Raw genomic sequence first — 80,986 nt, 5'->3', positions numbered from 1 at the left:
TTATTAAGATTATCTCAGTTAATTCTTGCCATGAAAAGATGTCCGAAAATTTTCATGCCTCCCTGTGAACGGAAGGTTCATGAATGTTTATATATCATTCCATTAAAATATTTCTTTGACCAGCCCATAAAACATTTAATAGTAATTATGTCTTCATCCTGGATATATACAATGTTCATGTTTGCCTTCTCTTTTAGGGTTGGGTACTTATTTCCATTAGAATTTTTATGGTTATCAGTTCTAATTATCCAAACGCTTGCTTTTGCATTGACACTTCCTTACTATATTAAGTTTGTAAATAAAGTATTTGTTTATATTCTTAGGAATATAGAAAATAAGATGATAAACTCTCTCTTAGTTATAAGCTTGTCATGGTTTTTTATTATTTTTTTAATAAACTATATTTTTGTTGAAGGCAGCTCCGTCCTAACGGAATTTATAATGCTCTTTGTCATAATAGGTAATGCCATGTTGTCCTATAAAATGGTTTACAGTTTGGTATCTGTTAATAACAAAGCAAGAGAATTAGAGGAAATAACCCGAATTGATGCGCTTACTCAATTGAAAAATCGCGAAAGTTTATATGAGGATGCACTTCAAAAAATAAACAACAGCAAATGTTTTACGATTATCTTTGTGGATTTAGATAATTTCAAGTCGGTTAATGATAGCTTCGGTCATGCTGTTGGTGATACTTATCTCATTGAGTTTGCTAAAACAGTCAAAGAAATCCTAAATATTAATGACGGCTTTTACCGATTGCACGGAGATGAATTTGCTTTACTTGTTGATAGGCTTGATATTGAGACCTTTTGCAGAGAGTTTGAGAAATTGGAATTTCAAAATATTCCTGATGGTGTGTCTTTTAGAGGAGCAAGTTTAGGGTGCTCTTCCTTTCCTGTAGACGGTAACGACATAAGCAAATTGTTGCATTTGGCAGATTTTAGAATGTATCAAATAAAGAAAGAAAAGCACAGGATAGGAACATAATGTAACTAATATGTCCAATTGTTTATCCGCCATATTAAGCCCTCTATTTAATACTCTCTTGTTTTTTCTGATTTTACCACTTGAGCAAACCCTAGTTTTAGAGCCCTCATATTCCTCTTAAAAGTCATAATGTTAAAAATATTACTGATCTCAATGGCATTAATCGGTCTATTGGCACCAAATATTGATCCATAATAACCGCATACATTCAGCCATATAGCTTGACCAAAGATGACATATCTCAGTTGCAGTCGGCATGATATTTTCTAAATAATGATCAACTTCCGTAAAATGGACTTTTTCGGAATTAGTTTGAAGAGATGTTTGTGTTGCCCATATGACTATTATGAATAAACCCAATAGATTATCCAAGGAAAAATCACCTTATTTACTTCAACATGCAAATAATCCTGTTGATTGATTTCCTTGGGGAAAAGAAGCGTTTGATAAAGCGAAAGCTGAGAACAAACCTTATTTTCCTTTCTATTGGGTATTCCTGTTTGGTAATAATTTTCACTTGCCACTGGTGGCAAACTGCTTACTATAACCAGTTCGGGGAAAAACGGGTTCAGCGATTATTAGGCTGAACCCGTTCGTTATCCATTCTATATTTTTACATTTTCACTTTACCCCAGGATGCAATGCAACGAAGCATTAGAAGATGATTAATATAGATTTGTCACATTATATCACTTATGCTTATTTGTTCTTGGGAAGGTTAGGGCTTAACCAGAAATCTCTAAGCTGTTCTTCAATGTCTTTAGTGATGACAGCCTCTCCTCCGAATAGGGTTGCTCCGGTCATTTTCAGGGTCTTCAAATAATTGATTTGATTATCTGACAGGCTTCCATCGACTAAAAGAATAGGTGCCTTGAAATTAGCAGCATAAACGCTTCCTGCCAGAGCATCCGGGAAGTTGCTACCCGTTGCTATACAGACACTTTGTCCACCTAAATTGAAGTATTGTGCTACAGCCAGTGATGTTTCATATCGATCAGCACCGCCGATTCTAATGATATTCGCTGGATCTAGAGACGTAATCTGAGCAACATCGCTTTCTACTGCTGCGCTAACAACTCCTTCAAGACCGATGATGTATACTTTTTCGGGCCGAATTGTGGCTATCTTTTGCTTGACTTCCTCACTGATTCGATCTTTTTGAACTAACAGAATTGGAGCCTGCATAATACCTGCTGTGCTGCTTATAGACAAGGCATCCGGGTAGTTTTCTCCACTGACCAACACAAGGGGGGTTCCTGTCTTAACTTCTAAACTATCAGTAATTTTTACTGATGTTTCATATTGGTCTGTTCCTCCTAATCTGGTTATATTTTTACAACCAATATTCGCTACTTTTGCTTCCATTGCACTGCTGACGACTGCTGTGCCTCCAAGAATATAGACTGTCCCTGCCGAATCCAGGTTTTTCTTAAGATAGTCCAATACTTTTTCCTGGTCTGTTTCTGTGCTGCCAACCAGCAGAATCGGAGCCTTCAGTTTATAGGCTAGTACACTTCCGGCTAAAGCATCGGGATAGTTTTCCGCTGTTGCCAATACGACGTTGGAAACCTTTCCTTCATAACTTGCTTTGGCAATTTCCAGGGCCGTATCGACTCTATTGACTCCTGCGAGTCTTTTTACGCCTGATTTTTCAACGAAAACAGCACTTATTGTGTGGTTTTTGCTGTCTGTAAAGGTATATGTCGCAATTGCGCCAACGCTCTTGCCGTCCACCAGTACATCGAAAATTATATAGCCTTCGTCGGGGGTAATGGTAGCGGCCTTTTGATCGCTGCTGACGGTAACCTTTCCGCCTGGATTGCTGTCGCTTGTAATGGTCGGTGCAGTGCTTGTGCCGCCACCATTATCCCCGCCACCTTTGCTTGGTGTTGAAGCCACTGTGTAGCCTATGGCATAGGTGGAGAATTTTTTGGTGTGGAGCTTTATTGACTTACCGTCAGCGCTTAACTCAATATACTCACCATCGGTGTTTGTTTGAGTAATGGTTTGAACCTCTGTACCATGATAACGATAAACTACATAATTGCTCTTGCCTTGCAGCTCTGCAGGGAGGGGTATGTCAATGATTAATGCATCATCTAGCTCCCTTATCGGAATCGGCTGTTCTGCTGTACCACCGAGAATCGGTGTTACAATTTTGCTTAAGCTTAAATTCAGGAAAATCCCGATTTCTTTTCCGCTTCCTGCTGCAGTTATAATGCTCTGCGCATTTTCAGCGGCATTGTCGCCACTTTCAACCCTTTGCTCAATAATTAGCCTAATCTCAACCGTTCCGCCGGCATCGATAACATTGCTATCATCCTGAGTAAATTGATTGCTAGCAAAGAAGTCATTGAGTTTATCCACGATAATATCTGGAGTACCGGACTTAACCTCTACGACACTATTTTTATTACCCTTTGGCAATGTAACCGATCCGGTTGTAGTATTACCTGAAACCGTGATGGTTAAGGTTATAATTTGGTCAGTGCCTTTGCTGATCACCAAATTATAGATGCCTCTTGGAATTCCGCTGATGGTGAAAACTCCGTTAGCGTCGGTGGTTGCTTGGACAACTTCTCGACTACCTGCCATAAGCTTCACTGTGGCACCGTTTACATTGGCGTCATCTTCATCCTTGACATTACCGGTGACTTCGTAGGTGATTTGCTCCCACTTGGCGTGAAGGGTTATATTTTCCGCACCCATTTTATTTGAAAGATACGAGGTTGCAAAGCCGCTGTCCCTATACCAGCCGGCAAAGTTAAAGTCTGGTTTTGTAGGGGTTGGGAGAATTATAGCAGTGCCGTAAGTTCCGCTAATGGCCGCCACAATACTTCCATCGTTTGAGTTAAATCTTATGGTGTAGGTTTGCGTTGGTATTAAAACACCTACCGCTGTGATTGATAACTCCCCTGTCACATTGTAAACCGTTAAAGTTCCTGTTGTTGCTGATGTCTTTGTATAGATGTAATCAACACCGGGCACAAGGGTCACTCCGCCCATTGTAATGGTTATGCTGCTGGGCAAGGTGTAACCACTGGCTGCGCTTAGGGTTGTGGTGTAGTTTTGGTATTGTGTTGCGCTTGTGTTGTTTAGGGTAATGTTACTTAATGAACTGCCACTTGCTGAAACATCGTAGGTAGGTGCTGGTGCCGCAAGCACAATCACCGTTTTAATACTGCTGGTGTTGGTTGAGGTTTTTGTTTCGCCGCCAACGGTCGCTGTATTGGTAACCACTACATAGTAATAGGTTGTGCCAACGATGTCGGTCGGTGGTGTGTAGCTTGAGCTTGTTTGACCGCTTATGGGAGTACCGACGGTTGTTGAATTTGTTGTGCTTTGGTACCACTGGTAGGTAAGGGCACCGCTATCGGTTACTGCTGCTGTTACTGTAAGCGGTGTTAGAGCAGCATTTATAGTAACTGCTTCAATACCTCTTACATTGCTTGCACTAAATACTGGTGTTTGCGCGGTCGTTATGGTTGGCGGGTTTACGGTTATATTCCCGCTGCCACCCGTTACATCACCATCGTTTACTGTTACATTGCCACTGCCGCTACCCAGGGTTTCGCTTCCTTTGGTTACGGTAATTGTATAGGTCCCATCGGGTACACCGGGGATACTGTAATTACCGTTGGCATCGGTTGTACCTGTGTAAGTTTTGCTGTTGTCGGTGGTATCCGTCAAGGTTACGGTTGCACCCGATACTGGTTTGCCGTCAGTGTCCGTGATTGTGCCGCTTACGGTGTGGGTATTTGGTGCATCCTCTGCCTCTATAGTTATCAGCTCAAAAAGCACGACCTTATTATCGCTGTCTACTTCGTAGAAGCCAATGTAACGGTTTACTTCTGCATCTACTCCTGGTATGTCTGCTCCTAGTGTATACGGATCGATGACTCCCGTACCTTCACCTGCTATTGGGGCTAGGTCGCCTACGTTTGGTGTTACTATGCTGCTTGATGATACTTTCACTATAAACCGGTTGCCTGCTCCTGGCGTTAAGTCACCGCCGTCTTCGTCAACGATTTTTATGGTGCCCGGGTTTTCTCCTGGCTTTGGTGTTGGTTTTCCGCCTAGGCCATCTGGATCAAAACCGGGTACAGGGTCTGGCTCTGGTACTGGTTTTATATCCCCTGCTCCTAAAGTTATCAGCTCAAAACGCACGACCTTATTATCGCTGTCTACTTCGTAGAAACCAATGTATTTGTTCTTGACAGCGTCTACTCCTGGAATGTCTGCTCCTAGTGTATACGGATCAATGACTCCCGTGCCTTCACCTGCTACTGGTGCTAAATCGCCTACGTTTGGTGGTGCTATGTGTTGGTTCGATACTTTCACTACAAAACGGTTGTTTGCTCCTGGTGTTAAGTCACTGCCGTCTTCGTCAACGATTTCTGTGGTTCCCGGGTCTGTTCCTGGCTTCGGTGTTGGTTTTCCACCTGGACCGTCTGGGTCAAAACCAGGTACAGGATCAGTATCTGGCTCTGGTACTGGTTTTATATCCCCTGCTCCTAAAGTTATCAGCTCAAAACGCACGACCTTATTATCGCTGTCTACTTCGTAGAAGCCAATGTAACGGTTTACTTCTGCATCTACTCCGCTTATTGGGTTACCCGGAGTGTATGGATCTGTTACTCCTTCACCTGTTGGTGCTTGGTCGCCTACTTTTGGTGTTGCTATAATACTTGATGATACTTTTACTACAAAACGGTTGCCTTCTGCTGGCGTTATGTCACTGCCGTCTTCGTCAACGATTTCTGTTTCGCCTGGGTTTTCTCCTGGCTTCGGTGTTGGTTTTCCGCCTGGGCCGTCTGGATCAAAACCGGGTACAGGGTCTGGCTCTGGTACTGGTTTTATATCCCCTGCTCCTAAAGTTATCAGCTCAAATCGCACGACCTTATTATCGCTGTCTACTTCGTAGAAACCAATGTATTTGTTCTTGACAGCGTCTACTCCTGGAATGTCTGCTCCTAGTGTATACGGATCAATGACTCCCGTGCCTTCACCTGCTACTGGTGCTAAATCGCCTACGTTTGGTGGTGCTATGTGTTGGTTCGATACTTTCACTACAAAACGGTTGTTTGCTCCTGGTGTTAAGTCACTGCCGTCTTCGTCAACGATTTCTGTGGTTCCCGGGTCTGTTCCTGGCTTCGGTGTTGGTTTTCCACCTGGACCGTCTGGGTCAAAACCAGGTACAGGATCAGTATCTGGCTCTGGTATTGGTTTTATATCCCCTGCTCCTAAAGTTATCAGCTCAAAACGCACGACCTTATTATCGCTATCTACTTCGTAGAAGCCAATGTAACGGTTTACTTCTGCATCTACTCCGCTTATTGGGCTACCTGGAGTATATGGATCTGTTACTCCTTCACCTGTTGGTGCTTGGTCGCCTACTTTTGGTGTTGCTATAACACTTGATGATATTTTTACTACAAAACGGTTGCCTTCTGCTGGCGTTATGTCACTGCCGTCTTCGTCAACGATTTCTGTTTCGCCCGGGTTTTCTCCTGGCTTTGGTGTTGGTTTTCCGCCTGGGCCATCTGGGTCAAAGCCGGGTACAGGATCGACATCGGGGTCTGGTGCGTTTTCTGTCCACTGCGCTGTAATGGTTACCTCATTTGCGGGCATCATAAAGATTGTGCTTGTAAGGGTAGCGTTTGCAAATGTACCGCCATTTGAAGTTATCCAGCCGCTAAAGGTGTAACCCGCTTTCGTGCCGGCGTTGATAGCAAATTGTGCACCTGCGGTGTAATTTCCTCCTGTTGTGCCGCCATTACCACCGTTCAGGTTTACGGTTACAGTGTAGGTGCTTGCTGTGTCGGCTGTCCACTGCGCTGTAAAGGTTACATCGTTTGCTGACATGGTATATGTTGTACCCGCATCATAAGTCATCGTGCCATCATTCCAACCGGCAAAAGTATAGCCGGTTCTGGTAAATGGGTTGGCTGGCAATTGGAATGTACCACTTGCTGCGGTTGCTGCTTGGGTCGGTGCTGCGCCTGTTGCCCCTGTACTACTACCGCCTGTGAAAGTTACGCTGTAGGTTTGGGGTTCAGGTGGTGAGCTGATGTCGTCCTTTAGGTTGCTAAAGGCATTAAGCCCTGCCGCGCTTGCCTCAAATGTTTTATTTGCAGGGTCGCTGTGGGTTTGCTGGGTTGCTCCCTTGTACACCGTGTAGCTGCCTGTTGGCACCGTATAAGCGATGGATTTATATGCCGAAGTTGGTACAAATGTAGCAACTTCGGTTGTGCCATTCTTCACTGTAGTTGCAGTGTTAGCGTCAACTTCGCTGGCGTAGTTTGCCATCAAGATGTTAGCAACTGTTTTTCCGCTTCCACTCGCCCCAATTATTCCGTCAGCATCGATTGCATCTTGTAGATTTTTGGCTACTGCAATTACCGTTGCGCCCTCGTCAATCTTAATTGTGCTCCCAGTACCGCCGATGCCAGCACTTAATTGGCCGCCTGTGGCCGTTACAGTTCCACCACTAATCGTGATTACCCCGCCTGCACCGAAAGTGCCGGCGCCTATGCCTGCGCCGCCAGCGGAATCGATACCCAAATAACCTGTGGCCCTGACAGTTCCATCACTAATGGTGATTATCCCGCCTGCACCACTTTGACCACCGCCTAGGCCTGCACCGCCAAGGTTACCACCTTTGGCTTTCACATCTGCTGTACCGCTGATGCTGATTGTGCCGCCTGCACTATTTCTGCCGCCGCCAATGCCTGCACCGCCAAAGTAACCACCTTCTGCCGTTACAATTCCGCCACTAATAGAGATTGTGCCACCGGTACTGCCATCGCCTCCGCCAATGCCTGCACCGCCACTATTAAAAGCACAGGTGCCCGTTACATTTCCACCAATAATGTTGATATTCCCGCCTGCACCGTTTTTACCGCCGCCAATTCCTGCACCACCGCCAGTGAATGTGCTATCACCACTCTCACCGGATCTGGCATTAAGTGTGCCTGTGCCATTTATAGTTACGGTTGCTGTTTGACCGTTCTTTTTCTGAACCTGCAAGCCTGCTTGATCCACCCCGCTTTGGAGTGTGTTGCTGCCTGTCAGGACCAGATTGACCACAGAACTATCCTGAATATCAAAGGCACAGTTATTACTTGTTGCAGATACGTCAATGTTCACGCCGCTTAGGGTAATATTGACGGTTCTGTCACTTGGCGTATTCACTGCAATGGTGTTTGCAGTTGCTATACTTGCGTTGGTTTGGATAATTGACAACATATCTCCTGAGTCAATGTTATCTTCTATTTGACCCGTTCCGTAGGTCACTTTGAGCTTACCCGCTGTAGCGCCGTTTGCAACTTTAATAGTGCCATCGCTAATGTTGAAGGCGCGAACGGAGGGTATGATCGTCCATGTTGCCGTAATGGTTGTTGCCGCTGCGGGCATAGTAAAGGTTGTGCTTGTAAGGGTAGCGTTTGCAAATGTACCGCCATTTGAAGTTATCCAGCCGCTAAAGGTGTAACCCGCTTTCGTTCCGGCGTTGATAGCAACCTCTGAACCGGCGATGTAATTTCCTCCTGTTATGCTATTACCACCGTCCAGGTTTACTGTTAAGGTGTAGGTACTTGGTACTGTGAAGTTGAAGGTGGTTGCTGGTCCGGCAGTATGGGTTGCTGTTTCTGCCACTCTAACCTGCAAGGCCAGTGTTCCTGTCAGATCTGGGAGGTTCGCTGCTTCTGCATTATATGCTGTCCAGGTTGTCCCATCCGTTGAGAATTCCATGGCTGCAGTCATACCTGTCATTGTGTTTGCGGCATCATCGCTTGTAACACCGGTTAAGGCTGGTCCGTCTGCCTGGGTTATATACCAGCCATACCAGAGACTGTCGGTTGTATCGCCGTCACTAACTGCCTTATAGTTATTCTGGGCAGTGGTTAACGCCGCACCTGTTAACTCAATACCATTGGTATCAACAAAACTAAGGGTTCTGGATAGTGGATAGCCCTTAAAAACATTAGCATCGGCAACTGTTGGTGACAGTGCGGGAAGTTTTAAGATCGCCAATTCTGAGCAATTATAAAATGCTTGTGTTCCAATGCTGGTCAACATCGGGAAATTTGCAGTGGTGAGGCCGGTGCATCCATAAAATGCACCGGTTCCAATACTGGTCGCCACCGGGAAATTTGCTGTGATGAGACTGGTGCATTCACCAAACGCACTATTCTCAATACTGGTCGCCACAGGAAAATTTACTGTAGTGAGACTAGTGCATCCATAAAATGCAGCACCCTCAATACTGGTCGTCACCGGGAAATTTACTGTGGTGAGACTGGTGCATCTAGCAAACGCACTATTCTCAATTTTGGTCGCCGCGGGAAAATTTGCAGTCTTGAGTGTTGTTATTGGGGAAAAAGCAGACGCGCCAATACTGGTGGCCGCCGGGAAATCTGCAGTTTCAAGACTGTTATTAGAAAACGCATTCGAACCTATCGTTTCCGCCTTAGGAAAATTTGCAGTTGTAAGACCCGTGCAACCAAAAAATGTTTGGTTCCCAATGCTCGTCACATCCGGGAAATTTACAGTGGTGAGTGCTGTGTACGAATCATACTCCATACTATTAAACACGCCGGCGGTAATTGAGGTCAACTTGGCAATATCTACCGTTCGAATTGTAGGAAAAAAAACTCTATACTGAAAAGTCGATCCCCCCGGGATGTCGGCAACTGAGGTAACCGTATCTGCCACCCTAAAGCTTGTGAGATGTAAATTGATAACTTGACTCTTCATATAATCCCAGTCGGCGCTTGTAACACTGCCCTTGATAATATCAATCGAGGTGATTGCGGGTAATTCTACACTAGATTTTGCAATCACATCCTCAAGGCTATTGCCGCCAACAGCGCTGCCATTGTTGATTTTTGCGGTAATAGGAAAAGTCGTGACTAAGCTGGTTGGTGTACTGGTTACCGTACCGGAATAGCTACCTGTTCCGGTTGCCGTTACGGTAATGGTTTTGCCGATATCCTCTGCTTGGACTGTGTAGGTCGCAGCATTTGTGCCGACAGCTATGCCGCCTGCTTGCCATTGATAGGTAACATTTGCAGTTGCACCGCTAGGCGCGACGGTTGCCGTTAGGATTTGTCCTTCCTTGGCTGTGCCAGAGATTGACACTGAGGTTAGTGGTGTCTTATAGGTCGGCACGGTTACCGTTACTGCTGCTCCTGTATTGAAACCCGTTTTAGCTGCATATCTCACTTCGTAGGTTCCTGCTGCTAAGCCGGTGATCTCTGGTTCTGTTGCCGGTTTGTAAGAATCTGCACCTTGTAACTGATATTCCATTAAGGTTGTTGTACCCGTGATCTTCCCATCACTTCCGCCATAAGATGTTGGGGCTACGCCCGCCAAGCCTGTTGGGGCTGCTTGTGCTTCATTCGGGCCAGCTGCTACTACCACCTCGGCATCAGTTCCAGCATTGAATCCTTCTTTAGCTGCATATCTTACGTTATAGGTTCCCGCCGTTAAGCCGGTGATCTCTGTTTCTGTTGCTGCTGTGTAAGAACCTGCGCCTTGTAACTGATATTCCATTAAGGTTGTTGTACCCGTAATCTTTCCATCACTTCCGCCATAGGTTGTTGGGGCTACGCCCCCCAAGCCTGTTGGGGCTGCTTGTGCTACATTCATTGTGATCGTATATACTTCGGAAGCCAACACCATTCCGGAACCTTTGGTGCGGATAGAATAGGTTGTGCCGCCGGAGATATCAGTAATCGTACTACCTCCTGCCGTCCATATGCTGCCGTTATCCAGGCTATATTCCATGGTAGATAGAACCCCTTCTATGCTACCCGTGCCACCGATAGTACTTGGCTGGGTTACGGTGAAATCAGTGCTTGCAGGTGTTGCTGCCTGGGTCACAGTGATGGTTTGGACATCAGAATCGAGGGTCGTTGTGCCATTTCCGGCCATATATACCTTGATGCCGTTCACAGTTGTAACGTCTGAGATAAAAACGCTTGTTGTCGTAATGTCTAGCCAGTTCGTTCCGCCGTCAACGCTGTACTTCATCCCAGTCGCTACATTTGACAGTGTCATGGTGGAAGCCTCGAAGCTCGCTACGGGCTCCGTTTCCTTTGTTGGAATAAAAGCATTTATTGTGATCGTATATGGTTCGGAAGCCAACACCGTTCCAGAGCCATTGGTGCGGATAGAACAGGTTGCGCCGCCGGAGATACCAATAATAATACTACCTCCTGCCGTCCATGTGCTCCCGCTATCTAGGCTATATTCCATTGAAGCTGTAATCCCCGCTATGCTACCCGTGCCACCGATGGTACTTGGCTGGGTTACGGTGAAAGTTGAAATTACAGGTGTTGCTGCCTGGGTCACAGTGATGGACTGGACATCAGAATTGAGGGTCGTTGTCCCGTTTCCAGGCATATATACCTTGATGCCATCCGCTGTTGTAACGTCTGAGATAACAACGCTTGTTGTCGGAATGTCTAGCCAGTTCGTTCCGCCGTCAACGCTGTACTTCATACCAGTTGCTACATTTGACAGTGTCATGGTGGAAGCCTCGAAAATCGCTACGGGCTTAGTTTCCTGCATCGGACTGAAGGCATTTATTGTGATCGTATATGCTTCGGAAGCCAGCACAGCTCCGGAACCTTTGGTGCGGATAGAATAGGTTGTGCCGCCGGAGATACCAGTAATCGTACTACCTCCTGCCGTCCATGTGCTGCCGTTATCCACGCTATATTCCATGGAAGATTGAACTCCTGCTATGCTACCCGTGCCATTGATTGTACTTGGCTGGGTTACGGTGAAAGTTGAAATTACAGGTGTTGCTGCCTGGGTCACAGTGATAGTCTGGACATCAGAATCTCTAGTCGTTGTACCGTTTCCAGGCATATATACCTTGATGCCATTGGCAGTTGTAACGTCTGCGATAACAACGCTTGTTGTGGTAATGTCTATCCAGTTCGTTCCGCCGTTAACGCTGTACTTCATCCCATTCTCTACATTTGACAGTGTCATGGTGGAAGCCTCGAAAATTGCCGTGGGCATGGATGCCGGTGGCGGGGCTGAGCTAAGCTTTAAGCCTCCGCTGCCATTTGAGCTAAGTTCCAGCGAAGGATCATCTGAGAAGAACGGCGCAGGCAGAGTATTAGTGCCCTTTTTGCTGTCGTATCCAGGGACAACCGTCATACCATTGCCGCCTGATCCTGTGATGCCAATGGTGTCCTTTGCCTCGGTGAGTATCTCGTTTATAATCAGGACACTTGGTGAGAAGATATTATCCGTCAAGAAAACATTGCTAGGTGTTGATGTACCCTTTATATTGCCGTTTATTGTTGGATTTCCGTTTAGCTTTATTGTCGCATTAGTGCTTACGTAGACTCCTGCACCTTTGCCGGCTTCGCTTACCTTATTGCCGGTAATCGTTCCCCCATTCATAGTAAGTGTGCCGGAGCCGTATAGAGTTACACCAGCACCAGAGAGAGCTATATTACCCGAAATGGTCCCACCATTCATGGTGAATGTACCAAGACTCGCTACTGCGCCACCAAAATCATCGGAGCTACATCCGGTAATTCTCGCCGTATCCCACATGGTAAAAGCTGCCGAATTATTTGCAACATGAACGGCTCCTCCGGTACCACTCCTACTCATATTTTTTATTTCACCACCATACATGTTGAAAGTAGTACGGTTACCCAGTTTAACAGCTGAGCTAACGGTGGTGTCACGACCTTGATTGTTTTGCAGGGTAACCCCTTCATACATTTTGAAGGTGCTGTTGTAGTCATTAAGACTAACAATGCTTGCTCCTTGAACACCACTGTTGGTCGTACCACGGTTAAGGGTGCTGTCCACATCTCCCGTCCAAACCGCACCTCCGTCAATGGTAAGGGTATTGCCCTGACCCATTCCACCTTCTCTGCCAAGTGTTAAAGTATAGGTATTATCTATACGGAACAAGATACTGCCCGTGGCATCAGGTCCACGCTGAATTTTACGCGCACCATTACCACTGATGATGGTAATATTCTTTCTAATCTCCTCATCACCATAAGTTTTTGGATTCCAGGTTACGTCAGTAAGCAGCTTGATGGTACCGCCATTGGTACTGGTATTCAAAGCGGCAAAAGCGTCTTTGAAGGTACTATTCGTCCAACTACTCCCTCCATCCGTGCTGTATTGTGCCTCCGAACTTGCCCACGCAGTGGACGGCATCATAAAAAATAATGCTAACGTACAAACTACCAATAATACCTTCATACTTACATTTAGTTTACGCAATCGTCAACTCTCCTCTATTAAATTTCTCTAATTCAAGACTTCTTTTTTGCTGTTTCTCTTCCTTATTAAATTAATGCCTTGCTACCAAGCACCCCACGTTTCATATTCGTTAATCCCGTCTATTTTCAATTCCTTGCAACTTTTTTAAATCTTCACTCTTCCAAAACTCTCAGCAATAAACGCTTAATATTGTCTTTGTTAACGGACAACAATAAAAACCCATCCGCCTCCCATTCAAAAGCTTCCACCGCATATTCCTCATGGCTGCTCACGAGAATAATACTGTTTTGCTTCTTCGCGTCGGCAATGATATATTTCATGAATTGTTTCCCCTTCTATCTGAGGTCATTCCCCTATTATTCGTTACGTATAAGAAAAGAGAGCCAATGACTGCAAAAAGGATTGCTAAAACAAAATATATCGTTGCCATCGAAATAGAAATGGTATAGTCATATGTTGTTATAGGTTCTGGAACCGCGTTCCTAATGACCAACGTTTTAAAATATCCCATCCCATAAAATAATAAGGTAAAAAAATAACAAATAGCAGTTACATTTTGCATATTATCCCTCCCATATGCAAAGACGATATTTAATACTTTCCGAGAATTTTAGAGGTCATGGCCACTTGTTGTTCCATCTGCTTCATTCGCCTAAATTTTTTCACCAATTCTCGGCAATATAATATATTTATGAGTTATTTTCCCTTCAATAGGATTTCATTTTCCATCATAAAACACGAACCCTGAATAAACCCTAAATGAAAAGTGCCCTATAAGACAAAGCGTCCTATAGGGCATTCCATGCAAAACCTTATGCATCAAGGGGTTGCGCACTTTTTAATAAAATTATAACTATGTAAAATGTCATCGCAAAAATACTATTATTTGCTTTCCATAACATCATCCATCACTCTTCTACACATTTCGTCAAGTTGAGCCGCTTTGGGATAGGCCCAAGAATACCCGTCCTCTTCCAAATATCCACTTTGCTTCAACCGTTCCAGTAAATGAATATCTTCCTTTCTTTTAAACCGATTGTTCTTGACCATTTCCTCCAATTGATAGAGATCACAGTTGACTTCGTCTGTTACAACGCTATATTTCCCACGGCCGTTTTGCAAGATCTGCGAAAGGCCTGCTTCCGCCAATCTTTTGCGCAGCAAATAAGTGGTGGCATGAAAATTTGTCTGAGCTTTTTCGGAGTCATAGTCCGGCCAAACTGCATCCGCTACCTTTTCCCAGTTTACCGGTACACCTCTTTTATGGACTAGAAAGGCCAATACTTCCTTAGCTTTGGAATTTTTCCAGGTCAGTGCTTCTCCATTTAAGAACACTTCGAAGCTGCCGAAGCATTGAATAAACGGTTTATTAGATTGCCTAACCGTTCTTTTGGTTTGTAATAATCGCCTGACTGTTTTCCCTAGTCTTTCTTCCGTTAAGGGCTTCAGAATATAATCCATAGCTTGTAGCTCAAAAGCCTCCACCGCATATTGATTAAAGGCGGTGACAAATACAATATCAATAGTTTCGTTCAGGTCTAAGATCTGCTCAGATAACTGAAGCCCATTAACCCCTGGCATTTCAATATCCAGAAATACAGCATCCAGAGACTCTTTTGCTAAATAATCCAGAAGCTGTTCTCCTGTTTCAAACAAACCACATAACTCCAATTCCTTACTTTCCACAATCATTCTCTGGAATCTTTCCAGCACATGCATCTCATCATCGACCGCCGCTATCCTGATCATTGTTCTTCTCTCCTTTCGGTATTAATAGTCTCACGCAGGTGCCAAGTCCCTCTTCACTGCTGATCGTCAGACCTCTGCCATACAATCGAAGCAACCGATGATGGATATTAAGGAGACCTACGCCTTGGCCTTTACCCTCTTCTGTTAAAAGGTTGACCAATTTTTCACTAGGGATACCCACACCATCATCTTCAATCTCAATATGGATCCCTTCGTCGATCCGATTCATTTTTACCCTTACTGTGCCGCCCCCTGTTTTTTTGGAAATACCATGCCGAACTGCATTTTCCACTAAGGGTTGAAGGATCAGAACAAGGATTTGATGGTTGAGCGGGATTTCAATCTCTTTTTGCAGGCGTATTTTATGCCCAAAGCGTGCTTGCTCAATGTTGAAATACGTATCTATAAATTCTAGTTCTTTTTCGATCGAGTCCATTTTATCCAGGTGATTAAATACCAAACTTTTTCTTAAATACAGGGCTAAATCGATAATGAGTTTGCCCGCCTTTTTTCCATCCATTTCGGAGACATTGGCAATGGCACTCAAGGCATTGTAGAGAAAATGCGGCTTAATCTGCGCTTGTAAAAAGGACATTTCTGTCGCCATTATTTTGTCCTTGAGTCGGTCTGCCTCTATTAAATTCTGGTTATACAAAATAAGTTTTTGTTGGGTACTGGCCTGTTGTCTGGCTTGAATAAAAGACATCGCCATAATTACGGCGAAATTTCCATATACAAACATATAGGAAAGGTTAATGTTGCCCATCCCCATATCGCGTAATAGATCTGCTAGGATTGTAAAATTAAAAACACTGATAACTATAAACAGCAATAGAGCATTGTCTCTTCTCCTGTGCACTGCTTGTATGAGTACACATAAAATATAAATCATTTGGAGCTGGATGAATATGTAAAAGTAAGTGTTGAAAGAAGCCCTAAATCCAGCCGGTGCCAGCAATAGTGCCTCAAAAAACAGAGTTGGTAGCAAGATCAAAGTAAGACTCTTTTTATGATAATCCATAGGATATAAGCTGATAACAAATAAGATTATTAGCGGCAACAAACTATATTTTGTAATATATTCAATAAGTATCCCATCTTGGATGCGCAACTTGGGAAATAAGATCATTAGCGGTGTTTCGCCCCACACAAGCGCGCGCAAAGCTGTGGTTAAACAAAGAAGGCTGAAAAGGAGAGCCGTCTTATTCTTTCTATGCAAAAGAAAGAGCAGAAAATAATAAATACCAAACCCAAAGACACTGCCGATAACGATTAACTGGGTTGCAAAGAGAACAAACTTTTGCTGGTCTAAAACCTGCTTTGAACCAAATACCAAACTATCGCGAAGTCCGCCCCTAGAATAATTCAGATTTGCCACCTGAATGATCAACTCGAGTTCACTCGTGTTATTCGGCAAACCTACAATGAGCTGTCTATAATCTCCTTCGTAGTCAGAAAGTTTCTCTGCTACCTTTCCCACTTCTACTATAAGCTGTCCATTGGCATAGAGCTTGTAGGCCGCGGAAACTGTTTTTATGCTGAGGGCAGGATCCCTAAGAGAATCCGGGTAGGTTAGAATTAAGCGATAGGTGGCAACCCCATGATTAGGATATGGCCTAATACCGGCTTCGCTGTCATTCCAACTGCCTGGAACTTTGATAAAAGAATCTATCTCTGGAACATCCTCCGTCATAAAATCTTCCGATGTCAACAGGCGATCCCAATAAAATTCCCACTGTCCATTCAAATCAATAGTTTTATTTTGTGTAAAATCAACCCTCGATAAATCAACCTTACCGTTAGCAACGAGTCCCGAAACTGGAGAATACATCTTACTTAGGGCAAAAAGCATCAAAGAAATAATAAAGAAGATGATTATTATTCTCCAATTTGAAATGATTTTTCTCCATATTCTTCTTTGATCCACTGCTATCATTCTCTTTCGCGTTAACTTTGTGATTAAAAAGATCTACCTTATTACTTCGGCTAAACAAGAGAAAAACTATAGGTTAGATTTCATTCTCATCACAAACATCCTCCAAAGCGTTGTTGGGATATACTCCTTTCCTCATACTCAGTTTGCAGTCAACAGTAGCTTCTTTAAGATTTACATATATAATTGAATCATACAAATACTAACAATTAGTTAAATTTAATAAGGAGGTGTTGCCCATGACTACAATTCAACAAGTACCCAATAGATTAGCTAATGAAAAGTCTCCATATCTACTCCAACATGCCAATAACCCTGTAGACTGGCATCCTTGGAGCGAAGAGGCTTTTCAGATAGCGAAAACAGAGAATAAGCCTGTTTTCTTATCTATTGGGTATTCGTAGTGGTGTAGTTTACCGACATGTCACTGATGGCACGTATTATAAAATAAACTAATATGCATCATCTTATCCTTTTCTATACGCCACGGACTAAAAGCACAAAAGAGCCTGTCAGTAACAGACTCTTTTGTGCTTATTATAACTATTTGCTTTGTTTATCATAAAACTTTTCAATTCCAATTAAAATATTTTTTAAACATTGTTGTGAAGGTTTATTTGCTGAGACTGTAACTACCAATTCACTACTGCTAGTTTTTCTATCTTTTTTGTTTTCTTGGACTGTCAAAAATGAGACTCCTTTCACTTGACAGCCATATAAATAATTCCTGTTGCCAGAGTGATTAAAATTTCTGGTCTTTATTGTAAATGTATTCTCATCTTTGATATAGATGCGAACCCCTGTTTAACGTATATTAATACAGCTTTATGATACAGAAGAGCTTAGATATTTTGAAAGCCTCCTTAAATTATTTGCTCTCCTATTTATTAATTGGATTATATGAGCTTAGCTATTTCATATCTATAGTGTAGTTGTCTAACTACGTCTTACCACAAATACCCATTTTGAGATTAATTATTAAGGAGGCTCATTTTAAACAAGACACCTTAATTACTTGGAATATTAGTTTTGTACCACTAGCCACATTTCATTTTTCACCTCGGCTTGCTTAAACAAACACAACATCTACAATTATGGTTTATCTCAGAAAAATCGAGTGCCCTCCGGGCACTCGATTACGTTTGTATGTATAAATTTAAGTATAATCCAAGTTATTAAACGACTTGCTCATTACGAGAAAGTGGAAACCCGTATCGTCTGGTATCAATGTATATCGAAATACGCTAAACATGCGGGTTTGGGGAATTTCATATTCCAAGTGGTATTGATAATTCCAATATTTTTCGTCTCTTTTTGGGAACGCATTTGGGAATGGACTTTACTTTTAAACGCTTCTAGTGCGAATGTCTATGGTCTCCGTTTAATTTTCCATAGTCTCACTCAATTATCAAGGGGGCATAGAGGTAATATCATAAACAACCCGATTAACTCCCTGCACCTAATTTATAATCCGCGAGGATATGCTTGTAAGAGGTCATACGGGAGTCTGGCCCGATCTGCTGTCATGGCATCTTCGCTGGTAACAGCTCTCAAAATAATTGGGTACTCATACGTACGTCCATCCTCCATTACACCAACGCTCTTGATACATAGCAAAGCTTTGCCATAGTCCTCGATACATTCCTGAACGACGAATTTCTTCAAAATGTTTAATTAGATATAAATATTTAGTTATTTTTTTGATCTAAATTAATCGTGCTTGTCGTAGCAAATAGGCTATTTAGCAAACTTGCTTAGGTCTATTGCCTTGAGATTATCTAAATACGTTTCTTTAATTTGCACCCTAAAATTATTGGCTAATAGGTTCACATAAGGTGTTTCATAAACTTGAGTGAGTACGTTAAAATCTATATCAAAAGCTCCAATTGGATTACTAACTATATATCCTTCAATCTTTTTATGCTCATCATTGACATATACTATAAAAATTTTATAACTATCTCGATTAATATTGGAGATTTTAAGTTCATTGTATGAAATAAAAAACTTTAAAAAACGATTTCTCGTAGTCTTCACTTCATAATATAAAGTTTCACCTAGTATATTAGTTTGAATATCATATCCTGCAGAACTATTAACTTTTGACATATGAATTAAATTGCTTCCAAGGGAAGATAAGTATCTTAAGACGACCTCTTCACCAAATGCCCCAAGTTTATTATTATTATTTACCCACTCAGGGCAATCTGAGTTTTCATCAGTATTCATATCATTGATAATAGTATCCTTCATGGATTCCGATATTTGAGAGTGAAGATTTGAACTTCCTATTGCAATTTGGTTTAAGAAACCGTTTCTTACAATAGCCTTATCATTTTCATCATATACGGGAAGGTAATCATGCAATGAAAACACTGAAACGTTACTCATTCTTTACCCCCTTGAATGCACACTCTTTGCAAACAATCCATAATGTATCATCTGCTCCTGAGTGCCTTACCAATGCCCAATTGTCAGGTGTATTTTCATACTTCGATAAACACAAAGAACACGTAAAGAAAAATTTATCTCGTGTTTCAATTATATCCCTCCAAACTAGATTACGAGAAACTTTCTGACCTATTTCTGAAATAATTTCCTGCAAATGGGAATAGGTTTTCTTATTCAACACTTTGTTGGATTGCTGGATTATGTCATTTATTCGTTTAGAAAAATTTAATGTTTTTGATTTTGATAACTTCATTGTTCCCGTTGAAGTATCAAATTTTTCTGGTGAAATAAGTTCTAACTCATCCAATTTAAGACCATGCTGATATACTACTTCAAATATAAACAGTCTCTTCAGGTCATTTTTTAAGATGTTTCTTATTTTAATTATTTCTTCCACATTTAAGGGTACAGTTTTTCTAGACTCTACACTCTTTCGTGCAATCCTTAAATCATTTAATTTGTCTAAATCCAGACTAATCGTTATATGATTTCTTATATACTCAAAAAAGTTGTTAATTACCGTTATGCTCCAATTAATACGATTATCCGATATCTTTGAGCTTTCTAAGAACATAGATATATACTCGAATGTCATGGTATCAACAACAACATCTTTATCAAATTCAATTAATTTAATTAAGAGCATTGAATATTGATAAATAGTACCTTCCCCAAGGTCAGTTCCTTGTAAATAATTTATATATCGGTCAAACCATAGTCTATTTTTCTCAGACATTAATTTTAACCTCGAAGGTCTAGATATATCACTTTTTTTACCCATATAACAACACCCCCAGTTAGTTATCTATCCTTAAGGCATTCCACCAAAATCGTGGGATACCTTCCATTAATAAACCAACATTTCCAATTATCCTATAGTTTCTGATTGTTTAGTCGTTATTTCATTTCTATCCCTGTGCTGGTCGGACAACCTATGGAGTATGCGTTTTGTGGTCAATTAGAATCATTGTAAAGTTACCCCTCCCATCCAACTTGACTGGCACAAAAAGAAGGGGCTTATTATCCCTTCTTTGCTACATATTCTTTAACCTCCTGTAGAATGTTGTATAGCTTAATCCACTCATTTCCATTGATTTTATTGCAGGTCACTCGTCAAGAATATTCTATCTAATTCTTTTTGATATTCCTGATAATCCAGAATTTCCACATAACTATTTTTACTATGATAGCTGTATTCAATCATAACAAAGATACGGACATTCCATTTTTCTTCATCCTCGCCTAATATACTTTTTAGCATTATAGCAGTATCATTTATCGTCAGTTCCAAAGCCTCACTTATGCTCTTAATGGATACTTTTTTGTTAATATTTTTAACTGCGACTTTAAGAAAAATTTCTTTTAACTTTTCTGTTCTTTCAATATCCATATTGGAGTAATCGAATATTGTGGACTCGTTGTATCCATTCTTTAGTGTATCAAACTTAAAAATAAATTCACTTTTCTTACGTTCAAAAAGACGATATTCACATTCTTCTAAAACCTCTAAGGTAAAATTTTCTTCTCCATAAATATCCCACTCTATTTGTAGAGACTTCGAATGGTGTTTACCATTCCTCAATGAATTTTTGTGTTTCTCCCATCTATCCAAGATATTTTTACTTTGACCAATATAAGCCTTTTCATTTTTTATGTTCCTAATTCTGTATATTCCACTTAATACTTTAAGCATTTAACAATTACTCCTTCTTAAATATTTTGAATCACTATTCTAATTATAAACTATGAAATTCCAAAAGGTTGAATTCCTGTGAATAATTGTGAAGAAATTGATTAATAAGGATTTATGTTATTAGTATTTATTACTGTGCGAAAAGGAACTCGCTGAAGAAGCGTTCCTAGCCTTCTAAAACAAATCTCAAAATACTATTGATGGATACGCGAGCAACAAAAGACTATTTAACTTGGTTACCAGACCTACAACAAGGAACCGCTCAAGTTGATATAGCAAAATATTGGTGAGTACCGCCTTGTTTACAGAACCGTCAATCTGCGGGATTCCAAAAACTTCAACCACAAACTAAGTGCCTTGAAAAAGTACAATGAATTTCTTGTGGACAGAGGCATTCAAGCCGATATTGTTATTACCAAAAACATGCTGTTATAAGTTCAACGGGACTACGCTTCTCCAGCAACCATTAGTGAAAAAGTAGTTAACCAACTTCGGCAAATAATTCTTGAGAACGGTTCTAAACGCGACTTAAATTTAGTCAATTTACTTTCTTATACAGGCGTTAGAATAAATGAGGCTCTTTCCATTAGACTTGCTGATTGCCATGTAATCAGCAAAACCCAAGGACGATGATTCCTTGGGTTTTGTTTTTCTAAATTCCTTCTATTTTTTATCGGGCTTGCCAAAACGTTCTATATTACTCACGCGTTTTCTTCTTATCAGGAGTCATTTTCTTTAACACTGCTGATCTTAGCATCATTGGATACCCTGTGTAACTTTTCTTCCTCCACCAACGCAACTATTATCGACTATAGTCTTATCAACGTGAAAATTCTCATATTGTCAAATACTCCCAAATCAATATTTAATGGTATAATGATTTAGAATATAAAAGGAGGAAATACGCATGTCTTTGTACTGGGAAGTTACCGAGGATTATTTACTTCAAATTGAGAAGCTTGATAAGAGCGATCCAGAATACACGTTCAAAGTGATGATGCTTCACCAAGAGATGGAGGAATATGTAAAAGAGAATATGCACTGTAGAGGGAGTTATCACCGATATGAATAAAATAAAAAGTCTAAAAAAGACATCAATACCGTTTCAAGATAGGGTCTAGCTGATCTCAAACGACTCCTTAGGCTCCAGCATGATTGCCTGCCCTGCCATCATGACACATACTTAATATTTGAAATATTCCCCCCTCCTTTTGCAGGTATAAGAACAATAGGAGGAATTCCAAGGTGAAAATTAAATAATGATAGAAGGACACTAAACTCGGGCTGGGAGAAAAAAATTCTCAATACTTAAAAGAAGCAGATGCGAATATATGAAGAGTGAAAAAAAGACTAGGACACTGGAAGAAATTCGAAAACAAAATAAACGCCCCAATATGTTCTTCGACGGTATGGAAGAAAAAACTGTAGAGCTTTCAGAAAAAGCATTTCAAGCGGGCAGGGACTTCTTCGAGAATTGTGTACAGCTGACCTCACGACACCTTATTAAAAAACTCCAGGAAGAAATGATGATTAAATTTAGGTGATTCTACTCTATAATCTCGACCCATCGGCTGAGACTTACAAATATCAAAAAGTGGTCGCAAAAGATGAGTATAGAAAGGAAAATATTTAGAGGAGTATAATGGAAATGGAACCTGAATTCAAAAAGGAAATCGATGACCTTCATGATTTCATGACAGAACAAGGAAATTTTAGCGAAGACGTTATTGAAAGGCTCAATCGAATTGAGGCAAAAATTGAAGTATTGCTATTAGAAACTTCTCATATTCGAAGAGAAAAAAAGCTATGAGTGAGCGAAAGAAATGTCACTGAGGTAAACAAAAATAGCTCAATAAAGCAAACTCATACAATTGCTTAAAGACTGAAATCGCAAAACAATCGAAGATGTTGGTTAAGAGATTGAAATGCATCACTACTAAAAAGACTACTATACCATTTCAAAACCGACAACTAACAAACAATTAATCAGATAGTGAATCTATGATGAGGTGAACATGTTATTAGATGTAATCGAAGTCGAACCTCTAAGAGACTATCATATTTTGGTAACATTTGATAATAACGAAAAAAGGGTATTTGACGTAAAACCATTATTGAATAAACCACGTTGGCAAGAATTAAAAAATGTCTCATTATTCAAAACGGTTAAAGTGTGGGAAGGTACAGTGCAGTGGCTACATGGACAAGACATATGTCCTCAATGGCTATACGATGAAGGAGAAAAATGTGACTGAGAAAAGAATGGCACACACAAGAGACTCTTGACGATGTCTATCTGAATCTATAGGAGAGTGAAATAATGGAGGATTTCACTGCATGTACAGATACAGAATGCAAAATGAAAGAAAACTGTTATCGCTTTACGACCTGCCCAGGGCTTGGTCAACCATATTTTTCAAATAGTCCACGTACTGCTGGTGAGTGTCCATTTTTCTGGGAAAAAGAAGATGAATTTTTAGATCCGTCCAAAAGAAAAATAATTGAAAATGCGATTACAAATGCATTTAGAGATTATCATGAAGTCTTCCAAAGGTTAGCCCAAAATGAAAAAGAGGATGTAAAGAAGACATGAATGAGCTTGACCCCCAAAACCATACTTGGGGGTCAAGCTCATTTTTACCTCTAGCCCCCTAAAACTACGAGATTTAGGGACATGAGACACTATTCTCGCAATCGAATCAATAGTAGTTCTAGCTCTTTTTGAATTGTGTTCAACTTTCCCAATTTTTTGGGGTCACAAGTCGTTATCTTTCTAAGTCCATTTCTCTCGCGTTCAGTTTGTGTTGTATTTATCGGTTCATAGTTTTTCATCTTTCGAACGATATGCTTTGCTCGCTCTATTCTCGCTTTTTTAATCGCTTCATCTATATCTATATCTGAATTGCATTCGGGAGTAAGAGATCCAAGGACTTCCATCAGTGATTTTTTGGCCTTAGTTCGATTTTCCAAAGTGATCGCCCCTTTCGCTAATCGTATGGTTCCTCATCTAATTCTTTTCTAAATTCTTTCCAAGTATGTTTTTTAATTTTGTTCTGCCTCATTGCCTTTAACTCTGATAAGGATTGCTCCAAAGATGCGCTGGGGTCATGAATATTAAACAGCCTTTTTACAAATCTGAACATTTGCCATGCGAACCTCATATCACCTATTTTTGACACCCTCTTCTTTAAGCTTACTGATAAGTTAGCTCACTAATTTAAAACTACCCCCTGAGCAAATACTTCATAACTTGCTTCATGGTAAAAGATCAATGCTGTTATTTAGTCATCAAGAAACAGATGCAATGGTCTTACGGTTTTCCCATAAACTCACGACCCTCTACCGCAATCTCAATGTTATCGAGGAAGAGACGGGTCAATACAGTTTGTCGCGTAGGATATCCTATAATTAAGGGAAGCTTTATCGACGGGACGTTTATTCAAGCCCCTGTTTTTTTGTTTCCTGTTAGACTGGATAAACACTCGAAAAATGGCTGGAGTCTGTTAATGGAATCTCAAGAGGACATTACCCTAAACCAAACCCTAATGCTTACTTTCCAGAAATTTAATGAGTATCGATGAATCTCTTTATGAGGAGGTTAAAGAATTACCCAAAGAAAACTTTGAGGATTGGGTCTGTGAACACCTTAAAGAAATGGGTATTCGGTGTGAACTCCTTACAAAGGAACTAATACCTTTAACCCAATACAACCAAAAAGATATTCCCGATACTAAAGTATGCCAATTTCAAATCACACCAAAACTCATTCTGGGACATTTTGTTTTAAGTAATTCAGCCATCACCAAAGATTACGATGAACTGATTGAGATGTCAGGACGATCTAGGACTCATTAGTGAGCTTTTGCTCGATGACGTTGAACCCGAATTAATGTTGGGGATTTACCCGAAGCAATCGTTGAATTGGACAAGATCCCTGAGATTCAGCAGTATTTCATTACTGATTTAGATGTATCGCAAGAAGAAGTAATACTTTCTGCACAATATGAAAAAGGGGTTGTAGTACACGGTCCCCCTGGAACAGGAAAATCCCAAGTAATCGCCAATTTGGTCAGTCAAGCATTAGCGAATAACAAGAAGGTTCTGATCGTCTGCCAAAAGCGAGTTGCTCTTGATGTTGTCTATCAACGTCTTGAAGCCGTAGGAATCGCTTTTGTGAGAAACTTGATGAGCAAACAGCTTATTTTAACTCCATTGCTCTTAATAGCTTCATCTATATCTGAATTGCATTCGGGAGTGAGAGATCCAAGGACTTCGATAAGTGTTTATTTGCTGTAGTTCGATTTTCCATAGTGATCGCCCCTTCCTCCTCAAAATATTGTGATCCATATTTATGTGAAGGTGTTTGATTTAAATCATTTTCTAGGGATTATTCCTTTGATTCATTACTAAAAATAACCCCTTTCACGCTTTTTATGATTTTCCATCGCCTCAAGATACTTCCTCAATGCCTAAGCTTAATCGGAGCTAAATCTTCGAACGGTATAATCGTATTCTTAATTGGTTTAATAATCTTCATTGTAACCTCGAGTAGATTGACTATAAGGGCTAATATCCCGAATCATTTCATTCAGTTCGTCTTCTATCATCATTAGTTTCCACCCATAATCAGGGTCATTAGGGTCTAATGAATTTACCTTGCTCACGTAAAAGTTCTCTGCCTCTTGCCACCACAACATTTAATATCCTCCTCTTAAATCACCTTATTCTGTTAGAAATATGCAACCACTCCATACTGTACCAAATGTACCAAATATCACAATCTTACACGTAATATTTAACGGCTTCCCTTTTACACTTTTTACATTTGCAACCATTCCTGACTTGTACCTTAACTTTTGCTTTGTATTCAGTTAGGCAATCAGGATATGGACAATTAAATAGAGCAACATATGATGATCCAACTCCAATTTCATCGACAGTAAGCTCATTCTTCGTACTATAGAATCTAGCTACTGCCGAATCCTTTCGGGCCAAACTTCGGTCTAAAGGAACTTTTCGATACCATCTCGTAATGGGACTATTTACCTCCGAAATATCTCTGATAAGCATTAAGCATTTTTTACATTTTCCTTTAGATTTAATTAATGCTTTAGGACTACGAGCAAACTTATCTTTACATATTGGATTAATGCATTGACAATTAAGTTTCGCTGAAGAATTTTGGTTTATTGAATTTGCCTTTTTTCGGTCGTCCCTTGCTACTAGCTGTAGTAGACCTGGATAATTATTAGCGAATGAGGTTTCTCTTTTCAACCTTACCATTGATTTTTCGGCATTAATAATTAGCTTTGCAAGTTCTATTTTATTATTGAATGTTATTTCGAGTCGAAATCTTTCCAGTAAAATTTGGTAGACTTGACCAATAACTTTATTCATATAGTTGTAACTTGGATGATAGGTACAGCTAACAAGCGGAAAATTGTAATTATTTATTCCGATAGTTCTGCTTTCTCTCACTCTTATTAAGTTTATATTATTTTCAACACAATAGAGATTTTTAGTTTCATCTCTTACTTTACTTTCCTCATTATTGTGCCACCCCCCGTCATATTCTATTGCTAAATTATGGTTACTGGAATAGATATCAAAGTGAAATTTTCTCCTTTTATTTTTCCCCACAATTTGAATTGATTTCTTTGTTATAACATCAGGTATCACTTCTTTAACTGCCAAATACAAAATTTGTTCGGGTAATGAGGTTTGGTAGATTGCATTGTATTTATCACATCCATATTTTTGAGAAACTCTTTCTGCAAAAGATTTCTCATGGTAACCATTACAAATATCACATTTAAATAACGCTATCATGCTTGAGTTTAAATGGATTTTGGAGGGAACGAAATCCCCATACTTTTCTATAAATTCTGGATGTCTAGTTTTGAAATCATCTATATCTACTATAATATCAGGCCGTGATGCTATAGAGTTTTCAAAGGTTGGAATTTTCCCACTACAATATCTGCAAAATTCATGACCACTTGTAAAATCAGCCACTTTTTGTTTTGTTTCATAATTGTGTATTTTGCATATAACATATACTTCCCTATTAGATTTAATAGGTAGTACGCAAACTCTGATCCCCTCTTGAAAATTTTCTTCAAAGTTATACCGTTCTTCTAGTGAATATAGCTTTATGAATGCTAATAAGCTATTTTGATATTTTGCCTTTCTGCCCGAGCAAAATTGACAGGGTTCTGCTCCATTTCTTAAATTTGCACTTAGATCGTTAGGACTTTTAAAAAATATTTTTTTACACCTTTGACATAACCAAGCAAATCTTTTACCACTCCCAATAGTTGTTTGTTCTGCTTTTGCGTTCAAATTTTTTTCGTTATATTCTCCATACCACATTTTAGACATAAGATTATTTTCACTAATGTATATTAATAACCTCTCCTTTGTCCAAAAAGGCAATTTATAACACTAAAATAACATATAGTCTATTAGAGAGTTATATTCAGCCACTCAACCTTTGCATTAAGAGTATATTATGTCGTTAAATTTGTCAATAGATGTAAACATTCCTAATATATGTATGATTATTGTCAAACTTTTAAGTTTTTTGCCTAAAGTCAATTATGAAATATTATAGTAAACGTTAATAACTGGATGTTCTGTTTTACTAGAGCTATACAGTGGGGTAATTAACAAACGTTAAAGCCAAAAAAGTTAAAAGACCCTCCTGATGATTTAAAATCACTAAAAGAGGGTCTTCTACTGGTTATCCCAATTTAAACAATAACTACCCAGGCACCAAAGACGGTTTCTTAGAGGTTTACCCAGACGGCTTATATCGATCCATCCTAAATATAGTCTTTAAGCTAATTCAATATCTTTATACAATACTTAACTTGATCTATCCTAACCCTTAACTAAAATTCTCTAATAAGTCTTCCTTTCCCCGACCTCAGCCTCGCCAGCATATCTCTCTAAAATTGCAATACTTACATAGGGAACTTCCCTTAGTTTGGAAAAACTTCTCTTTAGGAAGTGGTTGATTGATTTCAGGGTCTAGAAGAAAGCTTTGTATCTGTTTAAGATCTTTATCTATCCGTCGATCGATTAGACTAAGATCACTATTACTAAACTGATACTTCTCCATTTTCTCCAATTGCACAAACTCTAATCTCGCCTCAAGGTCTTCTAGTCTTATTCCCAGAACATTATTGGCATACCAAGAATATAAAATCAGTTGGTCTACGTCCGTCAAAGAATCATCTCTTGCCGATGTCTTCCAGTCCACTAGAACATACTTTTCGCCAACTCGATATAATGCATCTATTTTCAGATATGCTGTTAATCCATTGATTTCGAACGACTTCAGCTCATCTAGCTCAATAATTTCCACATCATTTTCTGTCAGTTCCTTAAAGCTCTTACTGAGGAATATGTTTTCACTAGTAATGTTTATCTTCTTTATAATAGAGTCCTTTTTTTCTTGGGTGATATCCCCCTCGTAGTAGACCTCGGAAATCATGGCATACCATTTCGGGTGAATCCGCCAATCTTCTAATAAGGTTTTAGATTCATGATACGCTTCTTTGATCATCCTATTAATTGACCTGCGGAATTTATCGGGTTCCAACAATTCCTTTTTGCGTTCTTTTACTATCCCTGTGACTGCTTCATGAAATTTCTGACCGAAGAATGCATCTATAGGCTGGAGGTTTTTTAACCTATAAATATGTTTAGATTCCTCACCCGCCTCTCTAAGCCATCCATTGTGATACCCGTAATAGTTATAATAATACTTGCGAGGACACTCTTGTAGCATCTTCATTCGTGAAAACGACCAAGACAATTGAGGGAACTCTTTTATTTCATATGCCATACGATACTCCTTCATCTATCTAAACATGTAAATTCCCAGAATGATTCTATCCAAGATTGAAATGCTGTAAAACTATAACTTACTTTATCATAGCGCGACTTAACAGGTAAACTAGAGGCAACTACTCAATATACGGGCGGTTGCCTCTAATAAATCAACTTAATAGCGCAGTCACATTTATCACAAACTATAAACTCTCTGTAGACAAATGCAACAGTCCCACACATCTGTGATTAGTACCACATGAGCATGCTTGCTTCTTAAGACTACCAAATTAGCCCTTTATTTAAAAATCTTCATATCCCCTTCTCAGCAAATCGGTTTTATACAATTGAAAGGCACTAATACTCATACCTAACTCTCCCGCTCCAATTCATTAATAAATCGTTTATCTGACTTAATCCTTTTCAAATGCTTTTTCAAGTATTTGCTTTAGCCTGTCGATTTCTGAATTGAAAGCATACTCGCTTTTACTCGCTAACTCCACAACTTGTTTTATTAACTCAGTCGTTTCAATTTCACTAGGAATTACTTTTAGTACTAGGGGGGTATTGCGGTTGAAACTCTCGGCAAAATGAAAAACCCCTTCCGTCCCAGAAAATATAAAAGGCATTACCATCAATATTGTTTAACAAGTCTTTTGCCCAAACTAACGGCGTTAAGCGCATTGCATAATTTATTGGAGGACTATTCTCTATCAATGTCTTACCCTTAAATATCCATTGGATCTCTTCTAATCCAGTTTCTAAAGCTTCGACTAGCTCAGGATTCATAAAATCGGATTTACTTACTTCGTTTATTAGATATTGTCTAAACTCTTTGATTGCAAACGTTCTTTGGCTTTTATAAAGAATAAATGCACCATTATCAAGACTTTTCCTTGGATTACCAGGAGTGAGAATAAGATTAAGTACGTCAGACACATGAAGAGGCAAATATGAACGATATACAATCTGATGTTTCTCGTCTGGTTCTTCACAAAATAGATACGTTTCTCCGTCTTTAAGTATTGAGTATTCTTTGAGTTCCCCACTAAATACCTTATTGAGTAATTTTATCGACCAATTATTAACTTCTCTTTGATTTAACATTTCACTTTTCCTCCTACGACTTTACTTTTTGTATTTTAATTACTTACTGCAGACTCTTGAAGTTTAATAACTTCAGAATTAGTCGAGTATTTATTCTTACCGATCTCTTCTAATATCTGTCTTATCAACTTAAACTGAGCAATTTTACCATTAGATGTTATTTCTAAAATGAGTGGAAGCTGAAGTTGCTTCTTCAGGCAATAGGCAAAGCGTGTTCCCGTCCAGTAAACATAGAACGATTTACTTTCGGTAGTATTAAACAACTCCTTAAACCAAAGATTTGGAGGTAATTCCCTAATAGGCTTAATTAACGTGGTCTGTTCCTTTAATACGTTACCCTTAAATCTCGTGTAAACTTCTTTAAACCCAATCTCTATAGCTTTAATAAGCTCTGGACTTGCTATATCCGACTCTCTTATTTCTTGAATAAGATAACGTCTGAAACATCCAATGACAAAGTTCTTTTCACTGAGATTGGAAATCACTTCTCCATTACCTAATGAAGCTTTTATACATTCAGGACGGGTTACTGTGGCTTGTAGATTTATAACATCTGATACATGAAGCGTAATATATGAACGGTAAACAACCTTTCTTCTAAAATCAGGTTTTTCACAAAATAAGAAGCTTTCTCTGTCTTTGAGGATTGAAAACTCTTTTGCTTCCCCACTTAATACCTTTCGGATTAAATCATCTAACCAATCGTTGACCTGTTGTTGATTTATCAAATTGTTTCTCCTCCCCATTCGGTTGCATTTCTATTAATCTTTTGAATTTAGTGGGTGATAGTTATTACTATATCCCATACCCTATCACCCTTCTGCATTTCATGTGTACTTTAGGGACTTTCTATCTCTAAAACCTCAACTGTATTGAAGGCTCCAGCTAGTTCTCAAGCCTTTAAGCAGTTCGAGATGATAAGGAGCTTCGAAATAAACCAATTGCCTTCCCTTTTCATTTTAGCGTTTCCTCCATATCTTTACTTTTTTTGTCTACTCTTTGAACCTCTTCCCATACCGTTTTTATACTTGTTGTTTTGAAGTATTTCAAAATCGTACGTTTGGAAGGTAAATTCAGATTATTCATCAACTCATTGGTGGAGAGTGGTTTATTTCCTTTTAAGTACTCTACTTTTAATAAATCCAGTATTTCTTGTTTAGTATATTTGTTTCTCGACGGTAGATTGGGAACGAAACCTGCTTTTTCCTTAAGTTCTGCCATGCTTTCAAACCGAAGATAATAAACCCCTGCTCCATGAACTTGCTTAGACCCATTTAATTCATTTACACTAGCCTGTTTTCCCAATCTCAATGAAAACTCACGATATTGATCAATAAGTTGATCTCTAGATTCTTCTACGCAAACTGGTGAATGAGCATTAAAGCCCGCCTCTTTCAAAGCTTGTACAAATCCTCCAAAAATCCTATAAATTGGAGCGGTAGACATACCCGTATGGATGCAAAATTCATTTTGACAAGGTGGATGCCCAAGTTCTTCTGTCAATTCCTTTAATAAGTCCAGATACTCCTTTCGGGTCTTCCTCGAATACTTGTTACCTTCTTCTTTACCTATTAGTCTTTTCAACCCCCACCAGCTCGTCTTAAATTTCTTTTTCAGGTACACATGACTTGGAATTCCTTTAGCCTTCGAAAAAAACTCTGCTTCGGTTTTAGGCTGAATCCTTTCATACTCCGTTTTAACATCATTAAGTATTTCCTCATCACTTTTCTTCACGATTTTCATTTTTCTAATCCTCTCTTTCGGTTATTTAATTGAAATATTGAGCATTCCTATAGAGTTATGAAAGAACAAAAAAGACATCCTACTTAGAGCATCCAAAAGGGGCATAAATGTCCTCAATAAAAAGGAGCATAAATGTCCTAATTTGGATTTTCCTAAGTAAAATGTCTTTCGGCGATAAAATGCTTCGCAACTCAGAAATAAATAAATAAATAAAATATTAAATTTAGGGGATAAGAACGGCTTAGGGCCTTAACCCATCTTCTAATTCTTAATTTCTTGCTTCTAACCTAGGTTCTTGTCCTTTAAATAATACTATGCCACTTTTGTTTCATATTGTCAATAGTTTTTTTATATTATTTTGTTTTTATATAAATTTTGTTTTTATAATTTTAGTTAAAACACACTTATATAATTATAAATATAAATTCAAACTATCTAATATCATGGTATTTTCAACTATTCTATTTTGCTTCTCGTCTTGTCTAAGCAAATAATGTTAAACAGTATGTGCAATTATATATTACATAACTTGTCGATACATTATCTGTATCTTATCAACAACTCACCTATAACTTATCTATATCTTATACATATATTACATTTCCCGTTTCTCGTTGACTTAGAAAAGCATATGCATAACTTCAATATCTTGTATATAATCTATCGATACAATCTGAATAGGTTTATGCATAGAACATTTATATACTTATATATATGGGACTATTTCTTATATAAATTTAGTCTTAACAAGTTATCGGGCTATTACTACTTAAGGATATAAACTTTCTACGAAATTATTTCCTATCTAGCGCCCAGTTTTGTTTATTCTCCTTACTCATTTTTCCCTTTTTCTTTTCCTCCATTTCCCTTTTTGCCTTTGCCATGATCCCACTTTTCTTGGAATCAACAAATTTCTTTATTTCTCTTACTTGTGTCTTAGAATAAAGTCGTTGTCCATTGTCTCTGACGGGCTTTGGTGTAAACCTTACGCCATGTTCCTGTTCCCAAAAATCGCTCAAAGCATCCCACGCCAGGATAGTTTGACGACTACGATTTATAAGTAAGGCCACGTCTCCAGCCGTGTACATAACTTGAGAATCAAATTCTCGCATTATCTCACCCCCGTTTCTAGCTTTTGAATTTTTCCCTTCAGTCTTTCATTCTCATCCTTAAGCTTTTCATACGTTGTCTTCTTATGGTTGAACTCCTGGAACGTCCCGCGCTTGAAACATCTGACTTTTTCTTTGATATGCCTGACCTCAGTATCTGAGTAATAATGACCCTTACCAATTACAGTCGCTATCGGCAGTAGCCCCTCTTTTCCCTCTTTCCTTTGTTGCTGACTAATCTTGAACCAACGAAGTATGGTCTGGTAATCCTTATTGACAATAAGGGCGATTTCCCGCAAAGAGTAATAAAGAATTCCCTCAATTCTTTTCATACTACATTTTCCTCCTTTCGTTTTGTTTATTCATATCTTTTCGAATATGGTTTACATACTAAAATTATCTATAAAAGCGATAATTTCTATATTATAGATTTTTATTAAAAATTTATAACAAATAGCATATAGCATTTTTTCTTATATGGTTTAAGCTATAAATTTCTAGTCAATAACACTATCAGTTCACAAATAGCTGAGCGATGCAGACCTTCAATCCTCAATCCCCATTCTTTCTTTTCTCTATATGTTGATTATTCTCAAGTCTCTTTGCTTCTAAGTGCTGAAATCGTCTTAGGCCCTTCACTATTACATCTGCTTTCACAAAGTTTCTTCATTTCCTCAACATCCTGGCTAACATCCATACCGATCTTTTCTTTAATCATTATTCTCACATTCAGAATACTCTCCGTTATTCTAAACCACATCTCACCCACTTCTTGTAGTATTAAATTTTCTTCAGTTATATCTAAAATCTGTACTCTCATTCGAATCAGCATGGCATACAGTTTTCCTAAATCCTTGATGTTCAAATTATGCTCCAGAGATTCCTTGAAGATAGCTTCCTCAATACTTTCCAGGTCTCTTCTATCCAACTTTTTGCTTCGCCTCCCCACTGTTTATCCTATTATAGAGTTTTGGCAAGGGGCTGTATGCAGGAAAACTGTTCGAGTTGGTCGGACAATGGTGAGTACATATTATCGTTCAAGGTCTTATAGCTAACAGGGACTTATATCTACATCTTCTAACTAGAAATCAAAAAAGACCCTATTATAGGTCTTCATCTTTGGACTCTTTTGTTTGTGTAATATGCGAGTACGAACGGAATCAAAGGTATGAATGCGAGCAATCTATACCAATTTTCAGCACCGCCGAAATAGAGCATTGGTAGTATAAACGCTATCCCACTAATAATTAGTGCCTTAGAAGACTTTTTACAAAGTCCGTAAACAGATAGCAATAGTGCAAATCCTATCAGTGTCCAAAAGATGAATCCTACCCAATAAAAGCCCATTGGCTCGCCTCCAGAGTTTTGTTAGTGAATTTTCATAGTCCATTACAAGTCCCTCTTGATATTTTCAACGGACGATACGCCTTGTTTACGGCCAGAAATGATAGTATTGTTATGGGTTTATTTAGTTAAGCTGACGCAGATATTTTATGGTGCTGTCAATTAGGTAATGAGCTAGACAAAAATGAGATTCCATTTCTTCTTCACCCTCACAATATGCAGGTGCCTTAGGCGTCCAAACCCTTTTATTATACTTCTTCACAAAAAACTCCTTAAACACTCTCCAAATAATCCTGGGATCTTGCTCAGTATTCTTAAAACCTACTTTCACTAACAATTCCTTCAGTTGCTTTTAAGGATTATTGAGCCAAATAATATGACCCCTCAATTTCTCATAAGTAAACCGTTAAAGTAACTTAATCCTCTCGTCTTTCTGCTAAGTACATCCCATTTGTACTTAGATGCTCAACTAATCCATAAACATCAAGACCATTAATTTCTATTGTTTCACACTCTCCAGGAGTTTCAGGAGTAAACGTTTCCCAAACGGTTTTAAGTTTTTCTACTTTACTAAAACCTAATTTGATAAGCTTATTCTCATATTTTACAGGGTCATTAGTGTATATATTAAATATTTTGTATTTCGTAACGAAAACTTCATCAATTCCTTTATGTGAACCAAATCCAAAAGAACTCCCTCCATCATTAATTAGCAGTTCTCCATACGCATCAAACAATTCCATTAGGTATTTGTATGTAAGTCCATCCATATAATGTACATCTTTATGAAACGGGTCTGTATCAATTTTTCTAAGCTCATCTTCTACAAATCGATTCGTACCATGTTCCAGCAATAAAAAAGCTGGTTCTACAACTTCCTTCGTCAGCTCTCTAAAGACCCGATCTATGTTTTCTGCACTGACATTAATTTCAAAGTATTGAAATCCTTTTCCTGTGCTAATCGAATATGCTTCATGTATTCCTGTTAAATCTGGCGCTTTACATCCTCTGACCAATTGAAAATTACTCATTAGAACCTCCTTGAAAGATAAATATCGGGGCAAGGGTTTAAAATCAACCCGACGCGCTTATAGTTTGTCCTGGGAGTTCCCGTAATCACGATACCTTTATATTAGAAAAGTTACTGGAATACTTGTTAAGAGATGGGGTCATGCTCCCTACAGAACAAACCATCACCTTACTTCCTGTCTATTAAGCGAGGTCGGGGTATTAGGGCATATTATGCAGTTAAGACCTTCACCTAAGTTTAGTCGGCCCCAAAGACTTACTATAAGTAATCAAAATCTAATCCTCGTAGCTGGTTCAACTTTTGTAACTGATCATGTTCAGCTAATGCAATTATGCAGTCTTGACCTAACACCATGATAATAAACCTTTGAGTTTTAGATTTAGTATTTAATAATTCTGCGAATTTACTAAATATGCCAGGATCAACCCAGTCATTCTCTATTTTCAGATCCCATTTATACTCCTGCCCGTCAAGACTAAACGAAATCCAAGCTTGCCTATTATCTATATCAACAAAATCCTTAAGGTTTGTAATTTGTAATAAACCTTGAGATAAGTCACATAGACGATTTGCAATTCTGACATAATCTCCACGATCTTCAATACATTCAGTATCAAAATGCCATACCTTATTCGATAGAGGAACCGAACTCTGGTCTTCTAATTCGACCTCTCCTCCCATTACTGCTAGTAGCAGTTTGTAAGGGTCTTTTTCAAATTCCTTACGATCAAACTCCTTAAGAAGATGCTCAATTGTAAATCCTGGAGATAATTCAAGCCCGATGTTTTTAAGGTTCTTTATTTGGTCTTCCAGTTTAACCTCACTTTTTTCTTTACCAAACAATCTGCTTAACATATCCTAGCTCCTTTTTCGACTCATAGATTGGACCTAAATATTGGGCAAGATTCCCCGAAACAGTACTAGCACTCCCCTCAATAAAATCTTGAACTGCGGATTTCAAAGATGAACGTTCGTCAATCTTCATATATTGAGAGTACCCGCTATTCGTTTGGAGAATACTTCATGTCTCTATTAAATACATTGCTTGATAAAGGTTCTGTAGACTGTTTAGCCATAATTAGCTATTCAAACCTTTACGTTTAGCAATTAGGCAACCGTATTTCTGGGGACCACAAGCAAAGGTTGAGCCTCGAACTCAACCTTTGCTTGTGGTCCCCAGACTCAGATTCGTTAGGAACTGTAATAAATCTGTATTAAATAGGTGACTTAAACTGTTAGTATTTGCTCCTTAGAATAAGAGGTTCCCTGTTCATCAGTCCAAGTAGTAGTAAGTTTAAATTTCTCAGGAGTACCAAAATGAACCAAAACGTGCTCCTCAAAGTTTTTGCCTGATTCAAGAAACTCATAGGGTACTTTGTCTCTCCATATCATACCTTTGCATTCTTGGGGAATCGTAAAGTCAACATTGTAGGCAGTAGCTTTACCAGAGTTCCATACTTTCATTTTGTAATTGCCTTTAGATATCTTAATAATGCGAGCTTCGACACACGCCTTGGTTGCCTCTTCACGTTCCTTTTCTTTTTCTTCTAACTCGTACTTCTTTATTTTTTCTTCTAACTCACTGAGCCTATCTCTAACCTTATTTGCTTTTCTTGAATCTTTAAATGAGACTATAGATAATCCCAGAGCTACAAAGGGAATGCCGTATTTAACAAAGTCATTGATGAACTCATTAAAATGCAACCAAAGTCGGGCTAAATCCATAAAAATCTCCTATCTAAACATTTTCTTTAACTCTTTCTCTATTTGCTTCATAATCTCTTCTTTGAAATCTTCAATGTTAGCGTTGATTATGTAGCCGTTATCTTCAATTAGTTGCTCTTTAGTAGTAACGAAACCACAATCAGAACACTTCACTTTAGTCTCATCAGGAGCGTCCAATAGATCTCCAATACTCTCATCTACAATTGAGAATTGGTCATTCCCACAGACACTACATTTCATACCAATATTCATTTCCAAATCTTTCATCGAGTCTATTCCCCCACTCAAAGTCTTCTTTGTAAATCGTTATAATTTAGATTTTACAATGAGTTAAGTGCTTAAAAAACCTTTTTAGTGAACCCATAAGGACAGCTTGATCTTCGCGAACAATTTCATTTAGCATCCAGCATGATTCAGTAGTACCATACAAAATTTTCTACAGATGAGGCTCTCTATCTGTTTATACTTAAAAACTTTTCTAATTTCTCGATAGTATTGAAGAGATTTGATGGATAAAGGTCTAATGTCTTAGCTATTATAAATTCCGTTAATCTAATAAACAAATCGGCATCATCATGAACTAAACTCCTTTCTGGGAAACGTCCAAAATGAACTAACTTGTTTCTTATCTGAGATAACGACCTAATTCTGTCCTTTGTAGTATTACTGATTTCCACTACAAGAGAATATTTTCCAAATAGAAACGAGATCTTCTCAATAGAACTCTTTCGCCTGATTTCTTCATCCGAAAGCAGGTTCCTGTTATGTACAGCAAATAGATGTTCCCAAATTGTCCAGCACTGAATAAATGTTGCCTCTAATATTTGACGTTTTAAAGCTTGCTTTGCAAGTATTAAGTAATAACCTTTCTCAAAATTCTCTTGCCATTCATCAGTTCTTACTAGTTGATAAATCCTATTCAATTGTTTTTCAAATCCGATATCATAGGAAAGCAGAGCATCTTCTGAATAGGAACCGCTCTCATAAGGTATAGAAGTTCGCAATATTCCTCCATAATGATTTAATCTTGGGTCCGCAATAATTGAGATATTACTGTCTTCTGTAAATCCCTCATCGACATCAAAAACTTCTCTTCCTGTAAAAAGTGATAGAAGTAACAAAACATCCTGAAGCGCAGTACTATTTTCATTCTCCCATTGAAAGATAGCATTCTTTTCTTGTTCAGGAAGTTCAACGTATGCAGTAAAAGAGTGTCCACCTGTGTTTTGCTTGATTTCATATTCAGATATGCGAGAGACTAAATGCTGTAACCTTTTAACTTTTTCCTCATAATCTTTAACTCGATAGAATTTATATCCAAAGATTGTTATTTCTGTGCACCTGCATGGAAACTCAAGATTATATATTTTTCTCTTCATAGAACCCCCTATAGTGTTTAAACATAATCCCTTTGAATCTCAGTAAAGAAAATACCTGGTAGGCTCAAGGACCCCAGATCGATTTAGTTAAGAAAGCAGATTAAAGCACTCAAAGTTTTCATCTTTCTTTTCTTTGCGTAAACCTTTTGAATAACAATCTACCTAAATCGCCCAACATGATTGCTATTGTTACTGCAACTGCATTCCGTAAGAGCGAATCGCCTTCAAACCAATTCCACAACTGATCAGATAAAAAAATTAACGCCAAAAATATTAAGAAGAATTTAACATATCCTAATATCGAAGTTATAAACCTGTTCATATTAACAGGCTCCTTTCATTTACAGTCTCAGAAGTTTGTGTTTGAAATGATATTAATACTTTTAGACTCCAAAACTTCACCTGTGCTAGATAAACTTACTATGTCAAATTCGGGTCCATCCGTCTTATTAAGAAACATAAACCAAACCCTATTGATATTAGTGCCAACAACTTTGGCAACCTTGGTCACTTTATGTTCCTTATCATTTAATCTAACTTGATCAATTCCTTGACTTTTGATTTCTCCAAAAATCATGGGAAAGGGCGTTCCAGATATACTTTGAAAGTATTGCCCAGAATATCCTGAAAAGCCCCCGCCCGAGACCCATTTCCATCCAAATAATCCTTCTTTCACATAACCCGAGTTAACAGTATATCCATCACCGACATTATGTTTATAAAAAACGACTATACCACCCTTAATTCTTTCTTGATGAATCATTTCACTTACATGTCGACCGCTCTGTTCGATTGCCTGTTCCACAGTTTCTGCACCCTTGTTCACACTAAAATAATACCCTCCACCTACTAGACCCAAAAACACAACAATAGCTGTAAACACCAAAAGCCTCTTACTCACACATTTTCGCTCCTTACACAACGAACCTGGGGTTACAGTCTGTAACCCTCGTCTATCAATTTGAACCAATGCTAGGTTATTTAATGTCTTCAGCATTCTGCTTCTTATATATACACTTAAGAAATCATAATGAATCCTCTTGCCAAAACAAAAAGAACTAAACCTACTATCAATTCCAACTCCACTAATCCACTCCCCTATGTTACATGCATAATCCTTCTAAAGGTCCTAACTATAGGATCGGTTCAACATCATCATCTTGTAGGTTTATCTATGGAGATATCAGATGGTGATAAGTTTAACAGTGTTTCTTAAGATACTTGAGCACCTTCTTTTCAATTTCACGAACCTGTTCTTTTTTTACTCCAAGCTTGATCTCAATCTCATTTAAACGGACTGTTAGGCCGTCTTCTATTCCGAATCTTGTCTTAATTATTTTGCTTTCACTTTCATCTAAACAGTTTTCAATGGCGTTCATAATTTGCTTGCGTGTATACACTTAAATTCTCCTAATACCCTTATACATTTAGGTAGGAATCAATTACCTTCCATGAGATAGCTCCTTCATTTGTGTCGTATCTTAATAACAAGAATCCCGAAATATGTCCATCTTCAAAATATGCCAATACCCACTTATTGGTAAGGACATATATGTCATTGTCATTATAAAATCCCATCGTTCCACCCTTAAGCCCCTTGTAAGGAATCAACTCGCTATGATTCTTAAGGTCTGCAACTATGTCTTTCAGTTGTCCAGTTAATCCTTCACGCTGTAATTCCCGCATCGCAATTTTATCAGAGTCGAATAGTTTTTCGATCTCACCCTTCAATTCTGCCACTTGGGTGGCGTAATCTCTGTTTACTTGCTTTAGTTTGATATTATCGCTAGATAAACTAATCTGATTTTGCTCAGCGTTACGATTCGCTCTTTATTTTTCACATCAATATCCCTTCTTAGGTATCTTCACGACAACAATTTCCCACCCAACGAAGACCTAATTGTATGCTTCCACATATTTCCTAGATATCCTTTTAAATCTTGGAAGTTACCGAATAAAAAAATAAAAATGCCAGACCGTCAGATATCAATCAAGCATTTCATACAGGAAGGGGCTATGAAGTTTGAACTCTACTAAGTCAGTTAAGTTAAATAGGATCAATAATTGACCCAATAGCAATATAACTTTTTAACTTTGTCCCTCCCTAAGAGCCAGGATATCCTACGATTAGTAAGAATGATCGACATTATATTTAAGAATTACACTAGTCAACATCTTTTTCAATAACAATGTATGCCTGTCCTGTGTTTATGCTTTCGCCTAAAGCACATGCAGTTATATGCTTAACTTTCCATCCTTCTTCTAAATGCCTGTTTACGATAGCCAAACCATCATCTTCTTTTGCACCTATCATTTTTCCATTACTTCTAACCCATATAACCTTTTCCATTATCAGACTCTCCTCTTATATAATTTATTAAGACTGGTAAATATCACATAATCCTACGAAAGCGTCACAGTATAAGAATGTTACGCCAATGCTGTAATTCCCAGTATATCATTACAATGTTTTAGTTGATATTTATTCCTTTTTATCAGAAATGACCAGGAAAAATGTAGCTAATGGCCCTAAAATTAATGTTAGCAAGAACCAATTGAAGCCTGATCTATTTTTACCCTGTGCTATTCCAGCATTTATTAAAGTTAGCGTACCCCATCCCACAGCGTATTGACTTACATCCAACACTTTCACCGCCCATCTTTCTCTTCTCGTATTTAGCCCACAAGATATTCCTTTTAAGTAAAAGGGCTACAAACTAATCTACATAATCCTACCAATGCCTTACAGTCTAAGAATAATGACTACTGACATGAAACTGTTTACGCTTATTTGAGATACTTAAACTTTCTGATTCCGCCATCCGTAACCACCATGTGAAAAGTCAATTTATCAGAGGAAGTTAGTCTAATGTAATTACCAGTATACTGACCAAATTCAAAGAATACTTTATACTTGTCAGGGTAACCGTCTATATAACATACTACTTTACCTTCCTTGAGAAAAACGATCTGGTTCATTCCTTCGCTAACTGTTGTATCAATCTTATCCCATTGATAACCTACAACCTTATATACGTCCTCCTTTGGAGTATATGGTGCAAAACTGAATAAGGTATCCCATTCAAAGGTAGTGAAACGAGATAAATCTTCAATGGTTGCGTTGCCACTTATTACATTAAAAGAACTACTAAACTGTTTAGCATTTATCTCCGAGATGGGAGTTAGGTTTAGAGCTTTAAACATTATAAGTGCAATGATAATCACCAATACCGATGCAACAACTATAAATGTTTGTTTTTTCATTTCGGCCTCCTTCACGGTTTAAGAATTCATGCTTCAAAGTATACCCACGAAAGCGTTACAGGATCGGATAGCTATGTTAAACAATATCGCCTGGATTCGAGTATGCGCTATTGCTACTTTTAAAACACAAATTCATCATTAAGGCCAATAGCCTTCGGGGAACAGTTGCCACGTAGCCTGAAAACACTCTCTTCATGAGACGGACTAGAATCATTATGCCTAGCTAGTCTCTAGTTCTTATTTAACTTGTTCTCTTCAATGAAAATATCAAGTGCTTTAATACCCTTCGTCAACAAACGGAATAGTTGAATTAAACAGGCAAAGCCAACCATCCACAAAACAATTTTAAAGATATAAACTAAACTAAATAAGCTAAAGCCAACATTTATCGAATTCATTCCCTTACCCCTTCTCTTTGATGACTAACGTCTACTTAATTTCCTTGACAGACGTTGCTCTATATGGCTAATCATCTCATAACTTTTCTGCGAAATAGGGGGAACCTTGTCTCTTCAATATAAAAAGGTCCTTAACTAACATAATAGTAAAGACCTTGCTGTTTGTTCAGACACAATCAATTGCATATTCATGTGGCTCTATTTCTTCAGACTCGCACCTAATCTTGTACATCTTTATTACGAAGTCAAATTCATTAGGAAGTAACGTTATACTTATTAGTCGCCTCTTTCCTAATCTACGGTCAATCATTGTAAGACCCTTAATAATCATATTCCTTGATTGAAGAGCATCGTCAAATGGTGTAGATAAATAATCTCTAAGAGACTTTTCAACATCGTCCAGATAGTAAAATCCTCTGTTCTTGAGTATTTCTTCTGCTTGGTCGTATACGTCTAAATTCGCATTCACATCACGATCAGCGAGTAATTCTTTTCTGACCTCTTGCCATTCCCTTAGCCATTTTAACTTAGAAATTGAGAAAATATCCTTTTTGTCAAGGCTGATCCAAAATCGACTTTCTGGTTCACGCTTATTATTGGAGCGATAGTTTGTCAGATTTAGACTAATTCGACCTTGTAGCGTAGCGCAGATATTGCTTTCTAGTAATTGCTTTATTTTAGACCAATCAATGGTTAATCCCCACCCTCGCTTTACGTACTGATCCAAATAACGTTTAAATCCTTTATAGGAAGTGGCCTAGGCAAATGGTTCTACCTTGGTCATCACAAATTTCCACTTCACAATAACCTTTACCGTAGATTTCAAGAATTGTACCCCGTTGTTCTTTTAGCAATTCCTAATCTGGAAAGTCTGTTACCAATTCCACTACATCAAATACTTTCATTGGGTCCCGCCCCATTCAGTGATGGTTTTGAGAAAATGGGAACTTAAATCCTAGAAGGGAGTAATCACATCATTACTCTCTTTTCCATATCCTTTCACTCTAAAACCCTGAGCAATATCATGGGTATTTAAAGCCGTTAGTAAATCTTTTCGAAAAATCGATACTGCATTATAGATTTCCCTCTGTCCATCCTTCCTGTAAGAAAACTCCTTGTAAATTATAAAGTTAAGTCTATCCAATTTCTTAATGACAAAAATGTTACCTTCATACTCTCCTGACCTGATATTTTGGTCAGCTGTAAAATCATAAATAGAGTCATAGAACTCCTGACATGATATTTCTTCGGCAAGAAACTCGGCTATCGCATCATTCATTTAACTATTCCTCCTTTTTAATTAGCGGTTTTGAACTTATGGGTTTAAGAATAACTGGAAGGTCAAATGAAGATGGTCAAATATGTCCTTCTTTCAGAACATAAAGGATGCTCTGGAAAGAAGGACATACTTTTATGGCATTTATGGCAGGTATTTCAAGAAAGTTGTTGAAATCTTGTTAAGAGTAACTAAACTCATTTCTTATGACGTGACGCATTAGTAGGAAACTGTGAAACAAAAGATTATTTACATCCTGGGGGGATGGAGACGTTGAAAAAGAAAAGAAAACAAATAATATTTATATTAATTATCCTATTTACACCTTTTAATATTCAGGCATATAAGGATGGAGGCACAGCAACCTATACAGCTTTTTCCTACAAACTTATAGTTTGGAATCAATTAGACGATAGTCCTGATGGATATAAGACAGGAACAGAAATTTATTTTCTTCCAAACAATTTTCATAATTTAGATTACTACACCAAATAAGAATAATGCATCTAATATAAACCCCAATCATTGTATGTAAAATTACTATCGGATATAGGCTCATATTCTATGCAAAAATCAAGAAGTTGTCGTTTTCTCTCACCAAACACGATGTTTTGTGTATATGAGAAGATATCACATACGTCCATTTTATTGTTATAGGTCATTCCTTTTAGGCAAAAAATCTCGTTATCCTCATTTCCGTATGGGCAAAAGTTTCCATGACGGCAAGATTGACAGCAAGCAATCGATATGTTTGACGGAAGCACTTTCTGTAAATTGGTGACCGCAAATTCAGTAGCATCCGATGGAATAGACATATAGAGATGATTTCCCAATTTTATTTCTAAATGAATGTTCTTGATTTCCTCTTTATTGGATTGTTCGTAAACTATCGTTATCGGAACTACTGTCGTTTTACCATCAATTAGTAAGTTCACGCATAAAATATCTTCCTTCAAGAGCATCACCCCCAAAAAACTAATCTTGCATCCATTTTTCTGCTAATGTCGACTGAAGCAGGACAGCATTTATTCTAAAGGGTATAAGAACAATGCGAACAATTGGTACTCTTTTAGGCCATGTGTAGAAGTGGTATATCTATATTGTTAGGCTCTTATAGGGAATCTTCGAATAAGCATTCAAAAATCCGTTTACATATTGAGAATACCTTAATAGGTTTCGGAAATACTCACTATCTTTAACCCGTTTATTCCCATAATCCTACGAATGCCGTTCAAACAAGGTGGGACAGCAATTTACTGAGGGGTTTAAGAATATGCGAAGACGATTAATTCCGTCTTTATAAATTCACCCTTTTACCTTCTTCTTTCCCCAAGTAATTCTTTCATGCTCATCCTTAACCCATTTTATAAAGTTATCGCGTTCTTCTTGGCTGTTAATCAATAACTGTACATTTTCTTTTTTGTTTAGGTATCTATTAATCTTCCAAGTATGATTTATAACGTGTTCATACCTATAATCTTTGTAGAGCTGGTTAAACCATTCTTGCTTATTTAGCTCCTCAATATTTTTATTCAAATCCGTTTTTTGGGTAGAAGTGAAAAAGATATCACCGATAAGTTCAAGAAATTCTAAAAACCCCGCAAAAATACCTCCTAAAAAATCCAGCATCTTGACCTCCTGGTATAAATAAAAACTCTTTCAATTATCCTATTTGAGTTCCGAATAAGAATTATGGGAAGTAGTTATTACAATCACTATGATTCTGACCAGGTATACCTACGGGATGATTCCTCATCTAAAAAAAACCCTTTAAAGAATCATCTTAAAAAAATATCCTCTTCTGAAACTCCAAATTGTTTACATATCGTTTCTCGTTCTGCATAAAACTTTGGATTTCGCAAATCTTTATTTGTAGTATAGTTATTCTGCTCCCAGTAGGGTTGATTATTATGCAGTTCTATACATTTACTCAAAATCGGCAGTTTTACATTTATTCCAAAACCAATTCCGTTGTTTTTAAACTCTGAATAAAAAGCTTTATTTCTATTTAGTTCAAAATATTTTTTCCCCGACTGAAGCAATACTTTATTACTATCTCTTATATCAATACTTTTCCCATACATAACAGGAAAGTCTAGCTCATTATCAGCTAGTGGCATATTCCCAATAATTTCATACTCACCATAGAAAAACGTATTATCCATAATAAATTGAGAGGGAATCGCTTTAAGGTTTCTTAAATCCTCACAACTAATATTTTTGTCGGTTGTTGCGATATGATACACCTTCACTACCAACGGTTTACCCATTAAAATATCCCAAAATTTAATTTTTTCTTTTCGCATCTTATCGTAATTAAGCAGTATTCTTCCATAACCATATAATCTTCTATTTAGCTTCAATCTAAAATAATCTCCAACGTTATATTTGTAATGTTTTTTAGGTAATGATGCAAATTCCTCAAGCTCGTATAAGTCTGATATGGTGGTTTCTGATATCCACTGTTTAATCCAACAAGAAAGGTCTTCAAAAGTATTTAATTTAATATCTTCAATGTAGGAATTATAAAATGTTCTATTCGCTTCCCATTTACCAATAGTTACATTGCCATTATAAGAAAAATACATTCCTTTTGGAGTTCTTTTTTCAAGAGTTGAAGCGGTTAATTTCACAATTTTACCTCTTCCTGTCTTTGGGAGAAGCTCTGTTCTGCTATTGGTTGTTTCCTCATTTAAATCATGTTCCAAATAAGTATTTTCGCTTATTATTATTCGCTTGCAGATAGTATTTCCATCATAATATACAAATGTATCTTGCTTAACATGTGGACTCGGAATGAGTTTGACTAAATCCCAAGTAGAAGAAACAAGTGTTAATCCTAGATATTTGCGTTGTTCATTTGTTAATTCAAACATTGGAATAATCTCCTTCGAATAAACATTCATTCTACTGCGTCCCGAATAAGAATTTGACGAAGTTCCTTCTTACCTAAAATAGCGTCCATTTTCCCGTCCCGCCATACTACATACATTCCAATTCAACATTTTTATCTTTCTGTTAAATCACTTAAAATATCAAGTTTTAAGAATTCCTGGTATTCGTCATCTTCTAAATTCATATATGCATAACGTTCATGAGAACAAATCGCTAACAATAACCTTTCTTCTTTATAAAAGGTTAAATCTTCAAATTCTCCACCTTCAATTTGATAAGGGTATTCAAATAACTTATTCATATTTAGCAATAATTTGCGATAGGTTTCACCTACCATGAAAAAGCACATTTCAAAGACTGGTCCCCTGGTTACAGGTGTCCTTCTTGTATATTTCACATATAAAAAATCGGTACTCGTTCTTTTATACGGCTCATATTTCCCTTTTTCAAATCTCTCATAGTTTAAATTACAACTCATAATATCTTGTTCCAGAAGGTGATTAAAATATTTCTCAGCATATTCTTCGACGTTCATATCAGTTCTACAGAAATTATTAATTCTATCTCTATATCCATTCACGTTTTCCTTATAATGTAGTCTGTTTTTTTTGTCTTCTTCAAGAATTGATTCTTTATATTCCATTTGCAATTGATTAAATTCTTCTTCAGTAAGTTTACCTTCATAATATCTTGCAAAGGACATTTTATTACTGTATTTTCCAACAAACAGTAATAATTGCTTAAGATTGTTTCCTTCGATATTTTGATATACATCAAACTTTTTCATATGTTCCCTCTCTTCTTTATATAAAACTAACTTATTTATACTAACCTCATATCCTTTCAGAGTTAAAGAATAATAAAATATTCTTGACCGATGGGATTATTACCTTTATTTACTAATACATTTATTGCCATAACGGAATTAATTTTAACTTCCACTAATCCTACTAATGCACTTCAGTAGAGCTATGAATTGACAATCCGCATTAAGCCAACGAGAAATGCAAAAGGGGCAATCACATAGCGCAAAACTGCTAGAGTTCGCTTATTACTAGCAAATCTCCTGAAAATACATTAAAACTCCAACTTCCAATTGCTTTTACGTTTTGATTGCCCTTAATTCAGAGTAACCGACCAGATATAATTTGGGCTACACCAACTGAAAAACGAAATAAAAAAATAATCTATATTATTTAAAAACCAATTACACTTTCTTTAGGAACAAAGAGGAAAATGCATCTACGAGCATTTTCCTCTTAAATTAACCTAGAATTGACAGGTTACCCTACTCGGAAATTGAATAACTTTGCCTTTCTTAATATGCCCTATATCTGTCAATCTAGGATTATATGCTTCATTCAGTTGCTTATAGTCAATTTGCTCAAAGGACTCCCCTTCGTTGAAGTCCTCCTCAAAATCATCTTCGTAAATTATCTCATAGTCTTTAAGAGCTAACTCTCTAGCGACTGGAATTGTATACCCTCTATAATAATTCATTAAAAACCTTTCAAATTCATCACGGCTATACAAGCCTCTGCAGTATTGTTTCATTATGTTATCTAATTCTTTATCCTTAAAATCCGTCATTAAATATAACATGCCAATATACTTTACTTTCTCTTGAAAATTTGTAGCCAATTGTTTTACTTCTACTCCTGTCAAAAAGCCTTTGTCTTCTAATTTGTAGAACATTGTGTCTTTTTCTTCTTTTATCTTTCTTTGTTCTCCCTTTGTAAGGCAAATCAAGTTTTCAGTCTGATGTTTAGATGCCAAATCCTCCAAATACTCATGTACAGAATGCGAAAAGTATTGGGAACTACTCTTCTCAAATTCTAACGTCCTTATGCCTGTTAGCTTTTTTATTAATACGAACAGCCTGTAGAACAGAAATTCCATGCTCTTATCAAATAAAATGGTGTTTGGGTCTGTCAAGGGATTCCAAATGTCCTGCATCTGAGCTTTGCTTTTTTCAACAAAGCGAATACATCCGACATCAGAAAATTCTTGAACAAGGCTCTCTTTTATCATACCTGCTTTCAAAAATCCAACCTCTTTAATACTCTGGAAATCTATTTTCTTGCTTTCTAATTTTCTCGCCCACGGAAATTGTTGAAACCGAGAATAGCGAGAAATCAATAATCTATTACTCCTAATTTCAAGAGAACCACCTAAGCCAATCGCAAAGCTGGGGTTCTCGTCCTGTGGTATATATCTCGAAAATACAATTGCATTAGCAACGAGACAAATCCTTTTTTGTTGCTCATACTTAAAAGGCACCTGAATAGATTTCCTCTTTCCATCCTTTTTATAGCTAAATTTAAACAGGCCATCTTCTGCACCAGCGTAAGAAAACTTCTCTAGTTTTACATCGTGCTTTATTATCGAAAGTTCATTTGAATCGTATTGGAGTGGACCTAATTTTGGGGCCACTTTTAAGATTTGGTCATTTATCTCGATTTCACAATCAAATTTATCTTTGGCTATATATTTCAATTAATACACCTTCCCCTATTGTACTGTTGACTCGCTTAACTAGTTTCAAAACGCCCTTTTACCACCCTGATGGCAAGGTCGTAGGCGATTTGCGCTTATTAAATTTCCAAAGAACTGAAACAAAAAACCGATTGATTAAAATTGTTTGATATATTTAGGCACACCTGTACCCAAATATATCAAACAACGCTAACCATCGGTTTCGTTGACTTTCCCTTCCAAGCTTCAAGCTTAAAGGGTATTTAATTTATGTATTTAATACTACCACGGAACAGAATTTCTTCAATAGTACTTTAGTCCTATTTTACGACAGATAGATTATGATTTACCCATTCCCACAATGAAAATCAAGGTATGTGTTGACTGATTTTCAAGTTGGTAGAACTAAACTATGTAAAATAGGGAAATAAAGCCATGGGGGATTTCCCATTAGCCTATATTCCCTCATCTATTTATGACACCTCTTGAAAGAAATTTACTTTCGCGTAGTATTTAAAATTCCCTGCACCATAAGCTAACCCATCACGCTGTTTTATAATAACAACCTCAATCTCTCTTGGGTCCTGAATCTTCAACTTGTTCACTAAATCTCTTTTATCAGTGTCTGTCTTCGCCCTGCTTACATCCACAATTCCGCTTAATTGGATCCCCAGAACAACATCCGCCGAATATTCAAGATTTCCACTCTCTTTCAGAGATTCATAACCAATCGCCGAATAATAGTTTGTACGGTTAAATGAGGATATGGCAATAATCGGAATATCATAATCTCGACTGATTCGTTTCAATTCAGAGACGTTATAATCAACAGCTTGTTTCTCAATCATACGAGAATTTATTGGTTTAAGGAGTTGAAAGTAGTCAACGATGACAAGAGGTTTTTTACCTCTGACCCTCATATTTCTTTCAACCCTTTCCCGAATTTCTTTTACACCTATGTCAAAGTTCCCCTCAACGAAAGCCAAGTTACGTCCTAACTCCTTGTAACTTTCCAAACCAATGTCTAACAATTCCATCGGGCATTTTCCTTGACGGATTTCCCTGGCACTAAATCGGTTTTTAGAATCAGTCGTAAATAGGTTACGAGAAAGGCTACGACTAATAAGGTCTTTTCGAGACATCTCAAGAGAAAAATACAAAACATCATCACCGTTCAATGCTACTGTATCTGCAATCTGAAGCACGAAAGTCGTTTTTCCTAAAGAACTGATCGCTCCAATCAGGTATAGCCCTGGATAAAGCCCTCCTCCTAACTTTTTATCTAGCCCTTTAAATCCAGTTCTCATGACCATTTTATCCTGTTCTAAAACAATCCCTTTCCTAAAGTCATCTAAATAGTCGTTGGCAAAGTCATTATGCTGAAGAATATTTAGGCTTCTTTGAATGAAGTTCTTGGCTCCTTCTCGACTAGCAACAAGTAATTCATTGAAATCCTTATATTCGTTTGGAAGTGTGAATACCTCAAATCTATACCCAAGATTCTTTAACACCTCTTGAAGGCGAAGACGTAACTCTTGTCCATCCTTGTCATTATGTGGAATAAGAACGAAGGTTTTAGACTTAAGAGATTCAGGAGCATTGCTTAATATCTTTACAAGGAGTCTATCATTATTAGCACTATTTAATGCAATTGAAGAGAAATCGAACTCTTCTAGACTTAATGCATCAAAAATGCCCTCTGTTATGAAGATAAAGTCCCCCTTAATCTTGAAACCACGAAGATACCTTTCATTAAATAATCTGACATTCAATCCTTTGGGATTGTGCGTTTTCCCATGACTCTTTGCCCAACTTGGTACAGCTTCTTCATCTACACGAGTAATAAAATACCGACAGACTCCATCTGTATCCCAGACGGGAAGAAAATATTTGTAAGCTCTCATTAAATCATTTTCTTTTTCTTCGACCATCTCCGATTCTTTAATAGCAAAGTTAAAACCATCTTGATGATACCCTAACTTGTACTGCTCGACAGTTTTTACTGTTAATCCACGATTGAAGTAATAGTCTGTTTCCGAGACAAGCGAATGGGTTTTCAAGATTAACGTGGTAAAGTCAGGGGAGTTTAATGGGGGAACAACTGGTGCGGGTTCATGGTTGTCGACATCAAGAGCTATTATGTCTTTTGCGTGATTTTCCTTGGAACATTTACCTCTAACTTCTCTAATAGTTTCTCCATATCCCGCCAATTCCAACGTTTTTCTAATTGCATCCTTTTGGGAAAGATGTTCTACTTCTATCATGAAGTCAACGACACTTCCACCTTTACAGCAACTTGCAAATGAATTGTAAAAGTTTTTGTCCGTATAAATAGAAAAGTGATTATGACCCTTGCAGACAGGGCAATCCTCTATGAAAGTCGATTTACCCACTCTTTTAAATTGATGGGACGGAAGAACTGATTTTGCATATTCTACTAAATTAATTTGCTCCTTGGCTTTGTCTAACAACTCGTTTTGCTCAGTATTCATAATGAAATGTGTCCTCTCTTTCATCTAATTATTTTGTTTTAAGCGATTAAAGCAGAATTCTTTGGATAGCTGTCCTTCCTGACACTTTTTATTTTGAAGGATAATTAAAGGAACGGTTTTTAACAATTAAGGAATAAACCTATCTTTAAGTGCCAGGGAAGTATGATACACACTAATAACTGCTTTCTTAACCGAGACGGTTCTCTTCAGATAGGGGGGAGAGCTTAAAGCTCTCTCCCCCTGTTAAATTTGTTAAATTTATTAGGGATTTCTTAAACCCGTGAACCAGCATTATGACTGGATTTGGTGGTTTGTATTTCCTATACCAGTGTATAAAAACGCCTAGTCTAATGTATACTTCGTCCTAGTTCAGTGTATAGTTTTCCATTCTAAAATTTATTTCTTATCTGTGTGGGCTCTAATCTTGCGAATGGAGTAGTGAGATTCCAATCCATCATTTCGATAAAGAACTATATTTTCTAGGAATCCCTTTGAAACACAAGCTCCATTGTTTTCAAAAGCAATAGCGTAACCTTCACCCTCAAGTAACTTAAAACAATTTTCTAGGAGTGCTTGATAGTATTGCCCACCTTGTTTAGCCACATCTTTTTCCGTTACTCCCAAAGTCCCCAAAAGACTCTTAACTGACACTTTCTTGTTACGCCCCTTACCACTATTAACTCTGCACAATTGATTAAATTTAAGTGACAGCAGAATTGCGGGACTTTGATTAGGGGCGGTATATTCGAAAAATACTTTAGGGATTAAGATAAACTGCTTAAGCTTAAGCTTTTGTATCCATTCTCCCAGTTCCACAATAACTGTGGCAACTTTTCTCCCTTTTACCGAAAAACCGATTTCCTCGCCCCCTGCCGACAACGCTCGCTTCACAGTCAATAATTTTTCAACTATTCTCTCACTGACCCCACTGTTTTTCCCCACCAAGTCGAAAGAGATGCTCGAAAGAATAAACAAGTCTTGATAGAATCTATCGACATTTTCTTTTCGTCGAGTAATACCCCTCAACTCAAAGTAATTTCGAATGTCTAACGTTATCTTTTTCTGTTTATGCTGGTTAAATTGATACAAAAGATACTGAAAGAGTTGAACTTGGGACAAGCGAATATTTCGTTGAGCCGATTCTATGTCCATTACCCCTCTATCCTCAAAAACATCTTCATTCTCATCCAATACCATTTCTATCTTTCCTTTCCCACTAATGTCTACCGAGCAATTATCCCTGTCAACGTCTATGGGTGCATGTCTAAGTCGGGGAATCCCTTCCGAAATGGTCTGGGTGATGTCACTACCAAGGACGGGAAAATGAGTAGTATGCAACTCGATAAAGTATTCTTGTTGGACGAATGGTTTAAGACTATTATCCTGTTCCTGGGTCCTTGTCTCTGATTTGCTGTCCTGAGCCTTCTGTCTATATAAACCCTTACGGGTTGCCACCTGTTTGATTTGGGCTACCTTATTGTCCTCTTCGCTAATCTACATCCCCCCTTACTTTTCGAATAAACAAATAATAACCTCTTTAGCAAGAGCCTTAAAGGGCTTTTATGCTTGACCATGTTCTATGATTTCAACCGTAATGCACTTATAAAAGGGCATAAAAAAACTGCCCTTTAAGAGCAGAAGTTTATGTATTGAATATCTGGTCAGTGATTGCACGAGGCAATTTTTTAATGAACTTGTGGTCTGCGCGTAGCATAAAAAATCCCCGGCGGGGATTTTTTTTTGTAGGATGGCCGCTGGCAATATGGCAAGTTTAACATGATTTATACTTCCTGTCTTTATCAGATACGAGATACTTATAGGTCGTTGCGTTTTTCAAAATTTAAGGTTGCATAAGCTGACAAGATATAGCTTGATATTACTTTAAATAAAGGAGAGATAGTTTGAAAAAATTGCAATCGTTCTCGCTATGCTCGTCTTTGCTTTGGTCTAGTTGTCTCAAATTCTGGAATAACTCAACAAGTCACGCCACAAGAACCTAATATAGTGCAAGGTAATATGCTTATCAGCTACAATAATGAATATTGTCATCCGATAGATCCAGTAGTTTGCTGTTTTAGTTCCACTGTTTGCACTAAATAATCCACGGTGTACATCGACAGTGCCACTCGACTTGACCTCAGAGCAAGACTTGACCATGGAAGACGTCGAATGCCACCCTAGAGCGAAGGGATGGGGCTTACCCCAAGGCAGACATCATATGAGCCTTATCCCTCGACCCATTGAAGCATCCGACGTGGGGTCCCATGTCAAGTCGACCCCAGAGTGGCTCATTACCTTGAAGGTATTTTTCAAGAGATGGATCTCACCATGATCAAGGTGGATATATTTGATGTAGATGGTGGTTCTATTTGGGTACACCAGTTGTAAGCCTAAAGATAAAGAACCGACTATGGTGTCGGCTCAAAACAAATATCAATTATACAAAGCAATTATATGAGGGAATAGGCTAGAGTGAAGAAAACCTTAATCAACTTATCTTATCGAATTTTCAAACCTTAATGATATTAAACATACTCTCTAATATCGACTGATCACCTTCAGGTAATGATGGTGTATTAATAAACAATCGCTCTTTTGCCCTGCTTACTGCAACATAATAAATTCTATGTTCTTCATTGTCATCTAAATTCGGATTCAAAAGGAATTGAAAACAATTCTCATCTTCTAAAACAACTAACACATTAGGATATTCATCTCCTTTAGCTTTGTGAATAGTCTTGTGTTTGCTAACATCTTCAGCTATCTTTACACATAAAGCCAAATGCTGATAACTATGTCCTTCATAAAAAATTTTAGCAGTACCACTTACTAATCTAGAAATATCGGATCTAATTTCATTTTTTATGATAGTATAAAAATCAAACATTGAACTATCCTTAAAATCATTGTACCTTTTTAGAAGTAGACAGATATGCTTTAAAGCCACTTTTTTTCTTTCTTGTTCGTCATTTATATCTTTAAATATGCTCTCTAATTCTTTAATAGAATCATTGAATCTTTTCTCACGTGCAAATTCGGTAGCTTTTAAACAAGCAATAACAACTTTACTTCTATAATTATTACTACTACTCGATTTATCTTTAACAGAAAGCTCTTCTATTAATTTTTTATCAAACCCAGTTCCCTCAATTTCTTTCTTCAATGTATTTGATGTAATATTATCCCTTGATAAAGAATATACTGGTTCGTCATTGCTAATCTCCTTTGCTTTTCTAAGTGAAGCAATCCTTTCACCAACGAAAATAATTGGTTTTGCTCCTTCGATATTTCTAAATTTATTCTGTCTGATATTTACACGAATTTTATTTAATACATCAATAATTTGATTTGTACTTCTCCTATTGTCAGCCATTTCATAATCCACAATATTTGGAAGCACGAAACTATGAAATTGCTTAGACTCTGCTCCTTGAAACCCATAAATTGATTGAGATTCATCACCAATTACACCAATAATGGTTTCTTTTTCACCAATCATCTTCAATGTTGAAACTTGAATGGGGTTAGTGTCCTGAAACTCATCAACAAAAAAGTAAGGAAACTTTGCCTGCAAAACTGTTAAAATAAAAGGATACTTTGATATTAGCTGATAGCTAAAAAAGAGGACATCCTCATGATCTATTATTCCATCTTGCCAATAAATCTTCTTGTATCCTATTAAGTCTAATTCAAGAACATCTAAACATTTCTTATTTAAATACATGCGAGTAGGATTTCCGACATCAAAACTATATGCTTCTCCTCTATCACATACAACTTTTAGGTTATTTTGTTGATCAAATTTATAGGTTAAAGAGAAGAGCCATCTTGTAAGTGCTGATTTTTTGATTTCTAACTTTGTTAATTGGTTAACAGAATAAGGATGTTTAAGTTTGTCAGCATGGGGATGATTCTCTATCCATTGAACAACTTTTTTAAAATATACAACTGGCTCATTATGACCATTCAATTTGTTCATATTTAAGCCATAATCATCAACAAGAAATGATGCATAAGGTTTCACAATATGCTTGTATAAAAAACTATGAATCGTTGAAACTTCTACTTGGTCGGCAGTTGTACCTAAACGGACTAAGATTGTTTCGACCGCAATGTTTGTATAAGTAATGCAAGCAATTTTTCGTGTTTTCTCTAATCTTTTTGAGTTATGCAAAACATTTTTTATGTGTTTTACTAACCAATATGTCTTTCCTGCACCTGGTCCAGCTGATACCCGAAAATGTTGCTCAATTGGAATTAGTGAATCTGAAGTTATTGAATTCATTGGCATATCCACTCGATGGCTTGTTTGATGTAATCAGGAACGATAAATTCTTGATAATCTGATTCTTCATCCTTTTTATTTAGATTTTCTTCTAATACACATGCTAATTCCAACGCATTTTCACCTTTCCCGACTGAGTTAAGATAGCGAGAGGCTATGATTGCTCTAAATTTATCATCTTCAGTAAACGAAGTGTTTGCGTTTATGCTATCGATGATTCTTTTGTTCTCATCACTATCTCTCAACTTTATCGCATAATCTGACATAGGTTTATTATTTTTGTAAAAGAACATTAGTTCTTTAATCTCTTCCTTATTACTCATTGAGTCAGTTATCAATAATTCAAGTGATGGATTATGCAAAATTAAATCATATTCAAAGGTTTTGCCCTTATCTATACTTTGGCTAAAAAAAACAATATTCGGATGAGTTGTAACTGGATATTTATCTGCACTGGCATTGTTCTTATATTCATAAGTTGTGCTATCTTGATTATATTCAAAAGGGTAGCATTTTGTATAACTACCACCAGCGATTCTTTTTTTTCTTTCTGGGTCTCTATCCGTTAAGCAAACAATTTTCTTGTTCAAAGTATCTGGCTTTTGGCTGTCAAACAAATGTAAAAAGTGATCAAAGAATCTCCCCCCTACATTTATTACTGCAATATGCTTTCCGTCTAAGGAAACACTTAAATATCTTGCCAGAATTGATATTAGTAATTGCTCAGCAAGACCTTCAACTAAAATCACCTTTTGAGCAAAAAGCATATCAGATTTGGTTGCATCTAAAAACCGTTGAACGTATTTTTTACTTTTCCCATCAGAAGGAAATACTTTCCCTGGATATCCAACGGTCGTTTCTTCAGCCTCATTGTGTAAGCAGATCATCTCATCTAGAGACACAGATGACGTAATATGTGTTGAGTGAGTAGAAACAAAAATTTGTCTTACCTTTTTTTCTAATTTATTCTTCTTTAAAAACCTCAAAAACTGGTATTGCATTGCAGGGTGAAGATGTGCTTCAGGTTCTTCAATAGCCAAGATAGGGAAAACCTTCGCATTACTTCCTAAATATTTACCATCTGAATTCACTTGCATCTTTGATAAAAGTAAAGATATGAAAATCAAGTTATTATATCCTAGTCCATTACGTGTAGCAGGTATTTTTAGCCCACTTTCATATTCGACAATCAATTTGAGTGCAGAGAACATTTCAACTTCCGAAATGCTTCCTTCAAAATTAGGAATAGCATTGTTAAAGGATGCACCCGTATCTTTAGCGTAAGATAGAATTTGTTCCTTCCCCTCCTTCATTCTTCTCTGAAGGTCAAGAATCAAAGAGTCAGCATTATTAGAGAATTCCTGCCTTTTTGTTTTTATTTCAACTTTTTTATCTTCCTCTGACTTACCAGTATTACATTTAATTTCGTAATCCATAAAAAAATCTAATACACTTCTTAAAAGTGTATTTTTCCCAGTGAGCATATCTCTTTCGACATCACGGATTGCATCTAAAAATTGAAAATCAAATTTCTGTAAGGATTCACTATCAGCAACGGTTCGAGTTGTAGTTGATCCTCCCCATATTTTATATACGTATAGCCTTATAAAGTCGTGCATTATTATTTTCCAAGCTATATTTAAATCGGTAGCAGTATTAATTGCTTCTAAATAATCGGCTTTCTCTTTTTCAGGAAGGAAAAACTCATAGGTTATTGATGCTTCATAAGGTTCTTCTAGCTTGGTAAGCCAATTTCCTACCGTAACTAAGTCATCAGAATTTAGGTCTTCTCCAACACTCTGATTTATTGAGATACATATACTTACTTTTGGGGGATTAGCTTTTAGATCCTCAAGTGAAATATATTTATTGAAATCATCCACATCTAACCTCTTTGTTCCTTGGAAATCTAGTACCAACGCTAATGCCTTAATGAGATTTGATTTTCCTGCATTATTATGACCGATAATAACATTTACACCATCATTAAATTCTATTTCCTTCATTTTGAAATTCCTGAAATTTTCTATTCTAATTTTAGATATGTACACAATTTTCATCTCCAATTACTGATTACATTCAACACTAGGAGATAGCTAAATACTATTTCCTAATAATCTATGAATATAAATTCATTTCGCATATGGTTAAGGGATTAACAATGTGATAAATTCACTATCGTTTAGAATTCAACATTTTACCTAAAGATTCCTTTATAATACATACAAATATTTGAAATTTTTCTATATTTCAATAATTTTCTTCTAATAATACATATAAAGCCATTAATTCCGCCAACAGTTCCTTTTATTGCATGATTGTTCATTAAATCGATGTAATCGTAGCCATCGGGTAACTTCTTAATGAATTCAGAAGTATGCAGATTCTCACCTTTTACAAGAGTGTGAGTCATGTTAAATCCCCCCACTCCCCTATGCCAAAGAATAGGAAGGGATTCTTCCCCTCCTATTAACTTTATGAACCACAATATTCACAATAAAAGCAAGGCTAACCGCCTTGCCTAAAATATTAGATTGCTACAGATAATGATGCTTTTCTTTTTCTCATTTCTCTTGTCAGTGTCGCCTTGCTTATCTTGGTCATTTCAGCAACTTGGGTGTAAGAGTGTTTTCTCAATAAGTCTAGTGCCATATCAATTTGTGTTTGGGTAAATAATTTAGGTCTTCCTTCTTTATAACCTGCCTTTGTCTTTGCTATAGCCCTACCTTCCTGAGTACGCTCAACGATCATGTCACGCTCATACTCACTAAATGCAAAGAAGATATTCCTCATGAGTTTAGATGATGGAGTATTGTCTAAGATCCCTATGTTTAATATGTTGACCCTAATTCCCTTATCAATTAACTGCTGTACTATTGTAGCCCCATGTATAGTGGATCGGGCAAACCTATCTAGCTTTGTTACTACTAAGGTATCTCCTTCAGTTAGCTTATCAAGTAGCTTATCAAACTCTGGTCTGGTTGCTTTAGTTCCAGTGTAGCTATCCTTGTATATGACAGTGCACCCAGATTCATGGAGTGCTTTCTCTTGTGCTTCTAAACTATTACCATCCTTTTCCTGACTCTTAGTTGACACCCTGGCATATCCAATATTCATATCTTAAGCCTCATTTCTACACATCGTTTTGACTATTAGTTTTGATTACGCTCAATGCCTTGATTCTACACTCATGAAAAATCATAGTCAATACTGTTAAGTTATGACTATGATCTTTATTTTCTTCTGGTGTTTGTATGCCAATAACTTGGTCAAAGAAGAGAACAAGAAGGTTAATGAGGTTATAGAAGAATACTTTCAAGAAAGAACCTTAAAAAATAATCAGAAGCCCATTCGTCCGTTAAGAACGAATGGGCTTCTGCGTTATTACTATAATCCTTATACCTATAAAAATTATTGATTTTATATAGCTAACTCAAACAATCGGCGGGCAAATAACTTGTCATCATTAAGTAAACAATTAATGCAATTTGTATTACAAATTGCATTAATTGTGTTGACTTCACCGTCTTGTTGTGTTATTATTTTCCTCGGGAGGGAAATATATGGCAAGTGTGAATGAACAATATCCATTAAGATCTGTACATAGTGTAAGACTTAACGATCACTTAGTTGAATGTGCTAAAGAAACTGGTATCCCCATAAGCAATATAATCGAATCATGTTTAACTAATTTTGTAACTCTCAGTGATGAGGACAGGATACAGTTGTTAGTAAATAACGACCCTGACAAGGTAGAAGCTGAGCAAGTAATAAAGCCTAAATACAACTATGCAGATCGTGCTATCGAGAAGGCCAAGGAAAGTCTAGGGAACAAATATTCTAATAGAACAAGTACGAAGCTACTAATTGCACTTGGCTTAATGTTACTAGTCGCATTTTTCTCTAAAAATGATAGTTAGCGGTTATAGGGGTGGGGAAGAAATGAATTGGAGGTGAAAGATATAAAAAATATTGGTATAGCCCTTGGTGGAGGAAAAGCTTTCGGTGTTCCATCTATTGCTGTAATAATTGCGTTTTTTTTGGTATTTTGCTCTGGCATTGTTTTCTCAAAGAGAACACAAACTTTATAAAAAAACACCAGGCAAGAACCTGGTGGTTGGGAAGTATCCCATATGATTAACAATTATATTCTATACGCAACCGAAGGTACTTACAACAATTAACTAGTTCCGCTCTACCCCTATTGTATATAGATAATAAATGGGAACGTCCAGATGTATTTTCTTTGGCGTTCCTTATTTCATTCACTATGAGCAAAGAAGTAGGGACTATCCAGATCTTTTTCGTTCTATATCTGTAGATCAGCTATTATTCTGACAGACAATTACGGCCTCACCGAAGGGGATTAATTTTAGGAATATTCTCATTAGTTGATATTTCGTTCTAAGATCCACTGTGTCAGCGAAGTAAAGCCAGGCTCACGAGATAAGTGAGCCACCCCGTTTTCAAGCCCTCGTTATAGACCCGATATTTAAACATGACATAGGTAGGGATGTGCTACCCAATGGGAGTGAGGCTTACACAAAAGGCTGTCTTCAATTTGAGCCACCCCCCTCGACCCATTGAAGCACATTAGAGGAGTCCAATGTCAGGTTTAACCCACTTCAACTCGTTTTAGCACTTCAAATCAACACAGAGTTCTTCTAAAATATCTACTGTTAATTTTGCAAGTGGTCGTCTTGCAAAGTCCTTTTCTTGTATGTAGTTTCCGAATACTATTCTTAATATTTCTTCTTTAGATGAGAATAACCCTGGATACTCTCTGAGATACTCCTGAATTTGAACCTTATTGTAAACTTTTGATTTTTTTATTAGTTCTTGAACATAGTCTGAATGTAATTCATATGCCTTATCAATTCTCATAATATCTATGTTTTTCTTAATAGTGTTCTGCTTTATATTTATATCTACTTTTAGTTGTTTATGGTCATTCAAATAGTCAGCGGAAAGTGGCGTATATGAAAATTTAAGAGCACTATTAAAATCAAAATTTTTATTATACGGTGATATAGAAATGGCATTCGAATGTTTTATATGATTACATGCATAACAAGATGGTATTAAATTAAATAGACTTACTGAAAATAACGGATATTTACTTCTAGGGAAAAAATGGTCTAACTGTGCCGATGTAGACTTGCCACGATTATTAATAAATTCTCGATTACAATAGGGACAAACCGTTATACCTAATTCTTTAATCAACCAATTATTATCTAGCTTACCATAAGCTTTATACAGGTTATTAAAGATAGAATTCCTAACATAACTTTTTCCACTATCTTTACCTTCGTAAGCGTCAAATACGTATTTATTTGTATCGAGAGTCGTCTTTATTTTTAATAAAACTTCAAAGTCTGCTAAAATTATATCGTCAAACCTTTCTTTTATTTTAAGCTTATCTAATTCATTATTAATAATGATGCTTTCTTTATTTGAATCCTTTCCGATTTTAACCATATTTTTGAAATCTCTTTTGATTTGTTTTAACTTTACGTCATTTATAATTATAGGAATCATAAGTTTTCACCATTTAAAAGTTTTTTCCTTTCTTCTAATCTTTTAATCTGTTCATCAATATCATTTATTCTCGTTTTAATATCTTTAAGGTCATCAAGTTTTTCCTCTAATAATTCCAATTTGTAGTTTAATATTTGATTAAGTTTATTTTTCAAAACATCATCTCCGATATTTTGTATTATTTTTCTCAATTCCCTTAACTCGGTAACGTTTGATAAGAATACAAATTCAGAATCCTCTAATTCAATATCCGTATCGATATTATTGATCCGTTTTATTACATAATTAATTTTCTCTTTGGCGAACTGACCTATACTTCCTTTTTTCATAAAAAATGAATCATAAAAAAGTGTAGTAACATTGGAACCGAATGTTTCGGAATGCCTGATGTTATCATCATCTTCTTCATTAACTTGTTTATTTTTGGCTTTAAGAAAAATAACGTTATTTTTAGGTATATCGGATAGAATGATCGGAGAATGAGTTGTAATAATAATCTGAGTCTCACATTCTTGATAAATATCTTCTATAAAATCAACAAAAGATTTTATATACTTTTGTTGCCATTCTGGATGAAGGGTTAAGTCGGCTTCATCAATTAATATTATTGCTTTTTTATAGAATTTATTTTGAAATTGAGTATTTCCATTCCCTATTAAATAATTTCCCCCCTGGGGTAATCTTTGGGTAATAGAAAATAGTCTTGAAAACAAACTGAGTAGCGTATTTTCACCAGTGCTTAATCCCCAAGAGAAATTCAAGTAATCAATAATTCCAGCTGTTTTTTGATAATGAGAAAAGAATTCCTGTATACCAATGCTATCTTTGCTATCTTCTACAAAAGTTGGTATTTCAAAATAATTTCCCTCGTAGATGTTCTTAAAGTCACCTATCTCATCAATATGTTTATCAATCCAAACCATAAATTCTAAATATCTATCAACGAAGTTATTCTTTACTAGGTTTTTTTGAATTCTCTTAAATAGTTCACCCGTAAACTCCCAAATATCTTTTTTAAAATTTGTGTATTTTAATGCACTTTCTACTTCAATGTCTAATATATTAGTTTTTCTATACCCGTTAGGTTCATTAAGGAAATCATTCAAAAGCATTGTTAACAATCTTCTTGCAATGTTATATTTAAAATTATCTTTGTGGCTTAAATTATTAAACTTATTAAATAGAGATTCTAGTTTTTCATTTATTTTTGTATTGTCAATTCTTTTAAGAATTTCATTTTGAAGAATATCCAAACTTTTAAAGTAAACAATAACCCGTCTCGGTAATTCAAACGGAATATACTGGTAGTACTGATCCTTATATTTTGTAATAAAATTAATTTGTTTATTGAACTCAGCATAAAAGTATGCTTTATTTATATCATATCTGCTTTCATTAATTCCCATTTCCATATTAAAATTAGAATTGCTTTTTAGTAAGCCAATTGTAGACAAATCGCTTATATTGCCCATTTTTACGTAGTCATAATATCTATTATCAAATGTATTGGATAAATAAATAAAGCAAGTATCTTCTAATTCTTTTATAAATCGATTAACATCTTGTTCACTCAATTCATTTCTTATTTCATTAGACGAATATAAATCAAATAATTCTAAATAATCCCCATCTGATTCTAGATATATTTTTTGTGGTCTTTCATTTGCTAATTTGTAGTAATAGACTTTCATTCGATTATTATTATTGAAAACGAATATTGATTCAGTCTTTATTCCCCCCTCACCGTAAACGAGATTACTAAAAATAATTTCTAGGAGTGTAGTTTTACCTGATCCATTACCTCCAACAATTGCATTAATGTTTAGTATCTTACCTTTTCTAGTGTTTTTATTTTCCTCATTACTGAAGAAATCATCAGTAGTATTTTTATTTTGGTAATATTTCAAGATCAGTGTTTCATTTTTAAATACGAACCTATGTTTTGGGTTAAAATTAAATCCTGCATTATCAAAACATCCGTATTTTTTTACCCATATGTACAATAATTCCATAGAATCACATTCTTTCTTCCCGAAATACCAAGATAATTCTTATCTAAAGTGTTTCTACACACAGTATAAATGCATTATAAAACATCATGTACCACCCTCCAACCAACTTCTAACAAGGTATCAGCATAATAATGTCCTCCATTCTCCCCCCATGCAGAATATTTACAAGCTGACCTTGGTAGTTTATCTCCAATGATCCGTTTCATTTGTTCATAGGTAAGAGTCGCCGTTGCCCTTCGCATTTTTCGAGGTACTGCTGAAAGGTCGATACTAATCCTAATGAACGCCCACTTTATTCAAATTATCCATTAATCCTTAAAGACAACTATATTCCAGATTGACGGCGAAATATGGCGAAAACACAAACAAAGAACAAAAAAAGCTCTACAAAGAGCGTGTTCTGTTTGAAATAAATTGTGAAGTAGAAACTAGCAATTGTACTGACCTTATAGTAAGTCATTTTTTTACAATAAGCTAGACATCATTGGATATTCCTCATCATCCATTGTCCCGCCACTACTAAAACGAACTCCGCTATTCAAAAAGGATGATCTAAATACTGAACCATTACCAAACCTCTTACGTATCGAATCTACCGTTCGATCAACTGTTCTCTGCTTCTCATAGTTCTTCTCAAAAAGTGCTATCTGTTGAAAATCATTCTCGCATAGTTCGGAAACCCTTACTCCAAGATGTCTAACAGGTTGACCTTTCCATAGTTCGTCAAACAATTCGCAAGCAATTTCATGTATTGCGTTTGTACAATCAATCGCGGAGTATATTTTCCTTTGGTGAGAGCAGTTGTAAAATTCGTTTGTTCTTAAGGAAACAGATACCAACCTCGCACAATAACCTGATTGCCGTAATCTAGTGGCGACGGTCTCCGTCAACGACAACAAAACCAAATGCGCTGTCCTTCTATCCTCAACATCAAAAGATATGGTTGTGGAATTGCCAATGCCTTTAATCATAGGTCGACGATTCTCACGGACTGGACTTGCCTCATAACCATTGGCATAATTCCAAACCAACGTACCATGACTCTTTAGAAAAAGCTTAATAAGCTTAGGGTCATAATTAGCCAGATCACCTATAGTATTAATTGATCTGCTCCTTAACTTCTTCGCAGTTGCCCGTCCAACCATGAATAGTTCCTCGATAGGCAGAACCCACATTTTATCTGGAATCTCGTCTGGAAAAATTGTGTGAACCATATCTGGTTTCTTCAATTCTGATGCCATCTTAGCCAAGATTTTGTTCGTGCTAACACCTACATTTACAGTAAATCCCAACTCATTTTTAATTCGATCTTTAATTATGTAAGCAACTTCAACGGGGTCTTTATAGAGACGCCCCATGTTCGAGAAATCCACAAAATACTCATCGATTGAATACTGCTCGATTAAAGGTGAATACTCACAAAGAATATCACCAAAAGCTTTAGAGCATTGCATATATAAAGAATAATTTGGTCGAACTATAATCAATTCAGGGCATTTGGCACTGGCACTTAGAATACTCTCACCTGTTTCGATGTTATACTTTTTTGCAGGAATCGATTTAGTCAATACGATCCCATGCCTAGTCACTGGATCGCCACCGATCACAGAGGGTACAGTTCTTAAGTCTAATGGGTCACCATGTTGAAGCCTGTGGACAGCCTCCCAGGATAAGTACGCAGAGTTTGCATCTATATGAAATATAATTCGTTTGCTCATAGCTTTACCCCTTAATAGAACGTTTGTTCTATTATACAAAAACTAACGTTCCACGTAAAGCCGACCGACTGTCCAAATATAGGAAACAGAAATACAATCTCAAATTACTTAAGTTTGTTTACCCAACAGTTTCCACCTGACTGTAAGCTTTTCCCATGTTAGACTTGTACTACGAGGTGAGATTATGTTTATTAGCCCTATGCTTCTACACAAGGTAGATACCCCTTTCGATGATAAAGACTGGTATAGCGAATTAAAGTTAGATGGGATACGATTTCTCTACTCCACCATGAGTGGGTTTAACTTTTATACCCGACATAAAAATGAAGTAACAGCGCGTTTTCCTGAACTAGTTACCCGTCAAATTCCTAAAGGCACGATCCTCGATGGTGAGATTATTATTTCTGATAAAGATGGTAAGCCTGATTTTGAGGAATTGATGAGTCGGTTTCAAGTTGGCAGTCCAAGGCGAATACCTACCATATCTAGGGTCAAGCCAGTCACGTTCTGTGCGTTTGATGTGATCTATGATAAGGGCAAGAAGGTAAGCCACCTACCTCTGTCAGATCGAAAGGAAATTCTTGAGGCGATACTGCCCAAGGATTTACCACAGATCACTAAAGTCCTACCTATCGAGGGTAATGGTAAGGCACTATTTGATTTGGTCAGGCAACAACAACTTGAAGGAATTGTCCTGAAAAAGAAAGATTCAACCTATGAAGTCGGAAAACGGTCGAAAAATTGGCTGAAAGTTGTAAACTACCAATTTACAACGGTTGAAATTGCTGGGTTTAGGAAGTCTGAGTTCGGTTTGCTACTACGGTTTCCTAACGGTAATTTAGCAGGTGTCATGGAACTTGGTGTTCCAGTTAAAGCTCGGAGGGTGGTCAATAATTATGCTAAAATAGTAGGTTTTCAAGAAGTCAATGATTATGTCCACTTCCCGATAGTTAATGAGGCTTTGAAGTGTAAGGTTAAGTTTAGATCCATTACAAAGGCAGGATATTTGAGGTTACCTTCGTTCGTTGAGTTTGCTAGTTAAATTACGGATATTTTTGCTAAGGCTATAAACTATACTTTTATCACGACCCTCGTATATGTGAAACGGAAAAAACCACTTCTATACTTTAAGTAACGGGTTCTGTTTTAGTTGTCACATTGATTGACAGACAAACCAATGTGACAATAAGGTTTGTGGAGAAACGACATCGTTTTTCGCAATAAACACAATGTTTATGTAACGTATACATAAACATTGCTATACTATTTAGCTGAATAACACTTGGGGAACTTGACTTGTGACGATATATAGGAATATTGCAACATTAATATAAAGGCTTACGATTATGTTAATTTCGCTGGGAACGGTATATCATTTCACAGGCCAGGTAAAATCCCTTCATCGGGACTCGTATAAAATACAGCTTATATAATTCCAATAGCTCATCCTCGCCCCTATCTTTAAATTACTTCAATACTTACTATTATTTTGACTCTTTTTACATTACACTCCTAATGCGTCAAAGTTTAAGAACAATACGAACCTGACGAAGTACATAATATATACTTTGGACATTCACGACAATATCTCGACCGTTCATCAGAGGTCTAATGTTGGTCAATTTTACATAATGTTGCCTAACTAGAAAAAATATATGAACAAAAATGTGTTTATGCACAAATATGCTGGATTCTCATTCTATCACTTGTCAAAGAGTTTTAGATGTCTCCTACTCTATTTAAAGGCACTAGTTATCGTTGTGCCTAAATCAAAGTATCCTTTGGCACCCATAAACTGAAAAATGGTTATCAGAATATTTGATACCAATGCGATTATTTGATATTTATTGATTGTACTCCAATCGTCCTCATATCTTACCCAATTGTCTAGTAATTTCTTAATCATGTTTGGTATTATCATTAAAGTCGTTGTTATTATTCCAGTAAATTTTCCAATAATGAATATTTTAAGTGCTGGATTTGCACGTTTACCAGCTTCCTCAAAAAGTTTTAAGTTGTTTAATTCTTTATCAAACGATTCATTAATTTTCTTTGTTAAATCGGAATTTTGACTAAAAGACTTTAAATCTTCTTGTTGTAGATTATCTTCAACATTTTCACTTTTCTCTATTCTATCTAATTCAACGTTTTATTGGTAACTTGTTATATTAGCATAAACCATAACTCCTAAATTAAATGATAGTAGTATTACTAGATAAGCAATTGCAATACATTCTAAACACTTACCTTTCACGATGTTATTCACTCCTCTTTAAACTTCCCATAATACTGAAATTGCAACAAAATTACAGCTCAATGAAATTTATCCTCAGTCATTGTTTTTATCATGGCATCTATAAAAATCTATTCGCGATTGGAGCAATTGCACATTGCGAGTTTCTTAACTGGATAATTTGCCCAATATAATTCCCGTCATAATGTCAATGCTAAATCAGACAAACTTTCTCGATTAAGGGTCGATCTTTCTTGAACACCCTTACCAATAAAAATTTTTGCAGAAATCAATACCAAACTCATCCATATTGATATGTTCATAAAAGCCAGTGCGCCAGATATTACGTCTGGCAGGGTTGATCTCGAAGCTAAACGTCCGTACCAAGTACGACCCTATCTAACTCCTCAAATCCTTGTTCATTAAAGATATACTCAATGATTGTTCCATTTTCTTTATACGTTGCACTGCAATAGCCAAATAGACAACCAGCATCCTTTTCAAACCAAAGTTCAACCTCTCCATACATATGGGAGCCATAATGGCTGTCAAAGAATTCTGCCGAAGTATTAATGAAAATGAGGATATTCAATTCGGTTTCTTCTTCTGGCGATGTTTCTTGACTCTTCATTTGATATTTCTTTATAAGCTTAAATTTGGCCGTGAAAAACTTCACTATTTATATCAACCTCCACGGGTGCTAAAGCTCTGGAAGAGAACCCCAATTTGGGAGCTTAGCTAGATCTTTCGATTTTTGCCTTCCTCAAATAAAGGTGAGGCTCAAAGGAAAATTTTCTCTGAGGTAAGCTTGAGGGTAGCACATCCCGTAACCATGTCAAGTTTTATCTGGGTCAGAAGACGAATGGATGCACGGCCACTCAAAATAAGTGCACAAATCCAGTATGTTAATCAGATTTCCTTCACCAAGGCATCCGATGAACTCTTTATGGTGATCAGTTGTATCGAGATAAGCGCTCAATTTGACAGAGGTAGGAATGGTAGTTACCACTTGCTTTTTGGTAATTTCAAAATCATTCTACAATCAATCCTGATCTTCTAATATATGAGTTCAGGTTTTTTTCATCGTTAACTAATAAGGCAATCTTGTATTTTTTACGTGGAATAATGTTTGTTCCTATCTTAGGCACGGGTAACAATGCTCTATATCCATCGACGTAAACAAGTGAAAATTCTTCAATTCTTGTATCATTATGTAAAATGTAATAATTGACTTTATATGCGTGTTTGTCAGGATGGTTGATTGCCCAATCCTCGTTAAATTCCATATTCCTATCAACATCATCCCAAATAATTTTAATGCTCACATCGTTTTTATTTATTAGTTTCCTCTCTGATTCACGTATAAACCAATCATCTTTTTCGCTATTGTAAACTACATTTGATACCATTGAAACTTCCGTAGCTTTGTATTGACGGGCCACATACTGTTTTTTGTTTGGATACACTAACGCTTCGGTTAACTTAAATAACTGGTTAATATATTTTTGGGCGTCTTTAGAGTTGCCAGTAAGTGAAAAAGCTCTTATCATATTAAATAATCCTGATCTTCCGCCCTGTTCAATAATAAACTGAATCGCATAATCTCGTAAATTATTGTCAGAAAGTAAAACTGCCGTTATAACCGAAAAATAGTCGCACGGACCGCCCCTATGAGATTCTGGAAAGCGATACTCTTTGAGTATTTCAAATAAAGAGGATAGATCACGCTCAAAAGACATACCAAGACTAATAAGTTGCCTCCAGAAGTTAAAATTCGTATAGTTTAAATCTGCAATGTTGCACTTATAATAATCTTTAATATTATCTTTATTTATTTGACTAAAATCTACTACGATATAGTTTGCAGAGTCATTCGAAAATCCATTATACGAACTTATGCCATATAAACTATTTAATATTGGTGAATCTGGTAAACATGATTCTAGTACATACTTAAAGTATGATTGTTCGTCTCCTCTGTCTGTTGTATCGTTCATAATTTTAAGCATATCAAATATTTTGTACGCCAAGATTTCCATTTCAATTTTGTTAAACCAATGATTTTGATCTGCCATTAATAGACATAATGGCAAAACATATGAAACAAGATTCTCTTTTCTAAATGCGGGTCTGTAAATGCTGTTATTTAATCCATTTATGAGCAATTTATTACTTGCTGATAAATTGTATTTTGATACCATTGCTGAAAACATAAAGTCTGTTTCTGAATTATAATCATAGTATGATAGTCTTTGTGAAGATTCAGCATGTAATTCAGATAATATGTCCTCATTGTTTAATACAAAAAACAAGTTGGGATTTTCGATAAACACTGTATAAAGAACAATGGATAATGATATCACGCTTTGATACTGAAAGAGTTTATTTATGAATGATTTTAGAGATTCGTCATCGAAATTTAAAGTTGCAATTGCGAATCCAATTAGTTTAGAATTATCTCGAAAGAACCAATTATCGTGTATGAAATTATACTGTTTGATCGAATTAATAATTAAATCTAATATTTGTCCTTTGTTTTCTGAGTAATTATTAATAATTATTTCTCTGATTTCTGTACCTAACTTACAATCAATTGAATATAGCTTATTTTGATTTGATAATACATTTGTCAGATAGCTATTTAGCTCTATATTCCTTTCCCACGTAATGTGATGCCTAATATTAACTTTATTAAACCGTTCTTCTAAGAAATCTTTATTTGTAATTTTTTTAGTCAAAATACCATATAAAACCAATGTGTTAATTTGGTATTTATCATCTAGACTTTTTTCAATTCTTAAAACAATTTGCTCTCTTAATCTGACAATTGCCGTTTCATTGGTAACTAAGCAATATATTTTATCATTTCGCAGTAATTCATAACAAATTACCTCCAGATGGTCAACACTAATTGTATCAACTAATTCAATAACAATATCAGGTTGGACTTCTAATGCCATTTTGAAAAAGCCTACTACCAAAAATTGTTCTTCGTTTCTATGGGATTCAATATAATCGAAATCGGTGTTCTTCTCTAATTCAATACTTCCAATGCATTGTTGGTAAATGTCTTTCGGGTTAACCCCATCTATCATACAAATAGAGTGCCAATAAGCACACGGGTCATTGTTGATAGCGTCTTTAATAAAATCTTCATTTAACGAATAATATTTTATAAGCATCTCTCTTATATCGTAATTGTTAAAGCGATAATGGTCTTTTATAAATAACCAAAAGTTCTCTGAAGTTAAGAAATTTTTTAGAGATAATGCTTCATTATCTAACAGCAAGAATAATTCTTCATTATTCTTTATCGTAAGAGAATCTAATAGATATTTTGAACCCAAATATGATTCACTACCTACACCGTAATCATATCTTAAACCGATTAAAGAATCTTGATAATCTGACCAATATTCCTTGCCTAAATAGGCTTCATAAAATCTCAGTGTTAACGTTTTCAAGGCATCTCTATTTTTTTTCAGGCTTTCTGTCAAGCATTTTTTCATGAAAATATTTAAAATAAAATCTTTATTAGTTAAAAGATGTAATTCTCTCAAAATAAATGGATCATCAAAAAAAATCTCAACTATTTTTTTATATAAAAAATACTCTTGATATCGTTTGTGCTTGAATGAATAAATATATTGATTTTTCTCTTTTAAAACAACATCAAAAAACATCTCGGCTATGCATGATATTACTTCATCAATACCCAAGTATGATAATTTTTCATATTCTTTTGAAATAATTTCTTGTAATTCATGAAGGCTTATATTTAATTTGTTATTATTATGTAAAAAATAGGAGATTTCCGCACCAAGGTTCTCTATATTTTCATGTTTTATCTCAGGAATAGGTAAGGTATTTATTTTACTATAGCTTGTTGTCAAATAACTAATTGACTTCTCTATCAATTCGATTTTTGCAGTATTTGCATTTATAACCTCAATTGTTTGCCATAACAACTTAATGGAAAAAATATCGTCTATCTCTCTAAGAAGTGTTTCAATGTTTGATTTTATCGATTTATAAGTCGTTAATTTGTAAACATCTTGGCTCTTTTCAAAATACAAATCGATCAATTCCACATTTGTTTTATTTATGATATAGCGGTTCAGGGGGGAAATGCTTCTGTATAAAAAAGAAAGGTTGATAGAATTTTTTCTTGACGAGATAATTATTGATTTTGTATTTACTCGTTGATTTACAATAGAAATATACGATATTATCTTATCGATATACTTGTTTGCAATTTCATCCAAACCATCTAGAAAATATACAAAATTGTATTTCGAATCTGTAATATTTATATTGTAATCACTCAATCTTTGCCTGATCAATCCTTCTAAATCACCAGTTATACATTCTCGAAATCTAATGTAAACTGGAATATTTCCTGTTGAACTTGTGCTGTTTTTATAATTGTCCAAAAATTCTTCTTGACAAATTATATACATTATTTTTAAAATTTCTGTTTTTCCTGTACCAGCACTTCCAAGAATAATGCTTACCTTATTTTCATATATCTCGCACCATTTATCACTTAATTTTTCATTATTTAATAATAGGTTCAAAAATGAGTTTGAATTTAAAAAAGTTCTGTCTTCAACTGAAATCGAACTATCCATGAAGGCTAGTTCTTGTTCTGAAGAAAAATACAGCTTATATATATCAAGATTAGCTGTTTCATTTAATATTGATATAAAGTTTTCTTTTATAATCCAATGTAATTGGACATTATGATTTTTTGCATCTCTACTTATATTTATACGGTCACTTGATTTTTCCTTGTCCGCAAGTTCTTCATCAGTGCAGATAGGTTTGATATCTGCATTAGTATAGATATAGATATGGTTAAGTGTATTGGGGAAGAGCGTGTACACTTTTTTTAGTGAATCATATATCTCTTTATACAACGCATTATTATTATTGCTTGTTGAAAACTTACATTGGAATCCATACCATTCATCTTTATTTTTTACTGGCTGGGTTTCTAATCCAGTTTGATTATAATTAGATTGAAAATTATATCCACAAATGGAGAATTTCCTCATAAACAAATGTCTACACATTGTTTCAAAAGCAGTTGTTTTATCTTTGTTTTTAATATTAAACATGTCCCAGTTAACGTCGTACATGCCACAGCCTCCAAAAATATTCAATTAAACTTTCGTAACCAGGGAGTACCAACTTGTTAATAAAAGTCCTTAATAACCAACTAAACTTGTTTCACTCTATGTATCTGCTCTGACCAGTTATGATTCTTTTCTGGAGGAACTTTCCTTTTCCTTCTCTCTTCTTTGTACAAATTCAAATTCCAATTGGTGCTATCTACAAGGGTTTAAACTGTTTTCCCCTGCTTTTTAGCACACACCTTTTAGATAACTTTATATAGATCAGGTTCTTCTTTAATGAAGCCTAGGACTTACCCCAGTAATCCAATAAACATGAAATACCATAACAATAGAATAAACCATCAAAACAAGCCCCATTGAACAAGCAACAAACTTACGAGATCTATTTCTTATTTTCCATAAAACAAAAGCAAGCATAACTGGTATAGACAACTTGAATACCATAAACACAATTGAGTTTTTATAAATTAACCACTTCATCAAGGGATTCACTTCTTCAATTACTCCTAGTCTCAGCCCCCATAGTGTTAGTGCGCCATCAAGCACACTGAACAAAAAGAACAAGAGCGAGCCGAGAATGATCTCTTTTTCTATTGTCATGCCAAGAAGGCCGAAATACCTCTCTTTAATCATTTGATCCATTCCTTTAAACCAATTCTCAAACCCTAAACCTTTTGTTATCCCCTGACTCTTGTAACAAGAATGGTAGTGGCAAAAGAGCCTAAGATAATCCTTATACACATCCCCAAAACCAACCCTATGGATTATTCTAAAGCTATTGAGTTAAGTACATCCCTTAGCTTCTTTAGTTCGTCTATGGTGATTGTAACACCTTTTCCCATCTTTGTATGATCAGGTGACCATTCTCGTAGATCATACTTTGGGGCTTTATCATTCCAACTAACTAGGTTAAGCTCCTTTGTCCATCCTTTGGCTGATTCAGATAGGACACCGATTGTTTCTTTAACTTCAAATTTGATATCTGCCACTTTAATGCCTCCGTATTCTTACGCTACACTCTCATTTTGACACATTAGCTTGGTCTGTTCCATGATAATCTCTACTGCCCTGGGCGTTTTATCAGGGGGATAACCATACTTCTTAAGAAGTCTCTTGATTATCATCTTCATTTTTGCTTGAACACTCTCGCGAATTGACCAATCTACACTAATATTCTTCTTAATTGCTTGTGTTAAATCTCTTGCTATTTGTTTAAGAACCTCATCACCCATTATCTCACAAGCCGACTCATTATCCGCTAAAGCATCATAGAAGGCTAATTCATCGGATGTTAGTCCTGTGCTTTCACCGCGTTTTTCGGCTTCTGTGATTTCTTTTGCAAGCTCAATTAACTCCATAATTACCTGAGTTGTTTCTATTGTTCGGTTTTGGTATTTTCGAATGGATGCTTCTAACAATTCAGAGAACTTCTTGGATTGTATCAGATTACGTTTTGAAAAAGACCTAATATTTCCCTTAAGCAATTTATTTAAGAGTTCTACTGCCAAGTTCCTCTGTTTCATACCTTTAATTTCCTCAAGGAACTCATCTGAGAGTATAGCAATATTCGGTTTGTTAAGACCTACGGAAGCGAGTATATCGACAACTTCATTTGATGATATGGACTTAGAAATTAACTGGTTTAACTCACTATCTAGTTGGGACGTTGTTTTCTTTTTGTCGTCATCCGCGATGATCTTCACAATACTTGCCTTAACTGCTTTGTGAAAGCCCACTTCCATATTTAATCGTTCGGCAATATCTGTTGTGGCACATAGCGAATACGCTCTAGCAAGTTCGGTAACTAGATTGATATAGTCATTCTTCCGATCTTCACGAAGCTCTATAATAAAGTCCATCGTTCCAACGATTGCTTGCATCTTCTCACTAGGCTTACCATTAAAGAATTTACTGTAATCATGTCCATGAAGCATTTCCTTGATCAGATCGTACTTTTCAAGCAAGACCTGTGAAGCTATCTCAGTATCAACCCCTGTAGTTTTCTTATCGCTCTCTGTATATTGGGATAGTGCTTCTTTTAGCTTTTCAGCTATGCCGATATAGTCTACAATAAGCCCACCTTGTTTCTCCCTGAATACCCGATTCACACGCGCAATAGCTTGCATTAGGTTATGACTCTGCATGGGCTTATCAATATACATTGTGTGCATACTTGGAACATCAAACCCTGTAAGCCACATATCACGAACAATAACTAGTTTAAGTTCATCATTTTTATCCTTCATCCGTTTTGCTAGTGTTTCCCGATTTGCCTTTGTGCCGATGAATTGTTGCCAATCTGCAGGGTCAGAAGAGCTTCCTGTCATAACTATTTTGATTTTTCCACTCATCAAGTCATCACTATGCCAATCAGGACGTATTGCCACAATTTCTTTATAAAGATCAATGGCAATCCTTCTACTCATAGCAACGATCATGGCCTTACCGCCTTCAGTTACCTGAGCATGTTCTCTTAGTTCAAAATGCTCTACAATATCATTGGCGATTAGCTTAACTCGCTCACTTGCACCAACGATGGCCTCTAGTCTTGCCCATTTGCTCTTTAGCTTTTCTTTTTGACTATACTCTTGATATTCTGTGATCTCATCATATTCAGTATCAATCTTTGGTTTCATATCATCAGGAAGTTCTAGTTTGGCTATTCTGCTTTCATAGAATATCTTAACAGTCGTCCCATCTTCTACTGCCCTCGTCATATCGTATACGTCTATGTAATCCCCAAACACTGCACGAGTGTTCTTGTCTGTTAGTTCTACTGGCGTACCAGTAAACCCAATATAAGAAGCATTAGGCAAGCTGTCACGCATGTATTTTGCATAGCCATATTTTACACTGGCTTCATCATCACTTTTGACAATGTCAGCACCAAACCCATATTGACTGCGGTGTGCTTCATCTGCCATGACTATTACATTCTTACGGTCTGTGAGCATTGGTACGCTGTCGCCTTTTTCTTCGGGTGCAAACTTATGTATTGTGGTAAAGATAATGCCCCCACTGGTACGATTATTAAGTAGATCACGTAGATTTGATCGATCAGTTGCTTGGACAGGGGTTGAGCGAAGTATATCTTTACATTTAAAGAATGTCCCAAATAACTGATCATCTAGGTCATTTCTGTCTGTTATGACTACAATGGTAGGATTGCCAAGTTCCTCGCTAATAACAAGCTTTCCTGCATAAAAGACCATTGAAAGTGACTTCCCACTACCTTGTGTATGCCATATGACCCCTATTCGTCTGTCTCCTGTTTCCCTAGTAGCTCGCTCAGTGCTTTCTACAGCCTTGTTGACTGCATGGTATTGATGATAACCTGCAAGGATTTTGAAAGTATCCTTCCCATCGCTTTGAAACAAGACGAACTGCTTAATAATATCTAGGAACCGCTCTCGTTGAAACATCCCTTTAATCAGCACCTCAAGTTGAGGAATAGCGAGTGGTGCTAAATCTTCTCCATCAATAGTTCGCCAAGCCATAAATCGATCCTCATCAGAAGTTAGTGTACCTGCTCGTGCATTAATGCCATCACTGATTACCATGAAGGAGTTATAGGTAAATAGGGAAGGAATTTTGGACTTATAAGTTTGAAGTTGATTGTAAGCATCAGTGATGTTGACATTTTCATTAACAGCATTTTTTAGTTCAACAACCACTAAGGGAATTCCATTAACGAATACAATCACATCTGGGCGTTTTTCAACGCCATGCTCAATAACGGTGAATTGATTAACGACTATAAATTCGTTCTTGAGAGGTTTTATATAATCAAACACATAGGCTTTCTCGGTCTTGTAACTGGCATCAGCTTGCTTAACTTGAACATCAATTCCGTCGGTGATCATCTTTTGAAAAGCCTGGTTGTTCATGAGTAAGCTAGGGTTTTGAGGTACACTGATTTGTCTGTAAGCATCTTCTATGGCATCACTTGGGAGCTTGGGATTGATTCTTGTAAGAGCTTCTTTGAGACGTTCAGAGAGAATAACATCACTATAATCCCTACGCTCAGAATATTCACCATCAGGAGCAATGTCAGGAGCAAATATAATTTGATATCCCAGCTCTTCAAACCACTCAAGAGTTGCTTCTTCTAAGTGGGATTCATAGAAGTTATTGGCCATCTATAACACCTCCTCGTTAGTTACTCTTATTTCACCGCTCATAAGTTTTGGAAGAAGAGCATCACGAATAGTTATTAAGATTTCGTTTTCACTTATACATTGTCTCTTCATTTCAAAAATTGGAGTTGCTAAACCGTAATATTCCCTAAGTGCTTTTTCACTTGGAATAATCATAGGCAAATTACCAATAATCCCCAAGCTTAGGTTAGCTTGTACTGCATGTACAACTTTTGATTCTAAGAAATCTTTATGGCAATTGCACATAAAAGAATTGAGAACATACAGAGGGTTGATTACTTTTTCTTCTACTCTAATAATACCTATGGCTTGATTAGTGTTCGCAGGTAATATGTTGTCAGTTACCATTGCAAATCTACCTATAGTGCCTGCAATGGTCAACAATATATCATTTTCTTGTATCTTAGAGCGTTTAAGTATGTAATCTGTATCTTCATCAATATACGCAAACTTTTTGGTATCAAACGAATGATTATCTGTTATACTTTCAGCCTTAACAAAATTAATTCCAGTATCGACAAATCTCTTTTTGAGTGTGGTAGGAGTGGTGCCTTTTGTTATAGTTTTACATATTGACTTTAATGTCTCAACTCTCCACCCCTTCGGTATCCTTCCTAACTCACTATCCTCAAACTCACCATCTTTAAAAGGCTCAAAATCAACAAACCAGTTTTTAAAAATAGCCTGTGCAATTTCTTCAAGGGTTTGGTTGATGCGGTTGTTGAGTTCTACTTTGTCATCAAGGCAGGAGAGTGTGTTGGCAATGGCTTTTTGTTCACGCATTGGGGGGTAATTAATGGTCACTTCACTGAGTATTTTAGTATTTATCGATGGCATAGTAGCGCCAACTGCAATGCTTCGAATATACTCTTTCATACTTTCCAAGCAAAAATAGTAGTACAAATATTTAGGATATATACTATTATCACTTGCTCTGACCCTCAGACAGCGACCAGAAAACAACCATCCATTTTCATCTTCACTTACATAGGAACTTCTGTCTACTGAGCCAACTCGACTAAAAACTAAGTCTCCAGTCTTTAGACTATATTTATTAAGTCTTATTCTGTCAGCTTCACAGACAAATGGCACGGAGCTTCTCGCAATTTTCCTATTTCCAAGATGCTCAACTGTTATGATTGGAGTTCCTGATTTAACATAATCTGAATTGTGTAACTGGCTCCCAAATGGACCAGTTTGAACATGAGCTATATTTCCTAACTTTTCAGTTTTCCACTGACTAGAACTCATAACCAATCCTCCCCAATCGCTGTTTAATCTCTTCCTCCAGCTTATGGGATTTTACAAACATTTCTGCAAGCTTACTTGTTAGCCTTGTCATCTTCTCATCAAATGGCTCTCCATCATCCTCTACCTCTTCAATTCCTACATATCTTCCTGGAGTAAGGATATACTCATGTCCTCTAACATCTTCAATATCTGCAGACTTACAGAATCCTTGAACGTCCTTATAACCCTTCTCATCTTGCCAATTGTGATAGGTATCATATATCTGCTTGATTTCCTTATCAGATAGTTCTCTATGCTTACGTGTAACCATAGTACCCATCTTACGTGCATCAATGAACAATATCTTATCCGAACGGTTATCTCTCTTCTTGGAGATAAACCAAAGACATACTGGGATTGTCACATTATAAAAAAGGTTTGGTGGCATGGTAATAATGCAATCAACAAGCCCTGCTTCAATGATGCTCTTTCTGATTTCTGCTTCTTGCTTAGTTGATGTACTCATTGAGCCATTTGCAAGAACAAAGCCCGCAATACCATTGGGAGACAATTTACTAATCATGTGTTCAATCCAAGCATAGTTAGCATTGTTTTTTGGGGGTATACCATATTTCCAGCGAACATCATCTTGTACTAGAGCATAATCACTCACATTAAATGGTGGGTTAGCTAAGATATAATCAGCTCTTAAGTTTTTGTGTAAGTCATTAGCAAACGTATCAGCATCTCTTTCTCCTAAATTCCCATCAATGCCACGTATAGCGAGGTTCATCTTGCACAGTCGCCACGTTGTAGCGGTGTATTCCTGTCCATAGATATGAATATCATCTTTTCTTCCTTGATGCTCTTCAACAAACTTTGCTGATTGTACAAACATACCACCAGAACCACAGCAAGGGTCATAGACTCTTCCTTTAAAAGGCTCTATCATACCAACTAAAAGTTTAACTATCGTTGGGGGGGTGTAGAACTCACCCTCGCTTGAACCGAATTTGCCTAAGAAATACTCGTATACTCTACCTAAAAGATCTTGAGCTTTTGCATCTTTATTACCCAAGTTAAATGAGAATAGATCTATAAGCTCACCAAGTTTCGCTTTATCAATTTCAGGACGAGCATAGTTTTTGGGAAGGACCCCTTTAAGAGTCGCATTATTTTTCTCAATCAATATCATCGCATCATCAATGGTTTGACCAATGGTAGGTTTCTTAGCCTCTTTCTTGATATTCTCCCATCTTGCTTCAACTGGCACGAAAAAGACATTATCCTCAGCGTAAGCATCTATATCTTCTTCGAAGCCATCTCCCTCGGCAACCAACTCTGCGTACTTTTCCTCAAAAGCATCCGATATGTATTTAAGGAAGATCAAGCCTAATACGACATGCTTGTATTCGCTACTTTCAATATTACCTCTAAGTTTATCAGCCATTTCCCACAATTTGTTTTCAAATTCCAGATTTACGCTAGCCATTAATATCCCCCAACTTTTCTCTGTTTTTAGATACATATATTCTACCATATCTTATAGACAATTTAGTCTCATTCATTTCCTATAGAATAAACCTGTTAAGACCTGTAAGTATAGTTCGTTTATTCATTATACTTAGTTTTTGCATAATTACCCATAAAATGAGAAAGCCCTTCTATGAAGCGCTTTCTCATTTTACATGCTTTTAAAGCATTTATTGCAAAGACTAGAATAAACAATCGAGAATGCTCTATTCTAGTATCTTATAAATCACTTTGTCGGCAACATAGGTACCGCTAGAATACTTTCTTCCTATCGTTGGTAATCCATTCTTGTTATAAAATTTAACCAAATCATCTTTGGATATATTACCTCCTGGTACAACCTCACCATTTATAGCTTTTATCGGTTTCATCCAGTAGTATTTTTCTCTATACTTAACGCCTAGGGAAAGAATTCGATTATTAACTGTACTTACAATGTTTTCTAGATGCTTTAATATAAAACTTCCATGACCTCTTCTTCTATTGTAAGATTGGAAATCACATATGTGTGCTTGGGGAACCAAATCTTTTATTCCATCAGCGTCTTTCATAACTTCTGTTCCACTTAGTACAAGACCGCCATATTTCTCATAAGCAAGGTGTAAAACTGTTTGTTTATGAAATGGATATTCTCCCTCCCCTGAAAAGACAAAGATTGTTTCCACGGGTGATTGGCTATCCTGTTTAATGAAACTATCAACATTAAAATATAAAGCAATTAATGCATTATACTTGTCTCTCTGAAATTTAAGATAAATCCTATCGTTCTTAAAAATCCTATAATCTTCATTTTCATAATTATCACAGTAATTCTGGACTTTCTTTATAATCGCTAAATCATCGTTGTATAGCTTTATTTTTGAATCAATTTCTTCATGTAACTTTTCGATAGCACTTTCCTTGCTGTCCAATGAGATTTTGCATATATTCATATCTAACTTACACCGTTTTAGTGAATTAATTTGAGTATCTTTGCTATTACTGGTTAATCTTTTTAACTCTTTCTCTTCAACCTCATCCCAATATGACCAATCTACATAATCCTCTCTAAATCTCAATACCTCTTCGATTTTATTACTCTCAACACATTTCTTTAGCTTTGCTTGCATTAAGAATAGACTACTAAGACACAGTTTTGCTATCCTTATATCTTCACTTTTTCTTTCGATACGATATAAAGGACATTGTCCCATTTTGCTTCTTCCCCAGCATACCACTGACTTTATCATTTTCATCTTCCCCTCAAATATGTACTACCTACTTTTATGTGGACGGTGAAGTTAGCAGTACATATTTGAGAGGGATTCTCACGTCTAGGAAAAAAATCTGATCAAGTTCTTGGAATTAATTTAGCTCGTCAAGCGTCAGTGAAAAACTTGGAATAAATTTATCCAAGAAATATCTGACTTCGGAAAGTCCAATACTTTGCAATTCTTGTTCTATTTTATTCTTAGCTTTCAAGAACTCCTCATTTCCAGATTTCAGTTCTTCAACACATTTCAGATAAGCCGAAATTTTATCTGAAGCTTTTACAATTTCCCAACAATCCTCATCATTCTCATGAGGGAAAAAGTAGCCCTTGTATTCAGCTCTAATTTCTTCAGGTATCATTTTGAAAAGACGCATTCTTGCTATTTCTTCGATTTTACCGAAAGCATTTTTGATTTCTGGATTAAAGTATTTTATTGGAGTTGCTAAATCTCCCGTAATGACTTCGGAAACCTCATGGTACATAGCTAATGCCATAACCCTTTCTGGATTAAGATTACCATCAAACATCATATTTCTGATAATTGCCAAGTTGTGGGCAATCATAGCCACTTGAAGACTATGTTCTTGGATATTTTCTGTTCGAGTATTCCGCATCAGACCCCATCTTTGAATCAATTTCATTCTTGACAGGTAAGCAAAGAAATGGCTCATAAGTATCCCCCATTACAGATTTGTTAACTCGTTAAAAACTTTGATTGCAAAACTATC

72 protein-coding genes and 3 pseudogenes (1 of these 75 running past the window's edge) are annotated in these 80,986 nt (G+C 36.6%); 14 read left to right on the top strand and 61 right to left on the bottom strand.

Annotation, left to right across the window (positions count from 1 at the left end):
• The coding region (locus BLS16_RS12690; RefSeq protein WP_143015529.1) for a GGDEF domain-containing protein at positions 1 to 990 on the top strand (990 nt) is incomplete at its 5' end.
• 337 nt (positions 991 to 1,327) lie between these two features.
• Positions 1,328 to 1,571, top strand: a pseudogene (locus tag BLS16_RS24275) (DUF255 domain-containing protein); the annotation flags it as partial.
• A gap of 118 nt (positions 1,572 to 1,689) precedes the next feature.
• On the opposite strand, the gene BLS16_RS12680 reads toward BLS16_RS24275, so the two are convergent.
• The 5 genes from BLS16_RS12680 to BLS16_RS12665 all read right to left on the bottom strand — a co-directional run bounded on the left by BLS16_RS12680 (position 1,690) and on the right by BLS16_RS12665 (position 16,936).
• Positions 1,690 to 13,260 (bottom strand): cell wall-binding repeat-containing protein, encoded by an 11,571-nt coding sequence (locus BLS16_RS12680; protein WP_092333772.1) that lies wholly within the window; start codon positions 13,258 to 13,260, stop codon positions 1,690 to 1,692.
• Positions 13,261 to 13,412: 152 nt separating this feature from the next.
• Positions 13,413 to 13,580 (bottom strand): hypothetical protein, encoded by a 168-nt coding sequence (locus tag BLS16_RS23655; RefSeq protein ID WP_176786158.1) that lies wholly within the window; start codon positions 13,578 to 13,580, stop codon positions 13,413 to 13,415.
• The gene (locus tag BLS16_RS12675; RefSeq protein WP_092333770.1) at positions 13,577 to 13,822 is read right to left on the bottom strand and encodes a hypothetical protein; all 246 of its coding nucleotides are present in this window, start codon (positions 13,820 to 13,822) and stop codon (positions 13,577 to 13,579) included. The genes BLS16_RS23655 and BLS16_RS12675 overlap by 4 nt, the downstream gene beginning before the upstream one ends.
• A 320-nt stretch (positions 13,823 to 14,142) precedes the next feature.
• Complete coding sequence (locus BLS16_RS12670; protein ID WP_092333768.1) at positions 14,143 to 15,009, bottom strand: response regulator; 867 nt, start codon at positions 15,007 to 15,009, stop codon at positions 14,143 to 14,145.
• Positions 14,984 to 16,936 carry a sensor histidine kinase gene (locus tag BLS16_RS12665; RefSeq protein WP_092333766.1) on the bottom strand — a complete coding sequence of 651 codons (1,953 nt, stop codon included), beginning with the start codon at positions 16,934 to 16,936 and terminating at the stop codon, positions 14,984 to 14,986. The genes BLS16_RS12670 and BLS16_RS12665 overlap by 26 nt, the downstream gene beginning before the upstream one ends.
• A 245-nt stretch (positions 16,937 to 17,181) precedes the next feature.
• Here BLS16_RS12665 and BLS16_RS12660 point away from each other — a divergent pair, with 245 nt between their 5' ends.
• Positions 17,182 to 17,346 (top strand): DUF255 domain-containing protein, encoded by a 165-nt coding sequence (locus BLS16_RS12660; RefSeq protein WP_092333764.1) that lies wholly within the window; start codon positions 17,182 to 17,184, stop codon positions 17,344 to 17,346.
• A gap of 139 nt (positions 17,347 to 17,485) precedes the next feature.
• Here the strand turns inward: BLS16_RS12660 and BLS16_RS23650 are convergent, their stop codons facing one another.
• The 5 genes and pseudogenes from BLS16_RS23650 to BLS16_RS12640 form a co-directional block, all read right to left on the bottom strand.
• On the bottom strand, positions 17,486 to 17,629 hold the full coding sequence (locus BLS16_RS23650) for a hypothetical protein (protein WP_176786157.1): 144 nt from the start codon (positions 17,627 to 17,629) through the stop codon (positions 17,486 to 17,488).
• A gap of 775 nt (positions 17,630 to 18,404) precedes the next feature.
• Positions 18,405 to 18,605, bottom strand: a pseudogene (locus tag BLS16_RS12655) (GMP synthase (glutamine-hydrolyzing)); the annotation flags it as partial.
• Positions 18,606 to 18,679: 74 nt separating this feature from the next.
• Positions 18,680 to 19,333 carry a protein NO VEIN domain-containing protein gene (locus BLS16_RS12650; protein WP_092333763.1) on the bottom strand — a complete coding sequence of 218 codons (654 nt, stop codon included), beginning with the start codon at positions 19,331 to 19,333 and terminating at the stop codon, positions 18,680 to 18,682.
• Positions 19,326 to 20,174 carry a hypothetical protein gene (locus BLS16_RS12645; protein WP_092333761.1) on the bottom strand — a complete coding sequence of 283 codons (849 nt, stop codon included), beginning with the start codon at positions 20,172 to 20,174 and terminating at the stop codon, positions 19,326 to 19,328. Before BLS16_RS12645 ends, BLS16_RS12650 begins: the two co-directional genes overlap by 8 nt.
• Before the next feature lie 315 nt (positions 20,175 to 20,489).
• Complete coding sequence (locus tag BLS16_RS12640; RefSeq protein ID WP_092333759.1) at positions 20,490 to 21,086, bottom strand: GIY-YIG nuclease family protein; 597 nt, start codon at positions 21,084 to 21,086, stop codon at positions 20,490 to 20,492.
• Positions 21,087 to 21,993: 907 nt separating this feature from the next.
• Here BLS16_RS12640 and BLS16_RS23645 point away from each other — a divergent pair.
• From BLS16_RS23645 to BLS16_RS12625, 5 genes are all read left to right on the top strand, one after another.
• Positions 21,994 to 22,158, top strand: coding sequence for a hypothetical protein (locus BLS16_RS23645; RefSeq protein WP_176786156.1), 165 nt, complete (start codon positions 21,994 to 21,996; stop codon positions 22,156 to 22,158).
• A 259-nt stretch (positions 22,159 to 22,417) separates the two neighbouring features.
• A complete protein-coding gene (locus tag BLS16_RS12635) occupies positions 22,418 to 22,630 on the top strand; it encodes a hypothetical protein (RefSeq protein WP_092333757.1) in 213 nt (70 codons plus the stop codon).
• Positions 22,631 to 22,734: 104 nt separating this feature from the next.
• Entirely contained in the window at positions 22,735 to 22,896 is a 162-nt protein-coding gene (locus BLS16_RS23640; protein ID WP_176786155.1) for a hypothetical protein, read from the top strand.
• Positions 22,897 to 23,101: 205 nt separating this feature from the next.
• A complete protein-coding gene (locus BLS16_RS12630) occupies positions 23,102 to 23,341 on the top strand; it encodes a DUF2442 domain-containing protein (RefSeq protein ID WP_092333755.1) in 240 nt (79 codons plus the stop codon).
• A gap of 65 nt (positions 23,342 to 23,406) precedes the next feature.
• A complete protein-coding gene (locus BLS16_RS12625) occupies positions 23,407 to 23,679 on the top strand; it encodes a hypothetical protein (RefSeq protein ID WP_092333753.1) in 273 nt (90 codons plus the stop codon).
• Between the two features lie 89 nt (positions 23,680 to 23,768).
• Here the strand turns inward: BLS16_RS12625 and BLS16_RS12620 are convergent, their stop codons facing one another.
• Positions 23,769 to 24,056: a hypothetical protein gene (locus BLS16_RS12620; protein WP_092333751.1), complete on the bottom strand. Its 288-nt coding sequence runs from the start codon at positions 24,054 to 24,056 to the stop codon at positions 23,769 to 23,771.
• A gap of 17 nt (positions 24,057 to 24,073) precedes the next feature.
• Positions 24,074 to 24,247 (bottom strand): hypothetical protein, encoded by a 174-nt coding sequence (locus BLS16_RS24030; protein ID WP_207649756.1) that lies wholly within the window; start codon positions 24,245 to 24,247, stop codon positions 24,074 to 24,076.
• A 406-nt stretch (positions 24,248 to 24,653) separates the two neighbouring features.
• Between BLS16_RS24030 and BLS16_RS12610 the strand changes: the two genes are divergently transcribed.
• Both BLS16_RS12610 and BLS16_RS12605 read left to right on the top strand, forming a co-directional pair.
• A complete protein-coding gene (locus tag BLS16_RS12610) occupies positions 24,654 to 24,941 on the top strand; it encodes a hypothetical protein (RefSeq protein WP_092333747.1) in 288 nt (95 codons plus the stop codon).
• Between the two features lie 66 nt (positions 24,942 to 25,007).
• Positions 25,008 to 25,382, top strand: a complete 375-nt coding sequence (locus BLS16_RS12605) for an AAA domain-containing protein (protein ID WP_207649755.1) — start codon at positions 25,008 to 25,010, stop codon at positions 25,380 to 25,382.
• Between the two features lie 227 nt (positions 25,383 to 25,609).
• Here BLS16_RS12605 and BLS16_RS23635 read toward each other — a convergent pair whose 3' ends face one another.
• From BLS16_RS23635 to BLS16_RS12490, 24 genes are all read right to left on the bottom strand, one after another.
• Positions 25,610 to 25,783 carry a hypothetical protein gene (locus BLS16_RS23635; protein ID WP_176786154.1) on the bottom strand — a complete coding sequence of 58 codons (174 nt, stop codon included), beginning with the start codon at positions 25,781 to 25,783 and terminating at the stop codon, positions 25,610 to 25,612.
• A gap of 85 nt (positions 25,784 to 25,868) precedes the next feature.
• The gene (locus BLS16_RS12600) at positions 25,869 to 27,467 is read right to left on the bottom strand and encodes a zinc-ribbon domain-containing protein (RefSeq protein ID WP_092333743.1); all 1,599 of its coding nucleotides are present in this window, start codon (positions 27,465 to 27,467) and stop codon (positions 25,869 to 25,871) included.
• A 547-nt stretch (positions 27,468 to 28,014) separates the two neighbouring features.
• Positions 28,015 to 28,938, bottom strand: coding sequence for a PD-(D/E)XK nuclease family protein (locus BLS16_RS12595; protein WP_176786153.1), 924 nt, complete (start codon positions 28,936 to 28,938; stop codon positions 28,015 to 28,017).
• Between the two features lie 521 nt (positions 28,939 to 29,459).
• On the bottom strand, positions 29,460 to 30,029 hold the full coding sequence (locus BLS16_RS12590) for a hypothetical protein (RefSeq protein ID WP_092333739.1): 570 nt from the start codon (positions 30,027 to 30,029) through the stop codon (positions 29,460 to 29,462).
• A 35-nt stretch (positions 30,030 to 30,064) separates the two neighbouring features.
• Positions 30,065 to 30,757, bottom strand: coding sequence for a hypothetical protein (locus BLS16_RS12585; RefSeq protein ID WP_092333737.1), 693 nt, complete (start codon positions 30,755 to 30,757; stop codon positions 30,065 to 30,067).
• A gap of 226 nt (positions 30,758 to 30,983) precedes the next feature.
• Positions 30,984 to 31,772, bottom strand: coding sequence for a homing endonuclease associated repeat-containing protein (locus BLS16_RS12580; RefSeq protein WP_092333735.1), 789 nt, complete (start codon positions 31,770 to 31,772; stop codon positions 30,984 to 30,986).
• A 794-nt stretch (positions 31,773 to 32,566) separates the two neighbouring features.
• Positions 32,567 to 32,884 carry a MerR family transcriptional regulator gene (locus BLS16_RS12575; protein WP_092333733.1) on the bottom strand — a complete coding sequence of 106 codons (318 nt, stop codon included), beginning with the start codon at positions 32,882 to 32,884 and terminating at the stop codon, positions 32,567 to 32,569.
• Positions 32,884 to 33,213, bottom strand: a complete 330-nt coding sequence (locus BLS16_RS12570; RefSeq protein WP_092333731.1) for a hypothetical protein — start codon at positions 33,211 to 33,213, stop codon at positions 32,884 to 32,886. The genes BLS16_RS12575 and BLS16_RS12570 overlap by 1 nt, the downstream gene beginning before the upstream one ends.
• A gap of 260 nt (positions 33,214 to 33,473) precedes the next feature.
• Complete coding sequence (locus BLS16_RS12565) at positions 33,474 to 33,809, bottom strand: hypothetical protein (protein WP_092333729.1); 336 nt, start codon at positions 33,807 to 33,809, stop codon at positions 33,474 to 33,476.
• A gap of 832 nt (positions 33,810 to 34,641) precedes the next feature.
• On the bottom strand, positions 34,642 to 35,256 hold the full coding sequence (locus BLS16_RS12550; RefSeq protein WP_092333723.1) for a hypothetical protein: 615 nt from the start codon (positions 35,254 to 35,256) through the stop codon (positions 34,642 to 34,644).
• A 257-nt stretch (positions 35,257 to 35,513) separates the two neighbouring features.
• Positions 35,514 to 36,110, bottom strand: coding sequence for a hypothetical protein (locus BLS16_RS12545; protein WP_092333721.1), 597 nt, complete (start codon positions 36,108 to 36,110; stop codon positions 35,514 to 35,516).
• Positions 36,088 to 36,240 carry a hypothetical protein gene (locus BLS16_RS24025; protein ID WP_207649754.1) on the bottom strand — a complete coding sequence of 51 codons (153 nt, stop codon included), beginning with the start codon at positions 36,238 to 36,240 and terminating at the stop codon, positions 36,088 to 36,090. The genes BLS16_RS12545 and BLS16_RS24025 overlap by 23 nt, the downstream gene beginning before the upstream one ends.
• A gap of 242 nt (positions 36,241 to 36,482) precedes the next feature.
• Positions 36,483 to 36,980 carry a hypothetical protein gene (locus tag BLS16_RS12540; RefSeq protein WP_092333719.1) on the bottom strand — a complete coding sequence of 166 codons (498 nt, stop codon included), beginning with the start codon at positions 36,978 to 36,980 and terminating at the stop codon, positions 36,483 to 36,485.
• Positions 36,981 to 36,989: 9 nt separating this feature from the next.
• The gene (locus tag BLS16_RS12535; RefSeq protein ID WP_092333717.1) at positions 36,990 to 37,247 is read right to left on the bottom strand and encodes an ECs_2282 family putative zinc-binding protein; all 258 of its coding nucleotides are present in this window, start codon (positions 37,245 to 37,247) and stop codon (positions 36,990 to 36,992) included.
• Positions 37,248 to 37,432: 185 nt separating this feature from the next.
• A complete protein-coding gene (locus tag BLS16_RS12530; RefSeq protein ID WP_092333715.1) occupies positions 37,433 to 38,359 on the bottom strand; it encodes a hypothetical protein in 927 nt (308 codons plus the stop codon).
• Between the two features lie 349 nt (positions 38,360 to 38,708).
• Positions 38,709 to 39,260 carry a hypothetical protein gene (locus tag BLS16_RS12520; RefSeq protein ID WP_143015528.1) on the bottom strand — a complete coding sequence of 184 codons (552 nt, stop codon included), beginning with the start codon at positions 39,258 to 39,260 and terminating at the stop codon, positions 38,709 to 38,711.
• 298 nt (positions 39,261 to 39,558) lie between these two features.
• Positions 39,559 to 39,759 carry a sigma factor-like helix-turn-helix DNA-binding protein gene (locus BLS16_RS12515; RefSeq protein WP_092333709.1) on the bottom strand — a complete coding sequence of 67 codons (201 nt, stop codon included), beginning with the start codon at positions 39,757 to 39,759 and terminating at the stop codon, positions 39,559 to 39,561.
• Positions 39,760 to 39,778: 19 nt separating this feature from the next.
• Complete coding sequence (locus tag BLS16_RS12510) at positions 39,779 to 40,099, bottom strand: hypothetical protein (RefSeq protein ID WP_176786151.1); 321 nt, start codon at positions 40,097 to 40,099, stop codon at positions 39,779 to 39,781.
• Between the two features lie 424 nt (positions 40,100 to 40,523).
• Entirely contained in the window at positions 40,524 to 40,709 is a 186-nt protein-coding gene (locus BLS16_RS12505; protein WP_092333705.1) for a hypothetical protein, read from the bottom strand.
• A gap of 437 nt (positions 40,710 to 41,146) precedes the next feature.
• Positions 41,147 to 41,623, bottom strand: coding sequence for a hypothetical protein (locus BLS16_RS12500; RefSeq protein ID WP_092333703.1), 477 nt, complete (start codon positions 41,621 to 41,623; stop codon positions 41,147 to 41,149).
• A 230-nt stretch (positions 41,624 to 41,853) separates the two neighbouring features.
• Positions 41,854 to 42,021, bottom strand: coding sequence for a hypothetical protein (locus BLS16_RS23630; protein ID WP_176786150.1), 168 nt, complete (start codon positions 42,019 to 42,021; stop codon positions 41,854 to 41,856).
• A 166-nt stretch (positions 42,022 to 42,187) separates the two neighbouring features.
• Positions 42,188 to 42,748 (bottom strand): SF0329 family protein, encoded by a 561-nt coding sequence (locus tag BLS16_RS12495; protein WP_092333701.1) that lies wholly within the window; start codon positions 42,746 to 42,748, stop codon positions 42,188 to 42,190.
• A 16-nt stretch (positions 42,749 to 42,764) separates the two neighbouring features.
• Positions 42,765 to 42,875 (bottom strand): hypothetical protein, encoded by a 111-nt coding sequence (locus BLS16_RS24880; RefSeq protein WP_143015527.1) that lies wholly within the window; start codon positions 42,873 to 42,875, stop codon positions 42,765 to 42,767.
• 101 nt (positions 42,876 to 42,976) lie between these two features.
• Positions 42,977 to 43,300, bottom strand: coding sequence for a hypothetical protein (locus BLS16_RS12490; protein ID WP_092333699.1), 324 nt, complete (start codon positions 43,298 to 43,300; stop codon positions 42,977 to 42,979).
• A gap of 270 nt (positions 43,301 to 43,570) precedes the next feature.
• On the opposite strand from BLS16_RS12490, the gene BLS16_RS12485 reads away from it, so the two are divergent.
• Complete coding sequence (locus BLS16_RS12485) at positions 43,571 to 43,792, top strand: hypothetical protein (protein WP_092333697.1); 222 nt, start codon at positions 43,571 to 43,573, stop codon at positions 43,790 to 43,792.
• Positions 43,793 to 43,803: 11 nt separating this feature from the next.
• Here BLS16_RS12485 and BLS16_RS12480 read toward each other — a convergent pair whose 3' ends face one another.
• The 11 genes from BLS16_RS12480 to BLS16_RS12430 all read right to left on the bottom strand — a co-directional run bounded on the left by BLS16_RS12480 (position 43,804) and on the right by BLS16_RS12430 (position 58,561).
• Positions 43,804 to 44,253, bottom strand: a complete 450-nt coding sequence (locus BLS16_RS12480; protein ID WP_092333695.1) for a hypothetical protein — start codon at positions 44,251 to 44,253, stop codon at positions 43,804 to 43,806.
• 349 nt (positions 44,254 to 44,602) lie between these two features.
• Positions 44,603 to 44,926: a hypothetical protein gene (locus BLS16_RS12475; protein WP_092333694.1), complete on the bottom strand. Its 324-nt coding sequence runs from the start codon at positions 44,924 to 44,926 to the stop codon at positions 44,603 to 44,605.
• Between the two features lie 149 nt (positions 44,927 to 45,075).
• Positions 45,076 to 46,173 (bottom strand): immunity 26/phosphotriesterase HocA family protein, encoded by a 1,098-nt coding sequence (locus BLS16_RS12470; protein ID WP_176786149.1) that lies wholly within the window; start codon positions 46,171 to 46,173, stop codon positions 45,076 to 45,078.
• Between the two features lie 131 nt (positions 46,174 to 46,304).
• Positions 46,305 to 46,979 (bottom strand): hypothetical protein, encoded by a 675-nt coding sequence (locus BLS16_RS12465; RefSeq protein WP_092333690.1) that lies wholly within the window; start codon positions 46,977 to 46,979, stop codon positions 46,305 to 46,307.
• A gap of 482 nt (positions 46,980 to 47,461) precedes the next feature.
• On the bottom strand, positions 47,462 to 48,688 hold the full coding sequence (locus BLS16_RS12460; RefSeq protein WP_092333688.1) for a hypothetical protein: 1,227 nt from the start codon (positions 48,686 to 48,688) through the stop codon (positions 47,462 to 47,464).
• Between the two features lie 452 nt (positions 48,689 to 49,140).
• Complete coding sequence (locus BLS16_RS12455; RefSeq protein WP_176786148.1) at positions 49,141 to 51,159, bottom strand: DnaB-like helicase C-terminal domain-containing protein; 2,019 nt, start codon at positions 51,157 to 51,159, stop codon at positions 49,141 to 49,143.
• Between the two features lie 396 nt (positions 51,160 to 51,555).
• Positions 51,556 to 52,614 carry a hypothetical protein gene (locus BLS16_RS12450; protein ID WP_092333684.1) on the bottom strand — a complete coding sequence of 353 codons (1,059 nt, stop codon included), beginning with the start codon at positions 52,612 to 52,614 and terminating at the stop codon, positions 51,556 to 51,558.
• 1,054 nt (positions 52,615 to 53,668) lie between these two features.
• Positions 53,669 to 55,444, bottom strand: coding sequence for a UvrD-helicase domain-containing protein (locus BLS16_RS12445; RefSeq protein WP_092333682.1), 1,776 nt, complete (start codon positions 55,442 to 55,444; stop codon positions 53,669 to 53,671).
• Entirely contained in the window at positions 55,441 to 57,504 is a 2,064-nt protein-coding gene (locus BLS16_RS12440; RefSeq protein ID WP_092333780.1) for an ATP-dependent nuclease, read from the bottom strand. The genes BLS16_RS12445 and BLS16_RS12440 overlap by 4 nt, the downstream gene beginning before the upstream one ends.
• A gap of 137 nt (positions 57,505 to 57,641) precedes the next feature.
• On the bottom strand, positions 57,642 to 57,932 hold the full coding sequence (locus tag BLS16_RS12435) for a hypothetical protein (RefSeq protein WP_176786147.1): 291 nt from the start codon (positions 57,930 to 57,932) through the stop codon (positions 57,642 to 57,644).
• Between the two features lie 41 nt (positions 57,933 to 57,973).
• The gene (locus BLS16_RS12430) at positions 57,974 to 58,561 is read right to left on the bottom strand and encodes a recombinase family protein (protein ID WP_092333678.1); all 588 of its coding nucleotides are present in this window, start codon (positions 58,559 to 58,561) and stop codon (positions 57,974 to 57,976) included.
• 446 nt (positions 58,562 to 59,007) lie between these two features.
• Between BLS16_RS12430 and BLS16_RS12420 the strand changes: the two genes are divergently transcribed.
• Both BLS16_RS12420 and BLS16_RS23625 read left to right on the top strand, forming a co-directional pair.
• Complete coding sequence (locus BLS16_RS12420) at positions 59,008 to 59,364, top strand: hypothetical protein (RefSeq protein ID WP_092333674.1); 357 nt, start codon at positions 59,008 to 59,010, stop codon at positions 59,362 to 59,364.
• Between the two features lie 27 nt (positions 59,365 to 59,391).
• Positions 59,392 to 59,535, top strand: a complete 144-nt coding sequence (locus BLS16_RS23625; RefSeq protein WP_176786146.1) for a hypothetical protein — start codon at positions 59,392 to 59,394, stop codon at positions 59,533 to 59,535.
• A 544-nt stretch (positions 59,536 to 60,079) separates the two neighbouring features.
• Here the strand turns inward: BLS16_RS23625 and BLS16_RS12415 are convergent.
• The 4 genes and pseudogenes from BLS16_RS12415 to BLS16_RS12405 form a co-directional block, all read right to left on the bottom strand.
• Entirely contained in the window at positions 60,080 to 60,985 is a 906-nt protein-coding gene (locus tag BLS16_RS12415; RefSeq protein WP_092333672.1) for an HNH endonuclease, read from the bottom strand.
• Positions 60,982 to 62,826, bottom strand: a pseudogene (locus BLS16_RS12410) (AAA family ATPase); the annotation flags it as partial. The pseudogene BLS16_RS12410 and the gene BLS16_RS12415, both read right to left, overlap by 4 nt.
• A 245-nt stretch (positions 62,827 to 63,071) precedes the next feature.
• Complete coding sequence (locus BLS16_RS24020; RefSeq protein WP_207649753.1) at positions 63,072 to 63,239, bottom strand: hypothetical protein; 168 nt, start codon at positions 63,237 to 63,239, stop codon at positions 63,072 to 63,074.
• Positions 63,240 to 63,461: 222 nt separating this feature from the next.
• On the bottom strand, positions 63,462 to 64,715 hold the full coding sequence (locus BLS16_RS12405; RefSeq protein WP_092333668.1) for a DNA polymerase Y family protein: 1,254 nt from the start codon (positions 64,713 to 64,715) through the stop codon (positions 63,462 to 63,464).
• A gap of 199 nt (positions 64,716 to 64,914) precedes the next feature.
• Between BLS16_RS12405 and BLS16_RS12400 the strand changes: the two genes are divergently transcribed.
• Positions 64,915 to 65,757 (top strand): ATP-dependent DNA ligase, encoded by an 843-nt coding sequence (locus BLS16_RS12400; RefSeq protein ID WP_092333778.1) that lies wholly within the window; start codon positions 64,915 to 64,917, stop codon positions 65,755 to 65,757.
• A 1,561-nt stretch (positions 65,758 to 67,318) separates the two neighbouring features.
• On the opposite strand, the gene BLS16_RS12395 is transcribed toward BLS16_RS12400, so the two are convergent.
• From BLS16_RS12395 to BLS16_RS12350, 10 genes are all read right to left on the bottom strand, one after another.
• On the bottom strand, positions 67,319 to 67,624 hold the full coding sequence (locus BLS16_RS12395; protein WP_092333666.1) for a hypothetical protein: 306 nt from the start codon (positions 67,622 to 67,624) through the stop codon (positions 67,319 to 67,321).
• A gap of 355 nt (positions 67,625 to 67,979) precedes the next feature.
• On the bottom strand, positions 67,980 to 72,089 hold the full coding sequence (locus tag BLS16_RS12390; RefSeq protein ID WP_092333664.1) for an NACHT domain-containing protein: 4,110 nt from the start codon (positions 72,087 to 72,089) through the stop codon (positions 67,980 to 67,982).
• A 270-nt stretch (positions 72,090 to 72,359) separates the two neighbouring features.
• Positions 72,360 to 72,728 carry a DUF5658 family protein gene (locus tag BLS16_RS12385; protein WP_176786144.1) on the bottom strand — a complete coding sequence of 123 codons (369 nt, stop codon included), beginning with the start codon at positions 72,726 to 72,728 and terminating at the stop codon, positions 72,360 to 72,362.
• Between the two features lie 122 nt (positions 72,729 to 72,850).
• Complete coding sequence (locus tag BLS16_RS12380; protein ID WP_092333660.1) at positions 72,851 to 73,075, bottom strand: YdbC family protein; 225 nt, start codon at positions 73,073 to 73,075, stop codon at positions 72,851 to 72,853.
• A gap of 18 nt (positions 73,076 to 73,093) precedes the next feature.
• Entirely contained in the window at positions 73,094 to 76,225 is a 3,132-nt protein-coding gene (locus BLS16_RS12375; protein WP_092333658.1) for a type I restriction endonuclease subunit R, read from the bottom strand.
• Complete coding sequence (locus tag BLS16_RS24015) at positions 76,226 to 77,494, bottom strand: restriction endonuclease subunit S (RefSeq protein WP_092333656.1); 1,269 nt, start codon at positions 77,492 to 77,494, stop codon at positions 76,226 to 76,228.
• On the bottom strand, positions 77,484 to 78,965 hold the full coding sequence (locus BLS16_RS12365; RefSeq protein ID WP_092333654.1) for a type I restriction-modification system subunit M: 1,482 nt from the start codon (positions 78,963 to 78,965) through the stop codon (positions 77,484 to 77,486). The genes BLS16_RS24015 and BLS16_RS12365 overlap by 11 nt, the downstream gene beginning before the upstream one ends.
• Before the next feature lie 247 nt (positions 78,966 to 79,212).
• On the bottom strand, positions 79,213 to 80,235 hold the full coding sequence (locus BLS16_RS12360) for a hypothetical protein (protein WP_092333652.1): 1,023 nt from the start codon (positions 80,233 to 80,235) through the stop codon (positions 79,213 to 79,215).
• A gap of 115 nt (positions 80,236 to 80,350) precedes the next feature.
• Positions 80,351 to 80,929: a 5'-deoxynucleotidase gene (yfbR, locus tag BLS16_RS12355; RefSeq protein WP_092333649.1), complete on the bottom strand. Its 579-nt coding sequence runs from the start codon at positions 80,927 to 80,929 to the stop codon at positions 80,351 to 80,353.
• Positions 80,930 to 80,941: 12 nt separating this feature from the next.
• A protein-coding gene (locus BLS16_RS12350) for a deoxyguanosinetriphosphate triphosphohydrolase family protein (protein WP_092333647.1) crosses the window boundary here: on the bottom strand, positions 80,942 to 80,986 show its 3' end. Its footprint extends 1,182 nt past the window's final position; only the last 45 of its 1,227 coding nucleotides appear in the window; its start codon lies beyond the right edge, outside the window; it ends in the stop codon at positions 80,942 to 80,944.

The organism is Desulfosporosinus hippei DSM 8344 (assembly GCF_900100785.1).
Lineage (GTDB): Bacteria > Bacillota > Desulfitobacteriia > Desulfitobacteriales > Desulfitobacteriaceae > Desulfosporosinus > Desulfosporosinus hippei.
Note: the sequence above shows the minus strand (reverse complement) of the source record. Positions and strands in the feature narration are given on the sequence as shown.

Coding starts and splice junctions, on each gene's coding strand:
- BLS16_RS12570 (WP_092333731.1), bottom strand. CDS start 33,213: ATGAAAAGAATTGAGGGAATTCTTTATTACTCTTTGCGGGAAATCGCC.
- BLS16_RS12475 (WP_092333694.1), bottom strand. CDS start 44,926: ATGCTGGATTTTTTAGGAGGTATTTTTGCGGGGTTTTTAGAATTTCTT.
- BLS16_RS12505 (WP_092333705.1), bottom strand. CDS start 40,709: ATGGAAAAGGTTATATGGGTTAGAAGTAATGGAAAAATGATAGGTGCA.
- BLS16_RS12415 (WP_092333672.1), bottom strand. CDS start 60,985: ATGATTCCTATAATTATAAATGACGTAAAGTTAAAACAAATCAAAAGA.
- BLS16_RS23635 (WP_176786154.1), bottom strand. CDS start 25,783: ATGTTGTGGTGGCAAGAGGCAGAGAACTTTTACGTGAGCAAGGTAAAT.
- BLS16_RS12550 (WP_092333723.1), bottom strand. CDS start 35,256: ATGAGTAATTTTCAATTGGTCAGAGGATGTAAAGCGCCAGATTTAACA.
- BLS16_RS12540 (WP_092333719.1), bottom strand. CDS start 36,980: ATGGATTTAGCCCGACTTTGGTTGCATTTTAATGAGTTCATCAATGAC.
- BLS16_RS23630 (WP_176786150.1), bottom strand. CDS start 42,021: ATGAATTCGATAAATGTTGGCTTTAGCTTATTTAGTTTAGTTTATATC.
- BLS16_RS23640 (WP_176786155.1), top strand. CDS start 22,735: ATGGAACCTGAATTCAAAAAGGAAATCGATGACCTTCATGATTTCATG.
- BLS16_RS12580 (WP_092333735.1), bottom strand. CDS start 31,772: ATGAAAATCGTGAAGAAAAGTGATGAGGAAATACTTAATGATGTTAAA.
- BLS16_RS12670 (WP_092333768.1), bottom strand. CDS start 15,009: ATGATCAGGATAGCGGCGGTCGATGATGAGATGCATGTGCTGGAAAGA.
- BLS16_RS12625 (WP_092333753.1), top strand. CDS start 23,407: ATGGAGGATTTCACTGCATGTACAGATACAGAATGCAAAATGAAAGAA.
- BLS16_RS12365 (WP_092333654.1), bottom strand. CDS start 78,965: ATGGCTAGCGTAAATCTGGAATTTGAAAACAAATTGTGGGAAATGGCT.
- BLS16_RS12360 (WP_092333652.1), bottom strand. CDS start 80,235: ATGATAAAGTCAGTGGTATGCTGGGGAAGAAGCAAAATGGGACAATGT.
- BLS16_RS12545 (WP_092333721.1), bottom strand. CDS start 36,110: ATGTTAAGCAGATTGTTTGGTAAAGAAAAAAGTGAGGTTAAACTGGAA.
- BLS16_RS12390 (WP_092333664.1), bottom strand. CDS start 72,089: ATGTACGACGTTAACTGGGACATGTTTAATATTAAAAACAAAGATAAA.
- BLS16_RS12440 (WP_092333780.1), bottom strand. CDS start 57,504: ATGAAAATTGTGTACATATCTAAAATTAGAATAGAAAATTTCAGGAAT.
- BLS16_RS12500 (WP_092333703.1), bottom strand. CDS start 41,623: ATGAAAAAACAAACATTTATAGTTGTTGCATCGGTATTGGTGATTATC.
- BLS16_RS12535 (WP_092333717.1), bottom strand. CDS start 37,247: ATGAAAGATTTGGAAATGAATATTGGTATGAAATGTAGTGTCTGTGGG.
- BLS16_RS24025 (WP_207649754.1), bottom strand. CDS start 36,240: ATGAAGATTGACGAACGTTCATCTTTGAAATCCGCAGTTCAAGATTTT.
- BLS16_RS12640 (WP_092333759.1), bottom strand. CDS start 21,086: ATGCTTAAAGTATTAAGTGGAATATACAGAATTAGGAACATAAAAAAT.
- BLS16_RS24020 (WP_207649753.1), bottom strand. CDS start 63,239: ATGCGAAGGGCAACGGCGACTCTTACCTATGAACAAATGAAACGGATC.
- BLS16_RS12660 (WP_092333764.1), top strand. CDS start 17,182: ATGACTACAATTCAACAAGTACCCAATAGATTAGCTAATGAAAAGTCT.
- BLS16_RS12575 (WP_092333733.1), bottom strand. CDS start 32,884: ATGCGAGAATTTGATTCTCAAGTTATGTACACGGCTGGAGACGTGGCC.
- BLS16_RS12600 (WP_092333743.1), bottom strand. CDS start 27,467: ATGTCTAAAATGTGGTATGGAGAATATAACGAAAAAAATTTGAACGCA.
- yfbR (WP_092333649.1), bottom strand. CDS start 80,929: ATGAGCCATTTCTTTGCTTACCTGTCAAGAATGAAATTGATTCAAAGA.
- BLS16_RS12530 (WP_092333715.1), bottom strand. CDS start 38,359: ATGAAGAGAAAAATATATAATCTTGAGTTTCCATGCAGGTGCACAGAA.
- BLS16_RS12375 (WP_092333658.1), bottom strand. CDS start 76,225: ATGGCCAATAACTTCTATGAATCCCACTTAGAAGAAGCAACTCTTGAG.
- BLS16_RS12645 (WP_092333761.1), bottom strand. CDS start 20,174: ATGGGTAAAAAAAGTGATATATCTAGACCTTCGAGGTTAAAATTAATG.
- BLS16_RS12455 (WP_176786148.1), bottom strand. CDS start 51,159: ATGAATACTGAGCAAAACGAGTTGTTAGACAAAGCCAAGGAGCAAATT.
- BLS16_RS12445 (WP_092333682.1), bottom strand. CDS start 55,444: ATGAATTCAATAACTTCAGATTCACTAATTCCAATTGAGCAACATTTT.
- BLS16_RS12635 (WP_092333757.1), top strand. CDS start 22,418: ATGAAGAGTGAAAAAAAGACTAGGACACTGGAAGAAATTCGAAAACAA.
- BLS16_RS12590 (WP_092333739.1), bottom strand. CDS start 30,029: ATGTTAAATCAAAGAGAAGTTAATAATTGGTCGATAAAATTACTCAAT.
- BLS16_RS12420 (WP_092333674.1), top strand. CDS start 59,008: ATGGCAAGTGTGAATGAACAATATCCATTAAGATCTGTACATAGTGTA.
- BLS16_RS24030 (WP_207649756.1), bottom strand. CDS start 24,247: ATGAGGTTCGCATGGCAAATGTTCAGATTTGTAAAAAGGCTGTTTAAT.
- BLS16_RS23655 (WP_176786158.1), bottom strand. CDS start 13,580: ATGAAATATATCATTGCCGACGCGAAGAAGCAAAACAGTATTATTCTC.
- BLS16_RS12465 (WP_092333690.1), bottom strand. CDS start 46,979: ATGAAAAAGTTTGATGTATATCAAAATATCGAAGGAAACAATCTTAAG.
- BLS16_RS12675 (WP_092333770.1), bottom strand. CDS start 13,822: ATGCAAAATGTAACTGCTATTTGTTATTTTTTTACCTTATTATTTTAT.
- BLS16_RS12470 (WP_176786149.1), bottom strand. CDS start 46,173: ATGTTTGAATTAACAAATGAACAACGCAAATATCTAGGATTAACACTT.
- BLS16_RS12385 (WP_176786144.1), bottom strand. CDS start 72,728: ATGGATCAAATGATTAAAGAGAGGTATTTCGGCCTTCTTGGCATGACA.
- BLS16_RS12405 (WP_092333668.1), bottom strand. CDS start 64,715: ATGAGCAAACGAATTATATTTCATATAGATGCAAACTCTGCGTACTTA.
- BLS16_RS12610 (WP_092333747.1), top strand. CDS start 24,654: ATGAGTATCGATGAATCTCTTTATGAGGAGGTTAAAGAATTACCCAAA.
- BLS16_RS23645 (WP_176786156.1), top strand. CDS start 21,994: ATGTCTTTGTACTGGGAAGTTACCGAGGATTATTTACTTCAAATTGAG.
- BLS16_RS12630 (WP_092333755.1), top strand. CDS start 23,102: ATGTTATTAGATGTAATCGAAGTCGAACCTCTAAGAGACTATCATATT.
- BLS16_RS12490 (WP_092333699.1), bottom strand. CDS start 43,300: ATGAATGATGCGATAGCCGAGTTTCTTGCCGAAGAAATATCATGTCAG.
- BLS16_RS12595 (WP_176786153.1), bottom strand. CDS start 28,938: ATGGCATATGAAATAAAAGAGTTCCCTCAATTGTCTTGGTCGTTTTCA.
- BLS16_RS12650 (WP_092333763.1), bottom strand. CDS start 19,333: ATGAGTAACGTTTCAGTGTTTTCATTGCATGATTACCTTCCCGTATAT.
- BLS16_RS12400 (WP_092333778.1), top strand. CDS start 64,915: ATGCTTCTACACAAGGTAGATACCCCTTTCGATGATAAAGACTGGTAT.
- BLS16_RS24015 (WP_092333656.1), bottom strand. CDS start 77,494: ATGAGTTCTAGTCAGTGGAAAACTGAAAAGTTAGGAAATATAGCTCAT.
- BLS16_RS12430 (WP_092333678.1), bottom strand. CDS start 58,561: ATGAATATTGGATATGCCAGGGTGTCAACTAAGAGTCAGGAAAAGGAT.